Below are 101256 nucleotides of genomic sequence, written 5' to 3'. Positions count from 1 at the left end.
TGCCGTCGACCTCGGTGCCGTCGACCTCGGTGCCGTCGACCTCGGTGCCGTCGACCTCGGTGCCGTCGACCTCGGTGCCGTCGACCTCGGTGCCGTCGACCTCGGTGCCGTCCTCTTGGACAGTCAGGGGTGTGTCGGCTTCCTGGGTGGTGGTGTCGTCGATGCCGGCGGCGGTGTAGTCGCCCTCGGTGGTGTCGCCGGGGATGGTGACGTCGGTGCTGAAGCTGCCTTCGCTGTTGGTGGCGACGTCGTCGACGGTGGCGATGACGGTGCCGTCCTCGGCGCGGATCTCGACGGTTGCGGTCGAGTCCGGGGTGTAGCCGGTGCCGTCGACGGTGACCGTGTCGCCGGGGGCGGCGGTGTCCGGGGTGACGGTGACCGCCAGGTCGAGGACCTCGACGGCACGCACGGTGGCGGACGCGAGGTTCACCTGTGCTAGCGGTGTTCCTCCGGGCAGGAGGGTGAGGCTTGCCGCACGTTGGGTCCAGGAGTCCGTCCCGGTGGGGTCGTGGGCGGCCCGGTCACCAGGCTGCTCCTGGACGTTGACCACCAGGCTGACGACGGTGTTCAAGGCTTCGAGAGCCGGAGACAGCGCGGCCAGGGTCGTGGCCACGACCGCAGTGTTGATCGTGCTGCCCAGCGTGGCGATCAGACCGGTCGGCTCGTCGAACAGCACGGCGTCGAGGGGACCGGCGAGAGCGTTCACCAGGTCACTCAGCGGCAGTTCGATAACCCCCGTGCCAAGCAGAGAGACAGTGATGGAGGCATCGCCGGCGTCCACGGTGCCATCGACGACGTCGCCGACGGTGCTGTCGAGCGTGATGTCGAGCGCCGTCAGGCCGCCGGCGGCACTTCCGCTAGCCGTGAAGTTCAGCGCGGCGGACTGGAGCGCGGTGTCGACGGCATTGACGAGCGCCAGCGTGAGATCGTCCAACGCGGCGCTGAGGCCGTCGACGATAGCGCCGAGAGCCTCGTCCGAGAGGACCTCGGTGTTGGGATCGAAGCCGTTCAGCGAACCCTCCCCACCGAGGATGGTGTCGAGGTCGACGTCGATCGTCCCGGCACCGACGTTGACGACCACGCCATCGTCACCGAAGTCCTCGTCGAGGACCGGCGCGACCGCGGCCTCCGTATCGAGGTCGATCGATGCGTCGACGGTCAACTCGGATCCCAGGGCCGCGAGAACCAGGTCCAGCGCGTCGATCGTGTTCAGTGCGTCCGCGAGCAGCCCGTCCGGGCCTACTAGCTGGTCGACGGCCTCGTCGACCACGGGGACGACCTCGTCGTCGACAAGCGTGGCGACGTCCGACACCGCAGGGCTCTCCATCTGCATGGTCGCGCCCGCGATCTGGTAGTCACCGGTCGGGACTCCGTCGCCGGCCCACTGGGCCTGCGACGAGAGCGCTCCTAGCTCGAGGTCCACCTGGGAGAGGACGTCATCGATGCCGACGTCGTCGAGAAGTGGCGTCAGGGCGACGCTGGCGTCCGCGGGGAACGCGGTGCTCCCGCCCACCTCGATGGCGCCCTGGTCAGTGACCGCACCGGACGCTGCGGCGGCCCCGTCGACGTCCGCGGAGCCGTACTGATTGACGGCGCCGAGCTCGATCAGGCCGTTCTCGCCGAACAACGAGAGTCCGGAACCGAGGTCGACCGTGACCGCGTTGAGAACCTCGGCGCTCAGCGGATTCGTCTCGAGCTCACTGCCGGACGGGTGCTCGGCCAGCGCGCCTGCGACTTCGACGATGTCGTCGAGGTCGATGCCGGCGGCCTCGCCGCCGAGGAACTTGCCGAGCGCCTCGGACTCGTCGGTCGGCGCCGACGTGGCAGCGGGTGCTCCGGCGAGTGCAGCCGCCCCGGCAGTCCCCGCAGCGATGGCGAACGCGGCAAACCGCCTTCTCGTTCGCCATCGTGCCGGTCGCCGAGGTGGTGGCTGCTCCCCGTAGTCGGAGCGGTGCTTGCGCTCGTCGTTGAACTGCGAACGGGCCATCGTGGCTTCCCCCTAGTTGCCGTGACGTACTGTCGCTCGCCGCACACGCTAGGAGAGATCGGTCACATCCGCGACCGCAGTGCTTTTTCACCCCCGGATTTCACCCGGTGTGTTCCCGGGGGAGGGGACTAGCCGTTGGTGATCGCGAGCGCCACGTTGTGCCCGCCGAACCCGAACGAGTTGTTGATCGCCGCGATGTCCCCGTCGGGCAGCCGGGCCGGCTCGTCACGCACGAGCGGGACCTGCAGCTCGGGGTCGGGGTTGGCGACGTTGATGGTGGGCGGCGCGAGCCGCTCGTGGACCGCCTTGACGGCGAACAGGGTCTCGAGCGCGCCGGCGCCGCCGAGCAGGTGGCCGGTCATCGACTTGGTGGCCGAGAGCTGGACGTGGTCGGTCTCCTCGCCGAGGACCGTGCGGATCGACCGCGTCTCGGTGAGGTCGCCGACCTTCGTGGACGTGGCGTGGGCGTTGATGTGCACGACGTCGCGCCCGGCGATGCCGGCGTCGTCGAGGGCGCGGCGCATCGCCGAGACCTGCCCGGTGCCGTCCGGGTCGGGGGAGGTGATGTGGTAGGCGTCCGAGGACAGGCCGACGCCGGCCAGCCGTGCGTAGACGCGGGCGCCGCGGGCGGCGGCGTGCGCCGCGCTCTCCAGGACGAGCACGGCGGCACCCTCACCGATGACGAACCCGTCGCGGTCGACGTCGTAGGGGCGCGAGGCGCCCGCCGGGTCGTCGTTGCGCAGCGAGAGGGTGCGCGACGCCGCGAAGGCGGCGATCGGCATCGGGTGGATCGTCGCCTCCGTGCCGCCGCACACGACGACGTCGGCGCGGCCGGCGCGGATCATGTCGATGCCGTAGCCGATCGCCTCGGCGCCCGAGGCGCAGGCCGACACGAGCGCGTGCGCGCCCGCCTTGGCGCCCAGCTCGAGCGAGACGTAGGCGACGGCCGAGTTCGGCATGAGCATGGGGACCGTCATGGGCAGCACGCGGCGGGCCCCGCGCTCGCGCAGGGTGTCCCAGCCGTCGAGGGTCGTCCAGATGCCGCCGATGCCGGAGGACACCACGGCGCCGAGCCGATCGCCGTCGACCTCGGGGGCGCCGGCGTCCTGCCAGGCCTCCCGGGCCGCGATCATCGCGTACTGCGCCGACGGGTCCATCCGCTTGGTCTCGGGGCGCGACAGCTTCTCGGAGGGGTCCTCCTTGATCGTCGCGGCGAACGTGACGGGGATGCCGTACTTCTCCGACCAGTCGTTGTCCATCGTGCGGGCGCCGGACTCACCGGCGAGCGCGGCGGCCCAGGTGGTGGGGGCGTCCCCGCCGAGGGGGGTGGTGGCACCGAGACCGGTGACGACGACGTCGCGCGTGGACATGCTGGGAGCTCCTGGGACTGGACGGTGTGGGGGCAGGGCGGGCGCGGGGCGGTCCGGGTCGTGCCGGTCCGCCCCGCGCGGGCGCGAGGGCTCAGCCCTGGGCGCCCTCGATGTACTTCACCGCGTCGCCGACGGTCGTGAGGTTCTTGACCTCGTCGTCCGGGATGCGGACGCCGAACTTGTCCTCGGCGTGGGTGACGATCGTCATCATCGACAGCGAGTCGATGTCGAGGTCGTCGGTGAAGGACTTCTCGGCGACGACGGCGTCGGTGGGCAGACCGGTCTCCTCGGCGACGATCTCGGCGAGGCCTTCGAGGATCTCGGAAGCGGTGTGAGCCATGGGGTGGGTTCTCCTTGGTACGTGGTACCGGCCGTCCGGCACCGGGTCGGGTGGCAGTGCGATTGTCACGCACCACCGGTTCGGACTCTACGGGTCGATCTAGGGCAGCACGACCACCTGGGCGGCGTAGACCAGTCCTGCACCGAATCCGATCTGCAGTGCCAGGTCGCCCGACGACGCCGCACCCTCGGCCAGCAGACGCTCCGTGGCGAGGGGGATCGACGCGGCCGACGTGTTGCCGGTCTCGGCGATGTCGCGGGCCACGACCACGGACCCGGGCAGCCCGAGCTGCTTGACCATCTGGTCGATGATCCGCATGTTCGCCTGGTGCGGGACGAACACCTGGATGTCCTCGGCCCGCACCCCGGCACGCTCCATCGCCTCGGCGGCGACGGGCGCCATCTGGAAGCTCGCCCACTTGAAGACGGTCTGGCCGTCCTGGCGCAGCGTGGGCCAGCCGGCGTCGGCGTCCTCCTGCAGCGCGGACCACGGGTGCGTCTGGCGGATGGCCTGCGCCTTGGAGCCGTCGGACCCCCACACGGTGGGGCCGATGCCCGGGGTGTCGGAGGGGCCGACGATCGCGGCACCCGCGCCGTCGCCGAGGAGGAACGAGATGGACCGGTCCGTCGGGTCGATGAAGTCGCTGAGCTTCTCCGCCCCGATGACCAGCACGTGACGAGCAGCGCCGGAGCGGACGAGGGCGTCGGCCTGGCCGATGCCGTAGGCGTACCCGGCGCAGGCGGCGGACACGTCGTACGCCGCGGCGGGCGTGGCGCCCAGGCGTTCGGCCAGCACCGCGGCGGCCGACGGCGTCTGGTGGAAGTAGGTGATCGTGGACAGCACGACGGCGTCCAGGTCGGGGCCGTCGAGGCCCGCCGCCGCCATCGCCTTGCGGGCCGCGGCCTCGGCGAGGTCGAGCACGTCGACGTCGGCGGCGGCGCGGCGCCGGGTCACGATGCCGGTGCGCTGGCGGATCCACGCGTCGGAGGAGTCGATCGGTCCGGCGACGTCGTCGTTGGTGACCACCTGGTCACCGCGCTCGCCGGCGATCGCCAGGATGCGCGAGCACCGGACGGGCTCGGCCTGCCGCAGCACCGGGCGGGTCACTGCGCCGACCCTGCCACGGTCGAGTGCTGGGCGATCAGGTCCCGGGCGGCCTCGACGTCGTCGGGCGACTTCACCGCGACGGACTCGACGCCCTTCAGCGACCGCTTGGCCAGACCCGTCAGCACGCCGCCGGGCGCGAGCTCGAGCAGCCCGGTGACGCCGAGGTCGGCCAGCGTGGCCTGGCACCGGTCCCACCGCACCGGGGCGGTGACCTGGGCGGCGAGCCGGGAGAGCACGTCGGTCGAGGTGCCCTGGCCGTGGGCGCCCTCGCCGAGCGTGCTGTACGCGGCGCCGTCGGCGTTGCTCAGCAGCGGCAGGCGCGGGTCCGTGGCGAGCCAGGTCGTGGCGACCTGCGTGAACGCCTCGCGCGCGGTGTCCATGTAGGGCGTGTGGAACGCTCCGGCGACCGGCAGGGGGATGACGCGGGTGCGGGCGGGGGCGTCGTCGGCGAGGGCGGCGAGCCGGTCCACGTCCCCGGCGACGACGAGCTGCCCGCCGCCGTTGACGTTGGCGGGGAAGAGCCCGGCGGCCTCGACGGCGGCGAGGACCTCCTCGGGGTCGCCGCCGACGACGGCGCTCATGCCCGACGGCGCCGCCGCGGCGGCGTCCGCCATGGCCCGGGCTCGGTGCGAGACCAGGCCGACCGCGCCGGCGTCGTCCAGCACCCCGGCGACGGCCGCGGCGGACAGCTCGCCGACGGAGTGCCCGGCGGTGACGTCGACGACGTCGCTGGTCGGCCGGCCCTCGAGGATAGTGCGGAGCGCGACGAGGGAGGCCGAGACGATCAGCGGCTGGGCGACCGCGGTGTCACGGATCGTGTCCGCGTCCGACGTCGTCCCGTGCTGCGCCAGGTCGGTCCCGGCAGCCGCGGAGAACGAGTCGACGAGGTCGGTGGTTCCGGACAGCTCCAGCCAGGGGCCGAGCATTCCGGGGGTCTGGGAGCCCTGTCCAGGGCAGACGACGGCGAGCACGGGTCCACGGTGCCACCCGGTGACGTGTCGCGGGCGTCGCGACCCGCACCAACCTCGACCGGGCCGATTGTGGGAATCGTCAACCCGGCGCGCCTAGAGGTCGGCGTCGAGCTGACCCAGCGCGAGCGCCACCTGGAGCACGAACGACTCGCGGGCGTCCAGCGGGTCCCAGCCGGTGATGTCGGAGACCTTGCGCAGCCGGTACCGCACGGTGTTGGGGTGCACGTACAGCCGCCGCGCCGCGGCCTCCAGGGACCGGCCCGTGCCCAGGTAGGCGGACAGGGTCTCCAGGACGGAGCCCGTGGCCTCCTCCAGGGGGCGGTAGGCCTGGGCCACGAGGGTGCGGCGCGCCGTGCGGTCGCCGGTCAGGACGCGCTCGGGCAGCAGGTCGTCGGCCAGCACGGGTCGCGGCGCCTGCGGCCACGCGGGCGCCGCGGCCAGGCCGGCCAGCGCCGAACGGGCCGACGCCGTCGCCTCGGCCACGCTCGCGACCACCGCACCGAAGACGACCGGGCCCGGCCCGAACCGGTCCACCAGCGACGTGGCGGCGGCGACGAGGTCGCCCTCGCCGCCGAGCACCAGCACGAGCCGGTCGCCGTGGATGCCCACCAGCGTGTCGCCAGCGGCGCGCCGCGCGGCGCGCCGCAGCTCGGCGGTGGCCACGTCGCCGAGCCCGTCCGTCGCCTCGCCGACCACCACGAGGACCTGGCCGCGCCCGCTCCAGCCGAGGGCCGAGATGCGCGAGCGCAGGGCGTCGTCGGTGTCCCCGCGCACCAGCGCGTCGACCACCAGCGCCTCGAGCCGGGCGTCCCACGCGCCGCGCACCTCCGCGGCGCGTGCGTACACCTCGGCGGCGGAGAAGGCGACCTCGCGCGAGTACAGCAGGACCGCCTCGCGCAGGTCCCGCTCGTGCCCCGGCGCAGCGATGCGGTCCGAGTGGGACTCGACGACGTCGACCATGAGCCGGACCAGCTGCAGCGTGTGCTGCAGGGAGATGGACCGGGTCAGCTCGGGCGGCGCGGCGGAGAACATCTCGCCCACGCCGTGCGGCGTCTGGCGCGGGTCGGTGAACCACGACACGAACGCGTTGATACCGGCCTGGGCGACGAGCGCGACGTAGGAACGGTCCTCGGCGGGCAGCTGGCGGTACCACCCGACCTCCTCGTCGAGCCGGCGCATGGCGGCGGAGGTGAGCAGCCCGAGCCCGTCGCGCACGCGCTGGACGTTCTCGTCACGGGACACGGTCGAGGTGGACATGCCACGAGGATAGGCCCCCGGTTGTGGGGAGTGCACAAAGGTGTGCGGCTCGAGACGCGGCGCGCCGTTCGTCCGAGCCTTCCGGGGGCCCAGGCGATAAGGTCGGGAGCATGGCTCTGATGCCCCGACTACGCCAGCTCCTGCGTCGGCAACGCTCGTCCTCCCGTGTCGGGGCGCGTCGTCCGACCGACACCCGACGGCGAGGTGACACCGTGCACGAGGACTCGCTGCGCGCCATGCTCCACGACGACCCGAACGACGAGCGCGCTTTCACCGCCCTGGCCGATCTCGTACGGCGCCACGCCGTCGAGTCGACGAACCCGGACGACCCGCTGACCGCGGCGGCCGAGGAGTCGCAGCGCGAGACGTCCGCCGACCTGGCGGTCTGGTCCCTGGCCGAGGAGCTGGCCGGGCATCCCAAGGCCTGGCGCCCGCTGGTCGAGCTGGGCCGCCTGTCCATCGCGGACGACCCCGAGGGGGCGCTGCGCCGGTTCGCCACCGCCGCCGAGCGTGACGAGACCGGGGAGGCGCTCGCCCAGGGGATCGAGGCGTTGCGCGACGCCGGACGCCCGGTGGACGGGCTCGGTCTCGGCATCGGCCACTGGCGCGTGCGCGAGCAGCGGGCCGAGGTCGGGCGGCAGCTCGTCCTGGCCGCGCTGGAGTCCGACCGCGTGTTCGAGGCGAAGCAGCACCTGGAGGCCCTGGACTCGCACCCCGACACCGTCGCCGTGGCGCGACTGCGGCCCGAGCTCGTCGCGGCCGTCGAGGCCGCCGAGACGGCCGGCTCGCCCACCTGACCCCAGCCACCGCGAGGTAGGCACCTCTCCCGCGAGGCACCTCTCCCGCGGGGTAGGCACCTCTCCCGCGAGGTAGGCAACGTCGCCGCCAGGTAGGCGACGACGAAGGGCCCCGTCACCCGGCCGGGTGACGGGGCCCTTCGCGGCCTCAGCGACGGGTCAGCTGTCGCCGCCCGCGACGCCGGAGGTGCCGGCGGTCACGTCGGTGAGGCGGTACTTCTCGACGGCCTCGGCCACGACCTTCTGCTCCACCTCGCCACGGCGGGCGAGCTGCTGGAGCGTCTTGACGACCATCGAGGGGCCGTCGATGAGGAAGTGGCGGCGGGCCGCGGCGCGGGTGTCGGAGAACCCGAACCCGTCCGCGCCGAGCACCGCGTAGTCGCCGGGCACCCAGGCGCGGATCTGGTCGGGGACCAGGTGGTCGTAGTCGCTGGTGGCGACGAACGGCCCTTCGGCGCCCGAGAGCTTCTCGGTCACGTACGGGGTGCGCGGGTCGGCGGCCGGGTCGACCAGCGCGTCCTTCTCCGCGGCGAGAGCGTCGCGGCGCAGCTCGTTCCAGCTCGTGACCGACCAGACGTCGGCCTGCACACCCCAGTCCTCGCGCAGGAGCTCCTGGGCTTCCAGCGCCCACGGCACGCCCACCCCGGAGGCGAGCAGCTGGGCCTTGGGGCCCTCGCCCTCGGCGGTCGAGATGCGGTGGATGCCGCGCAGGATGCCGTCGACGTCCACGTCCTCCGGCTCGGCCGGCTGGACCATCGGCTCGTTGTACACGGTCAGGTAGTACATGACGTTCTGGTCGCGACCGTCGGAGCCGTCACCGAACATGCGCTCGATGCCGTCGCGCACGATGTGGCGGATCTCGTAGCCGTAGGCCGGGTCGTACTGCACCATCGCGGTGTTGGTGCCGGCGAGCAGCGGCGAGTGGCCGTCGGCGTGCTGCAGGCCCTCACCGGTCAGCGTGGTGCGGCCGGCCGTGGCGCCGATGATGAACCCGCGGGTCATCTGGTCGCCGGCGGCCCAGAACTGGTCGCCGGTGCGCTGGAACCCGAACATCGAGTAGAAGATGTACACGGGCACCATGTGCTCGCCGTGGGTGGCGTAGGAGGTGCCCACGGACTGGAACGCGGCGGCGGAACCCGCCTCGTTGATGCCGGTGTGCATGATCTGCCCGGCCTCGGACTCCTTGTAGCTCAGCATGAGCTCGCGGTCCACGGCGAGGTAGTTCTGCCCGTTGGTGTTGAAGATCTTCGCGCTCGGGAAGATCGAGTCCAGGCCGAAGGTGCGGGCCTCGTCCGGGATGATCGGCACGATGCGCTTGCCGAACTCCTTGTCCTTGATGAGGTCCTTCAGCAGACGCACGAACGCCATGGTCGAGGCGACCTGCTGCGTCCCGGAACCCTTCTTGAGGATCTCGTACTTCTTCGCCTCGGGCAGGGAGACCGCCTTGGGCGAGGACCGGCGCTCCGGCACGAACCCGCCGAGGTGACGACGACGCTCCAGCATGTACTGGATGGTCTCGTCCTCCATGCCCGGGTGGTAGTACGGCGGCAGCCCGGGCTCGGCGTCGATCTCCTCGTCGCTCAGCGGGATGCGCAGGTTGTCGCGCAGCGCCTTGAGGTCCTCGTTCTTGACCTTCTTCATCTGGTGGGTCGCGTTGCGACCGGCGAAGCTGGATCCCAGCGCGTAGCCCTTGACCGTCTGGGCCAGGATGACCGTCGGCTGGCCGGTGTGCGCCCGCGCCGCGGAGTAGGCGGCGAAGATCTTGCGGTAGTCGTGACCGCCGCGACGCAGGTTCCAGATGTCCTCGTCGGTCATGTTCTCCACGAGCGCCTTGGTGCGCGGGTCGCGACCGAAGAAGTGCTCGCGGATGAACGCGCCCGACTCGGCGCGGTAGGTCTGGTAGTCGCCGTCCGGGGTGGCGTTCATGAGGTTGACCAGGGCGCGGTCCTTGTCCGCGTTGAGCAGTGCGTCCCACTCGCGGCCCCAGACGACCTTGATGACGTTCCAGCCGGCGCCGCGGAACTGCGCCTCGAGCTCCTGCATGATCTTGCCGTTGCCGCGCACGGGGCCGTCGAGGCGCTGCAGGTTGCAGTTGACCACGAACGTGAGGTTGTCCAGGCCCTGGTGGGCGGCGTGCTGCAGCATGCCGCGCGACTCGGGCTCGTCCATCTCGCCGTCGCCCAGGTACGCCCACACGTCCTGCTGGCTCGTGTCCTTGATCCCGCGGTTGTGCAGGTACTTGTTGGTCCACGCCTGGTAGATGGCCGAGGCCGGGCCCAGACCCATGGAGACCGTCGGGTACTCCCAGAAGTCCGGCATGAGGCGCGGGTGCGGGTAGGACGGCAGGCCGCCACCGGGGTGCGACTTCTCCTGGCGGAACCCGTCGAGGCGGTCGGCGCTGAGGCGCCCCTCGAGGAACCCGCGGGCGTACTGGCCGGGGGAGGAGTGGCCCTGGAAGTAGACCTGGTCGCCGCCGCCCGGGTGGTCCTTGCCACGGAAGAAGTGGTTCAGGCCGACCTCGGTGAGGGTCGCGACCGACGCGTAGGAGGAGATGTGGCCGCCGACGGAGATGTCCGGGCGCTGGGCGCGGGTCACCATGACGGCGGCGTTCCAGCGGATCCAGGAGCGGTACCGGCGCTCCACCGCCTCGTCGCCGGGGAAGTAGGGCTCCTCGTGCACGCCGATCGTGTTGACGTACGGCGTCGCCACCGACGTCGGGATCTGCACGTTCCGCTCACGGGCACGGCGCAGCAGGTTCAGCACGACGTACCGGGCGCGGGGGCCGCCCTTGTCGTCGATGAGGCCGTCCAGGGACTCGACCCACTCCGACGTCTCCGACGGGTCGATGTCCGGCACGGCGCTGAGCAGACCGTCGATCAGCGGTCCGGTCTCGTTCGAAGCCACCAGCAACCTCTCTCTTCTGCAGGCTGCCGCCGGGGTCGACGGCCGCCCGTGTCAGGTGTCCCGTGTCCGTCGCCCGCGGCGTCGGGGTCGCGACGGCGCGGGCCACCCACGGGTGGTCACTACACATTGTGTCCCGACTTCCTCCGTGTGGACACCAGGAAGCGGTCAAGAATCCGTGATCTACGTCATGCCGCGGCTTGGGAGGCGCGTGACGGGCGTGGACGGCGGGCACAGGAGCCGCGCGTGCATTACCTTGACGCACAGCAGAATCAGACAGGGCGCCGACGGCGCCGCAGGCATGACGGAAGGAACGTAGGTCCTCGTGGGACAGCAGGCGGACACCCTGGCGGCACGCTTCGGGTTCACCACCGGTCAGGTCGTGCAGGAGTTCGGGTGGGACGACGACGTCGACGAACCCCTGCGCAGGGCGATCGAGGCGGTGGTCGGCAGCGAGCTCGTCGACGAGGACTTCGACGACGTGATCGACGGCGTCCTGGTCTGGTGGCGCGAGGACGACGGCGACCTGACCGACATGCTCGTCGACGTGCAGACGGCGCTCGACGACGGCGGCCAGGTGTGGCTGCTGACCCGCAAGCCGGGTCGGGACGGCCACGTCGGCCACGACGAGATCCAGGAGGCGTCCACGACGGCGGGCCTGCACGCGACGAGCACGTTCGCCGCGGGCGACGACTGGTCGGCCACCCGCCTCGCCCCGCGCGGACGCTAGCGTCGTGCCGGAGGTCCCCTCGCCCGTCGCGGGCGACCCGGCACCGGACTTCACCCTCCCTGACACGCACGGCACGCCGACCCAGCTGGCCGACCTGCGGGGAGAGGCCGTCCTGGTGTTCTTCTTCCCGTTCGCCTTCTCCGGCACGTGCACGAGCGAGCTCGGCGAGATCCAGGAGAGCCTCGACGAGTTCGAGGCGGCCGGCGTGCGGATCCTGGCGGTCTCCACCGATCCGGTCTTCGCGCTCAAGGCGTGGCAGGAGTCCGAGGGGTTCGACGTCGACCTGCTCAGCGACTTCTGGCCGCACGGCGCCGCGGCGCGCGCCTACGGGGTGTTCGACGACGCCTCCGGGCACGCGCTGCGCGGGTCGTTCCTGGTCGACGCCGACGGGATCGTGCGGTGGTCGGTGGTGAACCGGCGCGGGCAGCGACGCGACCTGGACTCCCACGTGCGGGCCCTCGCCGAGGTCTGACTCCCCGTCGTGTCCGCAGCGGTCCCGCGGCCAGGTATCCTGGCCTGCGCTGCCGGGGCCTGTAGCTCAGTTGGTCAGAGCGCCACGTTTACACCGTGGATGTCGGGGGTTCGAGTCCCTCCGGGCCCACCCAGGACATCACTCGCACGGGTTCGTCGCCGCCCGCGCGGCCAGGCCCTGTAGCCTCGACGCGATGAGCGCCGTCTGGCCCCTGCTGCCCAGCACCGCGGCACTGGTGGCGATGGCCGGGGTGATCGTCCTCGCCGGTGTGCGGCTGACCCGCGTCGCGGACGCCCTCTCCGCCCGCACGGGTCTGGGCGACGCCGTCGGCGGTGCGCTCCTGCTGGGCTCGGTGACGTCCCTGCCCGGGCTGGTCACGGTGGTGACGGGGTCCCTCGGCGGCGACGCCGGGTTCGCGCTCGCCAACCCCGTCGGCGGCGTCGCCCTGCAGACGGTGTGGCTCGCCGTGGCCGACCTCGTCTACCGCCGCGTGAACCTCGAGCACGCGGCGGCCTCCCTGCAGAACATCCTGCAGTCCCTGCTCTTCGTCGCGATGCTCGCGGTGCCGGTCGTCGCCTACGCCACGCCGGACCTGACGATCGGGTGGATCCATCCGCTGACGCTGCTGATCCCGCTGCTCTACGGCTACGGGCTGGTGCTGCTGCGCCAGATGCACAAGGCGCCCATGTGGCAGCCCATCCGTACCGCGCAGACGGCCGACGACGACGAGGCCGGGGACGACGACCCGCAGGACGACAGGTCGACCGCGCGGCTGTGGTGGTCCCTGGCGGCGCTCGGTGCCGTCGTCGGGGTCGCCGGCTGGATCGTCGGCCGAGCGGGCCTGTCGGTGGTGGCGGCGACGGGCCTGGACGGTGGGGTGGTCGGCTTCACGCTGACCACGGCCATCAGCTCCCTGCCCGAGCTCGTGGTGCTCGTCACCGCGGTGCGGATGGGTCAGCTCACGCTCGGTATCGGGAACGTCATCGGCGGCAACGTCTACGACATGCTCATGGTCTCCGTGGCCGACGTCGCCTACCTGCCCGGTTCGGTCTACACCGACGCGGGGCCGACCGGCCTGGTGCTCGTCGGCGGCACCCTGCTGATGACGGCCACGCTGGCAGCCGGCCTGGTCGTGCGCGACCGGCGCGGGATCGGGTTCGAGGGGGTCGCGATCCCCCTGGTCTACCTCGGCACGGTGGCGCTCGCCGTCGGGGCCTGAGCCGTCCGGGACCTCCGTCCGCTCGACTCGGGACCAAGGTCCCTGTCCGGAGCTCGGGTCGCTGGGCGATCGTGGAGGCAGCGGTCGTCGGCCGGGCGCGCCGGTGACCGTCGGGGAGGTCGAGCACGATGGACGAGGGACACGAGATCCGGCTCATCGAGTCCTTGGAGCAGCCCACGTTCGGTGTCCGTCAGCTCGTCCGGCGGGATGACCTTCCCGAGCTGTTCGCCCGGGTCGTGCCGCTGGTCGCCGGGGCGCTGGAGCGTGGTGGCATGCAGCCTGCCGGGCCACCGTTCGCCCGCTACCGCGGTGCGATGTCCGGGGGGTTCGACGTCGAGGTCGGTTTCCCGCTGGTGGAGCCGGCCGAGCTCACGATCCCCGATGCCGGTCCGGGCACGCCCGTGTCCGGCCTCCTGCCCGAGGCGCGGGTCGTGGAGACCGTCCACGTCGGTGCCTACGACGGGCTGTCCCAGACCTATGCGCGGCTCGAGGCCTGGATGGTGGACCACGACGTCCAGCCGCTGGACGAGTCGTGGGAGTACTACGAGTCCGGACCGGAGTCGGATCCTGATCCCGCCACCTGGCGCACCCGGATCGTGATGCCGGTCAGCGGTCCGGCGGTCGAGGCCGGTTGAGCCTCGGCGTGCGAGAGGAGCTGATCGAGATGTCCGCACTGGTGGTGTACGAGTCCAGCTTCGGCAACACGGCCCTGGTGGCCCGGTCCGTGGGGGACGGCATCGCCGCCCGCATGCCGGTCCGCGTCTGCTCGGTCGCCTGCGTGGACGACCACGAGGCGGACGGTGAGGACCTGGTGGTGATCGGGGGGGCCGACGCACGCGTTCGGCATGAGCCGGCCCCAGACGCGCCAGGAGGCCCAGGAACGTCTGGGCGAGCGGCCGTCCGGGCTGCCGGGCATCCGGGAGTTCATCGACCGGCTCTCCCCGGACCGGGAGGTGCGGTTGTACGCGACGTTCGACACGCGGGTGGAGAAGGTCCGTCACCTGCCCGGTTCGGCGGCGCACGCCGCGGCGCGCGCGTTGCGACACGACGGCCATCGCCTCGTTGACCGGGGCGCGTCGTTCTACGTCGCCGACATCGAGGGCCCGCTGCTGCCGCACGAGCGCGACCGGGCCCGCGAGTGGGGAGACCGCCTGGCCCTCCGCTCGCTGCAGATGCTCCAGCGCACCTGACGGTCACGAGGTCAGCACGAGCGATCCGGCCACCCGGCGGGCGCCAAGGTCGTCGAGGGCGGCGTCGGCTGCGGTGAACGGGTACCGCGTCACGGTCGGTGCCAACCGCATCGTGCGACCCGGATCGTCCCCGGTGGCCCAGGCCCGCGCGGTCGGAGTCAGTCCGTGGCGGCGTGCGGGCGGGCGGTGTGCGCCACGGCGACCACGCAGGGCGCGTCGCCGAGGAGCACGTCCGGCACCGACCCGAGCAGCCGTCCGACGAAGCGGGGGTGGCGGTGGCCGCCGAGCACCAGCAGGTCCGACGGCGTGACGTGCTCGAGCAGGATGTCCACGGGGTCGCCGGTGCGGACCTCCTCACGACACTCGACGTCGGGTGCCAGCTCCTTCCACCGGTAGGCGAGGCCCTTCAACGCGGCCTCGACGCCCGCCACGCGTCCCGCTCCCGCCTCGCACGCCACCCGGGTGGACCGCTGGACGGCGTGCAGCAGCACCACGGGGCAGCCGGCGGCGTGGGCTTCGGCGAACGCGAGCTCGAGCGGGGCCGTGGGGTCGTCGTCGAACCCGATGCCGACGACGACCCGCTCCGGGTCGCCGGGACGGGCCTTGATGGGCACGACGGCGGCCGGCCCGTGGGCGTGAGCGACCACGGTGGACGAGACGGAGCCGAGGAGGTGGCGGGTGACGTCGGCCCCGCGGCGTCCGACGACCACGAGGTCCACGTCCCGGGAAGCGTGGACGAGCGCGGGAGCCGGGGCGCCGACCGAGGGGACGGCGTCGACGTGCACCGCGCCGCGGTCGGCCGGTTCGATCCGGTCGTTCACGCGGCTCAGGATCCGTTGTGTCGCACTCTGCAGCGACTCGATCTCGTACGCGGGCACGGGGGTGATCGGGCCGATCGGGACGGCCTCGGCGTGCGAGACGGTCAGCGGGACGTGATGCCGCGCGGCGGCTGCTCGAGCCCAGTCGAACGCGTGGTAGCTCTCCGGTGAGCCGTCGACCCCGACGACGATCCCACGGGTCCAGGTCTCGTCCATGGTGCTCATCTCCCTCTGCCGCCAGCACACCACGGGAGGAGCGGGCCGCCCAGGTGCGTATGTCCCGTCGCAGTGGGCCGAAGGTCCCGGACCGGACCCGCCCTCAGGGCGCGACGTTCTGGTGCAGCCGGAAGAGGTTGTGGGGGTCGAGGCGCCGCTTCAGCGCCCTGAGGTGTTCGTAGGCCTCCTCGCCGTGCGCGGCGCGGAGCGTGCCCTGCCCGCCCTCCTGGAAGCCGGGGAAGTTGAGGTACTCCCGTCCGGTGGACAGGTCGTCGAGGTCGGCGGCGCAGGCGCGCGCCCACCGCACGTTGGCGTCGTCGTCGGCGGCGTCGGTCCAGTTCGCCTCGATCCCCACGAGGAACGGTGCGCTGCGGTCGCCGTAGACGGTCTCGGGTGCGGCGGTGCGCGACATCGCCCCGCCGAGGTGCCACAGGTCGATCGTGGACAGCGCGGACGGACGCCGGTGCATCTGGTCGACGGCGCGGCGCAACGCCTCCTCCGACAGCTGGGGCAGGTGCAGGGAGCGCCAGTAGTACCGCATGCCGGTCGGGTAGTCGGCGTCGAAGATCTGCTGCAGCTCGACGTACGGCATCACGCCGCTGAGGTCCGCTGCCGGGTCGGGCAGGTCGCGGACCGGGGCGAGCAGCTCGGGACCGCGGTCGAGGTCGGTGGAGCAGGCGAGCACGATCACGCACGGCTGCCCGGCGAGCTCGGCCGGGACGGCGTCGTCCTCCGGTGCGGCGCCGAGCACGGCCATGGCGGAGACCTCGTCGGGCAGGTCGGCGGTCCAGTCCCGGAACGTGCGCAGCACCTCCAGCGCGCGGTCGGCCCGGTGGATGACGAACCCGACGTAGACCTCCGGACCGACCGGGTGCAGCCGGAGCACGAGCTCGGTGACCACGCCGAGGTTCCCACCGCCGCCACGCAGCCCTCGCAGCAGCGCGGGGTCGCTGTGCTCGTCGACCTCGTGGACGGTGCCGTCGGCGGTCACCAGGGTCGCTCCGACGATGTTGTCGCAGGTGAGCCCGTACCGGCGGCGAAGCCATCCGATCCCGCCCGTCAGGCCGAGCCCGCCGATGCCCGTGTCCGAGAAGACGCCGGCGGGGGTGGCCAGGCCGTGCTGCTGGGTCGCCGCGTCCAGGTCGCCGAGGCGTGCCCCGCCGGCCACCCGGGCGGTCCGGGCGACCGGGTCGACCACGACGTCGCGCATCCGGCCCAGGTCGATGACGAGGCCGCCGTCGACCCCGGCGGTCCCGGCGACGTTGTGGCCACCGGCGCGCACGGCGACCAGCAGCCGGTGCTCAGCGGCCAGCAGGACGCAGCGGCGGACGTCCTCGGTCGTGGCGCAGCGCACGATGGCGGCCGGGCGCCGCTCGGTCACGGCGTTCCAGAGCGCCCGGGCGTCGTCGTACTCCGCGTCGCCGGCGCGGACCAGGGTGCCCGTCAGGTCGCGGGCCAGCGCGTCGAGCTCCGGGCCGAGCCCGACGGTGCCTCCGTCGAGGGTGGTGAGCGTCGTCATCTCCTGCGCTCCTTCGCGGGGCAGTGTCGTCGCCGACGGCGCGGCCCGCCGGGGTGGGCCGCCTCGGGGACGAGCCTAGTGACCGGTCGCCCGCTCGCGAGGCCGGGGACGGTGCTCCGGGGGTGAAACCTCGGACCGGCGAGCGGGCACGGTTGCGCGTAGCGTCGGTGCCACGGCGCGACGACGAGGTCGCGGGACGCACGGGACGGAGGTGCCCGGATGAGGGTGACCGACACGTTGCGGCACAAGGGTGGCGGGGTCGTCACCGTGCCGCAGGAGACCACGGTGCGCGAGCTGCTGGCGCTGCTCGCCGAGCACCGGATCGGCGCGGTCGTGGTGTCCGACGACGGCGCTCACCTGGACGGCATCGTCAGCGAGCGCGACGTGGTCCGGCGCCTGCACAGCGACGGCGACGGTGTGCTCGACGCCCCGGTGGCGCAGATCATGACGGCGGACGTGCACACGTGCGAGCCGGACACGCTGCTGGACGACCTGATGCCGGTGATGACGCAGCGCCGCATCCGGCACGTGCCCGTGCTGGACGAGGGCCGGCTGGTCGGCATCGTGAGCATCGGAGACGTGGTCAAGCGCCGGATGGCCGAGGTCCAGGCCGAGCGTGACCAGCTCACCGACTACATCAACGGCGGTCGCGCGCGGTGAGCGGCCGCTGACCGCCGCGGGCGGTCGGGGCGCCGACCGGCCCGCCACTCAGGGTGCCGGTGAGGCGCCGTCCGCGGGAGCACCCGTGGCGTCCTCGCCCGGTGCGGGATCCGGGCCGTCGGTCGGGTCCGTCCCGGTCGGGGCGGTCGCGTCGTCGGTCGGTTCCTCGGTCGGCGCGTCCGTGGCGTCGTCGGTCGGTGTCGGGTCGGGTTCCGCCGTGGTCGGGTCGTCCGTCGGTTCCTCGGTGGGCGTCGGGTCCGCGGTCGGAGTCGGATCCTCCGACGGCTCCTCGCTCGGTGTCGGCGACGGCGTGGGTTCGGCGGTCTCCTCGGTCGGGGTCGACGTGGGCTCGGAGGGCGGGACGACCGGTTCCTCGCTCGGCGTCTCCGTCGGCGACGGGGACGGCGACGGGGTGGGTGAGGCGCTGGACGGGGCGGGCGCCACCGGGGTGCCGCCGTCGTCGCCTCCCCAGGGCCAGGTCAGCAGGGCCACCGCACCCGCGGCCAGGAGCAGCACGAGGAGCGCGGCGAGGATCCATGCGCCGCGCCGGCTCGGCGTCTCGTCCGCCGTGCCGTCCGGATCGGCGGGTACGGCCGGAGCGTCGTCCGCGAGCCCGGCGGCGTCGACCGCGTCGAGCTGCCGGGTGCGGTGGATCTCCGCCCCGCTCGCGGCCGCTGCGACCGCCGCGAGCGCCGCCGTCGTCCCGGCGGCGCCGAGGGCGGCCGTCCGGTCGGGGTCGTGGTCGTCGAGGGTGTCGAGCGGAGCGGTGCGCTCGGGGTCCGCGCCGGCCGCGGCGCCGGCCGCGAGGCCGAGCACGGCGGCGGTGGCGGCGGTCATCGCGGCGGCGGAGTCGAAGCGGCGCTGCGGGTCCTTCGCCATCGCCCGGGCGACGAACCGGTCCACGGAGGCGGGGACGCTCGGCCGCCGAGCCGACGGCGCGGGGACCGGGGCGCCGACGTGGGCGCGCAGGACGTCGGCGGGCTCGGTGCGCTCGTACGGCGGGTGCCCGGTGAGCGCGAAGTAGGTCAGCGCTCCCGCGGAGTAGAGGTCGCTGCGGGCGTCGAGGGGCTTGCCCTGGGCCTGCTCGGGGGACATGTACGCGGCCGACCCGGCGACGGTGGCGCCGTCGCCGTCGCCGCCACCGGGGGCGGCGAGCCCCAGGTCGATCAGGCCGACGGTGGTCCGGCCGGCCTCGTCCTGGTCGACGACGACGTTGCGGGGGCTGACGTCGCGGTGCACCAGACCGGCGGCGTGGACGGCGGCGAGCGCCCCGAGGAGGCCGTCGGCGACGAGCATCGCCCGGGGCCACGGCAGACCGTCCGCGGGGGTGAGGTCGGCGAGGGGGACGCCGGGCACGCGCCGGGTCAGGAGCCAGGGCACGGTGGCGCCGGCGACCTCCTCCTCGCCGGTGTCGAGGACCTTGACGACGCGCGGGTCGTCGACGCGCTCGGAGGCGGCGATCTCGCGGGCCAGGGCGGCACGGGTCGCCTCGTCGTCGACCAGGTGCGGGTGGAGGACCTTGATGAGCAGCGGCTCGGCGGGGGCGGACCCGGTGGCGCCGTCGTCGGCCGGAGCGGCGTCGTCGAGCAGAGCGGCGGCGTCGAGGCGGGTGGCCTCGTAGACGGTGTACGTGCCGCCGGTGCCGAGGATGTCGCCGAGGACGTACTTGCCGCCGAGCACCACGTGCCCGTCGGGTGACGCGACGGGCGTTCCCTCGGGTGGCGTGCCGGTCATCGGGGTCGCTGCGCGGTGTCGAGCGGTGCGTCGGCGCACGTCGGCGCGGACGCGGCAGGGGTCCGGGTCGTGTCAGTCATGGGCCATCACAGGGTATGTGGTGGGTGCCTCCGCTGCACGACCGTGGTGTGCCCCGGCGGCCCGTTGTCACGCATGTCACGTGTTCGGACGGGCGCTCGCGGACGACGCCCGGCGAACGGCCGGCGAGGGGTCGTGTGCCGCCCGTGTGACGGTGCTCACCGCCCACGGGCTTGCCCCGTGGCGCTCCCGGCCGCCAAGATGAGGCTTGCCTCACTTAGGCCAGGCTTACCAACTATCGAGGGGCGTCGTCATCATGACCGGCACCGCACCGTGGCTCCGTGCCGAGGGTGTGTCCATCAGCTACGGACGTGACGACGTCGTCCGCTCCGCCGCGCTGGAGCTGCGACCCGGGCAGGTGACCGCCCTGGTGGGGCCCAACGGGTCCGGCAAGTCCACGCTGCTGCGTGGCGTCGCCCGCCTGCAGCCGGTGCGCGCCGGGGAGGTCGCCCTGCGCGACGGACGACCCGCGGCTGCGCTGAGCACGCGCGAGTTCGCCCGCGAGGTGGCCATGCTGGTCCAGAGCCGCCCCACTCCCGCCGGCATCACCGTGCGCGACGCCGTCGAGTTCGGACGCCACCCGCACCGGTCGCGCTGGCGCGGCAGCGACCCCGACGGTCCCGAGCGGGTGGACCACGCGCTGCGGCTGACCCGGCTCGCCGAGCGCGCCGACGACATGCTGGACGAGCTCTCGGGAGGCCAGCTGCAGCGCGTCTGGATCGCCGGGGCGCTCGCCCAGGACACCGACGTGCTGCTGCTCGACGAACCCACCAACCATCTCGACCTGCGCTACCAGGTCGAGGTCCTCGAGCTGGTCCGCGAGCTCGCCGACGGCCACGGCATCGCCGTCGGCGCCGTCCTGCACGACCTGAACCACGCCGCCGCCCTGGCCGACCGCGTCGTCGTCCTCGAGGCCGGCCGCGTCGTCGCGGACGGCCCACCCGTCGAGGCGTTGCGCGGCGAGCTCCTCAGCCGCGTCTTCGAGATCGAGATCGTCGTCGACGCCGACGACGGCACCGGCGTGCCCCGAGTGCACGTGCCGCGGCAGCTGCTGCGGGACCGGGTCGCTGCGGCGGCCGTCTGAACGACACGCACCCGTCAGGGCTGCACCCACCAGAAGGAGAGATCACATGAGAACTGCGCGTGCCCTCGTGACCGCGCTCGCGGCCGGGCTGACGCTCGCCGCGTGCGGGACCACCGACGACGCCGTCACCGCCGAGGCAGAGCCGGAGGCCACCGAGTCCGCGGAGGTCCAGCCGGTCACGGTCACCGACGCGCGCGGTGAGGAGATCGTCCTGCCGGACGGCCCGGCCGAACGGGTGGTCGCCCTCGAGTGGAACCAGGCCGAGATGGTCGTCACGCTCGGCGTCGACCCCGTCGGGCTGTCCGACCCCGAGGGGTACAGCAGCTGGGTCGGCGAAGCCGCCCCGCTGCGCGAGGACCCCACCGACGTCGGCGTGCGCCGCGAGCCCAGCATCGAGACGATCGCCGAGCTCGAGCCCGACCTGATCATCGGCGCCGACGGCTCGGTCCCCGAGGAGGCCATGGAGCAGATGGAGCGCATCGCGCCGGTCATGGTCACCACCGGGGCCGACGCCGAGGACCCGCTGGGCACCATCCGCAGCGACCTCGAGACCATCGCCACGGTGCTCGGTGCGCAGGAGCGGGCCGAGCAGGTGCTGACCGAGCTCGACGAGACGCTGGCCACCAACGCCGACGCGATCGAGGCGGCCGGCCTCGCCGGGACGCCCGTGGTGCTCACCTCCCCGTACGCCGACGGCGCCAACCTGACGATCCGCATGCACGGCCCGCGCACCGCCGTGCAGGCGGTCGCCGTCGAGATGGGCCTGGCCGCCGCCTGGGAGGACCCGGGCGACGACGGGTTCGGCCTGTCCTACCTCGATCTCGAGGGCCTCACCCAGCTGCCCGACGACACGCGGTTCCTCTACTGGGGCAACGACGGCGACCCCGAGGACGTCGTCGAGGCTGAGCTGGCCGGCAACCCGCTGTGGGAGGAGCTGCCCTTCGTCGAGGCGGGCCACGTCCACCGCGCGGCCGTCGGGATCTGGGCCTACGGCGGCCCGGCGTCGATGATGGCGTGGAGCGACGACCTCGTCGCCGTCCTGGGGGCCTGAGGCCATGCACGACGGCGGCGCCACCGGCACGCTCGAACGCACCCCGCCGCACCCGGGGCCGGCGTCCCTCCCGGCACGCCGCGCGTCCGGGGGAGCCGGCCTGGCCCTCGCGGTCGGGGTCGTCCTGGCGTGGCTGGTCGGCGCCGTCGTCGTCCACCTGACCCAGGGCACCGCCGACCTGACGGTGGCCGACCTGTGGGCCGTCGTCACTGGAGCCGGTACCGGCGAGGGCGCCGCCGTCGTCGCCGAGTCGCGCGTGCCGCGTCTCGTGGCCGCCCTCGTCGTGGGTTCGGCGCTCGGCGCCTCGGGCGCCACCATGCAGGGCGTCGCGCGCAACCCGCTCGCCTCGCCCGACACCACCGCGGTCAACGCCGGCGCCTACCTGGCGCTGACCGTCGTGGCCGTCAGCGGGGTCTCGCTGGGCGTCTTCTCCGGTGCGGCCGTCGCGTTCGTCGGCGGGCTCCTCGCCGCGCTCACCGTCGTGGCGATCTCCTCCGGCGCCGGTGTCTCGGCGATCCGCCTGGTGCTGGCCGGGTCCGCGCTCACCCTCGGGCTGTCCGCGATCACCTCGGTCCTCCTGCTGCTGTTCCCGTGGCAGACCCAGGGCCTCTTCGCCTGGGGCGCCGGGTCGCTCGCCCAGAACGGGTCCGAAGCCGTTCGTCAGCTCGCCCCGCTTGTCGTGGTCGGCCTCGCCCTGCTGATGCTCCTCGGTCGCCGGCTCGACCTGCTCCAGCTCGGCGACGACGCCGCCCGCTCCCTCGGCGTCGCCGTCGGCCGGACGCGCCTGGGGCTCGTGGCGATCGCGGTGCTCCTGGCCACGACGGCGGTCAGCATCGCCGGACCGATCGGGTTCGTCGGCCTGTGCGCCCCCGTCCTGGTGCGGATGCTCGCCCGCCGCGCCCCGGCGCTGCGCCGCCACCGGGTCCTCGTCCCGGTCAGCGCCGTCGCCGGCGTGGCGCTGGTGCTGTCCGCCGACGTCTTCGCGCGCGCCGCGTTCGGCGCCGTCTCCGGGGTCACGCTCCCCACCGGCGTCATCACCTCGCTGCTCGGGGCGGCGTTCCTCGTGGTCCTCGCCCAGCGCGCCCGGACCGGCATGACCGGCGACGCCCTGGCCGGGATGCGGGGTGCCACGCGCCGCCGGACCGTCTCCGTCGCCGTCCTCGTCGTGGCCCTGGTCGCGCTCGGAGGCGCGCTGGTGGCCGGGGTGCTGGTCGGGGACAGCCTGGTGCTGCTGGGCGACGTCGCCCACTGGCTGCAGGGCGTGGCCTCCGTGCGCATCGACGTCGTCCTGAGCACCCGGGTGCCCCGCGTGCTGGCCGCGCTGCTGGCGGGCATGGCGCTCGCGCTCGCCGGCGTCCTCGTGCAGGGCGTCACCCGGAACCCGCTCGCCGACCCGGGCGTGCTCGGCATCTCCGCCGCCGCCGGTCTCGGCGCCGTCACCACGATCGTCGTGCTGCCGTCCGTCTCGTTCCTGCAGACGCTGGCCGGCGCTCTCGCGGGCGCGGCGGTGGCCGCGCTGGTCATCTTCACCCTCGGCACCCGCGGCCGCGCCGACCAGGGCCGGATGGTCCTGGTCGGGGTGGGCACCGGCGCCGCCGCCGGAGCCCTGACGACGCTGCTGCTGGTGCGCACGGACCCGTGGAACCAGAACGCCGCGATCACCTGGCTGGGCGGCTCCACCTACGGTGCGTCCTTCGGTCAGCTCGTCCCGCTGGCGCTCGTGCTCCTCGCGGCCGCCGTCGTGCTCGTCCCGCTGCACCGCGACCTCGACCTGCTGCAGTGGGACGAGGACACCCCGCACGTGCTCGGCGTCGACGTGCCCCGCGTGCGACGCACCGTCCTGGCGCTGGCCGTCCTGCTCACCGCCGCCGCGACGGCGAGCGTCGGCGTCATCGCGTTCGTGGGGCTCGTGGCACCCCACGCCGCCCGCCTGCTCGTCGGCAAGCGCCACGCCCTGCTCCTGCCGCTGGCGGTCGTGCTCGGCGGTCTCCTCGTCGTCTGCGCCGACCTGGTCGGTCGGGTGGCGCTCGCCCCCGCGCAGATCCCGGCCGGGCTGATGTGCGCCGTCATCGGCACCCCCTACTTCGTCTGGCTGCTCTGGAGGATGCGGGCGCGCGCCTGACCGGGTGTCGGCGCCGCACGGCAGGATGGCGTCGTGCATGTCCTCCTCGCCCGCCTGCCCGGGAGCCGGGTCCGGCTCCGCCCGTCCGACGGCGGCCCGACGGCGGCCCCCGACCCGGCGGCGACGCAGGACGTCGAGGCCGTCGGGGCCACCGCCGTCGTGCGCCGCCTCGAGGACGCCCGGCACCCACGATGGACGTGGGACGACACCGACGCGTGGTACCCCGGGCTCCTCGCCGACGGCGTGCGCCTCGACCGCGCCCACGACCTGCGCCTCGCCCACCGCGTGCTGCGCACGTCCGCGTTCACCCGTGCCACGGAGCTCGCCACCGCACCGCCCGGATCGTGGGACGCCCTCGAACCGGTCGCCGCACGCGACCCCCGGGCCGAACCACGAGGCCGGCAGCACGAGTCCCTGTTCGACCTGGACGACGTCCCGGCCGGCTCGCCGAGCCCGCCCGGCTCGCCCGACCCGGCGCCCGACGACCTCGACCCGGCGGCCGAGCTCGCCGCTCAGCAGGCCGCCGTCGCCGGCTCCACCGCCCCCGGCCGCCTGCGCCTGCTGCTGGCCGCCGAGTCCGCCGGGGCGCTCGCGGCCGCCGAGATGCACCACGCCGGCCTGCCGTGGCGGGCCGACGTCCACGACGCGATCCTGACCGACGCCCTGGGCCCGCGGCCCGCGGAGGGACGCCGTCCCGACCGGCTCGAGGCGCTCGCCGACCGTATCCGCGTCGCGCTGGACGCCCCGGCGTCGCTCAACCCCGACTCCCACCCGGACCTCCTGCGCGCCATGGAGTACGCGGGCGTCGGCGCGCGGAGCCTGCGCAAGGGGGAGCTCGAGCGGCTCGACCACCCCGTCGTCGCACCGCTGCTGGAGTACAAGAGCCTGCACCGGCTCTGGACGGCGAACGGCTGGCACTGGCTCGACCAGTGGGTCCGCGACGGACGGTTCCGCACCGACTACGTGGTGTCCGGAGTCGTGACCGGGCGCTGGTCCTCCACGGGCGGGGGAGCGCTGCAGCTGCCGAAGGGGGTGCGCGACGCGGTCCGGGCCGACCCCGGCTGGACGCTCGTCGTCGCCGACGCCGCCCAGCTCGAACCGCGGGTGCTGGCCGCGATGGCCGGTGACGAGCCGATGGCGGCGGCAGGGCGCGACGGCGACCTGTACGCGGGCATCGTCGCCACCGGTGCGGTGGCCTCGCGCGAGCACGCCAAGGTCGGGATGCTCGGCGCGCTGTACGGCGGGACCACCGGTGTCAGCGGTCAGGTGCTGCCGCGGCTGCGGCGCACGTTCCCGCGGGCGATGGGGCTGGTCGAGGACGCCGCCGTCACCGGCGAGCGCGGGGGAGTGGTGACGACGTGGCTCGGCCGCTCCTCCCCGCCGCCCGGCCAGGCGTGGGACGCCGCCCAGTCCGGGGCGCTCGGCGACGGCGCGGCGCCGGACGCCGCGACGCTGGCGCGGTCCTCGGCGCGGGCCTGGGGGCGCTTCACCCGCAACTTCGTGGTCCAGGGCACCGCCGCCGAGTGGGCGCTGTGCTGGATCGCCGCCGTGCGCCGTCGGCTCTGGGCGCTCGACGACGGCGCCGCGGGACGTGCCCCCGAACCCTTCACGACACGGGCCCACCTGGTGTTCTTCGTGCACGACGAGCTGGTGATCCACGCCCCGGCCGAGCTCGCGGACGCCGTCGCGCGAGAGGTGCGCGAGGCCGCGGCGGAGGCCGGTCGCCTGCTGTTCGGCGACTTCCCCGTGGACTTCCCCCTGACGGTCGCGGCGGTCGACGCCTACGCCGACGCCAAGTGACCCGGCGACTAGGGTCGGGACCATGACCGCACCACCCACGCTGGCCGACGTCGTCTCCGTCCTGGAAGGTCTCTACCCGCCGTCCACGGCCGAGGGGTGGGACGCGGTCGGGCTCGTCGCGGGCGACCCGTACCGGCCGGTACGCCGGGTGCTGCTCGCCGTCGACCCCGTGGCCGCCGTCGTCGACGAGGCCGTCGACTGGGAGGCCGACCTCGTCGTCACCCACCACCCGCTGTTCCTGCGCGGCGTGCACTCCGTGGCGGCCACGACCTTCAAGGGTGCCGTGGTGCACCGGCTCCTGGCCGCCGGCGCCGGCCTCTACGTGGCGCACACCAACGCCGACTCCGCCCCCCGCGGCGTGGCCGACGCGCTCGCGGACCTCGTGGGGCTGACCGACCGCCGTCCGCTCGTCGCGCACGTCGACGACGCCGAGCGGGGCCTGGGCCGCGTGGGCCGGCTCGAGCACCCGACGACGCTGCGCGAGTTCGCCGAGCACGTCGCGGCCGTGCTGCCGGCCACGGCCCAGGGAGTGCGGGTCGCGGGTGACCCGGACGCCGAGGTGACCCGGGTCGCGGTGCTCGGCGGGTCGGGCGACTCCCTGTTCGACGCCGTGCGCGCGGCGGGCGCCGACGCCTACCTCACCGCCGACCTGCGGCACCACCCTGCCTCCGAGCTGCGCGAGCGGGCCGCCTTCGAGGCGGCCGACCCCGCCCCGGGCGAGGCGGGCACCCCGTTCCTGGTGGACGTGGCCCACTTCGCCTCCGAGTGGCCCTGGCTGGCGTACGCCGCCGCGGACCTGGCCGCCGCGTTCGAAGAGGGTACGGTGACCACCAGGGTGAGCACCCTGGTGACCGACCCGTGGAGCGACCGGATCGCGAGCCCCGGGCACTGACCCGTCATCTGAAGAGCCGCACGAGAGGACCCACCCATGGCCACCGCACCCCCTGAGGACCAGCGCCGCCTGCTCGAGGTCCAGGCTCTCGACACCCGCCTGCAGCAGCTCGCCCACCAGCGACGCAACCACCCCTCCCTGGCCACGGTCGTCGAGCTGGAGTCGCGGATGGCCGACCTGCACGGCTCGCTCGTCGACTCGCGCACCGCCGTCGCCGACCTGGAACGCGAGGTCACCAAGGCGGAGACCGACGTCGAGCAGGTGCGCACCCGCGCCGAGCGCGACCAGCAGCGCCTGGACTCCGGGTCGCTGGGCGCCAAGGACGCGCAGGCCGTCGTCAGCGAGCTGGAGTCGCTGGCCCGCCGCCAGGGCGTCCTCGAGGAGACGCAGCTGGAGATCATGGAGCGCCTCGAGGCCCACCAGACGTCGCTCGGCGAGGTCGAGGCGGCCTACGGCGAGCTGCGGGCCGCCAAGGAGAAAGCCGAGTCGGAGCGCGACGCCGCCTTCGCCGAGATCGACGCGGCGCGTCGCGAGGTGGACGAGCAGCGAGCAGCCGCCGCGGACGGGCTCGACGCGTCGCTGGTCACGCTGTACGACCGGCTGCGCAGCCAGCTCGGTGGCCTGGGTGCCGCCGCGCTGCGGGGCAACCGGTGCGAGGGCTGCCGCCTCGAGCTCAACCCCGGCGACCTCGCCACGGCCCGGGGTGCGGCACCGGACCAGGTCGTGCGGTGCGAGGAGTGCGGGCGCATCCTCGTGCGCGACGCCGACGCGGCCTGATGGCCCGGCCCGCCTCGGGCGCGCTCGCGCGGTACGACGGCGCGGTGCCCGCCACGCTCGTCCTCGTCCGACACGGCGTGACGCCCCTGACCGAGGTCGGTGCGCTGTCGGGCGGGGACGTGCTCGGCCCGTCCCTGACGACCGTCGGCCGACGGCAGGCCGCGCAGGCCGCGGACGCCGTCTTCCGGCTCGGCACGGAGCGCTGGGCCGACCTCGCCCGCCCGGAGACGCTGGTGGCCTCGCCGATGGTCCGGGCCCAGGAGACGGCGGCGGCGATCGGGCGCCGGCTGGGCGCACCCGTCGGCACCGACGACCGGCTCGCCGAGGTGCGGTTCGGCGCCTGGGAGTCGCTGACCCCGGTCGAGGTCGAGGCGTCCTGGCCCGGCGACCTGGCCAAGTGGGTCACCAGCGGCACCTTCGCCCCGCCGGAGGGGGAGTCGTACGCCGACCTGGGCGACCGGGTCGGCCCGGCGGTCGACGAGCTCGCGGCCGGGTCCGTGGGACGCACCACCGTGGTGGTGGCCCACGCCGCCGTGATCCGCAGCGTCGTCGGGCGAGCGCTCGACGCGCCGCCGTCCGCGTGGGGACGTGTGCGCGTGCCACCGTGCTCGCTGTCGATCGTGCGGATCTGGCCGGACGGCGACCGCGAGGTCACCGCCGTCGGGCACCCTGCCGCGGACTGACCGGGCCGGTGGCCCGGCGCGGCCGGGTCAGGAGATGACGAGCTCGAGCGTGCGCGGGCCGCGACGGGTCGCCGGGTCGTCCAGGACGGCCTCGACCATCCGGTAGCTCAGCCCGGTCCCGACCTCGGTGCCGATCACCTGGCCGTCGAGCTCGCGCGCGGCATCGAGCAGCTCGTCCGCCGAGGACGGCGGCGACCCGGCGCGGCGCAGCAGGTGGCCGGTGAGCACACCACGGGTGTGCTTGGCGTTGTGCGAGACCGCGGTGCGCACCCCGTCGGTCTCGCGCACGACGCGCACCGCCACCCAGTCCGCGGCCAGGTCACCGGTGGTCGCGGGCTTCCAGGCGGACACGTAGGCGGCTGAGCGGCAGTCGACGACGACGTCCCCGGCGGCGCGCTGGGCGAGCGCGGCGTCCAGGTGCGGCCGCCACGCGGTGGCCAGACCTCCGACGCCCGGCAGGGTCACGCCCATGGACAACCGGTAGGCGGGGATGCGGTCCGCCGGCGCGACGACGCCCCAGAGCCCGGAGAAGATGCGCACGTCCGCGGCCGCCCGCGCCGCGGCGTCGCCGTCAAGGTCGCCGAGCCCCGCGGCCGCGTAGAGCACGCCGGTGTAGACGTCGGTCGCCGGTGCGGTCGGCGCGGTGCGCAGCGTCGTGTTGCGGGCGACCTCGTCGGCCAGGCTCGCGCCCACCTTGAGGGCCGTGGTGGCGTCGTCACGGGCGCTGACCGCCGCCAGGGCGTCCAGGACGGTCTCGCGGTGCGCGGTGAGCTCCGCTGCCGTGAGGGCCGTCAGGTCGACGGGAGCGCCGTCGTCGGGCGCCGGGGTCTTGCCCTCGGAGGGCGGCAGGCAGATCAGCACCCCGACACCCTACGGGCGCCGAGGACCTCCGCGGACCGGTATCCTTTCCGGGCGGACGAGTCGGTCGGACGGTCGCGTCGGCGGTGCCTCGTGCACCGTCGCCGAGGAACGTCCGGGCTCCGAAGGGCGAGGTGGTGGCTAACGGCCACCCGGGGCGACCCGCGGGAAAGTGCCACAGAGAACAGACCGCCCGCGTGCCTCGGCACGCGGGTAAGGGTGAAACGGTGGTGTAAGAGACCACCAGCGTGCCCGGTGACGGGCACGGCTCGGTAAACCCCACCTGGAGCAAGGTCGGACAGACTGTGTCGGAGGGCGGCCCGCCCGATTCTCCGAGGAGAAGCGCAGTCGGGTAGACCGCTGGAGCCCTGCGGCGACGCAGGGCCTAGATGGATGACCGTCGCCCGCGCAGGGGTGACCCGGCGCGGGAACAGAACCCGGCGTACAGACCGGCTCGTCCGCACACCCACCCCCGGCACCCCGTGCCGCGCGTGGTCGGTGGCGCTACGTTGCTGCCATGGAAGCCCTGGTGTTCCGCGCGGCCAACGAGGTCCCGTTCGACGACCTCCAGGACGTCCTCGGCACGTCCCAGGCGGGGCGCTGCCAGTGCCAGCGACAGGTCCTCGGCGACCGCGAGTGGTGGGACATGCCGGTCGAGGAGCGCCGGCTGCGGCTGGCCGAGCAGACGGGCGCCGGCGACCCGGACGCACCGGTGACCAGCGGCGTCGTCGCGTACGACGGGGAGCTGCCGATCGGCTGGGTGGCGGTCGCGCCGCGTCCCACCTACCGGCGGTACCACGGCCGCAGCCCCGTCGCGTGGCGCGGTCGGCACGAGGACCGCGAGGACGACGGCGTGTGGCTCGTCGCCTGCTTCGTCGTGCGGGCGGGACACCGCGGCCAGGGTGTCGTGCACGAGCTGGCGGTCGCCGCCGTGGAGTTCGCGAGGTCGCGCGGGGCGCGGGCGGTGGAGGGGTACCCGATCGTCGCCCGCGACGGCGGCGAGGTGATCTGGGACGAGGCCAGCGTCGGCACGCCCCAGGTGTTCGCCTCGGCGGGGATGACCGAGGTCTCGGCACCGACGACGCGGCGGCGCGTCATGCGGGTCGAGTGCTGACCTGCGCCGCAGCGACTTTGTGAATTTCTGGTCAAGGAATCCCCTCGAAAGGGGCTTCCGTCGTGCGCGTCCTCGGTGTACGTTGTCCGCATCGTGACGACGAGGTCACGTGTCCTGGACCTGGCGCCGTGAGGGGTCAGGTCCGTCGGGACCCCAGGGACGAAGGTGTGACAGTGACACTCACCAGCCAGGTGCGCGCCGGAGGCATCGCCCTCAGCGAGGGACCTCGGGCGACCATGGTGACCCTGTGGGGCGAGATCGACATCGCCCTGCGCAACGAGGCCTCGGCTGCTCTGGCCGGGGCGTTCCAGCGGGACCTGCCCGTGGTGGTCGACGCGTCCCGGGTGACGTTCATCGACTCCGCCGGCGTGGCGTTCCTCGTCCAGCTCTGCCGCATCGGGCGGGACGAAGGCATGCAGGTCTCGTTGCACGACCCGCCGGAGGCCGTCCGCACGATGCTCCGGACCCTCGAGCTGGACCCGTTCGTGGCGGGCTGATCGCCGCGCACCACGGCGCCGGGCACCGAGGGTGCCCGGCGCCGTCGTGCGTCCGGGTTCGCGTGCGTCCGGCGGGAGCGTCGGAGTGTCGACTCAGTGCGGGCGCGCGGCGAGCGAGGCCGCGCCGACGATGCCGGCCCGGTTGCGCAGCGTCGCCGGGATGATCTCGGCGCGCAGGTCCAGCAGCGGCAGGAACTTCTGGTGGTGCTTGGACACGCCGCCGCCGACGACGATCAGGTCGGGGGACAGCAGCATCTCGACGGTCTCGAAGTACCGCTGGAGGCGCTTGGCCCACTTCTCCCAGGACAGGTCGTCGCGGTCGCGGGCTGACTCGGCGGCGCGGGACTCGGCGTCGTGCCCGTCGATCTCCAGGTGTCCGAGCTCCGTGTTGGGCACGAGCACGCCGTCGACGAGCAGCGCCGAACCGATGCCGGTTCCCAGCGTCACCACGAGGACGACGCCGTCACGCCCCTGGGCCGCGCCGTAGCGGTCCTCGCCGACACCCGCCGCGTCGGCGTCGTTCACGGCCGTGACGGAGCGCCCCGTGGCCTCCTGGAGGAGCGCCGGCAGGTCGGCGCCCTTCCACGACTTGTGCAGGTTCGCGATGAACCGCACGACGCCGTGGTCCAGCGGTGCGGGGAACGCGACGCCCACCGGGGCGTCGTCGGGCAGGTCGAACCCGTCGACCAGCTCGGCCACCACGTCGGTCACCGCCTCCGGTGTGGACTTGTGCGGGGTGGGGATGCGCTGCCGTTCCGCGGCGAACTCCCCGGTGGTCAGGTCCACGGGAGCGCCCTTGATGCCGGAACCGCCGATGTCGATGCCCAGGGCCAGCTCCGGCCCGCTCTGCTCAGCCATGGGTCCCATCTTGAGGCAAGATCGCCTCATGAGCGACAAAAGCAGCGGCGGGAGCTTCTGGTTCAACACCCGGACCGGCCAGGTCGAGGAGTCGGGCGAGAAGTCCTCGTGGACGCACCTGATGGGCCCCTACCCGACGCGCGAGGCCGCCGAGCACGCGTTGGACACCGCGGAGCGCCGCAACGACGACTGGGAGTCCGAGGACGAGGACTGGCGCAAGGGCTGAACCCGGCGCCTATGCCCGGCACCGGGCGTGGGGGCAGGGCGTCAGGCGTCGAAGGCGTGCTCGGCGGCCGGGAAGCCGCCGGTACGCACGTCGGCGGCGAAGTCGGCCGCCGCCTGGCGCAGCGCCGCCCCGAGCTCGGCGTAGCGCCGGGCGAACCGCGGCGACCAGTCCGTCATCCCGGCCATGTCCGTCCACACGAGCACCTGACCGTCCGCCGCGGTGCCCGCCCCGATGCCGATGGTGGGGATCGCGAGGAACTCCGTGATCCGCGCCGTCAGGTCGGCCGGGACCATCTCCAGCACGACGGCGCAGGCGCCGGCCTCCTGGACGGCCAGCGCGTCTTGGCTGAGGTCTTCGGCGGCGTCGTCGCCGCGACCCTGCACGCGCGGTCCGCCCAGCGCGTTCTCCGACTGCGGGGTGTAGCCGAGGTGGCCCACCACGGGGATGCCGGCCCGGGTGATGGCGCGGATCTGGTCGGCGCTGCGACGCCCGCCCTCGAGCTTGACCGCCGAGGCGCCGGTCTCCTTCATGACGCGCACGGCCGAGGCGAGCGCCTGCTCGGCACCGGCCTCGTAGCTGCCGAACGGCAGGTCGACGACGACGAACGCGCGCTGCACGCCCGAGGACACCGCCCGGCCGGCGCGGACCATGTCGTCCAGCGTGACCGGCAGGGTCGTGGCGTGTCCGAGCATCGTGTTGCCGATCGAGTCGCCCACCAGGAGGGTGTCGATGCCGGCGGCGTCGAAGAGTGCCGCGGTGGGCGCGTCGTACGCCGTGAGCATCGTGATCTTCTCGCCGCGCTCCTTCGCGCGCTGCAGGTGGTGGACGCGGACCCGGCGCGCTCCCCGCGCGATGTCCGGCGCGCTCTGCGAGGATGCGGTGACCGATGTCACAGCGGCGTGGGGTGCGTCCTGAGGTGAGGGGTTGTGGCCCGTTGCTGCCATGGTCGATAGCGTAGGCGACGGCCACCGGGACCGTTGTCTCAGGTCGGCCGCCCGCCCCCGGGCGCGGCATGTCACCCACGGTTCACACGTAACGGGCAGGATGAGGTCATGGACAGGCAGCAGGAGTTCGTGCTTCGCACGGTCGAGGAGCGCGACATCCGCTTCATCCGACTCTGGTTCACCGACGTGCTCGGGGTGCTCAAGTCCGTCGCGGTCGCCCCGGCCGAGCTCGAGCAGGCCTTCATCGAGGGCATCGGGTTCGACGGCAGCGCGATCGAGGGCCTGACCCGGGTCTACGAGGCGGACATGATCGCCAAGCCGGACCCCACCACGTTCCAGGTGCTGCCCTGGCGCGGCGAGCGGCACGGCACGGGCCGGATGTTCTGCGACCTGCTCACCCCAGAGGGGGAGCCGTCGCGCGCCGACTCGCGCAACGTGCTCAAGCGCACGCTGGCCAAGGCCGGCGACAAGGGCTTCACCTTCTACACCCACCCCGAGGTGGAGTTCTACCTGTTCAACCAGATGGCCTCCGCGGACGGCCCGCTGGTGCCCGTCGACGAGGGCGGCTACTTCGACCACCTGGCCCGCGGCAGCACGCACGACTTCCGTCGCGCGGCCATCTCGATGCTGGAGTCCATGGGCATCTCCGTGGAGTTCTCCCACCACGAGGCAGGCCCCGGGCAGAACGAGATCGACCTGCGCTACGCCGACGCGCTGACCACCGCGGACAACCTCATGACGTTCCGGACGGTCGTCAAGGAGGTGGCCCTGGAGCAGGGCGTCTTCGCTTCCTTCATGCCCAAGCCGTTCGCGGACCAGCCGGGCTCCGGGATGCACACGCACATGTCCCTCTTCGAGGAGGACCGCAACGCCTTCCACGAGCCGGGCGCGCAGTTCGAGCTGTCCAAGACCGGCCGCCAGTTCATCGCCGGTCTGCTGGTCCACGCGGGCGAGATCACCGCGGTGACCAACCAGCACGTCAACTCCTACAAGCGGCTGTGGGGCGGCGCCGAGGCGCCCAGCTACATCTGCTGGGGGCACAACAACCGGTCCGCGCTCGTGCGGGTGCCGATGTACAAGCCCGGCAAGGGCAACTCCTCGCGCATCGAGTACCGCGCGCTGGACTCCGCGACGAACCCGTACCTGGCGTTCGCCGTCCTACTGGCCGCCGGCCTCAAGGGCATCGAGGAGGGCTACGAGCTGCCCGACGCGACCGAGGACGACGTGTGGGAGCTCACCGGCGCCGAGCGCCGCGCGCTCGGCATCGCGCCGCTGCCCGAGTCCCTGGACGAGGCCATCGAGCTGATGGAGTCCTCCGAGCTCGTCGCCGAGACCCTCGGCGAGCACGTCTTCGACTACGTGCTGCGCAACAAGCGCAACGAGTGGGACGCCTACCGCGCGCAGGTCACCCCCTACGAGCTCAAGACGTCGCTGCAGTTCCTCTGACGGTGCGGACCGCGGTCTGCCGGGCAGGCCGGCCCGATAGGGTCGGCACGTGAGCTCGACCACCTCCGGGACCGGCAGACCGCAGACCACCACCCGTCGGCTGCTCCGTGCGGGCTTCGCGGACCTGACCAGGTCCGCGGGCCTGTGGGACGACGCCGAGCTGCAACGGAGGCTGCCCGGCGACACCGAGGCCGCCGACGTCGTCCTGCGGGCCCTCGGAGCCACCGCCGACCCGGACCACGCGCTGCTCCAGCTCGTCCGACTGGCTGCCGTCCCCGCGGCCGAGAGCGCTCTGGAGCGGCTGCTGGCCGCGTCGGACGGCACGCCCGACGCCGCCGTGCGCGACCGTCTCCTCGCCGTCCTCGGTGCGTCCTCGGCCCTCGGGGACGAGATCGTGCGCCGCCCCGAGCTGCTGGACCTCCTCGGGGAGCCCGACCGCGGCATCGGCGTCGACCCGGCCGACGTCCGCGCCGAGCTGCTGCGGTCCGTCGGCGCCGACCCCGAGGACCCGGAGCCCGTCGCCGCCGAGGACCCGCCCCCCGGGCAGGACGGGACACCCGCCTGGCCGGACACCGAGGCCCCCACGGCGACCGACGCCCTGCGCCGGGCCTACCGCGGGCGGCTGCTGCGCATCGCCGCGACGGACCTGACCACCGCCGACCCCACGACGGCCCTGCCCGAGGTGTCCGCGGCGCTCGCCGACCTGGCCGCCGCCGCCGTCGAGGCGGCGCTCGCCGTGGCCCGCTCCCAGCTCCCCGACCACGGCGCCGGAGCGCGCCTGGCCGTGATCGGGATGGGCAAGACCGGCGGCCGGGAGCTCAACTACGTCTCCGACGTCGACGTCGTGTACGTCTGCGAGCCGGCCACGGGCGAGGACGGCGAACCCCTGGTCGACGAGCCGACGGCCATGCGCATCGGCACCCAGCTCGCCACCCGCCTGCAGAAGGTGTGCGGCGGGACTTCGCTGGAACCGGCCCTGTGGGAGGTGGACGCCGCCCTGCGACCCGAGGGCAAGCAGGGACCGCTGGTGCGCTCCCTGGCCAGCCATGTGGCGTACTACGAGCGCTGGGCCCAGACCTGGGAGTTCCAGGCGCTGCTCAAGGCGCGCCCGATCGCCGGCGACGTCGAGCTCGGCGCCGCCTACCGCGAGGCGGTCGACCCGTTCGTGTGGGCCGCCGCCAACCGCGACCACTTCGTCGAGGACGCCCAGGCGATGCGGCGGCGGGTCGAGGCGCACGTCCCGGGCGCCGAGGCCGACCGGCAGATCAAGCTCGGCAAGGGCGGGCTGCGCGACGTCGAGTTCACCGTCCAGCTCCTGCAGCTCGTGCACGGGCGCACGGACGAGTCGATCCACTCCGCGAACACGCTGCGCGCCCTGGACGCCCTCGCCGCCGGCGGGTACGTGGGCCGTGAGCACGCCCGCCGCATGGCGGACTGCTACCGGCTGCTGCGGTCCCTCGAGCACCGCGTCCAGCTCTACCGGCTCAAGCGCACCCACCTGCTGCCCACGGACGACGACGACCTGCGCCGCCTCGCCCGGTCGCTCGGGATGCGCGGGCAGGGCGCCGACGAGCTGCGCAAGCGGTGGCGGGTCACACGCCGGGAGGTCCGGGCGCTGCACGAGGCGGTCTTCTACCGACCGCTGCTGCCCGCCTGGGCCCAGCTGTCCGAGGACGAGCTGTCCCTGGCCCCGGACGCCGCCCGGGCGCGCTTCGCCGCCATCGGCTACCGCGACCCCGACGGCGCCATGCGGCACGTCGTCGCGCTCACCGAGGGCACCTCGCGCCGCGCCAAGCTGCAGCGCCAGCTCCTGCCCGTCATGCTCGGCTGGTTCGCCGAGGGCGCCGATCCCGACGCCGGCCTGCTCGCCTTCCGCAAGCTGTCCGAGAACCTCGGCGCCACCCCCTGGTACCTGCGGCTCCTGCGCGACTCCGGCAACGCCGCGTACCACCTCGCCCAGCTGCTGTCCTCGTCGCGCTACCTCGCCGACGCCCTGTCCCGGTCGCCCGAGTCCGTGCAGTGGCTCGCCGACACCACCCGCCTGCAGCCGCGCGGGCCGCAGCGGCTCGCCGAGGAGGCCGACGCGGTCCTGACCCGGTCCGACGAGCCCGGCCCGGCCGCCACCAAGCTGCGGGCCCTGCGGCGCCGCGAGCTCGCCCGCACCGGTGCCGGCGAGGTCCTCGACGTCCTCGACCCTGTGCAGGCCCAGGCCGCCATCTCCGACGCCGCGGACATGGTGCTCGTCGGAGGGCTGCGGGTCGCCGAGTACGCCGCCCGCGCCGAGCTGGGCCTCGGCCCCGAGCCGGCCGCCAACCCCACGCGGATGCTCGTCGTGGCGATGGGCCGGCTCGGCGGCCGCGAAATGGGCTACGGGTCCGACGCCGACGTCATGTTCGCCCACGACCCGTTGCCCGGCGCCGACCCCCAGCGGGCCCAGGAGTTCGCCCTGCTCGTCGCACGGACCCTGCAGAAGATGCTCTCCGCCGTCGGACCGGAGCCACCGCTGCCCATCGACGCCGACCTTCGGCCCGAGGGCCGCCAAGGTCCTCTGGTGCGCACCGTGGACTCCTACGCCGAGTACTACGAGCGGTGGTCCAGCACGTGGGAGCAGCAGGCTCTGCTGCGGGCCCGCCCGGTCGCCGGGGCCGGCGCCGACGACCTCGCCGAACGGTTCGCCGCGATCATCGAGCCGCTGCGGTACCCGACCGGCGGCCTCGCCGAACCGAAGCTGCGCGAGGTGCGCCGCATCAAGGCCCGCGTGGAGGCCGAACGTCTCCCGCGGGGCACCGACCCCAGCCGGCACCTCAAGCTCGGCCGCGGCGGCGTGTCCGACGTCGAGTGGACCGTCCAGCTCCTGCAGCTCCAGCACGCCGACTCCACTCCCGGCCTGCGCACCACCGAGACGGTGGCAGCGCTCGCCGCTGCCGAGGAGGCCGAGCTCGTCGAACCCGAGGAGGCCGAGTGCCTGCGGGAGGCCTGGCTGCTCGCCTCCCGGCTGCGCTCGGCGCTGGTGCTGTGGTCCGGCAAGGTCGGCGGTCCGCGCGCGGACGTGCTGCCCGCCGACGCCTGGGCCCTGTCCGGCCTGGCACGCCTGCTCGGCGACGTCGGCACCGGGCAGGAGCTCGAGGAGCTCTACCTGCGCACCGCGCGCCGCGCGCGCACCGTGATGGAACGCTTCGTCTACGGCGAGGACTGAGGAGCCACCGATGAGCGCAGGACTGCTGGGACTGCTCGACGACGTCGCCGCGATCGCCAAGCTGGCGGCCGCCTCCCTGGACGACGTCGGAGCGGCAGCCGGGCGCGCGACGGCCAAGGCCGCGGGCGTGGTCGTGGACGACACGGCGGTGACCCCGCAGTACGTGCACGGCGTCGCGGCCGACCGCGAGCTGCCGATCGTCAAGAAGATCGCCGTCGGCTCGATCCGCAACAAGGTCCTGATCATCCTGCCGATCGCCCTCGTGCTCAGCGAGTGGCTGCCGTGGCTGCTCACTCCGATCCTCATGGTCGGCGGCACCTACCTGGCGTTCGAGGGCGCCGAGAAGATCTGGCGGCGCGTGCGCGGGCACACCGACCACGAGAAACCGGCCGCCGCCGTCGGCCCGGAGGCCGAGAGGACGCTGGTCTCCGGCGCGATCCGCACCGACCTCATCCTGTCCGCGGAGATCATGGTGATCGCCCTCGACGAGGTCGCCGACGAGGGCTTCTGGGCGCGCCTGGCGATCCTGCTCGTCGTCGCCGTGGTCATCACCGTCATCGTGTACGGCGTCGTGGCGCTGATCGTGAAGATGGACGACGTCGGTCTGGCCCTGGCGGGCCGGTCGTCCGCGGCCGCGCAACGGGTCGGACGTGCCCTGGTGACCGGCATGCCGAAGGTGCTGGCGATCATCTCCGTCGTGGGCACCGTGGCGATGCTGTGGGTCGGCGGGCACATCCTGCTCGTCGGCGTCGACGAGCTCGGCTGGCACGGGCTCTACGACCTGGTGCACCACGGCGAGGAGGCGATCGCCGCGGCGGTGCCCGGCGTCGGCGGATTCCTGGCCTGGTGCTTCAACACGCTCTGCTCGGCGCTGGTCGGTCTCGTGGTGGGCGCCGTCGTCGTCGCGGTCATGCACGTGCTGCCCTTCGGCCACGGCGACGACCCCCGGGACGCGAAGGATGCGGGTCCGGGCGTGCCGCAGCAGCCGGACCCGGCGTAGCTCTCTCCCGACAGGCAGTCCGGCCGGGCCCGCCATGGCCAGGCGGGGCCGGGCCCGGCTTGCCGGACCGGCCGCATCCCCTCAGGCTCGGGGGATGGAACCAGCTGCCGCCGCGCACGACGTCGTCCGCCCTCAGGTCGTCCTCCTCGACGTCAACGAGACGCTCTCGGACCTCGCGCCGATGGGCGAGGCCTTCGCCGACGTCGGTCTGGACGCCCGGGACGTCCCGGCGTGGTTCGCGGGCGTGCTGCGCGACGCCTTCGCCCTCACCGTCCTCGGGGATAACCCGTCGTTCGCCGACGTCGGCGCTGCGACGCTGCGGGTCCGGCTGGCCGCGGCGGGGGTGCCGGACCCCGCCGGCGGTGCCGAGCAGGTCATGGGCCGGTTCGCGAGCCTGGAACCGCATCCCGATGTCGTCCCCGGCCTGCGGGGCCTGACCGACGCCGGGTGCCGGATCGCGACGCTGAGCAACGGGTCCTCCGCCGTGGCGCGCGCCCTGCTCGACGGCACCGGCGCGGACGACGTCGTCGAGGCCTACCTGGACGTCGCCGACGCCGGCGCGTGGAAGCCCGACGCGCGGGCCTACCGGTCGGCCCTGGCCACGCTGTCCGTCGACGCAGGCCAGGCGATGCTCGTCGCCGTGCATCCTTGGGACATCGAGGGGGCACGGCGCGCCGGCCTGCGCACGGCCTGGATCAACCGCACCGGGGCGGACTACCCCGACCACCTCGGCCCGGCCGACGTCGAGGCGGCGTCGTTCGTCGAGCTCGCGGAGATGCTGGGGGCCTCACCGCGGTAACGGAGTGCCGTCGCGCGTCGGATCGGACGCGCCGAGGGGGAGGACGATCCATCCCTCGCGCGACGCCGTGTCGCGCAGGTCCTCGGGCACCGTCTCGCACCGGCCGTGGTGGGCGAGGCCGGCGACGACCGCGCACAGCACCGCGTCCAGGGCGTCGTCGGAGTCGCGGCAGGCCCGGTCGAACCCGACGAGATCGAGCCACGGGAAGGCGATTGCCAGCTGGTCGACGAGGTCCTCGCGCGTCGCGCGGTTCTCCGGGGCGTCGCCCTTGTACCCGCGGTGCGGCAGCTGCCAGATCTTCAGCGACGCGGCCGGGTACACCTCGAGGACCGGCCCACCACCGGCCCGGTCGACGACGGTCCCGGACCGGGTGAGCATCGCGAGAAGCGCCGCGCACCGCATCGCGGCGGCGCCGATCCGCTCGGCCGAGACGGCGAGCGGTCGGACGCCGGTGCGTTGCCAGACGTGCAGGTCGGTCGCCCGGTAGGTCAAGGGCCTGCGGGTCTCGGGGACCACCAGGTCGTGCCCGCCGGCGCGATGCGCGACGACGTATTCGACGAACGCGTCCGGCCAGCCGACGGGACAGTCGATCCCGGTCGTCGCGGCGCGGCGCACCACGTCGCACAGCGCGTCGTCGTCGTGCGCGCCCACGGCCAGCTCGACGACGGTGGCGTCCTCACCGCTCCAGGCGAGTGTCGCCACGCCGGTCTTGCGCGGGTCGGCCGAGAGGTCGATCCCGGCCGTCAGCACGGGAGTCGCCCCGATCGGTCGGTGGGCCCTCACATGCCGGGGACGGCCTGCGCCTCGTGCACCTCGATGGTGCAACCACCGGGCATCTGCAGGTGCGGGTGGTTGCGGGCGAGGTCCAGGGCGGCATCCATGTCGTCCGCCTCGAGGAGCGTGTAGCCGGCCACGTCCCGCACGCTCGGCAGCTCCCCGTCGGCGGTGACCTGGATCCCGCCGGCCAGCGGCGTGCCGAAGTCCACCATCGCCTCGCCGACTCCCTCGGCCCAGGCCATCCAGCGACCCATCACCTCCTGGGTCTGCTCGGGCGTCGGGGGAGCGGCGTTCTCCGGCGTCATCGGTGCGTGGTAGATGAAGAGGTAGCGAGTCATGACTCTTCTCCTTCGAAGAACGGCTGCCGCCGTACCGAGCTGTCGACGCCACCGTAGGCACGACCCGGCCCGCACGCACCGCCCCGCGCCCCTCACTCCGCGCGAGATACCGATCCGTCGCCCGGGAACCGGTCCCCGGCAGCGACGCACCGGTATCTCGGCGACCGACCGGTATCTCGCGGGAACGGGCAGGCCGTCGAGGCAGCACGAAGGCCCCGCCACTCGAAGGTGACGGGGCCAGCGTGCACATCCGGTACACATCAGAGCCGAGACCGGATCCTCGGTGCCCGTGGTCGGCAGGCGTCCGGCAGGCCTGGAATCTCGCCGACTCCAGCACCTACCACCGACAGCCGTGGACCAGCGGATCAGATGTCGTAGTAGAGCTCGAACTCGTGGGGGTGCGGGCGCAGACGGATCGGGTCGATCTCGTTCGCACGCTTGTAGTCGATCCACGTGGCGATGAGGTCCTCGGAGAAGACGTCACCCTGGGTGAGGAACTCGTGGTCGGCCTCGAGGTTGTTGATCGCACCCTCGAGCGAGCTCGGGACCTGGGCGATCTCCGCGTGCTCCTCCGGCGGGAGCTCGTAGAGGTCCTTGTCGACCGGGGCCGGCGGCTCGATGCGGTTCTTGATGCCGTCGATGCCGGCGAGCAGCATCGCGGAGAACGCGAGGTACGGGTTCGACGACGGGTCCGGCACGCGGAACTCGACGCGCTTGGCCTTCGGCGAGTTGCCGGTCACCGGGATGCGGATGCAGGCCGAGCGGTTACGGGCCGAGTAGACCAGGTTCACCGGGGCCTCGAAGCCGGGCACCAGGCGGTGGAACGAGTTCACCGACGGGTTGGTGAAGGCCAGCAGCGACGGGGCGTGCTTGAGCAGGCCGCCGATGTACCAGCGGGCCATGTCGGACAGGCCGCCGTAGCCCTTCTCGTCGTAGAACAGCGGCTCACCGTTCAGCCACAGCGACTGGTGCGAGTGCATGCCCGAGCCGTTGTCGCCGAAGATCGGCTTCGGCATGAAGGTGACCGACTTGCCGGCGTTGAAGCCGACGTTCTTGATGACGTACTTGAACTTCATCAGGTCGTCGGCGGCGTGCAGCAGGGTGTTGAACTTGTAGTTGACCTCCTGCTGGCCGGCGGTGCCCACCTCGTGGTGCGCGCGCTCGACGTCCAGGCCCACCTGGCCGAGCGTCGTGACCATCTCGTCGCGCAGGTCCGCGAAGCGGTCGCTCGGGGAGGTGGGGAAGTAGCCGCCCTTGTAGCGGGTCTTGTAGCCGAGATTCCCGCCCTCCTCCTCGCGGCCGGTGTTCCACGCGGCCTCGACGGAGTCGATCTCGTAGAAGCTGCGCTGCGAGTTCGTCTCGAACCGGGCGGAGTCGAAGATGTAGAACTCGGCCTCGGGAGCGAAGAACGCGGTGTCCGCCAGGCCGGTGGACGCGAGGTAGGCCTCGGCCTTGGCCGCGATGTTGCGCGGGTCGCGGGCGTAGGGCTCGTCCGTGAAGGGATCGACGATCGAGAAGTTCATCACGAGCGTCTTGCGCTTGCGGAACGGGTCGATGAAGGCCGTCTTCACGTCCGGGACGAGCTTCATGTCCGACTCGTGGATCGCCTGGAACCCGCGGATCGAGGAGCCGTCGAACATCAGACCCTCGGTGAAGGAGTCCTCGTCGAACTGCGCCACGGGGATGTTGAAGTGCTGCATGACGCCCGGCAGGTCGATGAACCGGACGTCGATGAACTCCACCCCCTCGTTGCGGGTGAAGGCGATTGCCTCCTCGGCATTGGTGAACATGCATGCTCCTCTTGATGGGGATGGTGCCAGGTGGGCTCAGCGACCTCGACGCTAGAGCCGCGGGGTTACCCTGCCATGGCGCCGATGTTTCAACCACGTTACACAACCGGCGTGGTGCACCCTTAGGCTGGTTTCATGCCATCACGCGAGGATTTCGGGTCCTGGATGTCCGGCGGCGACGTCCCGACAGGTGAGACGCCGGGCGGACGCGACTCGCTGGGGCTGCCGCACTCCGGACCCGGGTCGCGTGCGCGGCTAGGACGCCGCGTCGTCGCGCTCGCGGTCGACTACGCCATCGCCACGGCCATCGCCGTCCTGATCTTCCGTCCGCGCGCCGAGGGCTACTTCGAGATGATCTCGGAGCTGCCCGCCTGGTCCCAGCTCTTGGTCTTCGGCGCGATGAACCTGATCCTCGTCGGCTCGATCGGCTCCACCATCGGCCACCGTTTCCTCGGGATGCAGGTGCGCCCGCTCGGCGACCCCGGACGTGACTACGTCGGCTTCGGCCGGGCCGCGGTGCGCACGGTGCTGCTGTGCCTGGTGATCCCCGCCGTCGTGTGGGACTCCGACGGCCGCGGCCTGCACGACAAGGCGGCCGGGACCGTCGTCGTGCGTCGTTGACGGTCCCGGCCGCCCGCGGGTGGTCCGGTGCGGTGCGCCGCTCAGCGGCCGCGCAGCCCCTTGCGGTCGGGGCGGGCGTTCATCGGGTCCACACCCTTCGGCACCGGCAGGCGCACGCCGCCGAGAGCCTTGAGCCGCTTGCCGACCTCGGCCGCCTCGGCGCGGGTGAGCCGCTTCTTCATCTTCTGCACCTGGCGGGCGACCTTCGGCAGCGGGACCTGACCCTCGCCGTCGCCCACCTGGATGAGCGTGACGGGGACGTTCGGCAGGACGCGCACGGTGCGCTTGCGCTCGTCGGCGAGGAGCTTGGTCACGCGGTGCGCGGGGCCCTCGGACACCAGCACGACGCCGGGGCGGCCCACGCCGCGGAAGACGAGGTCCTGCTGCCGGGTCACCGCGACGGGCTCGTCGTCGAAGTTCCATCCGCCCCGCACGGTGCCCAGGGCGGCGCGGACGGCTCCCGGCTGCCCGGCGATCTGGGTGTAGGCGGCGCGCTCGGCCTTGCGCGTCAGCACGAACATCGCGCCGAGCACACCGAACGGGACACCGACGATGAGGGCGTAGACCCAGTGGCCGGTGAGCACACCGATCAGCAGCGCGACCGCCACGATGCCCAGGAAGACCGCGAGCATCAGCCAGGTGACCATCGGGTCCTGGCGCCGGGTCATCTGGTAGGCGGCCCACACCTGGTGGTACCAGCGCTGCTTCTTGGGCTTCTTCTGCTTCTTGGAGGACGCCTCGGCGGGCTCGCCGGCGTCGGACTTCGTGCGGGCCATGGTCCCTGAGTCTACTGGCCCTGCGGGGTCACGAGGCTCGCCGCCTCCTGCCGGGCCGTCATCGGCTCGGTGAGGTGCGCCAGGGCGTCGGGGACCTGTCGGCCGCGCTTGGTCATGGCCTGCCCCCAGAGCCGCCCGGCCCGGTAGGAGGACCGCACCAGCGGCCCGGCCATCACGCCGAGGAACCCGGTGGACTCGGCGAACTCGGAGAGCTCGACGAACTCCTCGGGTCGCACCCAGCGCTCGACCGGGTGGTGGCGCAGCGAGGGGCGCAGGTACTGGGTGATGGTGATCAGGTCGCAGCCTGCCTCGTGCAGGTCGACCAGGGCCTGCTTGACCTCGTCGACGGTCTCGCCCATGCCGAGGATGAGGTTGGACTTGGTGACCAGGCCGGCCTCGCGCGCCCGCGTGAGCACGGACAGCGAGCGCTCGTAGCGGAACGCGGGGCGGATCTGCTTGAAGATGCGCGGGACGGTCTCGACGTTGTGCGCCATGACCTCGGGTCGCGAGTCGTTGACCTGGTCGAGCAGCTCGGGGATCGCGTTGAAGTCCGGGATGAGCAGCTCGACGCCGGTGCCGGGGTTCATGGCGTGGATCTGGCGGACGGTCTCGGCGTACAGCCAGGCGCCGCCGTCCGCGAGGTCGTCGCGAGCCACGCCCGTGACGGTCGAGTACCTCAGCCCCATCTGCTGGACCGACTCGGCCACGCGGCGCGGTTCGTCGGCGTCGAACTCGGCGGGCTTGCCGGTGTCGATCTGGCAGAAGTCGCACCGCCGGGTGCACTGGTCGCCGCCGATGAGGAAGGTCGCCTCGCGGTCCTCCCAGCACTCGAAGATGTTGGGGCAGCCCGCCTCCTCGCAGACGGTGTGCAGCCCGCCGCCCTTGACCAGGCCCTTGAGCTCTCGGTACTCGGGACCCATGACCGCACGGGTCTTGATCCACTCGGGCTTCTTCTCGATCGGCGTGGTGGAGTTGCGGGCCTCGACCCGCAGCATGCGGCGGCCCTCGGGTGCGATCGTCACGGGGTCTCCCGGTCGTCGAACGGTCGGTCGCCGACGTCGGCCGGGTCTGGTGGGCCCGTCTCGTACGGCGTCGGACCCTGTCAGCTTACGCGAGCCGGTGCCGGCTCCCCGGACCGGTCCCGGCCCGTGGACGTGAGATGCACGACATCCGCGGTGGGGTGGGCGCGCAGCGGCGCGAGGTCGCGGTGCAGCGCGCTGACCAGGGGTGCCGCGACGTCGGAGGGCGTCACGGTCCGTCCCGTCTCGGCGCTGAGCGAGGTGACGTCGGCGTCGGTGATGCCGCAGGGCACGATGTGGTCGAACCGGCTCAGGTCCGGGTCGCAGTTGAGCGCGAGGCCGTGCATCGTGACGCCCTTGGCGACCCGGACGCCGACGGCGCACACCTTGCGGGCGCGGCGCGGCGGCGTGGGGGTGCCCGACGACGGCGGGTCGGCCGGGAGCCAGACGCCGCTGCGGTCCTCGACGCGTCCGGTCGTCAGCCCGAGGCCGTCGCAGACGCTCATGACGGCCTGCTCCAGGGCGCGGACGTAGGCCACGACGTCCACGGGCTCGGCGAGGCGGACGATCGGGTACACGACCTGCTGGCCCGGGCCGTGCCAGGTGATCTTGCCGCCGCGGTCGACGTCGACCACCGGGGTGCCGTCGTCGGGTCGCTCGTCGCGCCGCGTGCGCCGACCGGCGGTGTAGACGTCCGGGTGCTCCACGAGGAGCAGGGTGTCGGCACGCTCGCCGCGGTGCACGGCGTCGTGCACGGCGCGCTGCAGCTCCCACGCCTCGTGGTAGTCGGTGAGCCCGTCCAGGGTGACGACGTCCATCGCGTCAGCCTAGAGCGTCTCGCCGTCGGACCGCTGCGCGGGGGAGTCGTCGCTGCGCTGCGCGCGCACCATCGCCACGAGGAGCTCGCGCAGCGTCTCGACCTGGTGCTCGTCGAGGCCCCGGGAGGTCAGGTCCTCCGCGGGGCGCAGGCGTGCGGCCTCCAGCGCGACGCGCCGGCCGAGGTCGGTGATGGTGACGGCGCGACGACGGCGGTCGCGCGGGTCGTCCTCCCGCGTCACGTAGCCGGACCGCTCCAGGCGGGCGAGGACACGGCTCATGGTCTGCTCGGTGACCTCGTTGCGGGCGGCGATCTCGCGCTGGGTGAGCGGGCCGCCCAGCAGGTGCAGGAGCGCGGGGTGGCCGGCGTGGTTGAGGTCCCAGGCGGCGAGGTGCGCGTTCCAGTCGTGCTCGATCCGGCGCGTGACCGTGAAGAGGAGCCGGCCGGTGGGCCACTGGCGCGGGTCCTCGCTCGTGGGATCCGGTTCCGTGCCGGACCGGCTCTGCGGGTTCATCACTTGCGTTCCGTCCTCGGGTTCTCCATCATACTAAGCATGCTGAGTAAAAGGTGGTCGGGCATCGCCCGTGGTCTGGTCATTCTGGCAGCGATCGGCGTGTGGCTCGCCGTGGGCGCGTTCGGGGGACAGGCCCAGGGCAACCTGAGCAGCGTCCAGACGAACGACTCCGCCGCGTTCCTGCCCGAGAGCGCCGAGTCCACGCGGGCGTCCGAGCTCGCCGCCGAGTTCACCGACGACACCACCCTGCCGGCACTCGTCGTCGCCGAGAACGCCGACGGCTCCGAGCTCACCCCGGACCAGCTCGCCGCGATGCAGGAGTACGTCGACGCGGTGCCCGACACGCCGCTGGAGGGTGCATCCGGTGACGAGCCGAGCACCGTCGGCGCCGCCAGCATCGCCGAACCCACCCTGATCCCGTCCGAGGACGGCCAGGCCGCGCTCGTCATCGTCTCCCTCGACGCCTCCGTGGCCGACCAGAGCATCGGGGAGGACGAGGCGAGCGTCACCGAGGCCACCATCGCCGCGCTGCGCGCCCTGGCCGCCGAGGGCTCGGCCGACGGCGGTCTGGCCGACTCGGGCCTGGAGGCGTGGGTGACCGGGCCCGCGGGCTTCGTCGCCGACCTGACCAACGCCTTCGGTGCCATCGACACCGTGCTGCTCCTCGTGGCCCTCGGCGCCGTGCTGATCATCCTCGCCCTCGTCTACCGCTCGCCGTTCCTGCCCTTCGTCGTCATCTTCACCGCCGTGCTCGCGCTGGCGCTCGCCGGCCTGGTCGTCTACCAGCTGGCCGCCAACGACGTGCTCACCCTCAACGGGCAGTCGCAGGGCATCCTGTCGATCCTCGTGGTGGGTGCCTCGGTGGACTACTCGTTGCTCGTCGTGGCCCGATATCGCGAGGAGCTCGCCCTCGTGCAGTCGCCGTACACCGCGCTGCGCCGCGCCCTGCGCGCCTCGATCGAGCCGATCTCCGCCAGCGCCGGTACCGTCATCGCCGGCCTGCTCTGCCTGCTGCTGTCCGACCTGTCGTCGAACCGCAGCCTCGGACCGGTCGCCACGATCGGCATCGTCGCGGCGTTCCTGTCCGCGCTGACGCTCCTGCCCGCCTTGCTCCTGATCGGCGGGCGACGCGCCCGCTGGGTGTTCTGGCCGCGCGTCCCGCGCACGGCCCCCGGCACCTCGGGCGAGGACGCGTCCGACGACGCCCCGGCCGTGGCCGGGCACGGTCTGTGGTCCCGCGTGGCCGGGTTCGTCGGGCGTCACGACCGCCCGGTCTGGATCATCACGGCGGTCGTGCTCGCCGCCGGCGCCGCCTTCGTGCCCACCCTCGACGCGAGCGGGACGGGCGACTCCGAGGTCTTCCTGACCCAGGTCGACTCGGTCGACGGCGAGGAGGTCCTCACCGACCACTTCGACGGCGTGTCCACCCAGCCCGTGACCGTCATCGCCCCCGAGGGCGACCTCGAGGCGGTCGTCGAGGCCGCGGAGAGCACCGCGGGGGTGGCCGAGGCCACCCCCGTCACGGACCAGCCCGCCGCGGCCCCCGGCGCCCCGCCGCAGGGCGACCCCCTCGTCGTGGACGGCAACGTGCGGGTCGACGTCACCACCGACGCCCCCTCCGACAGCCAGGAGGCCACCGAGGCGGTCCAGGCCGTGCGCGACTCCGTGCAGGGCGTCTCGCCCGACGCCGTCGTCGGCGGCGCCGCGGCCGAACGGCTCGACACCCAGCTCGCCGGGCAGCGCGACCTGCGGGTCATCGTGCCGGTCGTCCTCGTGGTGATCCTGCTGATCCTCATGCTGCTGCTGCGCTCGGTGCTCGCCGCCGCGCTGCTGATGGCCGCCAACGTCCTGTCGTTCGGGTTCGCCCTCGGTGTCTCGGCGATCCTGTTCAACCACGTGTTCGGCTTCCCCGGGGCCGACCCCAGCGTGCCGCTCTACGCGTTCTGCTTCCTGGTCGCGCTCGGCGTCGACTACTCGATCTTCCTCATGACCCGCGTGCGGGAGGAGAGCCTGCGCCTCGGCACCCGCAAGGGCGTGCTGCGCGGCCTGGCGGTCACCGGATCGGTGATCACCTCGGCGGGTGTGGTGCTCGCGGCGACGTTCGCCGCCCTGGGCGTCATCCCGCTGCTGTTCCTGGCCCAGCTCGCCTTCATCGTCGCCTTCGGCGTGCTGGTCGACACCCTCGTGGTGCGCAGCCTCCTGGTGCCGGCCCTGGTCCACGACGTCGGCGACCGCACCTGGTGGCCGGCGCGGCTGGCGCGTCGTCCGGTGGCGGCCGAGCAGGGGTCGGGCACGATGGGCACATGATCACGCCACGCGTCGCCATCGTCGGGTACGGGGGAGCCGGTCGGGGGATCCACGCCGCCCTGGCGCGGGAGGCCGGTCTCCCCGTGACCGGGGTCGTCACCCGCGACCAGGGCCGGCGCACCCAGGCCGCGGGGGACTGGCCGGGAGCACGGCTGCACGACGACCTCGACGCCCTGGTCGAGGCCCGGTCGACCTACGACGTCGTCGTGGTCGCCAGCCCCACGCACCTGCACGCCGAGCAGGCGGCCGTGCTCGCCCGCGCCGGCATCCCGTTCGTGCTCGACAAGCCCGTCGGCGTCGACGCCCACGAGGCGCGCGCGGTCGTCGCCGAGGCGGACGCGACCGGGACCCCGTGCACCGTGTTCCACAACCGGCGCTGGGACCCCGAGCAGCTCACGCTCGCCGCACTGCTGGGACGCGGCGAGCTGGGCGACGTGCACACGTTCGAGCGCCGCTGGGAACGGTGGCGGCCCGTGCCGCGCAAGCGGTGGAAGGAGAACGACGCCGACGGCGGCGGCCTGCTGCTCGACCTCGGCCCGCACCTCGTGGACTCGGCCACCCGACTGTTCGGACGGGTCACCGACGTGTGGGCGCAGACCCGGGCGCTGACCACCCCTACCGAGGACGACGTCTTCCTCGTGCTCACCCACGAGGCCGGCGGCGGGCTCGCCGCGAGCCCCCACGCCGTCGTCTCCCGGCTGTGGGCGGGCTCCGTGGTCGGTGCACCCGGTCCCCGCACCCGCGTGCTCGGCAGCCGGGGTGCCTACCTGGTGACCTCGTTCGAGCAGGACGCGTCCCCGCTCGAGCGGTTCGACGACGACGCACCCGCCGGCACGCACGGGTGGCTGACCCGCGGCCGGGACCGCACCCCCGTGCCGACGGCGTCCGGCGGCCACGCCGACTTCTACCGGGCGCTCGGCCCCTGGCTCGCCGGCGAGGAACCCGCGCCCGTGGACCCCGCGGACGCCGTACGCACCGCGGAGGTGCTCGACGCCGCGCGGGTCGCCGCCCGGGAGGGACGCCGGGTCCGCCTCTGACCGCACCGGGACGGCCCGGGCCTGTGGAAAACTTCCGCGGGCCCGGGCCGACTCGTGTTCCATGGGACCCGTGCAGACCGACACCGTGCTCGCCGTCCCGACCGACCCCGCCGCCCGCGACGCGCTCCTGGAGCGAGTGCGGGCGGTCACCGACGTCGACCACCCGGCCCTCGAGCCCGTCGGTGCCGCCGTCGCGCGACCCGACGGCGGGCTCGTCGTCCCCCGCGGCGACAGCACCACGACCGAGCTCGCCACCGTGCTGGCGGTGCGCGGCCGGTGCAGCGCCCCGGAGGCCGCCGGGCTCGCGGTCGCGCTCGGCCAGGCCCTGGCCGCCCTGCACAGCTCCGAGATCGTGCACGGCGGCCTCGACGTCGCCGACGTCGTGCTCGACCTCGAGGGCCACGGCCGGCTGCGACCCCGCCTCGACGTGCCGCCGGCCCGGGCGGGCGAGGCGGACGACGTGCACGACGTCGCCGCGCTCGTCGACCGGCTCCTCGGCGATACCGACGACGACAGCGCGACGGCCCTGCGCGCCGCGCTGGCGCCGGCCCTGGCGGCGGACCCGCGGATCCGGCCCGCCGCGGGCACGCTCGCGGCCGACGTGCACGACGCCGTCGCACCACAGCCCGTCCGCCTGCCCGAGCCGGCGGTCCTGGCGGCGGCGGCGCTCGCGGGCGGACGGCGGCAGACCGACGCCGCACGCGGCCCCGGACACGTGCGCGCCCGCCGGGTACCGAAGCCGTCCCGCGGGACGGTCGCGGCCGAGCAGCACGGGCGCCGGACCCGGCGACAGGATCGACGGCGCCAGGATCGACGGCGCCGGTCCGGCGAGGCGCGACGTGGGCCGGTGCCGCGGGGCACGCTGGTCGCCGGTGCGGGCGTCCTCGCCGTCGTGGCGGTCGCGTTCCTGGTGCTCGACGGTCCCCTCGGACCGTCCGCGGGGGCAGAGCCGGCCGTGCCGGCGCCCGCGGCGCCGGCATCGGCAGCGCCGGCCGGGCCGGGCCCTCTCACCGACGTGGACGACCCCGCCGGCGCGGCGGCGGCGCTGACGAGGCTCCGGCCGGCCGTGCTCGCGGGAGAGCGCGACGTCGACGAGCTCGCCGTGCCCGGATCACCGGCCCACGAGGACGACCTGGCCCTCGTCGCGCGGGCGTCCGACGTCCGGCTGACGGTCCCCGACGTGGACGTCCTCGCGACCGAGCCCGTGGCCACGCCGGGCGACGGGACGGCCACCGTGCTCGTGCGGTACACGGTGGGGGCGCACGAGCAGAGCGTCGACGGGACGGTGACCGCCGTGCCCGCGGGGGAGCCGCGCACCGACCGGCTGCACCTGGCGTGGACCGACGACGGCTGGCGCGTCCGCTCCGTCGGTTGAGACGGCGTCGGCCGGGACGACGACGGGGGTGCGGACCGGACCGGTCCGCACCCCCGTCAGCAGGAGCGTCGTGCGATCAGAGACCGACCTCGGCCTCGAACGCCGCCTCCTCGATGCGCTTCTTGACCGCGGTCAGGAACCGTGCGGCGTCGGCGCCGTCGACCAGGCGGTGGTCGTAGGACAGGAAGAGCATCGCCATCTGGCGGATCGCGATGGTCTCCTCGCCGTCGGGGCCGGTGACGACCACGGGCTTCTTCGTGATCGTGCCGGTGCCGAGGATCGCGACCTGGCCCACGGGGACGATCGGGGTGTCCCACACGGCACCGCCGGAGCCGGTGTTCGTGATGGTGAACGTGGCCCCGCTCAGGTCGTCCGGGCCGATCTTGTTGTCACGCGTGCGGGTGGCGAGGTCGCCGATCTGCCGCGCGATGCCCGCCAGGTTGAGGTCACCGGCGTTCTTGATGACCGGGACCACGAGGCCACGCTCGGTGTCGACGGCGATGCCGACGTTCTCCGAGGAGTGGTAGGTGATCTCGCCCTTGTCGGTGTCGATCGAGGCGTTGACCTTGGGGAAGGCCTTCAGCGCCTCGACGGCGGCCTGCGTGTAGAACGGCAGGAACGTCAGGTTGGCGCCCTCGCGGGCCTTGAAGTCGGCCTTCGCACGCTGGCGCAGCTTCGAGACCTTGGTGACGTCGACCTCGACCGCGGTGGTGAGCTGGGCCTGCGTCTGCAGCGCCTCGTGCATCCGCTCGGCGACGACCTTGCGCAGCCGGGACATCTTCTCGGTGGTGCCGCGCAGCGGCGAGACCTCGGGGATGCTCGGCTTCTTCGGGGCCGACGGCGCGGAGGCGGCGGGAGCCTCGGCCGGGGCGGCGGCCTTCTCTGCCGCGGCCAGGACGTCCTCCTTGCGGATGCGGCCGCCCACGCCGGTGCCCTCGATCGCCGAGACGTCCACGCCCTTCTCCGCCGCGAGCTTGCGCACCAGCGGGGTCAGGTAGGAACGGCCGCCGGCCGGCTTCTCCTGCGCCGCGGGGGCCTCGGCCTTCGGCTCGGGCTTCTTCTCCGCGGCCGGCGCGGGTGCCGGGGACGCGGCGGGCTTCTCCTCGGCCTTCCCCTCCGACTTCGGCTCGGGAGCGGGCTCCGGCTTCTTCTCCGGCTCCGGCTTCTCCTCCGACTTCGGTTCCGGAGCGGACTCCTGGGCCGCGGGTGCGGCGCCCGAGCCGACGATCGCCAGCACGGCACCGACCTCGACGGTCTCGTCCTCGCTGACCCGGATCTCCTGGACCGTGCCGGCGACCGGCGAGGGGACCTCGGTGTCGACCTTGTCGGTGGAGACCTCCAGCAGCGGCTCGTCGACGGCGATCTCGTCACCGACCTCCTTGAGCCACCGCGTCACGGTGCCCTCGGTGACGGACTCGCCGAGCGCGGGCAGGGTCACCTCGGTGCCCTCGCCGCCGCCGGACGGGGCGGACGACCCGGCGGACTCGGCCGACGACGCGGCCTCGTCCTCGGCGGGCTTCTCCTCGGCCTGCGGGGCCTCGGGCTCGGGGCTCTCCTCGGCCGGAGCGGACTCCGCGGCCGGGGCCGACTCCGCGGCCGGGGCGTCGTCGTCGGACCCGCCGCCGGAGCCGTCGCCGATGACGGCCAGGGTGGCGCCGACCTCGACCGTCTCGTCCTCGTCGGCGAGGATCTTCTCCAGCACCCCGGCGACGGGGGAGGGGATCTCGGTGTCGACCTTGTCGGTGGAGACCTCGAGCAAGGGCTCGTCGACCTCCACGGAGTCCCCGACGGACTTCAGCCAGCGGGTGACGGTTCCCTCGGTGACGGACTCGCCGAGCGCCGGCAGCTGCACGTTCTCAGACATGACCTGTGGAGTCTCCTTCGATCAGTGGGTCGGGCGACGCGCCGAGGCCCGCCGACCGGTGTCCGGCCGATCGAGTTCCCGTTGCCGCGTTCCTGGGGTCACTGCCTGTCATCTTGTCACTATGTGTGGTCCGGCCCCAATCGAGGCCGGAGGGCCAATGGTGTGACGCTGGGTACATCGGGCCACTTTTTCTGTCATCCGCAGGCCGTCCCGTCGTCATCGCAAGCGGTGGACGTGCCGCTGCCCGGACCCGGGCACGCGCGGTACGCTCGCGGACATGTCGTTGAGGTCCGCCATGGATCGCCTCCTGGGCCGGTCCGCCCCGTCGTCGTCGCCGTCCGCCGCGCCCGCGGGCGGCCGCTCCGCCGTCGTCGCCCACCTGCAGGACTTCGTGGCCACGCGGGTCGGCGTGGAGGCCTACGTCGAGCCGCCGAACGCCCAGACCCCGCCCACCGTGCTGCTCGTGGCGACCACGGGGGAGTGGACGCGGCGCCGGGTCCCGGACGAGCGCACCGGGTTCGACGTCGCCCGCTCGCTGGGGGTGCCCGTGTACAACGTGCGGTTCACCGGCTACCCGCAGCGGATGCGCGACTGGAACTCCGCCCAGCACGCCCGGCAGAAGAATCGCCCGCGCCGCTGAGACCGGACGGCCGCGGGGCAGTGCCCCGCGGCCGTCGCGGCCGTCGCGGCCTTCGCGCGCTCGTCAGCCCTCGGCGCCGCTGCGGCCCTCGAGGAAGCCCAGCATGGTCCGCACGCCGACGCCGGTACCGCCGGCGGGCGTGTAGCCGAACGGCCCCTTCTCGTTGAAGGCCGGTCCGGCGATGTCGAGGTGCGCCCACGGCGTGTCCTCGACGAACGTGCGCAGGAACAGGCCCGCCGTGAGCATGCCGCCCCACCGGTCGCCCACGTTGGAGATGTCGGCGACCTTGGACTTCAGCCCCTCGGCCAGGTCGTCCGGCAGGGGCATCGGCCAGAACTCCTCGCCCACCGTGTCGGCGGCGACCTTGATCTCGTCACGGACCGCGTCGGTGCCCATCACGCCGCTGACGCGCTTGCCCAGTGCCACCATCTGCGCGCCGGTGAGGGTCGCGATGTCCAGGACGACGTCGTGGCCGTCCTCGACGGCGGACACCAGCCCGTCCGCCATGACCAGGCGGCCCTCGGCGTCGGTGTTCAGGACCTCCACGGTCTTGCCGCCCCGGATGCGCACCACGTCCGAGGGACGCTGGGCGTTGCTCCCGGGCATGTTCTCCGCCAGGCAGAGGTATCCCGTGACCGCCACCGGCAGGCCGAGCCGCGCCGCGGCGAGCACCGTGTGCAGCACCGCCGCCGCGCCGGCCATGTCCAGCTTCATGGTCTCCATGCCCGCCGCCGGCTTCAGCGAGATGCCGCCGGTGTCGAACGTGATGCCCTTGCCCACCAGGGCGACGCGCTCGGACGCCTTGGCCGGGGCGTACGCCACCTTCACCAGGCGCGGCCCGCGCGCCGAGCCCTGACCGACGCCGGTGAGACCGCCGTAGCCGCCGGCCGCGAGCTGCTTGTCGTCCAGGACCGTCACCTTGACGCCCTTGACGCCCAGCTCCTTGACCGCGGCCTTGGCCGCGTCGGCGAACGCCGCGGGGAACAGGTCGTTCGGCGGGGTGTTGACCAGGTCGCGGGTGCCGTGCACCGCGGCGGCCAGCACCTCGGCGCGGGACACCGCCGCACGGGCCGCGCCCGAGCGGGCGAACGACGTCGCGAGCTGCAGCCGCTGCACCGGGGCCTGCTTCGCGGCAGCCTCCTCGCCGCGGTAGGACGTGAACGCGTAGGCGCCGAGCAGCGCGCCCTCCGCCACGGCGCCCAGCTCGGCCTCGTCCACCGCCGGCAGCGCCACGACCGCCGACGCCGAACCGGCCAGGGACCGCACCGCCGAGCCCGCGGCGGAACGCAGCGACTCGCGGGCGAACGTGCCGTCCGCGTCACGCTCCCCGAGGCCCGTGAGCACCAGGACGTCCGCGGAGACGTCCTTGCCCGCCGGGAGGGTGCGGACCTCGCCGAGCGCGCCGGTCACCCCCAGCCGCGGTGCGAGCGTCTCGATCTGCTCCACGACCGCTGCGGGCAGCTGGTCGGCGACGACGGCCACGCCGTCGGAGGTGGAACAGGTGCCGACGACGAGGGCGTCGGCCGTGAGAGAGGTCGGATTCTTGCCGGTCAGAGTGAGGTCAGCCACGGGACCCAGCCTAACCGGGCGCCGCGGGACCGGTGTGCCGGGGCGACCGGTAGTCTGCCGACGTGGTCCTTCCCCTGGTCGTCCTCGCCGTCGCGCTGTGCCTGGCGCTCGCGGGGTGGGCGGCGTGGTTCGCGCTGCGCGACCGCGCGGTGGTGCTGCGCCAGCTGTTCGCGGCCGGCGCCGTCGAGGCAGTCCTCGTCGTGCAGGCCGTCGTCGCCGGTGTCCTGCAGGCCGGGGGCCACGCCGTCGACGGCCCGCTGTTCTGGGGCTACCTGCTCACCGCGGCCCTGCTGCTGCCGCTCGCCGCCGTGTGGGCGTTCGCCGAGCGCACGCGGTGGTCGTCCGTGGTGCTGCTCGTCGCGGCGCTGACGGTGGCGTTCCTGCAGTGGCGCCTGTGGATCATCTGGACGGAGGGCGCATGAGCACCTCGACACCCGCTGCGACGGGGAAGGGCTTCGGCCGCCTCCTCGTGACCGTGTACGGCGTGCTGGCGTTCGCCGCCGTCGGCCGCTCGGCATACCAGGTGCTGACCAAGCTCGAGCACGCACCGGTCGCCTACCTGCTGTCCCTGCTGGCCGCGCTCGTCTACGTCGTCGCGACCGTGGCGCTCGCGCTCGGGTCCCGCCCGCGCTGGCGCCGCACGGCGTGGTGCGCCGTCGCCGTCGAGGCGGCAGGCGTCCTGAGCGTCGGTGTGCTCTCGACGACGCACCCCGAGTACTTCGGTGAGGCCACCGTCTGGTCGTCGTTCGGGCAGGGGTACGGGTACGTGCCGCTGGTCCTGCCGTTCGTCGGGCTGTGGTGGCTCTGGCACACTCGCCCCCGGAGCGATGATCCTGCGAGCGCGCCGGCCCGACCGACGGAGGCACGATGACCCCCTACGCCCTGTTCTTCCGCACCGTCTTCCGGCGGATGGACCCTGAACGGGCGCACGAGCTCGCCTTCCGTGCCATCGAGGTGGTGGGCCGGTTGCCGGTGGTCCGCGACGTCGTGCAGGGCGCGCTGGCCCCGTACCTCGGCCGCGGTACCGGCGGACCGGGCAGCGTCGACGTCCTGGGCCGCACGGTGCCGGCGCCGTTCGGGCTGGCCGGCGGGTTCGACAAGAACGCGCGCGCGGTGCGCGGCCTGACGATGCTGGGGTTCGGGTTCGTCGAAGTGGGTACCGTCACGCCCCGGCCGCAGCCCGGCAACGAGGCGCCGCGCATGTGGCGCGAGCTCGACGTGGCCGGCGTGCGCAACCGGATGGGGTTCAACAACGACGGTGCGGTCGAGATGGCTGAGCGGCTGCGTGCGCTGCGGTCCACGCCGGCCGGCCGGGCCGCCGTCGTCGGGGTGAACATCGGCAAGAACAAGGACACGTCCGCCGCCGACGCCGCCCGGGACTACGCCACCGGCGCCCGGCTGCTGGCGCCGTACGCCGACTACCTGGTCGTCAACGTCTCCTCGCCGAACACCCCCGGCCTGCGTGACCTGCAGACCACCGCCGAGCTGCGGCCGATCCTGACCGCGGCGCGGGAGGCGGCGGACTCCGCCACGTCCGGGGACGACCGGACGCCGCTGCTGGTCAAGATCGCCCCCGACCTGGCCGACGACGACGTGGACGCGGTCGCGGACCTCGTCGCCGAGCTCGGGCTCGACGGCGTCGTCGCGGTGAACACGACGATCGACCACGAGCGAGGGCCGGGCGGCCTGTCGGGCCCGGTGCTCCTCCCGCGCGGGCTGGAGGTCGTCGCCCGGCTGCGTGGCCGGCTGGGACCCGTCCCCGTGATCATCGGCGTGGGCGGCGTGGCCGACGCCGACGACGTGCGGGCCTACCTGCGGGCGGGCGCGGACCTGGTGCAGGGGTACACGTCGTTCGTCTACCGCGGTCCGCTGTGGCCGTCGTCGATCAACCGGGCCCTGACGCGGTCGGCGGGCTCGGTCAGCGCGGGGACCGTCGCATGATCCGGCCGCGCTGGGAGTGGGCCTGGGAGACCGACGCCGGGGACCGGGTCGCCTCGCCGAGCCCGGTGTTCACCACGCAGTACGACGCGGAGGAGTGGCTCGGCGAGCACTGGCGCGAGCTCGCCGCCGCCGGCGCGGTCCACGCGCGGCTGCTGCACGAGGGCAGCCAGGCCACCCCGACCGTCGAGCTGCGGGTCCCCTGACCGTCAGGCCTCCCGCGTCACCCGTGCCCAGGTCCGGGCGAGCCGTCCCACCGCGTCCGTCAGGACCTCGGGCGACCGAGTCCACGTCAGGCGCAGGTGGTCGGCGGCGGTGCCGTCCGGAGTGAACTGCGGGCCTGCGGACAGCCGCAGCCCGTCGGAGACCGCGGCCGCGGCCAGGGCGGGGCCCACGGGCCGTCCGAGCCCGATCCAGAGGCACAGGCCGCCGGGCGGCCGGGGCACGTCCCAGGAGGGGAACCGGCGGCGCACGGACTCCACGAGCAGGTCGCGGCGGGAGCGCAGGTCGGCGAGACGGGCCGGCAGGACCTCCTCGCGCCGGTCGAGCAGGTCGGCCACCGCGAGCTGTTCCAGCACGGGGGTGGCGACGTCGAGCCGCTGGCGGACGCGCGCGAGGCGCTGCACGAGCTGTGGGGCGGCGCGGACCCAGCCCACGCGCATGCCGCCCCAGAAGGTCTTCGACGCGGAACCGACGCTGATCAGCCGCGGGTCCTCGCCGGTGCCCGCGAACGGTGCGGGGACGCCGACCCCGTCGAGGTCCAGGTCGGTCAGGGTCTCGTCGCCGACCACGGTGACGCCCTGCGCGGTCAGCGTGCCGAGCGCCGCGCGCTCGGCGGCGGTTAGGGTGCGGCCGGTCGGGTTGTGGAAGTCGGGCACCAGGTAGACGAGCCGCGCGCCCGTGCGGCGGACCGCCGACGCCATCGCCTCCACGTCGCCGACCGGTACTCCGACGACGCGCGCCCCGGCGGCCCGCAGCGCTCCGATCGCGTGCACGTAGGTGGGCGACTCGACCAGGGCGTGCTCGGTGCGGGCGAGCAGGGTGCCGGCCAGCAGCGCGATCGCCTGCTGCGCGCCGGTGGTGACCAGGATCTGGTCGACGTCCGTGGGCACGCCGCGCGCCGTGTACCGGGCGGCGATCGCCGCCCGGAGGGACTCGATGCCGAGGTGGGCGTAGCCACCGCCGGACAGGTGTGCGGGCAGCTCCTCGAGGGCGCGCGCGTAGGCGCCGTGCAGGGCGTCGCTCGCCGACGGCGTCGCCTGGGCGAGGTCGATGACGTGCTCGTCGCCGAGGTCGGTCAGGGGCGCGTCGCCGGCGGGCGGCCGCCGGGCCGGCGCGGCGGCAGGACCGCGGGGGAGGACCGCCACGGTGCCGGAACCGACCCGGCTCGTGGCGAACCCGAGCTCGCGCAGCCGCGCGTACGCGCCCGACGTCGTGGTGCGGGAGACCCCGAGCGCGTCGGCGAGGTCGCGCTCGGACGGCAGCCGGGTCAGGGGAGGCAGGGTGCCGGACAGCACGGCGGCGCGCAGCGCGTCGGCCAGCGCCTGGTAGGCGGGACCGGGGCGGCGCCACCCGTCGAGCAGCCGGGCCGCCGACGGCGCGGACAGGTGACGGAGCGCGTCGACGGTGGCGGTGGGTGCGGTCACGGGCCCACTCTAGGGCCACCGGTAGTCGATTGGCTATGGATTGTGAGTCCAATGGCGCCGAAGGTGGCTGTCATGAGCACCATCGCCGTCACCCGGCCCACGACCCGCCCACCGATGCGCCCGGCCCGCCGGGCCGCCCAGCTCGTGCTCGGGCTGGCCGCCTACGCCTGGTCGATGGCGATGCTGCTGCACGCCGGTCAGGGCGCCATGCCGTGGGACGTCATGCACCAGGGGATCGTCCGCACCACCGGCTGGTCGTTCGGCGTTGTCGTCGCGCTGACCTCCGTCGTCGTGCTGGCCGCCTGGGTCCCGCTGCGGCAGCGGCCCGGCGTCGGCACCGTCGCGAACGTCGTGATCATCTCCGTCTGCGTCGGCCCCAGCCTGGTGGCCGTCCGCGCGCTGGTCCCCGACCCCGGCACCGGTGCGGCGGTCCTGCTGGCCGCTGGCGGCATCGCGCTGAACGGCGCGGCCACCGCCGCCTATGTGGGGGTCCGGCTCGGACCCGGCCCCCGCGACGGGCTCCTGACCGGGATCGTCGAGCGCTCCGGCGCCTCGGTGCGGCTCGTCAAGACCGGCATCGAGGGGAGCGTCGTGCTCCTCGGGTGGCTGCTGGGCGGCACCGTGGGATGGGCCACCGTCGCCTACGCCCTCCTGGTCGGCGTCGTCGTCCAGACAGTGGCCCGGCAGCGGTGGCTCGTGCCGACCGGGCTCGTCGCGGCACCGGCACGACGCCCGCGACGCCCGCGACGCCCGCGACGCCCGGCCGTCGATCGCACCGGGACGCACGACGCCGTGCCTCCGTCCCGTGAGCAGGTCCAGGAGGCACGGCGTCGGCGGGCTCGGCAGATCGCCCGCGCCCTGGAGGCGTTCGGCGACCAGGACCGGACCCTGTAGCTGCCGCCGGGTCAGACGACGCGCGTCTGCGGGGCGCCCTCGGCGGTCTTCGCCGGGTCCCGCTCGACGACGTCGCCGAGGACGTCGTCGATGCGCGCCATGAGCTCGGCGGGGATCGTCACGCCGGAGGCCTTGACGTTCTCGGCCACCTGCTCGGGCCGCGAGGCGCCCACGAGGGCGGCCGCGACGTTGTCGTTCTGCAGCACCCACGCGACGGCGAGCTGGGCCATCGACAGGTCCAGCTCGTCGGCGACCGGCTTGAGCCCCTGCACCCGCTCGAGGACGTCGTCGCGCATGAACCGCTCGATCATGCGGGCGCCGCCCTTGGAGTCCGTGGCCCGCGACCCGGCCGGCAGGTCCTTGCCGGGCACGTACTTGCCGGACAGCACGCCCTGGGCCATGGGGGACCAGACGATCTGGGACAGCCCGGCCTCCTTCGAGGCGGGGACCACCTCGTCCTCGATGACGCGCCACAGCATCGAGTACTGCGGCTGGGAGGAGATGAGCTGGAAGCCGAGGTCCTTGGCCATCGCGGCACCGGCGCGGATCTGGTCCGCCGTCCACTCCGAGACGCCGATGTAGAGGGCCTTGCCCTGGCGCACGATATCGGCGAACGCCTGCATCGTCTCCTCGAGCGGCGTCTCCGTGTCGTAGCGGTGCGCCTGGTACAGGTCGACGTAGTCGGTGCCCAGCCGCTGCAGGGAGCCGTTGATCGACTCCATGACGTGCTTGCGCGACAGGCCCGTGTCGTTGGGGCCGCCGGGGCCCGTCGGCCAGTAGACCTTGGTGAAGATCTCGAGGGACTCGCGGCGCTCGCCCTTCAGGGCGTCGCCGAGGACCTGCTCCGCCTTGGTGTTGGCGTAGACGTCCGCCGTGTCGAAGGTGGTGATGCCGGCGTCGAGCGCGGCGCGCACGCACTGCGTGGCGACGTCGTTCTCGACCTGGGACCCGTGGGTGAGCCAGTTGCCGTAGGTGATCTCCGAGATCTTGAGACCACTGTTGCCGAGGTAACGGTAGTTGACCATGCCGTCACCCTACGCGGCGTCACTCGGGCCAGACGCCGTGCTTCTTGTGGATCGGCTTGGGCAGCCGCGAGCGACGGATCTGGAAGGCGCGCATGACGGCGTACATCATGGTGCCGCGGGGCACGTCGAACGTCTTCTTCCCGTCGTCGCCCAGGGTGCCGAACTTGTCCCGCAGGCGCCGCTTGAGGCGCTGCCACATGACCACGGCGTCCAGCAGCGTGATGAAGACGACCGCGTAGAGCATGAGCAGCACCAGCATCGCCAGCGCCTGCTGCTGCATCACGAGGATGTTCAGGAAGATGAAGACGAACGCGATCGGCAGGAAGAACTCGCCGAGGTTCCACCGGGCGTCCACGTACTCGCGCACGTAGCGGCGCACCGGGCCGCGGTCGCGCACGGGCATGTGCCGCTCGTCGTTGTTCTGCATCGCGCGGTACTCGACGTTGCGCGCCTCGCGCATCTTCTCCTTGGACGCCTTGCGGGCGGCCTTGCGGTCGTCCGGCACGAGCGGGCGCTTGTTGCGCGCCTCGGACTCGCTGCGCTTCGGCGTGGGCCGGCCCTTGCCCTCGAGGCGAGCCGCCTCGGTCGGCGAGTCGGCGGTCACGGGGTCGGTCGTGTCGGACGCACCGGCGGCGGGCGTCTCGGCGAGGTCACGCTTGCGGGAGAACACCACACCAGGGTAATGGAGTCCCGCGGTGCTCCGGTACGGGGCGGAGGCGGCCGGTACCGTGATGCCGTGACGACTCCCACCCCGGACACCCCGGACCTGACCGCCGCCCTGCGCGCCCACGTCGACGACCTCTTCCCCGCCGTGCAGACCGACCTCGAGGCGCTGGTGCGCATCCCCAGCGTCTCCGCCTCAGCCTTCGACCCCGCGCACGTGGCCGCGTCCGCCGAGGCGGTCGCCGACCTCCTGCGCGACGCCGGGCTGCCGGAGGTGCAGGTCCTGCGCTCCGCCCGGCCGGACGCCAGCCCCGGAGCACCCGCCGTCGTCGCCCGACGTCCGGCGCCCGACGGCGCCCCGACCGTGCTGCTCTACGCGCACCACGACGTGCAGCCCCCCGGCGACCCGGCCGACTGGACCTCCGACCCCTTCGTGCCGACGCAGCGCGGCGAGCGGCTGTTCGGCCGCGGTGCCGCCGACGACAAGGCCGGCGTCATGGCCCACGTGGGTGCTCTGCGCGCCCTGGCGGCGCTGGGGGAGGACCCCGGGGTCGGGGTGACGGTGTTCGTCGAGGGCGAGGAGGAGTCGGGGTCGCCGAGCTTCGCGCAGTTCCTCGCCGACCACCACGAGCTGCTGGCGGCGGACGTGATCGTCGTGGCGGACTCCACGAACTGGAAGGTGGGCGTGCCCGCGCTGACGACGTCGCTGCGCGGTCTCGTGGACGGCGTCGTCACCGTCGAGGTGCTGGACCACGCCGTGCACTCGGGCATGTTCGGCGGGCCGGTGCTCGACGCTAACCTCGCGATGGCACGGCTCCTGGCCTCGCTGCACGACGACGTCGGCAACGTCGCCGTGACGGGGCTGACCGGGGCGGGCGAGCCGGAGGTGGACTACGTCGAGGAGGACTTCCGCGCCGACGCCGGCGTGCTCGACGGCGTGCGGCTCGCGGGCGAGGGGACCATCGCCGGGCGGCTGTGGACCAAGCCGGCGGTGGCCGTGATCGGCCTGGACGCCACCGACGTCGCGCACGCCTCCAACACGCTGGCGCCCAGCGCCGCGGCGAAGCTGTCCGTGCGCATCCCGCCGGGGGTCGACCCGCGCTCCGCCGAGGACGCGCTGCGGGCCCACCTGGAGGCCCACGCCCCGTTCGGCGCCCGCGTGACGTGGACGCCGGGCGAGCAGGGCAAGGCCTTCGGGGCCCCGGCGGACTCCGCCGCGATGCAGGCGGCACGGGCCGCGTTCGCGACCGCGTGGGGGACCGACCCCGTGGACATCGGCGTCGGCGGGTCGATCCCGTTCATCGCGGACCTGCTGGAGGCCTACCCGCAGGCCGCGGTGCTGGTCACGGGCGTGGAGGACCCGGACTCGCGGGCGCACGGCGCCGACGAGTCCGTGCACCTGGGCGAGCTGCGCAAGGTCGTGCTGGCCGAGGCGCTGCTGCTGCGCGGGCTCGCGCGCGGCTGACCGCGTCCGCCGTCGTCCCGCGGGACGACGGCGGAGCCCGGGTCAGGCCCGGACGTCCCGGTGGGCGACGTCCACGGCCCGGGCCCACGCCGCCACGTCGTCGGGCAGCTCGGGGCTTGCCGCCGGGGCGTCGTCGCCGAGCAGGGCCACGACGTCGGACGGCGCGACGCGCGTGCCGTCCTTGCCGAGGAACCTCCCGGCGACGAGGCCGCGCGCGCAGAACCGGTCGCGCGCGGTGAACACCTGCTCGAGGTAGACGACCCGCTCGTCCCACCCGAGGGTGCGCGTGGTGAGGGTGACGCGGTCGAAGAGCTGCAGCGAGCGCTTGTACGTCATGGTCGACGCCGCGACCACGGGGTACCAGCCGCGCGTCCTGAGTCGGTCGAACCCGCCGATGTCCGCCAGGTAGTTGGACCGGCCCACGTCCATCATCTGCAGGTAGGACCCGTTGTTGACGTGGAGGTACATGTCCAGGTCGCCGGGGTGGACGCGCAGGACCGTGGTCGACGGGTCGAGCATCCCCCGGTCGGGCTTGCGGCGGCGGGGGAGCAGGGAGGCCCTGGCGAGCTGCAGCATCCGGGTCATGGTGGGCACGTTATACCAGCGACGTGCGGTATCAGGTATCTCGGGGCGACGGCGGTCAGACCGGCGGGTCGGGGTCGTACTGCAGCGCACCGCGGACTTGGCGCGCGACCTCCGGGGACTCCAGGCGGGCCACCAGGTGCAGCGCCATGTCGATCCCCGCCGAGACGCCCGCCGACGTGACCACGTCGCCGTCGTCGACGAACCGCGCCTCGGTGTCGACCAGCACGCTCGGGTCGATCCGCGCGAGCTCGTCGTAGTGGTCCCGGTGGGTCGTCGCCGGGCGGCCGGCCAGGAGACCGGCCGCCGCCAGGACCAGCGTCCCCGTGCACACCGCCGCGACCACCGGCGTCTGGGCGTGGACCATCCGCAGCCACTCGAGGTGACCCGGGTCGGCGATCAGCGCCCGGGTGCCCCACCCGCCCGGATGGACGAGCAGGTGCAGGGGACCGACGTCGTCCGCCGAACGGGCCGGCACCATCCGCAAGCCCTTGGCGAGACGTACCCCCTCGCCGTCGTGCGAGAACGTGCTCACGTGCGGCTTGATCGCCGAGTGCTGCTCCCAGGCGGCCAGGACCTCGAACGGTCCCACGACGTCGAGCTCCTCGGCCTCGTCGAAGACGAAGATCCCGATGTGCAGCCCGCCGTCGGTGCTCACGCCGTCCTCCCGGTCCTGCGGCTCCGTCAGATCCCGGGCAGCGCCAGCATCTGGTCGAGGGCCACGCGGGCCCAGTGCGCGTCGTCGGCGTCCACGACGATCCGGTTGACGACGCGCCCCTCGACGAGGGACTCCATCGCCCACACCAGGTGGGGCAGGTCGATGCGGTTCATCGTCGAGCAGAAGCAGACGGTCGAGTCCAGGTAGTGGACCTGCTTGTCCGGGTGTGCGCGGGCGACGCGACGCACCAGGTTCAGCTCCGTGCCGATCGCCCACGACGAACCCGGCTCCGCGGCGTCGAGCGCCTTGATGATGTACTCGGTGGACCCCACCATGTCCGCGGCCGTGACCACCTCGTGCTTGCACTCGGGGTGCACCAGGACGTTGACGTCCGGGACCGCCGCGCGGATGTCGGTGACGTTGCGCTCCGAGAACCGGCCGTGCACCGAGCAGTGGCCCCGCCACAGGATCATGCGGGCGTCGCGCAGCTCGGCCTCCGTCAGGCCGCCGCCCGGCTTGCGGGGGTCGAAGACGACGCAGTCGTCCAGGCTCATGCCGAGCTGCAGCACCGCCGTGTTCCGGCCGAGGTGCTGGTCCGGCATGAAGAGCACCTTGCCGGTGCCGTCCAGGCCGCCGACCCGGTCGAACGCCCAGCGCAGCGCCACCTGCGCGTTCGACGACGTGCACACGGTGCCGCCGTGACGACCCGTGAACGCCTTGATCGCCGCCGTGGAGTTCATGTACGTCACCGGCACGGTGTCGCCGGCGACCCCCGCGTCCTCCAGCACCGCCCAGGCCTCCTCGACCTGCGAGATCTCGGCCATGTCCGCCATCGAGCAGCCCGCCGCCATGTCCGGCAGCACCACCTGCTGGGCGTCGGAGGTCAGGATGTCGGCGGACTCGGCCATGAAGTGCACGCCGCAGAACAGCACGAACTCCGCCTCCGGGCGGGCCGCCGCCCTCTGGGCGAGCTTGAACGAGTCGCCGGTGACGTCCGCGAAGTCGATGACCTCGTCGCGCTGGTAGTGGTGCCCCAGCACGAAGGCGCGGTCGCCCAGCGCCTCCCGGGCGGCCCGGGCCCGCTCGACCAGATCCGGGTCGGACGGGGACGGCAGCGCACCCGTGCACTCCACGCCGCGCTCGGAGGCGAGGTCGCGGTCCTGGCCCAGCAGGAGCAGGGCCGACGGGGCAGGCTCGACGAAGTTCGAGGTCTCGTTCAGCACTGTGGTCACGGCCACCATCCTCCCACGACCTCGCGCCCGACCGACGTCCGGGGGCGTGCCACGGGCCACGCGGGTGTGCCACGATCTGCGGGTGCACGTACTGCTCGTCACCACCGTCGGGGCCGACGGCGCGGCCCCCGACGTCGCCGCGGCCTGGGTCCGGGGCTCCGCCCGCTGCGAGGTGCGGCGGCTCGTCCTGGCGGCCCCGGTGCCGGCGCCCGGTCCGGCGTCGCCCCGTCAGGATCCGGCACCGGTCTTCGTCCCGACCGAGGCGCTCGGCCTGACCACGGTCGACCGGCCGTCCGAGACCCCCGAGCGTGCCGCGCTGGGGGCGGCGGTGCAGGCGGCCGACCTCGTCGTCGTGCACGTGACCGTCCTGGACGGCGCCGGGCTGCACGACGGCCCGGTCGCCCAGGCCGCTGCCGCCGCCGCGCCCGCCGTCGTCCCCGTCGTCGTGCTCGCCGGCCGCAGCGAGGTCACCCGCCGCGAGCTCGCCGCGGCCGGGGTCGCGGGCGTGCACGAGGTCGGCGACCCGTGGGACCCGGTCGCCGTCGAACGCGTGGCGCGCACCTGGGCGCCCGCGTGGCACGCGGGAACGTGACCCACGTCATCGCCCGGTGAGGATTCCGGCGTAGGATCGGGAACAGCCGCACCGGCCAACCTGTTGGAGGAAGCATGACCGACACCACCGAGATCGCCACGCACGGCGTCGAGCTCTCCGAGGTCGCCGCGACCAAGGTCCGCAGCCTCCTCGAGCAGGAGGGGCGCGACGACCTGCGCCTGCGCGTCGCCGTCCAGCCCGGCGGCTGCTCCGGCCTCATCTACCAGCTCTACTTCGACGAGCGTCTGCTCGACGGCGACGCCCTGCGCGACTACGACGGCGTCGAGGTCGTCGTGGACCGCATGAGCGTGCCCTACCTCGACGGCGCCAAGATCGACTTCGCCGACACCATCGAGAAGCAGGGCTTCACGATCGACAACCCGAACGCCGGCGAGTCCTGCGCCTGCGGCGGCTCCTTCGGCTGAGCCGGAGACGCACCGTCCCCGACGGCCGCCGCGACCCCGTGTCGCGGCGGCCGTCGTGCTATGCCTGGCTGCCCAGGCGGACCGACAGCACCCGGTGCTCGTCGTCCTCGCCGGCGGCGACGACCTCGTCGCCCACCATCTCGTGCCCCCGCATGCGGGCCCACGCCGGGACGTCGTAGCGTGCCGCCGGGTCCGTGGCCAGGACGTCGACGCGGGTCCCCGCCGCCAGCGTCCGGGCGGCCGCCGCCAGGCGGACCACGGGGAGCGGGCACCGCAGACCGCGCGCGTCGACCACGACCGCCTCGTGCTCCGGCGTCCCGCTCACAGGTCCTCCACGCCGAGCATGCGGCGCACCCGCGCCACCGCGCCGGGCAGCACCGCCAGGAACCTCTCGACGTCCTGCTCCGTCGTCGCCCGGTCCAGGGCGAGCCGCACGTTGCCGTGCGTGAGCACACCCATCGCGGCCAGGACGTGGGAGGGCTCCAGCGTCCCGGCCGTGCACGCCGACCCCGACCCGACGGCGAAACCCTCCCTGTCCAGCTCGGTCGTCAGCGCCTCGCCGTCGACGTAGAGGAACGAGAACGTCACGACGTGCGGCAGCCGTCGGTCGGGGTCACCGACGACCTCCACGTCCGGGATCCGCGTGACCTCCGCCCGGATCCGGTCCACCAGCGTCCGGCGCCGGGCGTCCGCCACGGCGAGGTCCTGCCGGACCGCCTGCAGGCCCACCGCCGCGGCGAAGGCGGCGGGCACGTTGACGCCGCCGGGCGCCCAGGGTTCCGGGTCCTCCGGCCCCGTGGGGACCGTCCGGACCCGCTGGCGCACCGCCACGACACCCGTGCCGGACGGGGCGCCCCAGTCCGCCGGGTCGGCGGCGAGGGCGTCCCACGCCTCCGGCACCGGGACGTGCCCCACGCTCGCACCGGCGTCGACCAGGAGCGGCACCCCGTGCTCCCGTGCCGCGGCGTGCACCTCCGGCAGCGGCTGGAGGGTGCCCACCTCGCCGTTCGCGTGCTGCAGCGCCGCCAGGGCGACGCCGTCGCGCAGCTCGGCGGCGAACGTCGCGGCGTCGACCCGGCCGAGCCGGTCCACGGCCACGGTGCGGCGTGCCCCACCCAGCGCGGCGGTGGCGTGCGAGGCCCCGTGCAGCAGCGCCGCCCGTTCGGTCGCACCGACGACGACGTCACGCCCGCTGCGCCGTCGAGCCCGGGACAGCTGCGCGGTGGCCTGGTGCAGGGACGCGCTGTGGGAGGGCGTGAACCGGATCTCCTCGGTCCGTGCGCCGAGCCCCGCGGCGAGGGCCTCACGGGCGCCGTCGAGCAGGGCGGCCGCGCGCCGACCCTCCGTGTGCAGGCGTCGCGGGTCCGCCCACCCGTCGTCCACGGCCTGCAGGAACGCCTGCCTGGCCGCGGGGTGCCAGCGGGCACCGCCCGCGTTGTCCAGGTACGCCCGTACCGTGGAGGAGGTGGGATCTGTCACACGTCGCCTTCCGTCCGGGGTGCCGGCACTGCCGGGAACCATGATGCCGCGCCCGTCGGAGGGCGACGAACGTGGCGCCGATCTGACACGGCCCGGTGGGCCGTCGCGAAGTCCGCGGATGGCGACGCCGCAAGGGCATCGTGTCAGGTAGGAAGCGGGCGCTTCTGGCGTCGAAACCGTGAAGGTCACGCTAGGCTGCTCCCATCGAGGACGAATGTCCCTCCGGCGTGCCCCCACTGATGACGCGTCGGGCGGGCGAGACGTGAAAGGCCTCCCTTGCACTCGAAGAGCTCCACCCGCACCCGGCGGACACGGGCCCTGCGCGCGACGGCGATCGCCGTCGGCGTCGCGGCCCTGGCCACCGGCTGCGCCAGCGACGTCGCCCAGCGCGGATACCTGCCCGGTTACACCGACGGGGAGGTGACCAACCAGACCGGCCGGATCACGGACCTGTGGGTCGGGTCCTGGGTGGCCGCCCTCGCCGTCGGCGTCATCACCTGGGGCCTGATGCTCTGGTGCGTGGCCGCCTACCGCAAGCGTCGCGACGACCACCGGCTCCCGGTCCAGACGCGGTACCACATGCCGCTCGAGATCATGTACACGATCGTCCCGACGCTCATGATCCTCGTGCTGTTCTTCTACACGAACCGCGACATGACCGAGATCCTGGACACCACCTCCGAGGAACCGGACGTCAACATCCAGGTCATCGGCAAGCAGTGGAGCTGGGACTTCAACTACCTCGACGACGACGTGTACGAGACCGGCCAGCAGCTGCTCGAGCCGGGCTCCGTCACCGACGAGGACACCGTGGACGGCGCCGTCGGCACCTCGGAGGACCTGCCGACGCTCTACCTGCCCGTCGGCGAGCGGGTCGAGTTCACCGTCGACTCCCGCGACGTCATCCACTCGTTCTGGATCCCCGCGTTCCTGTTCAAGATGGACATGATCCCGGGCAAGACGAACACCTTCCAGGTCGTCCCCGAGCGCGAGGGCACCTACGCCGGCAAGTGCGCCGAGCTCTGCGGCGAGTTCCACTCCGGCATGCTGTTCAACGTGCAGGTGGTCGACCGCGCCGAGTACGACGCCCAGATGGACGCGCTGCGCGACCGGGGCCAGACCGGCGAGCTCGGTCTCGACCTGAACCGTCAGCAGCACTCCGAGTTCTCCATCGAAGACACCACCCCGGAGGTCGAGGGCTGATGGCCACCACCACCGAGACCGGCTACGGCGCCGAGGCGATCCCCGGGCTCCAGCCGGCCCGCCAGACGCTGGGCCGCACCGTTGTCAAGTGGATCACCTCCACCGACCACAAGACGATCGGGTACATGTACCTGATCACGTCGTTCTTCTGGTTCGCCGTGGGAGGCATCCTCGCCCTGCTGATCCGTGCCGAGCTCTTCGCTCCCGGCATCCAGATCGTGCAGAGCAAGGAGCAGTACAACCAGCTCTTCACCATGCACGGCACGATCATGCTGCTGCTGTTCGCGACGCCCCTGTTCGCGGGCTTCGCCAACGTGATCATGCCGCTGCAGATCGGCGCGCCCGACGTCGCGTTCCCGCGGCTGAACATGTTCGCCTACTGGCTGTTCCTGTTCGGCGGGCTCATCGCCGCCGGCGGGTTCTTCACCCCGCAGGGCGCCGCGTCGTTCGGCTGGTTCGCCTACGCACCCCTGTCCAACACGACCTTCAGTCCGGGGTTGGGTGGAGACTTGTGGGTGTTCGGGTTGGCCCTCGCCGGCTTCGGCACCATCCTCGGTGCCGTCAACTTCATCACCACGATCATCTGCATGCGCGCGCCCGGCATGACGATGTTCCGGATGCCGATCTTCACCTGGAACACCCTGGTCACCAGCCTCCTGGTGCTCATGGCCTTCCCGCCGTTGGCCTCCGCGCTCTTCGCGCTCGGCGCCGACCGCCGCTTCAACGCCCAGGTCTTCAACCCGGACAACGGCGGAGCGGTGCTGTGGCAGCACCTGTTCTGGTTCTTCGGGCACCCCGAGGTGTACATCATCGCGCTGCCGTTCTTCGGCATCGTCTCGGAGATCTTCCCCGTCTTCAGCCGCAAGCCGATCTTCGGCTACAAGGGCCTGGTCTACGCGACCATCGCGATCGCCGCCCTGTCCGTGACCGTGTGGGCCCACCACATGTACGTCACCGGCGCCGTGCTGCTGCCCTTCTTCGCCTTCATGACGATGCTCATCGCGGTCCCGACCGGCGTGAAGTTCTTCAACTGGATCGGCACGCTGTGGCGAGGCAAGCTGACGTTCGAGACACCGATGCTCTGGTCCATCGGCTTCCTCGTGACGTTCCTCTTCGGCGGTCTGACGGGCATCATCCTGTCCAGCCCGGCGCTCGACTTCCACCTGTCCGACTCCTACTTCGTGGTGGCGCACTTCCACTACGTCGTCTTCGGCACCGTGGTGTTCGCGATGTTCGCCGGCTTCTACTTCTGGTGGCCCAAGTTCACCGGGCGGATGCTCGACGAGCGGCTCGGCAAGATCCACTTCTGGGTCCTGTTCATCGGGTTCCACATGACGTTCCTCGTCCAGCACTGGCTGGGCGTCGAGGGCATGGCCCGTCGGTACGCGGACTACATGCCCGGTGAGGGCTTCACCTGGGAGAACCAGCTGTCCACGGTCGGTGCCTTCATCCTCGCCGCCTCGACGCTGCCGTTCCTCTGGAATGTGTACGTGACCTGGCGCAAGGCGCCCAAGGTCGAGGTCGACGACCCGTGGGGCTACGGCCGCTCGCTCGAGTGGGCCACGTCCTGCCCGCCCCCGCGGCACAACTTCGCCTCGCTGCCCCGGATCCGGTCCGAGTCGCCCGCGTTCGACCTGCACCACCCCGAGGTCGCCGCGATGGAGGACCCGCACCACAACCAGGGCATGATCGACGAGATCTACGGCGGCGCCGACCGTCGGGGCCAGGCGGAGCACGTCGAGGATCTCACCATGAAGGACTACCCGGAGAAGCAGCAGTCGAGCACCGCGGTGATCGACGCCGAGCGTCCGCAGGACGACGAGGAGGACACCAAGTGAAGGTCGAGATTCGGCTGTTCGTGTGGCTGGCCCCCTTCTTCGTGCTCGTCGGGATCCTGTACGGCATCTTCACGGGTTGGACCGAGCCGGTCGGGTTCCTGGGGATCCCGCTCGTCGGCGCCCTGATGGCGATGATCGGCGCCTACCTGGTGGTCCAGGCCAAGCACACCGACCCCCGTCCCGAGGACGACGAGAACGGTGAGATCGAGCAGGGCGCCGGCGACCAGGGCGTCTACGCCCCGTGGTCCTGGTGGCCGCTGGTCATCGGTGCCGCGGCAGCCGTCGCGTTCCTCGGCCTCGCGGTCGGCTGGTGGGTCTTCTACATCGCCACCATCCTCGGCATCATCGGGCTCGTCGGCTGGGTCTTCGAGTTCAGCCGCGGCCAGCACGCGCACTAGCCGAGCACCGCGGCGGAAGACCGCGCTCGTCGTCGACGAAGGCCCGCAGCACCGGTTCGCCCGGAGCTGCGGGCCTTCGTCCGTGCTGTGCAGCGCCCCACCCGCGAGGTAGGCAACAACCCCGCCAGGTAGGCAACCCTCCCACCAGGTAGGCAACAACCCCGCCAGGTAGGCAACCCTCCCACCAGGTAGGCAACAACCCCGCCAGGTAGGCAACCCTCCCACCAGGTAGGCAACAACCCCGCCAGGTAGGCAACCCTCCCGCCAGGTAGGCCTGCGCATCGGCGGGTTTCGGCCCGTCAGCGTCGTGCACGATCGGGCCGGCATCGTCCGGCAGTGCCGCCTCGGTCCCAACGCCGTTCCAGACGCTCACTCTGACGTGGAGTCGGCGCTGAACCGATCGACGGGCGAGAAGCAGTGCCTACCTCGACGCGGAGTTGCCTACCTCGGCCTGAGATTGCCTACCTCACGAGATTCTGGCCTACCTCGCGGGAGGGGGGAGGGGGAGTGGGAGAGGTGCGGGCATTGCTCGGGCGGAGACGGCAGGAGCCCCGGACAGCGGCGCTGTCCGGGGCTCCTGCCGTGCCAGGGAGATCGTCAGGCGATGAGGCCTGCGGTCTGGGTGCGGGCGCGCTCGAGGCGGGCGGCGACGTCGGCCCAGTTGGCGATGTTCCAGAACGCCTTGACGTACTCGGCCTTGACGTTGAGGTAGTCGAGGTAGAAGGCGTGCTCCCACATGTCGAGCATGAGCAGCGGGGTGATGCCGACGGGGACGTTGGCCTGCTGGTCGAAGAGCTGGAAGATCAGCAGCTTCTGGCCGATGGAGTCCCAGCCGAGCACGGCCCAGCCGGAGCCCTGGATGCCGGTGGCGGTGGCGGCGAAGTGGGCTTGGAACGCGGCGAAGGAGCCGAACTGGTCCTTGATGGCCTCGGCCAGCTCGCCGGTGGGCTCGCCGCCGCCCTCGGGGGACAGGTTGTGCCAGAAGATGGTGTGGTTGGTGTGCCCGCCGAGGTTGAACGCGAGGTTCTTCTCGTGCAGGTTCACCGCCGCGAGGTCGCCCGACTCGCGCGCCTCGGCCAGCTTGTCCAGCGCGGTGTTGGCGCCCGCGACGTAGGTGGCGTGGTGCTTGTCGTGGTGCAGCTCCATGATCTTGCCGCTGATGTGCGGCTCGAGCGCGCTGTAGTCGTAGGGCAGGTCGGGCAGCGTGTAGACAGCCATGCTGGTGTACCTTCCAGTTCGGGCCGCACGCGGTCCAGCGCGCGGCGTGGTGTCGTCGAACCGTGATGGGCGATGCCCACCATGGTCAGGATAGGCAAGGACCCGCGCATCGCGACCGCAGGAGCGGCTGTGGCGTTGCGCGGGTCCTTGTCCGGCCCGTCAGGAGTCTCAGCGCTCCCGATCGACGGTGTCGGTCCCCGAGGTGACCTCGGAGGTGTGTGCCGCCGGGGCGATCTCGTCGTGCTCACCGTGCGAGTGGGCCGCAGCGAGCTCCGCCGGGGTCACCGGCTCGACGCGGTCCTCGTAGAAGAACCGGGAGAGCTTCTGCCAACGCTTGTCGCTCTTGTAGCCGCGGCGCTTGACGCCACGGGCGTCGGTGGCCGGCTCGATCTCGAGCGGTCGGTGCGCGTCGTAGTTGACCCGCAGCCAGCGCTCCTGCTCGTCGAGCGGACGGTGCACCTCGATGTACTCGCCGTTGGCGAACCGGACGATCCGACCCGTCTCGTGGCCGTGCAGGACCAGCTCGCGGTCCTTGCGCTGCAGCGACAGGCAGATCCGCTTGGTGACCCAGAAGGCGAAGACCGGCCCGACGAAGAACAGGATCCGGAACGCCCAGGTGATCTGGTTCAGGGACATCGCGAAGTGCGTGGCGATGAGGTCGTTCGACCCGGCGAGGGCCAGGATGATGAACGCCGTCAGGAAGGCGACGCCGAGACCGGTGCGCACGGGCACGTTGCGCGGACGGTCGAGCACGTGGTGCTCGCGCTTGTCGCCCGTGACCTTGGCCTCGATGAACGGGTACGCGAAGAGGAACGTGAACAGCAGGCCCGGGATGACCACCGCCGGGATCAGCACGTTGAGCGACAACGTGTACCCGAAGATGACCCACTCCGTGCCCGCACCCGGCATCAGTCGGAGCGACCCTTCGAGGAAGAGCATGTACCAGTCGGGTTGCGCACCGGCGCCGACGGGGGAGGGGTCGTACGGCCCGTAGTTCCAGACGTTGTTGATGCTCATCGTGGCACCCATCAGGGCGAGGATGCCGAAGACGATGAAGAAGTTGCCGCCCATCTTGGCGACGTACACCGGGAAGAGCGGGTAGCCGACGACGTTCTTGTCCGTGCGGCCGCCACCGGGGTACTGGGTGTGCTTGTGCAGCACCATCAGGAACAGGTGGAGCCCGATGAGGGCGAGGATCAGCGCCGGCACGAGCAGGATGTGGATCGTGAACAGGCGCGGGATGATGTGCTCGCCGGGGAACTCGCCGCCGAACACCATGTACGACATGTACGAGCCGATCACCGGGATCGACTTGATGACGCCGTCGGTGATGCGCAGACCGTTGCCGGACAGGACGTCGTCCGGCAGGGAGTAGCCGGAGAAGCCCGCCAGGAGGCCGAGGATCAGCAGCACGGTGCCCACGAGCCAGTTGATCTCGCGCGGCTTGCGGAAGGCGCCGGTGAAGAACACGCGCATCATGTGCACGACGATCGAGGCCATGAAGACCAGGGCGGCCCAGTGGTGGATCTGCCGCATGAGCAGACCGCCGCGCACGTCGAAGGAGAGGTCCAGCGTCGAGGCGAAGGCCGTCGACATGAGCTGGCCCTGCATGGTCTCCGGCCCTGCGCCGTGGTACTCGACGAGCGCCATCGACGGGTCGAAGAACATCGTGAGGAACACGCCGGACAGCAGCAGGACGACGAAGGAGAACAGCGCCATCTCGCCCAGCATGAACGACCAGTGGTCCGGGAAGACCTTGCGCGCGAACTCCTTGACGGCGACACCGATGCTGGTGCGCTGGTCCAGGTAGTCGGCTGCCTTGCCGACGGGTGTGGTGGGTGCGCCGGTGTTCGACGCGGTCTCGGTGCTCACTTCAGACGCTCCCAGTAGCTCGGGCCGACGGGCTCGGCGAAGTCGTCCTGGGCCACGAGGTAGCCCTCGTCGTCGACGGCGATGGGCAGCTGCGGCAGCGGCCGGTTGGCCGGGCCGAAGACCACCTTGGCGCCGTCGGCCATGTCGAAGGTCGACTGGTGGCAGGGGCACAGCAGGTGGTGCGTCTGCTGCTCGTACAGCGCCACGGGGCAGCCGACGTGCGTGCAGATCTTCGAGTACGCCACGATGCCGTCGTAGGACCAGGTCTCGCCCTCGGGCGACTGGTCGGAACGGATGTCCTCGGGGTTGAGGCGGACGAGCAGCACCACGGCCTTGGCCTTCTCGGTGATCCACTCGTGGGACGCCATGTACTCCTCGGACTCCTCCGGGATCACGTGCGCCACGGAGCCGACCGTGAGGTCGGCGGCCTTGATCGGACGACCCGTGGGGTCGTACGCGAGGCGCTTGCCGGAGGTCCAGATGGTGTGCCGGAACTTCGAGATGTTCCAGTCCCCGCCGACGCTGGAGATCAGCGGCACGGCGAAGGTCAGGGGGAAGAGCGCGAGCGCCGAGACGGCGGCACCCTTGAGCACGCCGCGACGGCCGATGCCCGAGTCCTCGACACCGTCGGTGAGGTGCTTGACGGCGACCTCGCGGACCTCGGGAGTGCTCCGGAGCTCGTGCCGCTCGTCGACGTGCTCGTGATCGCTCATCAGGGCCTTGGCCCAGTGGATGGCGGCGATGCCGATGCCGAGCAGCGAGATCGCCATGGTCACGCCGAGCAGCAGCGTGGACAGCCGGGTCTGGTCGGTGGTGCCGTCGGGACGCACCGTGAAGTAGGCGACGAGGCTGGCGATCGCGCCGAGGCAGGACAGCGCGAACAGCAGGACGATGATCCGCTCGCTGCGCTTGTTCGCCTTCGGGTCCGTGTCGGTGAGTCGGGGCCGGTGCTCCGGGACGCCCGGGTCGCTGAACCGCTCGGGGTGACCGGCGGTTCCCGTCGACGTCGTCACGTCCTGGGAGGTGTTGGGGTTCTGGTTCTCGCTCACGAGGACTTCGCTCCGATCCACACAGCGGCACCGATCATCAGGCCGAGGCCGACGACCCATGCCCACAGGCCTTCGCTGACGGGGCCGAGGGAGCCGAGGCTCAGACCGCCGGCGGACCCGTCGCGCTGCTCGACGAGGTAGGCGATGACGTCACGCTTCTCGTCGGGCGTGATGGTCGCGTCGTTGAAGACCGGCATCGACTGCGGGCCGGTGGCCATCGCCTGGTAGATGTTGCGCTCGGAGACGTCGTACAGCGCCGGGGCGAACTTGCCCTCGGACAGGGCTCCGCCGGCCCCGACGGCGTTGTGGCACATCGCGCAGTTGGTGCGGAAGATCAGCGCGCCGTTGGAGGCGTCGCCCGCCTCGGCGTCGACCATCTCGTCGGTGGGGATCTCCGGCCCCGGGCCGAGCGACGCGACGTAGGCGGCGAGCTGGGCCGTCTGCTCCTCGTCCATCTGGCGGGGCTTCTGGAGCGCCTGCGGACCGTTGGCCTGCATCGGCATGCGGCCGGTTGAGACCTGGAAGTCCACCGCCGCGGCACCCACGCCCACGAGGGAGGGCGCCTCGGAGGTGCCCTCGGCGTCCGGGCCGTGGCAGGTGGCGCAGTTGGCCTGGAAGAGGCGTTCGCCCTCCTCCACGTCGTTCGCTGTGCTGGCGGTGTCGGCCGTGGCCGAGCTCGGTGCCAGGACGGCGTACACGCCGCCCGTGAGCAGCAGCGCCAGCAGCATCAGCACGACCGGGGCGGCCCGGTGGTGCCGGCGGGCGGCGAGTGCCTTCACGAAAATGTCCTCGTCTCGCGGTGGATGGTGCAGGGGCTCGGGGTCGGCGTCGGCGCCGACCCGGGGGGGTGTCACTTCAGGACGTAGATCACCAGGAAGAGGGCGATCCACACGACGTCGACGAAGTGCCAGTAGTAGGAGACCACCAGGCCGGTCGTCACCTCGTGGTGGGTGAACCGCTTGGCACGGAAGGACCGGCCGAGCAGGAACAGGAAGGCGATGAGTCCGCCGATCACGTGCAGGCCGTGGAAGCCGGTCGCCAGGTAGAAGACGGAGCCGTAGGCGCTCGAGGAGATCGTCAGGCCGTGCTCGACCAGCTCGGCGTACTCGAAGATCTGCCCGGCGATGAAGAACGAGCCCATGAGGTAGGTGAGCGTCATCCACTCGTTCATGCCCCACTTGGTGACCTGCAGCAGCGTGCCGGTGCGCACCGGCTGGAAGCGCTCGGCGGCGAACACCCCGGCCTGGCACGTCACCGACGACAGCACCAGGACCGTGGTGTTGATCAGGGGGAAGACGAGGGCGACGTTGTCGGCCTGGGCCGCCCACTCCTCCTCCGGCATCACGGAGCGGACCGTGAAGTACATGGCGAACAGGCCCGCGAAGAACATCAGCTCGCTCGCGAGCCACACGATCGTCCCGACCGAGACGGTGTTCGGTCGGTTGACGGTCACGTGCTGGTGGGCGTGGGGGGCTGCAGCCGTTGCGGTCGACACCCCGCCATTATGGCTGACGTGAGGTGGGTTCGAGGACCGATAGCGGTCGGTTGGTGGAGATCCGTTACACAGAAACTGCAGAATCGTGCCGCAGGCACGGCTGTTCGTGACGGAAATCCGGAGAGTGCCACGAAAAGACCACGCCATCGGGCTGACCGAGGTGACGCGCGTGTGCCACGATGCCATCAAACCTCTGCGAAAGGGATGCTCGATGACGACCGGCCCTCGTGTCCTGCTGTACAGCGACGACCGCACCGTGCGCGACCACGTCCGCCTCGCCGTCGGACCCCGTCTCGGCGCGGGTGCGCCGGAGATCGCCTGGACGGAGGCGGCGACCGGACCTGCGGTGACGTCCGCGGTGCGGGCCGGCGGGTTCGACCTGCTGGTCCTGGACGGCGAGGCGGACAAGGCCGGCGGCATGGGCCTGTGCCGGCAGCTGAAGAACGAGGTCTACGCCTGCCCGCCCGTCGTCATCCTCAGCGGCCGACGGGACGACGCCTGGCTCGCGTCCTGGTCGCTGGCCGACGCCGTGGTGCCCCGCCCCCTGGACCCGGTCGAGCTCCAGCGCGCCGTCGCCGAGACGGTGACGCAGAAGATCTAGGCTCCGTCCGCACCTCGACCCGACCACGAAGGAACCCTGTGCCTGCCGACGCCCCTGCCACGCCCACCTGGCCCACCCTGCTCACCACGCTCGTCGCCGGGCACGACCTGGGAGCGCGGGAGACCGCCTGGGCCATGGACCAGGTGATGTCCGGCGAGGTGCCGCCCGCCCGGCTGGCCGGGTTCCTGGTGGCCCTGCGGGCCAAGGGCGAGACCGCCGAGGAGCTGACCGGGCTCGCCGACACGATGCTGCGGCACGCCACCCGGATCGAGGTGCCCGGACCCACGGTCGACCTGGTCGGCACCGGCGGGGACCGGCACCACACCGTCAACATCTCCACGATGGCCGCCGTCGTCGTCGCCGGAGCGGGGCTGCGCGTCGTCAAGCACGGCAACCGGGCGGCGTCGTCGTCGTCCGGGTCGGCCGACGTCCTCGAGGCGCTGGGCGTCCGCCTGGACCAGCCGGCGCCGCGCGTCGCCGAGATCGCCCACGAGGTGGGCATCACCTTCTGCTTCGCGGGGATGTTCCACCCGTCGATGCGGCACGCCGCCACCGCACGCGGTGAGCTCGGCATCGCCACGGCCTTCAACTTCCTGGGGCCCCTGACGAACCCGGCGCAGCCCGGTGCCACCGCCGTCGGGTGCGCCGACGCCCGGATGGCGCCGCTGATGGCCGGGGTGCTGGCGACCCGCGGGACGCGCGCGCTCGTCTTCCGCGGGGACGACGGGCTGGACGAGCTGGCCGCCACCGGCGGCACCACGGTGTGGGAGGTCCGCGCCGGCGAGGTCACCGAGCAGCGGCTCGACGCCGCCCGGGACCTGGGGCTGCGCCCGGTCGAGCTGGAGGACCTGCGCGGCGGGGACGCGGCCCACAACGCCGAGGTGGCGCGGGCGGTCCTCACGGGCCGGGAGCGCGGCGCCGTCCGGGAGACGGTCCTGCTCAACGCCGCGGCCGCCATCGTCGCCGACGGCACCTCGGAGGGGACCGGGGACGGTCCGCTCGTCGACCGCCTGGCCGCCGGGTTGCGTCATGCCGCACGCAGCGTGGACGACGGCGGTGCCGGCCGGGTGCTCGACGCCTGGGTCGGCGCGACACAGGCGTAGGAGCGGCCCGGGCGCAGGCGGCCCGGGCGGCGCGGTCAGTCGTCGAGACCGAGCGCGAACGCCTGCTCGAGGTCGAGCTTGGAGTAGGCGCGGAACGCGATGAGCGTCTCGGTGCGCAGCACGCCGGGCACCTTGCTGATGCCGTTCGCGATGACGTCGGAGAGCTGGTCGTGCTCGCGCACGCGGACCATGGCGACGAGGTCCGCCTTGCCCGTGACGGAGTAGACCTCGCTGACGCCGTCCAGGTCGGTGATCCTGGCCGCGACCTCGGGGATCTGGTCGGCGGCGGTGTCGATGAGGACGATCGAGGTCAGCATGCCGCCATGCTAGCGGCGTCGTGCTGCTCCGCACCCTGCTCGGTGCCGGTGACCGCCTGCGCCACCGACGCCGCGACGTCGTCCAGGTCGGCGTGCGCGACGGCGGAGCGGACGGGGCACGTCCAGGGATCCGTGGCGTGCACGAGCCGCACCCCGGGCTGCTCCAGCCAGTCGAGCACGAGCGCGGCCTCCTCGGGGTGGCAGGCGGGCGCGGGCGGCACCGGTGCCTCGACGACCTCGGCGGTGGCCTGCAGCGCGTCGACCACGGGCAGCGGGTCCTCGCCAGGGCCGGTGACCGCGGTCGCGGCGAGGCGTCCGTACCGGACCACGACGAGCTCCCAGCCGCCCGACGACGTCGCCCGCGCCGCGACGAGCTCCGCGCACCGGCTGAGCGGGTCGAGGCGCTGGGCGCGGGCCGCGGCGCGGACGAACGCCCGCAGCCGGCCGGTGACCTGCCCGGCCTCCTCGTACCGTTCCTGCGCGGCGAGTCGGGCGACGCGGGCGGCGAGACTCCGTACCACCGGTGCCGGGTCGCCGGTGAGCGCGGACGTCGCGGCGGCCGCCACCCGGGCGTAGGTCTCGTCGGGACCGTCGGTAGCCGTGCAGGGTGCCGAGCACCGGTCCAGACCGGCCAGCGCGCAGGGGCTGCGTGGCGTCGTCGTCACCACGGGCAGGCGCTGGGTGCACTGGCGCAGGTCGAGCGCGTCGTGCAGGGCTGCGACGGCGTCCTGGGCGGTGCGTCGGGAGGTGAAGGGGCCGATGTGCGGTGCGTCGCCGCGCACGTCGGCCACGACGGACAGGCGTGGGTAGGCCTCGTCGGTCAGGCGCACCCAGCTCTGCCGCTCCGGGTGCTTGGACCGCCGGTTGTAGCGCGGGGCGTGCTCGGCGATGAGCCGGAGCTCGCGGATTTGCGCCTCGAGGGGCGTCGCGCACACCACGGGTGTCACGGCACCGGCGATCCGCACCATCTCGCTCATCCGCTTGCGCTTCTCGGCGGCGGTGAAGTAGCTGCGGACCCGTTTGCGGATGTTGGTCGACGTGCCGACGTACAGCACCTCGTCGTCCGGGCCGCGGAAGAGGTAGACGCCCGGGGCCTCGGGCAGCCCGTCGGCGAGCGTGGCCTTGCGCCGCACCTCGGGGGGCACCGGGTCGGAGGCCGTGGCGAGGTCCTCCAGGTGGGTGACGCCCAGCGGTGCGAGCCGTTCGAGGAGGCCGTGCAGGACGTCGACGGTGGCGCGGGCGTCGGCCAGCGCACGGTGCTCGGGCGACGTCGTCGCCCGGAACAGGCCCGCGAGCGTGGACAGCTTGTGGTTGCGCGCCTCGTCGCGGGTGACGACGCGCCGGGCCAGGGGGAGGGTGTCGACGACGGCGAAGCCCGGCCAGGGGTAGCCGAGCTCGGCGCAGGCGGCACGCAGGAAGCCGACGTCGAACGGCGCGTTGTGGGCGACGAGGACGGTGTCCCGGGCGAACTCGAGGAAGCTCGGCAGCACCAGGTCGATCTGCGGGGCGGTGGCGACCATGGCGCTGGTGATGCCGGTCAGCCGCGCGACGAACGCCGGGACGGGCCGCCCGGGGTCCACGAGGGTCTGGAACTCGCCGAGCACCTCGCCGCCGCGGACCTTGACCGCGCCGATCTCGGTGATGCCGGCGTCGTCGGCGCGGCTGCCCGTGGTCTCGAGGTCGACGACGACGAAGGTGACGTCCCGCAGCGGGGTGCCGAGGTCGGCGAAGGACGGCTGCACGGCCGTCGGCGGGTGCGCTGCGCCGGAGGGGGACGACATGGCCGGGACGGTATCGGCTGCTACCGACACCGTCCCGGCCGTGGACCGCGGGTCAGTGCGGGCTCTTCGTGGAGTCCCCGGCGTAGAGCGCGTCGACGTCGGCGGCGTAGTCGTCCAGCACGACGTTGCGCTTCACCTTGAGCGACGGCGTCAGGTAGCCGTTCTCGACGGTGAGGTCCTCGGACAGGATCGAGAACTTGCGGATGGACTCGGCCCGGGACACGGCCTCGTTGGCGCGGGTGACGGCGGCGTCGAGCGCGGCGAGCACGTCGGTGTCGGTCCGTGCCTGCTCCATGGTGAGCTCCGGCTTGTCGTGCATCTTGCACCAGCCGGGCAGGCCCTCGGGGTCGAGGCTGATCAGCGCGCCGATGAAGGGGCGGTTGTCGCCGACGACGACGCACTGGCTGACCAGGGCGTGCGCGCGGATGCGGTCCTCGAGCATCGCGGGCGCGACGTTCTTGCCGCCGGCGGTCACGATGATCTCCTTCTTGCGGCCGGTGATCGACAGGAAGCCGTCGTCGTCGAGCGCGCCGAGGTCGCCGGTGCGGAACCAGCCGTCGTCGAACGACTCGGCCGTGGCCTCCGGGTTGTCGTGGTAACCGCGGAAGACCTGGATGCCCTGCAGGAGGATCTCGCCGTCCTCGGCGATCTTGACGCCGCAGCCCGGCAGCTGCAGGCCGACGGTGCCGATGCGGTTGGCCTCGGGGCGGTTGACGCAGGTCGGTGCCGTGGACTCGGTGAGCCCGTAGCCCTCGAGGATCGTCAGCCCGAGACCGCGGAAGAAGTGGCCGAGCCGCTCGCCGAGGGGGCCGCCGCCGGAGACGGCGTATCGTGCCTGGCCGCCGAGGGCGTCGAGGAGCTTGCCGTACACGAGCTTGCCGGCGATCTTGTGCTGCAGGTTCAGCCAGAACGACGGGCCACCCGTGTCCTGGGCGCGGGACCACTCGATGGCGGTGGCGCTCGCCCAGTGGAAGATCTTCAGCTTGCCGCCGGCCGCGGCCTTCTGCTCGGCCGAGTTGTAGACCTTCTCGAAGACGCGCGGCACGGCCAGGACGTAGGTGGGCTTGAACGAGCCCAGGCCCTCGGTGACGGTCTTGACGTCCGGCCAGGTGCCGAGGACGGTGCCGCCGGCGACGGCGAGCACCTCGATGAACCGGGCGAAGACGTGGGCCAGCGGCAGGAACAGCAGGGTGCGTCCGCCGGCGGCGAAGACCTCGGGGATCGCCGCGACCGCGTTGGTGGACAGCGAGGCGAAGTTGCCGTGGGTGAGCTCGGCGCCCTTGGGGCGACCGGTGGTGCCGGAGGTGTAGATGATCGTGGCGACGTCGTCCAGGCCGGCCAGCGCGCGGCGGCGCTCGATCTCGGCGTCGTCGACGTCGGCGCCGGCGGCCGTGAGCTCGGCGATGGCGCCGTCGTCGATCGAGAGCACCTCGCGCACCGACGGGGCGGCGGCGCGGGCCCGCTCGACGACGGCGACCAGCTCGGCGTTCTCGGCCACGACGACCGTGACCCCGGCGTCCGAGGCGATCCACTCGACCTGGTCGGCCGACGAGGTCTCGTAGATCGGCACGGGCACGGCGCCGGCGGCCCAGGTGGCGAAGTCCAGCAGCGTCCACTCGTAGCGGGTGTGGGACATGATCCCGACGGGTTCGCCCGGCTGGACGCCCTTGGCGACCAGACCCTTGGCGACGGCCACCACCTGGGCGTCGAAGTCCGTCCCGCTGACGGCGTCCCACCGTCCGTCCACGTACCGCTCGACGACGGTCCCGGACGGGTCCTTGCGGATGCGGTCGGTGAGGACGTCGTTGAGGTTCGACGTCGGGGACAGCTCCACGAGCTGCGGGGTGGTGATCTCGTCCATGCTGACTCCAGTGGCAGGTCGGTCGTCGCGGTCACGATACCCGGTCGCAGACCTGTTCAGAACCACCCGAACGCGACGGGACGAGACGGTGCGTGCGGGCCGCCGTGGTGTCGGTAGGCTGTCTCCCGGCGCGCGCCGAGCGCGCTCCCACCTGCGTCGGCGCGGCAGCTCTCCGCTCCGATGTCGTCCGTGAGCATCCCGAGTTCGAACGTGAGGTCTGACGCATGCACGCCATCGGAGTCGACATCGGCGGGACCAAGATCGCCGTCGGCGTCGTGGACGAGGCCGGCAACATCCTGGCCCAGGTCCGGCGGGACACCGCCGCCGACGACGTCGCCGGCATCGACCGGGCGATCGCGGACGCCTGCACCGAGCTCGTCGCCGAGCACGAGGTCGGGGCGATCGGCCTGGCCGCGGCGGGGTTCGTGAGCCCGGACCGCACGTCGGTGCAGTTCGCGCCCAACATCGCCTGGCGCGACTACCCGCTGGCCCAGAAGGTGTCCGAGCTGATCGACGTCGACGTGCCGGTCGTGGTCGAGAACGACGCGAACGCCGCCGGGTGGGCCGAGTTCCGGTTCGGGGCGGCCCACGAGGCGACGGACATGGTCATGCTAACGATCGGCACCGGGCTGGGCGGGGCCGTCGTCGTCGGCGGGTCGCTGGTGCGCGGCAAGTGGGGCGTGGCCGCCGAGCTGGGGCACATGCGGGTGGTGCCGGGAGGGCACTACTGCGGCTGCGGGCACGAGGGGTGCTGGGAGCAGTACGCGTCGGGCTCGGCGCTGGAGCGCGACGCCCGGCACGCGGCGATCGCGCACCCGCGCCGGGCGGCGCGGCTCGTCGAGCTCGCGGGCGGCGACGCCGAGGCGATCTCGGGCCCCGACGTGACGCGCGCGGCCCAGGAGGGCGACGAGCTCGCCGTCGAGCTGCTCGCGACGCTGGGCCGGTGGATCGGCGAGGGCGCGGCGAGCGTCGCCGCGGTCCTGGACCCGGAGCTGTTCGTGATCGGCGGGGGAGTGGGCGCGGCCGGCGACCTGCTGCTCCTGCCGCTGCGCAAGGCCTACACGGCCGAGCTCTCGGCGCTGGGACACCGGCCCGAGGCGCAGATCGAGCTGGCCCAGCACGGCAACGAGGCGGGGATCGTGGGCGCCGCGGACCTCGCGCGGCGCTGACGGTGCGGCGCTCGGCGATGGTCCGCACGCGCCGCCCGTACCGTCCGGCGGCCGCCCCGGCGCACGCTCCGGCGCCCGGCGGTGCCCGGACCCGTCAGACGACGGCGCCGGGGTCGTGGTCGTCGGGGTCGCGCCGGTGGGGCATCCGCCAGAGCAGCACGGCGACCGCGGCCAGGAACGCGCCGCCCGCGGCGGGTCCGAGCCAGCCGGGCACCGACAGCGACGACAGCATCGCGCGCAGCACCACGCCGAGGACGGTCAGCACCGGGACGGCCACGACGACCGTCCAGGCGAGCGTCAGCAGCGGGTCGCGGTGGGCGACCGGCTCGGGTTCCGGCGGGACGAAGTGCTCCTCGGCCTCCTCGAGGGCCTCGACCTCGGGGGAGGCGGGCCAGTCCCGCGGTCCGACGGCGCGGGGCTCAGCGTCGGGCCCCTGGTCGGGTCCCGTGTCGGGTCCCGGGGTGGCGGGGTCGGGCGTGACCGGCGCCGCCGTGATGCTGCGTTCGGACTCCTCGACGTCGCCGAGGCGTGCGACGATGTCGGACCAGCGGGCGTCGACGTCGGCGTCCGGGAGGTCGTCGGGGTCCGCATCCCGGTTCGATGGAGCCATGGGAGCAGTCTATTGTCACCGGCGGCGTCGCGAGGAGGACCGTTGTTCTACTGGGTGATGAAGCACGTGCTGGCCGGGCCGTTCCTCCGGCTCGCCTTCCGCCCCTGGACCCGGGGCGTGGAGAACGTGCCCGACTCGGGTGGCGCCATCCTCGCCGGCAACCACCTGGCCGTCATCGACTCCTTCGTGCTGCCGATCGTCCTGGACCGGCAGGTCAAGTTCCTCGGCAAGTCCGACTACTTCACCGGCCGCGGCCTGCGGGGCCGTCTGGTGGCGGGCTTCATGCGGGGCGTGGGCACGATCCCGGTGGACCGGTCCGGTGGCCGGGCCAGCGAGGCCGCGCTGCGCACCGGGTTGCGGGTGCTGTCCGAGGGCGACCTGTTCGGCATCTACCCGGAGGGCACCCGGAGCCCCGACGGCCGCCTCTACCGCGGCAAGACGGGCGTCGCCCGGCTGGCGCTGGAGTCCGGGGCGCCGGTGGTGCCGGTGGCGATGATCGGGACCGCCGAGTCCCAGCCGCTGGGACGGACCGTCCCGAAGCCGATGCGGATCGGTGTGGTCCTGGGCGAGCCGCTGGACTTCAGCCGCTACCGCGGCATGGAGCACGACCGGTTCGTGCTGCGCGCCGTCACGGACGAGATCATGTACGCGATCCTGCGCCTCAGCGAGCAGGAGTACGTCGACGTGTACGCGGCGACCGCCAAGGCCCGCATCGCCCAGGGCCTGCCGGTGGACACCACGCCGTCGTCCGGCCCGTCCGGGTCGACGCCGCCGGCCGCGCCCGACCCGGAGACGCCTACCGGCTGAGACGGCGCCACGGCCACGCGCGGGGCCTCATAGGATGGGTGGGCAGTCATCCCCCAACGAGAGGTTTGCCCTCATGTCGGTCCGTCGCGTGGCCCTGCTGACCGCAGGTGGTTTCGCCCCGTGCCTGTCCTCCGCCGTCGGCGGTCTCATCGAGCGCTACACCGAGCTCGACCCGTCGATCGAGATCATCGCGTACCAGTACGGCTACCACGGTCTGCTGACCGGCACGAAGATCGAGATCGACGCCGAGGGGCGTCGCCAGGCCGGCATCCTGCACCGCTTCGGCGGTTCGCCGATCGGCAACTCGCGCGTCAAGCTCACCAACGCCGCCGACTGCGTCAAGCGTGGTCTGGTCGCCGAGGGGCAGGACCCGCTGCACGTGGCCGCGGAGCAGCTCAAGGCCGACGGCGTCGACGTGCTGCACACGATCGGCGGCGACGACACCAACACCACCGCGGCCGACCTCGCCGCCTACCTGCACGAGAACGACTACGAGCTCACCGTGGTCGGACTGCCCAAGACGATCGACAACGACGTGGTGCCGATCCGGCAGTCGCTCGGGGCGTGGACCGCCGCCGAGGAGGCCGCCGGGTTCGCCGCGAACGTCATCGGCGAGCACCGGTCGGGCCCGCGCATGCTCATCGTGCACGAGGTCATGGGCCGGCACTGCGGGTGGCTGACGGCCGCGGCGGCCGCGGAGTACCGCAAGTGGCTGGACGCGCAGGAGTTCGCGCCCGCCCTCGGGCTGACCCGGGAGCGATGGGACGTGCACGCGGTGTTCCTGCCGGAGCTGTCCATCGACATCGACGCCGAGGCCGAGCGCCTCAAGGGCGTCATGGACACCCACGGCAACGTCAACATCTTCCTGTCCGAGGGTGCCGGCATGCACGAGATCGTCGCGCAGCTCGAGGCCGCGGGCGAGGAGGTCCAGCGCGACCCGTTCGGGCACGTCAAGCTCGACACGATCAACCCCGGCCAGTGGTTCGCGCAGCAGTTCGCCGAGAAGCTGGGCGCCGAGAAGGTCATGGTCCAGAAGTCCGGCTACTACTCGCGTGCGGCGGCCGCGAACGCCGAGGACCTGCGCCTCATCAAGTCGATGACGGACCTGGCCGTCGAGTGCGCGCTGCGCGGCGAGCCCGGCGTCATCGGGCACGACGAGGAGGACGAGGACAAGCTCAAGGCGATCGCGTTCCCGCGGATCGCCGGCGGCAAGGCGTTCGACGTCCACCAGGAGTGGTTCGGCGAGCTGCTGGCCGACCTCGGCCAGCCGCTGGTGCCCGCCCAGCCCGCCGAGCACTGAGCCGGTAGGGCACCATGAGCACCGCCGTCGACTCCGTCGCGCCCGGGACCGACCCGGAGGGCCTGGACCGCTTTCGCTCCCTGGAGGCGCTCCAGCAACCCACCTGGCCGGACGCGGGGGCGCTCGCCGACGTCGCCGCCCGGCTGTCGGTGGCGGCGCCGCTCGTGGTGCCCGCCGAGGCGGACACGCTCACCGAACGCCTCGCCGCGGCCGGGCGCGGCGAGGCGTTCCTGCTGCAGGGCGGCGACTGCGCGGAGACGTTCGCCGACGCGAACGCGACGCGCATCCGCAACAAGGTCCGCACCATCCTGCAGATGGCCGTGGTGCTGACCCACGGGGCGAGCACCCCCGTGGTCAAGATGGGCCGCCTGGCCGGGCAGTACGCCAAGCCGCGCTCGTCGGACACCGAGACGCGCGACGGCGTGACCCTGCCGTGCTACCGCGGCGACATGGTCAACGGGCACGCGTTCACGCCCGAGTCCCGCATCCCGGATCCGCGCCGCCTGGAAGAGGCCTACCGGATCTCCACGGCGACCGCCAACGTGGTGCGCGGCTTCACCCAGGGCGGCTACGCCGACCTGCGCCGGGTGCACGAGTGGAACCGCGGGTTCATGCTGAACCCCGCGTACGCGCGCTACGAGCGCACCGCCACGGAGATCGACCGCGCGATCCGCTTCATGGACGCGTGCGGCGCCGACTTCGACGCGCTGCGCACGGTGGAGTTCTTCCTCAGCCACGAGGCGCTGATCCTCGACTACGAGCGGGCGCTCACGCGCGTCGACGCCAGGTCCGGGCGGCCCTACGGCACGAGCGCCCACTTCCTGTGGATCGGGGAGCGGACCCGGCAGCTCGACGGCGCCCACGTGGAGTTCCTGTCGCGGGTGGCGAACCCGATCGGCGTCAAGCTCGGTCCGACCACCGCGCCCGACGACGCGATCGCCCTGGCGCGGCGGCTCAACCCGGACAACACCCCCGGGCGGCTGACGTTCATCACCCGCATGGGTGCCGGCAGGCTGCGCGAGGTGCTGCCGGAGGTCGTCGCGAAGGTCACCGCCGCCGACGTGGCGGTGACGTGGGTGACCGACCCCATGCACGGCAACACGATCACCTCGGACAGCGGGTTCAAGACCCGACGGTTCACCGACGTCCTGGACGAGGTGACGGGATTCTTCGAGGTGCACCGCGAGCTCGGGACGGTGCCCGGGGGCCTGCACATGGAGCTCACCGGCGACGACGTGACCGAGGTGCTCGGCGGCAGCGAGGAGATCTCCGACGCCGGCCTGGCGGAGCGGTACGAGACGCTCGTGGACCCGCGTCTGAACCACCAGCAGTCGCTGGAGACGGCCTTCCAGGTGGCGGAGATGCTCACCAGACGGTGAGCGTCACCGTCGAGCCCTGCAGCGCGGTGCCCGTGGTGTCCTGGAACCGCACGGTGTCGAGCAGGCCGCCGAGGTAGCGGTTCACCTCGACCACGAACCCGGCCTCCTCGAGCGCGTCGGTGGCCTCCTGCGTCGACATGCCCTCGACGTCGGGCACCTCGACCTCCGGCGGGCCCGCGGACAGCGTCAGCGTGACCGTGTCGGTGCGGTGCGCCGCGGTGCCCTGCTCGGGGTCCTGCGTCAGGACGTGCCCCTCCGGGGTGCCGGTCGCGTGCTCGGGGTCGGTGTACTCGACCTCCAGGCCGACGCCCGCGAGGTCCTCCTCGGCCTGGTCGCCGTCCACCCCGACGACCTGCGGGACGCGGACGGGTGCGGGGCCGTCGGACACGGTGATCCGGACGACGGTGTCGTGCCGCTGCGTGGACCCCTCGGGCACGGACATCTCGACGACCTCGCCCTCGGGGGCCCGGTCGTCATAGGCGGTGCGCGGCGTCGCGACCGTGAACCCGGTGTCCTCCAGCGCGGCGGTCGCGTCCTGCGCCGTGGCCCCGAGCAGGTCCTCCGGCACGGTGAGCAGCTGCACGCCGAGGGAGACCACCAGCTCCACGGTGCCGTCGGTGCGCACGCGCTCGCCGGGGGCCGGCGCGCTGGTCACGACGTCGCCGGCCGGGACCTCGTCGTCGTACGTCTCGCTCGTGGTGGTCTCCAGGCCGTGGCCCGACAGCGTCTCCTGCGCCGCCCGGAGCTCGACGCCGGCGAGGTCGTCGGGGACGGTCGTCCACGCCCCCGGGCCCTCCGTGTACCACCACCAGGTGCCGACGCCGCCGCCGGCGAGGAGCAGGACGACGACCAGCAGCCCGGCGACCACGCGGCGTCGCCGGCGGCGGCGCGGCGGCCGGCTGCCGGAGCCCAGCTCTGTGGTGGGGTCGGTGACGACGTGCTCGGTGAGATGGCCGGCGGAGACCTCGGTGAAGAAGGCCGCCGGGATCTCGTCGACGGCGTCGGCCGACCCGCCGGCGGCGTCCGCGGAACCGGCGTCGTCGAGGTCGTCGGCGGGTGACGCCGGCTCGGACGACGCCGGAGGCTCGGCGGCGCGGACGAGGACCTCGTCGTCGAGCGCGGTGCGGACGGCACGGACGGCGACGAGGGCGGCGGCCGCGTGCGGGGGGCGGCCCTCGGGGTCGCGGGCGGTGAACAGGGCGATCAGGTCGTCGATCTGGGCGGGCAGCCAGCCGACGCGCTCGGACGGCGTCGGCAGGTCCTCGTGGACGTGGTGGAACGCGACCTGGATGGGGGTCTCGCCCGGGTAGGGCAGCGTGCCGGTCAGCATCTCGGAGAGCAGCACGCCCACGGCGTAGACGTCGGTGGCGGGGGTGCAGCCGCCGGTGGTGATCACCTCGGGGGCGAGGTAGGCGACCGTGCCCAGGATGGTCCCGGTGGTGGTCGTGGTGACCTCGGTGACCGCGCGGGCGAGCCCGAAGTCGGCGACCTTGACCGCGCCGTCCTCGTCGAGCAGGACGTTCTCCGGCTTGACGTCGCGGTGGACGAGGCCGACGCGGTGCGCGGCGGCGAGGGCGGCCAGCGTCTGGGCCGCCACGTCGAGCGCCCGCCCGACGGTGAGCGGCCCGTCGTGCAGGGCGCCGCGCAGGTTGGAGCCGGCGACGTACTCCATGGTGAGGTAGCTCAGGTCGCCGTCGACGCCCTGGTCGAAGACCGCGACGACGCCGGGGTGGGAGAGCCGCGCCGAGGACCGGGCCTCGCGCCGGAACCGGGAGACGAACCGGCCGCCGTCGACCCCCTCGGCGAGGTGCGGGTGCATGATCTTCAGGGCGACGTCGCGGTCGAGGCGGCGGTCCCGGGCCCGGTACACGGTCGCCATGCCGCCACGGGCGACGCGCGCGACGATCTCGTACCGACCGCCCACCAGGCGGCCGAGCATCGCGTCCGTCGTCGTGGTGGCCACGGGCCCGAGTTTAAGCGGCGCGTCGCGCGGGGGCCCGCAGGCATGGCCGGGCCCGGCCCGGGACGGCCGGCGCCGGGTCGCTGCGGCGCGGCTAGGCTGGTGCGGTGAGCACCGCGGAGAACAGCACCCTGGACGACCTGATCGACGACTGGCTGACCCTGCCCGACGTCGCCGAGCAGCTCGGCGTCGAGGTGGGTGCGGTCCGCGGGCTCGTGGACTCCCGCCACCTGATCGGCGTCAAGCGGGGCCCGCGCACCACGTTCCAGGTGCCGGCGGCGTTCCTCGTCGAGGGGCCCGACGGCGCACCCCACGTCGTCGAGACGCTGCGCGGCACCGTGATGCTCCTGGGCGACGCCGGGTTCAGCGACGGCGAGGCGCTGCAGTGGCTGTTCACGCCGGAGGAGTCGCTGGACGCGCGTCCCGTCGACGCGCTGCGCGCGGGGCGCCGTGCCCAGGTGCGCCGCGTGGCCCAGGCGCTGGCCTGACGGACCGCTGCTCGGGCCGCTCGGACCGCCGGGTCGTGCGCCTCAGGCGACCCGTTCGACCGCGACGCGCGCCAGGTCGGTCAGCACGTCGGCGCCGGGCCGGGCGAGACCGGCGCCGTCCAGCGTCGTCAGCGCCGTGGCGGCCAGCTCGTCGATGAGCTTCTCGACGCCGTCGACGGCGCCCGAGGCGACGATCACGGCGCGAAGCGCTGCGACGTCGGCCTCCGAGAGGTCCTCGTGGCCGAGCCGGTCGGCGACGAGCCGACGCCCGGCGTCGTCCGTCCCGGCCAGGGTGCGGGCCACCAGGACGGTGTGCTTGCCCTCGCGCAGGTCGTCGCCGGCGGGCTTCCCCGTTACCGTCGGGTCGCCGAAGACGCCGAGCAGGTCGTCGCGGAGCTGGAAGGCCTCGCCGAGGGGCAGCCCGGCGTCGCTCATCGTGGCCACCGCGGCGTCGTCGGCACCGGCGAGGACCGCGCCGAGGGTGAGGGGCCGCTCCACGGAGTAGCGCGCGGACTTGGCGCGCAGCACCGTGCGGGCGCGCTCCTCGTCGGTGGCGGGGTTCGTGCCCCAGGGCTCGGCCTGCACGAGCACGTCCAGGTACTGGCCGACGACGACCTCGCTCGTCATCGCGGTGAACACGTCGCGGGCGCGGCGGGCGACGGCGGTCTCCAGGACGTCCAGGGCGGCCACGACCTCGCGCTGGCTGGCCACCAGGCTGAGATCGCCCAGCAGGATGGCGGCCGCGGTGCCGAACCGTTCGGGGTCGCCCGCCCAGCCCTCGGCGCGGTGCCGCGCCTCGAAGACGCGGTGAGCCGTGGGCCGACCGCGCCGGGTGTCCGAGGCGTCCATGACGTCGTCGTGCAGCAGCGCGGCGGCCTGGAACAGCTCGAGGGCCGCGCCCACGCGCACGACGGCGTCCCGCTGCGGCCCGTCCGGCGACCCTCCGTGGGCGCGGAAGGACCAGTAGCAGAAGGCGGCCCGCAGTCGCTTGCCGCCGTCGAGGAGGGTCTCGAGGTGCTCGGTCAGGGCGTGGGATCCGGGTCCCGTGGCGGCCGCCTCGGCGCTCAGGTCGTCCAGGTGCCGGCGCAGCACCGCGTCGACGTCGTCGCGGAGGTTCTCGAGATCGACCAGGGCGGCGGCGGAGGGCATGGTGCCACCCTAGGGTGTCGGGGCCGGTTCCGGGTCGTTCCGGCCGGAGCGGCGTCCGGGCCTACGCGTCCTGGCGCACCATGCCGGACAACGAGACCAGCCGCCGCTCGCCGTCGTCGTGGACCCCGATGAGCACCGACTCGGTGCCGCCCTGGTCGCCCGAGCGCAGGAACGCGGTGCGGGCGCTCAGGCCCGCCGCGTCGACGTCGTCCGACTCCTCGAACCCTGCCTCCTGCAGCCGGTCCGCGTACCGGCGCATCACCTTGCGGGTGCCCAGCGTCGTCGACAGGCTCAGGGAGACCTCCCACCGACCGTCCTCGGTCCGTGTCGCCGAGCTGGCCAGCACCGTGGCCTTCTTCGGCGCGCCGAGCAGCTCCGCGGGGAAGCCGGGAGCGTACTGCGCGACCGCCGACGACGGGTCGAACGTGGGCATCGCCGAGGCCACCTCCTCGCTGGCCGACGGCGTCGGTCCCGCGCTGCTCGCGTCCTGCGGACCCGCGGCGGGCAGCACGCCGCAGCCCGAGACCAGCAGCGCCGCGACGACCGGTGCGGCCAGGCGGCACCGGCGGGCGGGGGAGCGCGGACGGGTCGGAGGCACGGGGACACCGTAGACCTCGGCCGCCCCCAGGCGAGGCACGTCCCCAGCCCGCGGCGTCCCACCGGCACGACGCCGTCCCCGCACGGTGTGCTCGGACCATGACCACAGCACTGGACCCCGCACCCCGGCCCCTCGTCCTGCGCAGCCCGCACGACCTCCTGGCCGCCATCCCCTACCGGTTGGGCTTCCGGCCCGCCGAGTGCGTCGTCGTCGCCTGCACGACGGCGGACGGTCACCTCGGGCTCGTCGCCCGTGTCGCGCTGGACGACCTCGCCCGGCCCGACGTCGCCGACGGCCTGGAGCCGCTGGTGCGCGCCGTCGTCGACCAGCGTCCCCGCGCGCTGACCGCCGTGCTCTACACGGCCCGCGACGAGGCGTCCGCCCGCGCCCTGCTGGGCACGGCGATCGCCGCCGTCGACGTCGGCGTGGACGTCGACCGCTGGATCGTCACCGACGGCGGCTACCGCGGCCTCGACTGCGACGACCCGGCGTGCTGTCCCGAGCAGGGGCACCCGCCGGCCGCGCTGGAGACCAGCGAGATCGCCGTCGCACATGTCCTGGCCGGCCGTCAGGTCGCCCCGTCGCGCGAGGTCGCCTACCGGATCGTCCCCGCACCCGCCGACCGGCGTGCTCTGGCCGGCCGCGCCGCGCGCCGCAGCCACGACTCCGCCGCGGACTGCCCCGACGAGGGCGCACGGCGCGCCTGGCGCACCGCCGCGCTCGACGCGTGGCGCGAGGCGACCCGGTGCGTGCCCGGGCCCGCCGAGCGTGACCGCGACGGCGACGCGGCCGAGGACCAGCTGCTCGGTGCCGCGCTCCTGGGCCGCGTCGCCGCAGGACTGGCCGACCGTCGCGTGCGCGACGCCGTCCTGCTGACCCTCGTCCCCGGCGGCGACGGCGGCGCCCAGGACACCGTGACCGCCGCTGACCCCGCCGCGGTCGACCGGGCCACCGCCGAGATCCTCGCGCGCGTCGTCGACCCCGCCGACGCCGTCAGGCCCGACCCCGGCGAGGCCGAACGCGCCCAGGCCGTCCTCGAGCTGGTCGTCTCCCACACCCCGCGGCGCTGGCACGCCCCCGCCGCCACCCTGCTGGCGTTCCTCGCCTGGTGGCGGGGCGACGGCGCGCGGGCCTCCTACCGGGTGGACGAGGCGCTCGCGGCCGACCCCGACCACCGGCTGGCCCACCTCGTGGCGTCGGTCGTGGCCGCGGGCCTGCCGCCCGGCTGGGTCCGGGCGGAGGGCTGACCCGCGCGCCGCTCCGACCGGTGGGCAATGCTGCCCCATGTGCGAGCGGTGCTCGGGCCGCGGCGTCCGGTAGCGTGCCACCATGGCGATCGTCGTGGGACACCTGGGGACCCCGGAGGGCACCGAAGCGCTCGTCGCGGCCATGACGGAGGCGCGACGGCGCGAGGCCGAGCTGGTGGTGGTCGCTGCGAAGGGCGACCCGGGCGGCGCGGAGCTGGACACGTTGCGCACCCGGCTCGCCGATGCCGGCGTCGAGCACCGCATCGTGACCGGGTCCGGCGACCTCGCCGACGACCTCGTGCGCCACGCCGCCGAGTCCACCCCGGGACTGATCGTCATCGGGCTGCGACGGCGCAGCCCCGTGGGCAAGCTCATCCTCGGGTCCGGGGCGCAGCGCATCCTGCTGGAGGCGCCCTGCCCGGTGCTGGCCGTCAAGCCCTGACGTTCTCGCCGGCGGTGTCGCCGGCGGTGCGGCACGCGCGGAATAGCGGCGTGCGAGGCGGCGTTGAACCCTCAGATTCACCCGTCCGAGACCGTCGACGGTGGCGCACGACACGGCGCCGAGGCCGTCGTGCGACCCCGGGTCCTGGTCTCGCCAGTACAATAGAGGTATCCGCTCGAGCCGCGAGGTCCCCGTCCCCGGCCATGACAGCGGTCCACCGTCCCCTCGAATGCCGAAAGGTCGGTTTGTGGCGTCCACTGCGCAGAACCCCCCGTTGCCCCGAGAGTTCGACCATGCAGCCCTCAAGGAGCTGCTCGCTCGCGGCGCCGCGGACGGTCGCGTCGACGCGGAAAGCTTCCGTGCCGCCTGCGAGTCCGCGTCCGTGGGCGACCCCAAGCGGCTGAAGGCGGTGCTGCGCGCCTTCGCCACCGCCGGCGTCGACGTCGGCGCGCCGGTCGCGACCAAGGTCGCCGCCGCGACGAGCACCTCGACCAAGACGCAGGCGCGCGCCAAGGCCCCGTCCGCGAAGACCGCCGCCACGCGCACGACGTCGACGACGTCCGCGCCGGGCGACGCCGAGGACGACTCCACCGAGTCCGCGTCCACCACGGCGAAGAAGGCACCGGCCAAGAAGCCGGCCGCCAAGGCCTCGCCGGCCAAGAAGACCGCCGCGAAGAAGACCACCGCGGCCAAGACGACGCGCAAGGCCGCGGCGAAGGCGCACAAGCCCGCCCCGGAGCCGGACGGCGTGCCGGTCGAGGACGACGAGGAGTCCGAGGAGTCCGGCGGCAAGCACGTCGCGACGGTCCGTGGCCCGCGCAGCAAGAAGGAGGAGGAGGGCGGCGGCTTCGTCGTCTCCGACACCGACGACGAGGACCAGCCCGCGCAGCAGGTCGTGACGGCCGGCGCCACCGCCGACCCCGTCAAGGACTACCTCAAGCAGATCGGCAAGGTCGCGCTGCTGAACGCCGAGCAGGAGGTCGAGCTCGCCAAGCGCATCGAGGCCGGCCTGTTCGCCGAGGAGCGCCTGGCCCAGGACTACGCCGACTTCGACCGCACCAAGGCCACGGCCGAGGAGCGCAAGATGTGGCGCGACCTGAAGTGGATCGCGCACGACGGCAAGCGGGCCAAGAACCACCTGCTCGAGGCCAACCTGCGTCTCGTGGTCTCGTTGGCCAAGCGCTACACGGGTCGCGGCATGCTGTTCCTGGACCTGATCCAGGAGGGCAACCTCGGTCTGATCCGCGCGGTCGAGAAGTTCGACTACACCAAGGGCTACAAGTTCTCCACGTACGCCACCTGGTGGATCCGGCAGGCGATCACCCGCGCCATGGCCGACCAGGCCCGCACCATCCGCATCCCGGTGCACATGGTCGAGGTCATCAACAAGCTCGCGCGCGTCCAGCGCCAGATGCTTCAGGACCTGGGCCGCGAGCCCACGCCGGAGGAGCTGGCCAAGGAGCTCGACATGACCCCGGAGAAGGTCGTCGAGGTCCAGAAGTACGGCCGCGAGCCCATCTCGCTGCACACGCCCCTCGGTGAGGACGGCGACAGCGAGTTCGGTGACCTCATCGAGGACTCCGAGGCCGTGGTGCCGTCGGACGCCGTGTCGTTCACGCTGCTGCAGGAGCAGCTGCACCAGGTGCTCGACACGCTCTCCGAGCGCGAGGCCGGCGTGGTGTCCATGCGGTTCGGCCTGCAGGACGGCCAGCCCAAGACGCTCGACGAGATCGGCAAGGTCTACGGGGTCACGCGTGAGCGGATCCGCCAGATCGAGTCCAAGACGATGTCGAAGCTGCGCCACCCGTCGCGCTCGCAGGTGCTGCGCGACTACCTGGACTGACCACGACCGGCACCCCGCCCGGCAGACCACGACGAAGGCCCCGCACCGAACGGTGCGGGGCCTTCGTCGTGGTCTCGGGCCGTCCCTGCAGGACGGCGGGGGTCAGCCGGCGCCGTGCTCGGCGTGCAGACGATCGGTCTCGTCCTGGATGTGCGTCGCCACGGACTGGTAGGCGTCCGCGTGGGCGCGTGCGTGGTGGCCGCAGAAGAGCAGCTCCCCGACGGGCAGCACGACACGCACGTAGGCCTGGGCCCCGCAGCGGTCACAGCGGTCGGCGGCGGTCATCTGGGTCGTGTCTTCGGTCGTAGTGCTCACACCACCATCAAACCATCCCCGTCCTCTTTTCTTCCCTCGAAGAGCCTCGGTTCGCTCCCGGCGATCACGGTTCAGGTCACAGCGTGGTGCCGTCGCGGGGCGCCTGAGCCCGGGTGTCGGCACCCTCGGCTACCCTCGTGCGCGTGACAGCCACGTCCGAGTCCGGGTACACCGCACGCCATCTCTCCGTCCTCGAGGGTCTCGAGGCGGTCCGCAAGCGCCCCGGCATGTACATCGGGTCGACGGACTCCCGCGGCCTGATGCACTGCCTGTGGGAGATCATCGACAACTCCGTCGACGAGGCGCTCGGCGGGTTCGCGACCGCCATCAAGGTGGTGCTGCACGCCGACTCCTCGGTGACGGTCGAGGACGACGGCCGCGGCATCCCCGTCGACGCCGAGCCCAAGACCGGGCTGTCCGGCGTCGAGGTCGTGTTCACCAAGCTGCACGCCGGCGGCAAGTTCGGCGGCGGCTCGTACACCGCCTCGGGCGGTCTGCACGGCGTGGGCGCCTCGGTGGTCAACGCCCTGTCCGCGCGGCTCGACGTCGAGGTCGACCGGGGCGGCAAGACGTACGCCATGCGGTTCCACCGCGGGGAGCCGGGGACGTTCTCCGACCCGGCCACGGGGCCGTCGCCCGAGTCCGTGTTCGAGCCGTTCGTGGACCACTCCGAGCTGGTCGTGGTCGGCAAGGCGCCGAAGCGCCGCACCGGGACGCGGGTGCGCTACTGGGCCGACCGGCAGATCTTCCCGAAGTCGGCGGTGTTCGCCTACGACGAGCTCGTCACCCGCGCCCGGCAGACCACGTTCCTGGTGCCGGGCCTGAAGATCACGGTCCGCGACGAGCGCGGCCTGCCCGGGACGCCGGGGGAGTCCGGCCCGCACGAGGAGGTCTTCCAGCACTCCGGCGGTGCCGTGGACTTCGTGGAGTTTCTCGCCCCGGACACCCCGGTCACCTCGACCTGGCACCTGCGGGGTTCGGGGAAGTTCACCGAGACCGTGCCCGTGCTGGACGCCAAGGGGCACATGACGTCCCAGGAGGTCGAGCGGGACTGCGAGGTGGACGTCGCGCTGCGCTGGGGTGTCGGGTACGAGACCGAGCTGCGCACGTTCGTCAACATCATCGCCACGCCGAAGGGCGGCTCGCACCGCACCGGGTTCGAGCAGGGCCTGCTCAAGACGATCCGCAAGCAGGTCGAGGCGAACGCGCGCCGATTGAAGGTCTCGACGAAGGACTCGGCCGAGCGCATCGAGAAGGACGACGCGACGGCGGGCATGACGGCCGTGGTGACGGTCCGTCTCTCCGAGCCGCAGTTCGAGGGCCAGACCAAGGAGGTCCTCGGGACCGCGCCGGTGCGCGGGATCGTCTCGCGGGTGGTCGAGAAGGAGCTCGGCGCGCTGCTGACTTCCACCAAGCGGGACGACAAGGCGCAGGCCTCGCTGCTGCTGGAGAAGGTCGTCGCCGAGATGCGCGCCCGTGTCACGGCCCGCAAGCAGAAGGAGATCTCCCGGCGCAAGAACGCCCTGGAGTCCTCCTCGCTGCCCGCCAAGCTGGCGGACTGCCGCAGCGACGACGTCGAGCGTTCCGAGCTGTTCATCGTGGAGGGCGACTCGGCGCTCGGCACCGCCAAGCTGGCGCGGTCGTCGGACTTCCAGGCGCTGCTGCCGATCCGCGGCAAGATCCTCAACGTCCAGAAGGCCTCCATCAGCGACATGCTGCGCAACGTCGAGTGCGCGGCGATCATCCAGGTGCTGGGTGCCGGGTCGGGGCGGTCCTTCGACCTCGAGGCCGCGCGGTACGGCAAGGTCGTGCTGATGACGGACGCCGACGTCGACGGCGCGCACATCCGCACGCTGCTGCTGACGCTGTTCTACCGGTACATGCGCCCGCTGCTGACCGAGGGCCGCGTGTTCGCCGCGGTGCCGCCGCTGCACCGCATCGAGGTGCTCGGCTCGGGCCGGCGCAAGGGCGAGTACCTGTACACCTACTCCGAGGCGGAGCTCAACGCGACGCTGAAGAAGCTCGACCGGGCCGGCCGGAAGTACAAGGACGACATCCAGCGGTACAAGGGTCTGGGGGAGATGGACGCCGACCAGCTCGCCGAGACCACGATGGACCCCCGCCACCGCACCCTGCGCCGGGTGACCGTGGAGCACGCCGAGGCCGCCGAGCGCGTCTTCGACCTGCTCATGGGCTCCGACGTCGCGCCGCGCAAGGAGTTCATCGTCGCCGGGGCGAACGCGCTGGACCGCGCCCAGATCGACGCGTAGGAGCCTCCTCCCGGGCCTGGCGTCAGCGCGTGGATCGAGCGGTGGCCAGCCGGTCCCTGGCGCGCGCCTCGGGCAGATAGCACAGCACGCGCGCGATCCCGACCAGCAGCAGGGCCCGTAGAGCATTTCCAGGGTCGTCGAGAGCTGGTCGAGGACGGCGTCGATGCCCTGCGGGTCGGCAGGCCGCTCAGTCGCGCTCGACCCAGCGGTCGATCGCCCACACCACGGCGAGCGCGAGGCCGACGTCGATGCCGTCGGCGACGTCGAGGGTGTACGAGTCGCGGATGGTCACCCACTTCTGAGTGATCTGGACGACGTGCCGACCGCCCGCGCTGACGGAGTAGTTCTTCTCGATGAAGGATCCTTCGAGGCTCCAGGGCTCGCTGCCGGGGACCTCCATGGTCATCTTGTCCTTGATCATCGAGAAGGCCTTGGCCCGCAGGGAGGCGACCTCGGTGCCGTCGGCGGCGGCGATCGTCATCTGCTTGGGGATGCCGAACATCTTGCCGGTGACGGTGTACACGACGTTCCCGGCGGAGTCCTGGACGTCGGCCTTGGGGCGCATGCCGACCTTGCCGTCCACGAACCACGTCTGTTCCTCGGTGTCCGGGTCGAGGACGGCGAAGTCGCGTCCCATGCCGAACTTGCTCTTGAGGATGTAGCGGGACCAGCCGGCGGGGGGCGGGGGGAGCGGCATCGGGACCTCCGGGTCGACGTGCCAGCAACGTAGCGCAGCGCATCTGTCGCGGCACGTGGAGGGCTTCGGGGCCCACGGTCGGAGGCGCCGGTCGAGGGCGTCCGGATGGCGGCACGCGCACCGGCCGACCGGCCGTGCCGGATAGGCTCAGCGATGTGAAGACCCTGATGCGTACGACGTCGACCCGCCTGCTGTCCATGGCCGCCACCGGTGTGCTGTCGGTGGCCCTGCTCGCCGGCTGCACCGGTGAGGACGAGCCGACGCCGGACACGAGCGCGTCCGTCGCCGCGGAGGACAGCGAGGAGTCGGCCGGCACGGACGAGCACGTCGCCGAGAACATCACCGAGTTCTCGTACACGGGCGAGGACGGCGAGACCGCGCTGGACCTGCTGCTCGTGCACGACGACCAGGCCGAGGTCTCCGGCGAGGGCGAGATGGCCTACGTCACCGGCATCAAGGGCCGGACGGCCGAGGACGGCGCCGAGTTCTGGGCGCTGTACGTGGACGGCGAGATGGCGCAGGTCGGCGCCGGTTCGCTCGAGACCGAGGACGGCCAGCAGATTCAGTGGAAGCTCGAGGAGATCGAACCGACCGAGGAGTCCGAGGAGTGAACCCCGCACCCGCCGCACCGACGCAGGACCTGAGCCTGCGCGAGCTGGGCGAGCGCTGGTGGCGGCCCGCCGTCGCCGTGCTGCTCGTCGTGGCGGCGATCGTGTGGCGGGTCGTCAAGGACGACCTCGGCGCCCCGCCGAACCTGGAGCTGTCGACGGCGGCGGCGTTCGCGGCCGCCGGTCTGCTGCGGCATCGCCTGGCGATGCTCGCCCCGCTGGCGGTCGTCGCGCTGAGCGACGTGCTGTTGACGAACTCCGCGATCCTGCTGTTCACGTGGACCGCCTGGGCGGCGATCGGCATCGGCGCCTGGTGGACCCGCCGGGCCACCGGCGGTCGCCGGTTCGTGGCGGCGCTGGGCTTCGGCGTCGGCAGCTCGGTCGTGTTCTACCTCTGGACCAACTTCGGCGTGTGGCTGCAGGGCCGCGGCACCTTCTACCCGGCCGGCCTGGACGGACTCGTGGCCAGCTACGTCGCCGGGCTGCCGTTCCTGCGGCCCATGCTGCTCGGCAACCTGGTGTTCCTGCCGATCGCGGCCGGCATCGTCGCGCTGGTGGAGCGGCTCGAACGGGCTCACGCCGTGGGTGTGGCGCCGAACCTCGCACGGTAGATCGCTCCTGACTCCGGCGGGTCAGGTCGACACCGTCATGTCGCCGGTCTGCGGCGTGCCCTCGGCGAGTCCGTAGCGCAGGTGCACCACGCCGCGGGGGCTGGCCGTCGGCGGATCGAGCAGCGTGAGGTTCGCCGGCACCTCGCCGCCGTCGAAGAGCTTCTTGCCGACGCCGAGCACGATCGGGTGCACCCAGAGGTTGAGGCTGTCGAACAGGCGCTCGTGCAGCAGTGTCTGGACCAGGTCGAGGCTCCCGATGACCTTGACGTCCGCGTGGCGGTCGCGCACCTCGGTGACGGCCTGCCGCAGGTCGCGGCCGAGGTGGACGGACCCGGCCCACGACAGATCGGGTGTGCCGCGGGAGGCGACGTACTTGGGGATGCGGTTGAACAGCGTGGCGATGTCGTCGTCCGGACCGCCTTCCTGGTGCGGCCAGTAGGCGGCGAAGATGTCGTAGGTCCGCCGTCCGAGGAGCAGCGCGTCCGTGCCGTCCAAGGCGTCCCAGATCTGGGCGCCGGTGACGTCGTCGAGCAGAGGAGCCTGCCAACCCCCGAACGGGAACCCGACGGGGTCCTCCTCGGGCCCGCCCGGTGCCTGGCCGACGAGGTCGAGGGTGGTGAACAGCTCGATCTGAATGGAGCCCATGGTCGTCCTCCTGGTGATCGTCCTGGTGGGCGGACCTGGGGCGGTGACCGAACTCATCGGAGCGGGACGGAATGTCTGGACCGCGCAGCAGTTGTACCGACCGTGACTGCTACCGACTCCCGCCTCGAGATCGAGGTCTGGTCCGACGTCCTGTGCCCGTGGTGCTACATCGGTGACGCGCGCCTCGAGCAGGCCATCGCGGCCTCGCCGCAGGCGGACCGCATCGACGTGACAATCCGCACCTTCCAGCTCGACCCGGACTTCCCCGCGGAGCCGACACCCGTCGTCGACTACCTGTCGGCCAAGAAGGGGCTCCCGGTCGACCAGGCCGAGCAGATGGAGGGTCAGGTCGCCGAGCTGGCTCGCGCGGAGGGCCTCGCCTACGCGCCGAACCACCCCGTGCAGAACACGCTCGACATGCTGCGCCTGGTGCACCTGGGCAACTCCCGCGGCGTCGGCTGGCAGTACATGACGGCCATGCAGGCCGCCCTGTTCAGCGGTGACCCCGAGGCGTTCGCCGCCGACACCCTCGTGCGGCTCGGCACCGAGCTCGGCATCCCCGAGACCGAGATCCGCGGCGTGCTCGCGAGCGACCGGTACGCCGACGCCGTCCGCGCCGAGCACGACGAGGCGATCGCCCTGGGCGCTCGCGGCGTGCCGTTCACCGTGCTCGGCCGACGCCTCGGCATCCCCGGCGCCGTGCCCACCGAGGCGTACGGCCAGGCGATCGCCCAGGCGTGGGAGCAGGTCGATGCCTGAGCCCGTCCAGCCGCTGACGTTCCTCGCGGCCGACGACGCCGCGGTGTGCGACCCGGTCACCGGCGTCTGCGCGGCGCCTGACGATGAATCCGAGGTGGGGAACGACGACGGCGCTCGCGGAGAAGGTGCGGCGAGCGCGCGCTGATTCCGCGGATGCGAACCGTCAGACCGGCCAGGCGCCGAGCAGGTCGGCCGCGCCGAAGGTGAGATCGGCGCCGTCGACAGGCTGTCCCTCGGGGCTGACGGCGGCGACGAGGGCGTCGCTGCTGCGCGGCACCGTGCCGATGGCGCTGCGCAGGTGCGTGATCTCGCGGCGGGAGATCACGCCGTCGGGGCGCCACTTGATGGTCCCGAGCACAACGGTGCGCTCGCGGGTCGCTCCGACGAGGTCGACCTCGGTCTGCCCGTCACGGGTCCACCAGGCGCTGACACTCTCGATCCTCTCGAGGCGAGCATCGTCCGGAGCGAGCCGTGCGAAGGACTCGCGCACGACGGGCTCGATGCTGCGTCCTCGCCAGGACGACCAGTCCCGCTCGAAGCGACCGAAGGCGTGGTCGGCCCGTCCGCGAGAGATCAGCTCCAGGCTCCGCTCCACGTAGCGGAACCAGAAGCGCAGATAGGGGTCGGTGACGCGGTACCGCCGTAGCCGTCCCTTCTCCGGCGACCAGGCGGGAACCTCCTTCGTGACGAGCCGCTTGTCGTCGGTCAGGACGCGCAGTGCCCGGGTGGTGCTGGTCTGGTAGCGCGTCACCTCGGAGTCCTCGAGGCCGGCGGGGATGAGGTCGTTGAACCGCGGTGTGGTGGTCTCGTCCGCGCCGATCGCCGCCAGCACCCGCGCAGCGGCGGGGGAGTCGGGGAACTCCGCGT

At 73.1% G+C, this 101256-nt stretch carries 98 protein-coding genes, 1 tRNA gene and 1 other RNA gene (1 of these 100 only partly in view); 54 read left to right on the top strand and 46 right to left on the bottom strand.

Annotation, left to right across the window (positions count from 1 at the left end; translation table 11 throughout):
• The 6 genes from HDG68_RS05895 to HDG68_RS05870 form a co-directional block, all read right to left on the bottom strand.
• Positions 1–1987, bottom strand: a 1987-nt coding sequence (locus HDG68_RS05895) for a choice-of-anchor G family protein (RefSeq protein ID WP_172150158.1), incomplete at its 3' end; no start/stop codon positions are given.
• A gap of 128 nt (positions 1988–2115) precedes the next feature.
• Positions 2116–3357 carry a beta-ketoacyl-[acyl-carrier-protein] synthase family protein gene (locus tag HDG68_RS05890; RefSeq protein WP_172150156.1) on the bottom strand — a complete coding sequence of 414 codons (1242 nt, stop codon included), beginning with the start codon at positions 3355–3357 and terminating at the stop codon, positions 2116–2118.
• 91 nt (positions 3358–3448) lie between these two features.
• A complete protein-coding gene (locus HDG68_RS05885) occupies positions 3449–3697 on the bottom strand; it encodes an acyl carrier protein (RefSeq protein WP_172150154.1) in 249 nt (82 codons plus the stop codon).
• A 99-nt stretch (positions 3698–3796) separates the two neighbouring features.
• Positions 3797–4804, bottom strand: coding sequence for a beta-ketoacyl-ACP synthase 3 (locus HDG68_RS05880; protein ID WP_172150152.1), 1008 nt, complete (start codon positions 4802–4804; stop codon positions 3797–3799).
• Positions 4801–5775, bottom strand: coding sequence for an acyltransferase domain-containing protein (locus HDG68_RS05875; protein WP_172150150.1), 975 nt, complete (start codon positions 5773–5775; stop codon positions 4801–4803). The genes HDG68_RS05880 and HDG68_RS05875 overlap by 4 nt, the downstream gene beginning before the upstream one ends.
• A 93-nt stretch (positions 5776–5868) precedes the next feature.
• Positions 5869–7032 carry a PucR family transcriptional regulator gene (locus tag HDG68_RS05870; RefSeq protein WP_172150148.1) on the bottom strand — a complete coding sequence of 388 codons (1164 nt, stop codon included), beginning with the start codon at positions 7030–7032 and terminating at the stop codon, positions 5869–5871.
• Between the two features lie 110 nt (positions 7033–7142).
• Between HDG68_RS05870 and HDG68_RS05865 the strand changes: the two genes are divergently transcribed.
• Positions 7143–7829 (top strand): hypothetical protein, encoded by a 687-nt coding sequence (locus HDG68_RS05865; protein WP_172150146.1) that lies wholly within the window; start codon positions 7143–7145, stop codon positions 7827–7829.
• Between the two features lie 159 nt (positions 7830–7988).
• On the opposite strand, the gene aceE is transcribed toward HDG68_RS05865, so the two are convergent.
• Positions 7989–10733: a pyruvate dehydrogenase (acetyl-transferring), homodimeric type gene (gene aceE, locus HDG68_RS05860; protein WP_425483740.1), complete on the bottom strand. Its 2745-nt coding sequence runs from the start codon at positions 10731–10733 to the stop codon at positions 7989–7991.
• A gap of 322 nt (positions 10734–11055) precedes the next feature.
• On the opposite strand from aceE, the gene HDG68_RS05855 reads away from it, so the two are divergent.
• The 6 genes from HDG68_RS05855 (at position 11056) to HDG68_RS05830 (ending at position 14341) form a co-directional block, all read left to right on the top strand.
• On the top strand, positions 11056–11460 hold the full coding sequence (locus tag HDG68_RS05855; protein ID WP_172150144.1) for a DUF3052 family protein: 405 nt from the start codon (positions 11056–11058) through the stop codon (positions 11458–11460).
• A gap of 4 nt (positions 11461–11464) precedes the next feature.
• Positions 11465–11932, top strand: a complete 468-nt coding sequence (locus HDG68_RS05850; protein WP_172150142.1) for a redoxin domain-containing protein — start codon at positions 11465–11467, stop codon at positions 11930–11932.
• A gap of 55 nt (positions 11933–11987) precedes the next feature.
• Positions 11988–12061, top strand: a tRNA-Val gene (locus HDG68_RS05845).
• Between the two features lie 64 nt (positions 12062–12125).
• Entirely contained in the window at positions 12126–13151 is a 1026-nt protein-coding gene (locus HDG68_RS05840) for a sodium:calcium antiporter (RefSeq protein WP_172150140.1), read from the top strand.
• Between the two features lie 128 nt (positions 13152–13279).
• Positions 13280–13786 (top strand): GyrI-like domain-containing protein, encoded by a 507-nt coding sequence (locus HDG68_RS05835; protein ID WP_172150138.1) that lies wholly within the window; start codon positions 13280–13282, stop codon positions 13784–13786.
• A gap of 210 nt (positions 13787–13996) precedes the next feature.
• Positions 13997–14341: a hypothetical protein gene (locus HDG68_RS05830; protein WP_216648005.1), complete on the top strand. Its 345-nt coding sequence runs from the start codon at positions 13997–13999 to the stop codon at positions 14339–14341.
• 158 nt (positions 14342–14499) lie between these two features.
• On the opposite strand, the gene HDG68_RS05825 is transcribed toward HDG68_RS05830, so the two are convergent.
• Together HDG68_RS05825 and HDG68_RS05820 are read right to left on the bottom strand one after the other, a co-directional pair.
• The gene (locus HDG68_RS05825; RefSeq protein WP_172150136.1) at positions 14500–15384 is read right to left on the bottom strand and encodes a universal stress protein; all 885 of its coding nucleotides are present in this window, start codon (positions 15382–15384) and stop codon (positions 14500–14502) included.
• 94 nt (positions 15385–15478) lie between these two features.
• On the bottom strand, positions 15479–16894 hold the full coding sequence (locus tag HDG68_RS05820; protein WP_172150134.1) for an FAD-binding oxidoreductase: 1416 nt from the start codon (positions 16892–16894) through the stop codon (positions 15479–15481).
• A gap of 219 nt (positions 16895–17113) precedes the next feature.
• On the opposite strand from HDG68_RS05820, the gene HDG68_RS05815 reads away from it, so the two are divergent.
• On the top strand, positions 17114–17554 hold the full coding sequence (locus HDG68_RS05815; protein ID WP_172150132.1) for a CBS domain-containing protein: 441 nt from the start codon (positions 17114–17116) through the stop codon (positions 17552–17554).
• Positions 17555–17602: 48 nt separating this feature from the next.
• Here HDG68_RS05815 and HDG68_RS05810 read toward each other — a convergent pair whose 3' ends face one another.
• Complete coding sequence (locus tag HDG68_RS05810) at positions 17603–19288, bottom strand: serine/threonine-protein kinase (protein WP_172150130.1); 1686 nt, start codon at positions 19286–19288, stop codon at positions 17603–17605.
• Positions 19289–19622: 334 nt separating this feature from the next.
• On the opposite strand from HDG68_RS05810, the gene HDG68_RS05805 reads away from it, so the two are divergent.
• From HDG68_RS05805 to HDG68_RS05775, 7 genes are read left to right on the top strand one after another with little or no spacing between them, the layout of a single operon-like run.
• A complete protein-coding gene (locus HDG68_RS05805; RefSeq protein WP_172150128.1) occupies positions 19623–20450 on the top strand; it encodes an ABC transporter ATP-binding protein in 828 nt (275 codons plus the stop codon).
• A gap of 46 nt (positions 20451–20496) precedes the next feature.
• Positions 20497–21501: an ABC transporter substrate-binding protein gene (locus tag HDG68_RS05800; RefSeq protein ID WP_172150126.1), complete on the top strand. Its 1005-nt coding sequence runs from the start codon at positions 20497–20499 to the stop codon at positions 21499–21501.
• Between the two features lie 4 nt (positions 21502–21505).
• Entirely contained in the window at positions 21506–23623 is a 2118-nt protein-coding gene (locus tag HDG68_RS05795; protein ID WP_172150124.1) for an iron ABC transporter permease, read from the top strand.
• Between the two features lie 33 nt (positions 23624–23656).
• Positions 23657–25423: a bifunctional 3'-5' exonuclease/DNA polymerase gene (locus HDG68_RS05790; RefSeq protein WP_172150122.1), complete on the top strand. Its 1767-nt coding sequence runs from the start codon at positions 23657–23659 to the stop codon at positions 25421–25423.
• Positions 25424–25445: 22 nt separating this feature from the next.
• The gene (locus HDG68_RS05785) at positions 25446–26315 is read left to right on the top strand and encodes a Nif3-like dinuclear metal center hexameric protein (protein WP_172150120.1); all 870 of its coding nucleotides are present in this window, start codon (positions 25446–25448) and stop codon (positions 26313–26315) included.
• A gap of 36 nt (positions 26316–26351) precedes the next feature.
• A complete protein-coding gene (locus HDG68_RS05780; protein ID WP_172150118.1) occupies positions 26352–27092 on the top strand; it encodes a zinc ribbon domain-containing protein in 741 nt (246 codons plus the stop codon).
• The gene (locus HDG68_RS05775; RefSeq protein WP_172150116.1) at positions 27092–27775 is read left to right on the top strand and encodes a histidine phosphatase family protein; all 684 of its coding nucleotides are present in this window, start codon (positions 27092–27094) and stop codon (positions 27773–27775) included. The genes HDG68_RS05780 and HDG68_RS05775 overlap by 1 nt, the downstream gene beginning before the upstream one ends.
• A 27-nt stretch (positions 27776–27802) precedes the next feature.
• Here HDG68_RS05775 and HDG68_RS05770 read toward each other — a convergent pair whose 3' ends face one another.
• The gene (locus HDG68_RS05770; protein WP_172150114.1) at positions 27803–28636 is read right to left on the bottom strand and encodes a peroxide stress protein YaaA; all 834 of its coding nucleotides are present in this window, start codon (positions 28634–28636) and stop codon (positions 27803–27805) included.
• A 56-nt stretch (positions 28637–28692) separates the two neighbouring features.
• Between HDG68_RS05770 and rnpB the strand changes: the two genes are divergently transcribed.
• The 3 genes from rnpB (at position 28693) to HDG68_RS05755 (ending at position 30244) form a co-directional block, all read left to right on the top strand.
• An RNA gene (gene rnpB, locus HDG68_RS05765) (RNase P RNA component class A) lies at positions 28693–29094 on the top strand.
• Positions 29095–29150: 56 nt separating this feature from the next.
• Entirely contained in the window at positions 29151–29747 is a 597-nt protein-coding gene (locus HDG68_RS05760; protein WP_172150112.1) for a GNAT family N-acetyltransferase, read from the top strand.
• 173 nt (positions 29748–29920) lie between these two features.
• Positions 29921–30244: an STAS domain-containing protein gene (locus tag HDG68_RS05755; protein ID WP_172150110.1), complete on the top strand. Its 324-nt coding sequence runs from the start codon at positions 29921–29923 to the stop codon at positions 30242–30244.
• A gap of 93 nt (positions 30245–30337) precedes the next feature.
• Here the strand turns inward: HDG68_RS05755 and ppgK are convergent, their stop codons facing one another.
• Complete coding sequence (ppgK, locus tag HDG68_RS05750) at positions 30338–31102, bottom strand: polyphosphate--glucose phosphotransferase (protein WP_172150108.1); 765 nt, start codon at positions 31100–31102, stop codon at positions 30338–30340.
• A gap of 28 nt (positions 31103–31130) precedes the next feature.
• On the opposite strand from ppgK, the gene HDG68_RS05745 reads away from it, so the two are divergent.
• Positions 31131–31328, top strand: a complete 198-nt coding sequence (locus tag HDG68_RS05745; protein ID WP_172150106.1) for an SPOR domain-containing protein — start codon at positions 31131–31133, stop codon at positions 31326–31328.
• 41 nt (positions 31329–31369) lie between these two features.
• On the opposite strand, the gene panB is transcribed toward HDG68_RS05745, so the two are convergent.
• A complete protein-coding gene (panB, locus tag HDG68_RS05740; protein ID WP_172150104.1) occupies positions 31370–32272 on the bottom strand; it encodes a 3-methyl-2-oxobutanoate hydroxymethyltransferase in 903 nt (300 codons plus the stop codon).
• 108 nt (positions 32273–32380) lie between these two features.
• On the opposite strand from panB, the gene HDG68_RS05735 reads away from it, so the two are divergent.
• From HDG68_RS05735 to HDG68_RS05720, 4 genes are all read left to right on the top strand, one after another.
• Entirely contained in the window at positions 32381–33718 is a 1338-nt protein-coding gene (locus HDG68_RS05735) for a glutamine synthetase family protein (protein WP_172150102.1), read from the top strand.
• A 49-nt stretch (positions 33719–33767) separates the two neighbouring features.
• Positions 33768–36914 (top strand): bifunctional [glutamine synthetase] adenylyltransferase/[glutamine synthetase]-adenylyl-L-tyrosine phosphorylase, encoded by a 3147-nt coding sequence (locus HDG68_RS05730; RefSeq protein WP_172150100.1) that lies wholly within the window; start codon positions 33768–33770, stop codon positions 36912–36914.
• Positions 36915–36924: 10 nt separating this feature from the next.
• The gene (locus tag HDG68_RS05725) at positions 36925–37914 is read left to right on the top strand and encodes a DUF808 domain-containing protein (RefSeq protein ID WP_172150098.1); all 990 of its coding nucleotides are present in this window, start codon (positions 36925–36927) and stop codon (positions 37912–37914) included.
• Between the two features lie 94 nt (positions 37915–38008).
• A complete protein-coding gene (locus tag HDG68_RS05720) occupies positions 38009–38713 on the top strand; it encodes a haloacid dehalogenase type II (RefSeq protein WP_172150096.1) in 705 nt (234 codons plus the stop codon).
• Here HDG68_RS05720 and HDG68_RS05715 read toward each other — a convergent pair.
• From HDG68_RS05715 to glnA, 3 genes are all read right to left on the bottom strand, one after another.
• Positions 38702–39496: a DUF429 domain-containing protein gene (locus HDG68_RS05715; protein ID WP_216648004.1), complete on the bottom strand. Its 795-nt coding sequence runs from the start codon at positions 39494–39496 to the stop codon at positions 38702–38704. The two genes, HDG68_RS05720 and HDG68_RS05715, sit on opposite strands and share 12 nt — an antisense overlap.
• A complete protein-coding gene (locus HDG68_RS05710; RefSeq protein ID WP_172150094.1) occupies positions 39493–39828 on the bottom strand; it encodes a YciI family protein in 336 nt (111 codons plus the stop codon). The genes HDG68_RS05715 and HDG68_RS05710 overlap by 4 nt, the downstream gene beginning before the upstream one ends.
• Before the next feature lie 365 nt (positions 39829–40193).
• Positions 40194–41618, bottom strand: a complete 1425-nt coding sequence (gene glnA, locus HDG68_RS05705; RefSeq protein WP_172150092.1) for a type I glutamate--ammonia ligase — start codon at positions 41616–41618, stop codon at positions 40194–40196.
• 135 nt (positions 41619–41753) lie between these two features.
• Here glnA and HDG68_RS05700 point away from each other — a divergent pair, with 135 nt between their 5' ends.
• A complete protein-coding gene (locus tag HDG68_RS05700) occupies positions 41754–42239 on the top strand; it encodes an RDD family protein (protein ID WP_172150090.1) in 486 nt (161 codons plus the stop codon).
• 41 nt (positions 42240–42280) lie between these two features.
• Here the strand turns inward: HDG68_RS05700 and HDG68_RS05695 are convergent, their stop codons facing one another.
• The 4 genes from HDG68_RS05695 to HDG68_RS05680 form a co-directional block, all read right to left on the bottom strand.
• On the bottom strand, positions 42281–43015 hold the full coding sequence (locus HDG68_RS05695) for a DUF4191 domain-containing protein (protein ID WP_172150088.1): 735 nt from the start codon (positions 43013–43015) through the stop codon (positions 42281–42283).
• Positions 43016–43026: 11 nt separating this feature from the next.
• Complete coding sequence (gene lipA, locus HDG68_RS05690; RefSeq protein WP_172150086.1) at positions 43027–44037, bottom strand: lipoyl synthase; 1011 nt, start codon at positions 44035–44037, stop codon at positions 43027–43029.
• Positions 44038–44117: 80 nt separating this feature from the next.
• The gene (gene lipB, locus HDG68_RS05685; RefSeq protein WP_172150084.1) at positions 44118–44852 is read right to left on the bottom strand and encodes a lipoyl(octanoyl) transferase LipB; all 735 of its coding nucleotides are present in this window, start codon (positions 44850–44852) and stop codon (positions 44118–44120) included.
• Between the two features lie 9 nt (positions 44853–44861).
• On the bottom strand, positions 44862–45365 hold the full coding sequence (locus tag HDG68_RS05680; RefSeq protein ID WP_172150083.1) for a MarR family winged helix-turn-helix transcriptional regulator: 504 nt from the start codon (positions 45363–45365) through the stop codon (positions 44862–44864).
• 39 nt (positions 45366–45404) lie between these two features.
• Here HDG68_RS05680 and HDG68_RS05675 point away from each other — a divergent pair, with 39 nt between their 5' ends.
• The 3 genes from HDG68_RS05675 to HDG68_RS05665 all read left to right on the top strand — a co-directional run bounded on the left by HDG68_RS05675 (position 45405) and on the right by HDG68_RS05665 (position 50084).
• Positions 45405–47672 (top strand): MMPL family transporter, encoded by a 2268-nt coding sequence (locus HDG68_RS05675; RefSeq protein WP_172150370.1) that lies wholly within the window; start codon positions 45405–45407, stop codon positions 47670–47672.
• Positions 47669–48709, top strand: a complete 1041-nt coding sequence (locus HDG68_RS05670; RefSeq protein ID WP_172150082.1) for a Gfo/Idh/MocA family protein — start codon at positions 47669–47671, stop codon at positions 48707–48709. The genes HDG68_RS05675 and HDG68_RS05670 overlap by 4 nt, the downstream gene beginning before the upstream one ends.
• Positions 48710–48779: 70 nt before the next feature.
• Entirely contained in the window at positions 48780–50084 is a 1305-nt protein-coding gene (locus tag HDG68_RS05665) for a hypothetical protein (protein ID WP_172150081.1), read from the top strand.
• 76 nt (positions 50085–50160) lie between these two features.
• On the opposite strand, the gene sucB is transcribed toward HDG68_RS05665, so the two are convergent.
• Positions 50161–51948 carry a 2-oxoglutarate dehydrogenase, E2 component, dihydrolipoamide succinyltransferase gene (gene sucB / locus HDG68_RS05660; protein WP_172150080.1) on the bottom strand — a complete coding sequence of 596 codons (1788 nt, stop codon included), beginning with the start codon at positions 51946–51948 and terminating at the stop codon, positions 50161–50163.
• Between the two features lie 277 nt (positions 51949–52225).
• On the opposite strand from sucB, the gene HDG68_RS05655 reads away from it, so the two are divergent.
• A complete protein-coding gene (locus HDG68_RS05655) occupies positions 52226–52588 on the top strand; it encodes an oxidoreductase (protein WP_172150078.1) in 363 nt (120 codons plus the stop codon).
• Positions 52589–52651: 63 nt separating this feature from the next.
• On the opposite strand, the gene HDG68_RS05650 is transcribed toward HDG68_RS05655, so the two are convergent.
• Positions 52652–54157 carry a leucyl aminopeptidase gene (locus HDG68_RS05650; protein ID WP_172150077.1) on the bottom strand — a complete coding sequence of 502 codons (1506 nt, stop codon included), beginning with the start codon at positions 54155–54157 and terminating at the stop codon, positions 52652–52654.
• A gap of 62 nt (positions 54158–54219) precedes the next feature.
• Here HDG68_RS05650 and HDG68_RS05645 point away from each other — a divergent pair, with 62 nt between their 5' ends.
• Genes HDG68_RS05645 through HDG68_RS05630 form a run of 4 tightly spaced genes read left to right on the top strand, consistent with a single transcriptional unit; the run spans position 54220 to position 56301 of the window.
• Entirely contained in the window at positions 54220–54579 is a 360-nt protein-coding gene (locus HDG68_RS05645) for a hypothetical protein (protein WP_172150075.1), read from the top strand.
• Positions 54576–55028: a hypothetical protein gene (locus HDG68_RS05640; protein ID WP_172150074.1), complete on the top strand. Its 453-nt coding sequence runs from the start codon at positions 54576–54578 to the stop codon at positions 55026–55028. Before HDG68_RS05645 ends, HDG68_RS05640 begins: the two co-directional genes overlap by 4 nt.
• Positions 55025–56098, top strand: coding sequence for a quinone-dependent dihydroorotate dehydrogenase (locus HDG68_RS05635; protein ID WP_172150073.1), 1074 nt, complete (start codon positions 55025–55027; stop codon positions 56096–56098). Before HDG68_RS05640 ends, HDG68_RS05635 begins: the two co-directional genes overlap by 4 nt.
• The gene (locus tag HDG68_RS05630; RefSeq protein ID WP_172150071.1) at positions 56095–56301 is read left to right on the top strand and encodes a hypothetical protein; all 207 of its coding nucleotides are present in this window, start codon (positions 56095–56097) and stop codon (positions 56299–56301) included. Before HDG68_RS05635 ends, HDG68_RS05630 begins: the two co-directional genes overlap by 4 nt.
• A gap of 3 nt (positions 56302–56304) precedes the next feature.
• On the opposite strand, the gene yczR is transcribed toward HDG68_RS05630, so the two are convergent.
• Complete coding sequence (yczR, locus tag HDG68_RS05625) at positions 56305–57741, bottom strand: MocR-like transcription factor YczR (protein WP_172150069.1); 1437 nt, start codon at positions 57739–57741, stop codon at positions 56305–56307.
• A 72-nt stretch (positions 57742–57813) separates the two neighbouring features.
• On the opposite strand from yczR, the gene yczE reads away from it, so the two are divergent.
• A complete protein-coding gene (yczE, locus tag HDG68_RS05620) occupies positions 57814–58635 on the top strand; it encodes a membrane protein YczE (RefSeq protein ID WP_216648003.1) in 822 nt (273 codons plus the stop codon).
• 11 nt (positions 58636–58646) lie between these two features.
• Here yczE and HDG68_RS05615 read toward each other — a convergent pair whose 3' ends face one another.
• The gene (locus HDG68_RS05615; protein ID WP_172150068.1) at positions 58647–59660 is read right to left on the bottom strand and encodes an aldo/keto reductase family protein; all 1014 of its coding nucleotides are present in this window, start codon (positions 59658–59660) and stop codon (positions 58647–58649) included.
• Positions 59661–59679: 19 nt separating this feature from the next.
• Positions 59680–60330, bottom strand: a complete 651-nt coding sequence (locus HDG68_RS05610) for a DUF3043 domain-containing protein (protein WP_172150066.1) — start codon at positions 60328–60330, stop codon at positions 59680–59682.
• Between the two features lie 12 nt (positions 60331–60342).
• Between HDG68_RS05610 and HDG68_RS05605 the strand changes: the two genes are divergently transcribed.
• Entirely contained in the window at positions 60343–61788 is a 1446-nt protein-coding gene (locus tag HDG68_RS05605) for a dipeptidase (protein WP_172150064.1), read from the top strand.
• Positions 61789–61830: 42 nt separating this feature from the next.
• Here the strand turns inward: HDG68_RS05605 and HDG68_RS05600 are convergent, their stop codons facing one another.
• The 3 genes from HDG68_RS05600 to nadA are packed head-to-tail and all read right to left on the bottom strand — an operon-like array spanning position 61831 to position 64269.
• Positions 61831–62373 carry an acyl-CoA thioesterase gene (locus HDG68_RS05600; RefSeq protein WP_172150062.1) on the bottom strand — a complete coding sequence of 181 codons (543 nt, stop codon included), beginning with the start codon at positions 62371–62373 and terminating at the stop codon, positions 61831–61833.
• Positions 62374–62428: 55 nt separating this feature from the next.
• Positions 62429–63028, bottom strand: a complete 600-nt coding sequence (locus HDG68_RS05595) for a DJ-1/PfpI family protein (protein WP_172150060.1) — start codon at positions 63026–63028, stop codon at positions 62429–62431.
• Positions 63029–63054: 26 nt separating this feature from the next.
• Positions 63055–64269, bottom strand: coding sequence for a quinolinate synthase NadA (gene nadA, locus HDG68_RS05590; RefSeq protein ID WP_172150058.1), 1215 nt, complete (start codon positions 64267–64269; stop codon positions 63055–63057).
• 73 nt (positions 64270–64342) lie between these two features.
• Between nadA and HDG68_RS05585 the strand changes: the two genes are divergently transcribed.
• Positions 64343–64852, top strand: coding sequence for a hypothetical protein (locus HDG68_RS05585; protein WP_172150056.1), 510 nt, complete (start codon positions 64343–64345; stop codon positions 64850–64852).
• 74 nt (positions 64853–64926) lie between these two features.
• The gene (locus HDG68_RS05580) at positions 64927–65277 is read left to right on the top strand and encodes a HesB/IscA family protein (RefSeq protein ID WP_172150054.1); all 351 of its coding nucleotides are present in this window, start codon (positions 64927–64929) and stop codon (positions 65275–65277) included.
• Between the two features lie 58 nt (positions 65278–65335).
• Here the strand turns inward: HDG68_RS05580 and HDG68_RS05575 are convergent, their stop codons facing one another.
• Both HDG68_RS05575 and HDG68_RS05570 read right to left on the bottom strand, forming a co-directional pair.
• On the bottom strand, positions 65336–65602 hold the full coding sequence (locus HDG68_RS05575) for a sulfurtransferase TusA family protein (RefSeq protein WP_172150052.1): 267 nt from the start codon (positions 65600–65602) through the stop codon (positions 65336–65338).
• A complete protein-coding gene (locus HDG68_RS05570) occupies positions 65599–66756 on the bottom strand; it encodes a cysteine desulfurase family protein (RefSeq protein WP_343037445.1) in 1158 nt (385 codons plus the stop codon). The genes HDG68_RS05575 and HDG68_RS05570 overlap by 4 nt, the downstream gene beginning before the upstream one ends.
• 276 nt (positions 66757–67032) lie before the next feature.
• On the opposite strand from HDG68_RS05570, the gene ctaC reads away from it, so the two are divergent.
• The 3 genes from ctaC to HDG68_RS05555 are packed head-to-tail and all read left to right on the top strand — an operon-like array spanning position 67033 to position 70195.
• Positions 67033–67959 (top strand): aa3-type cytochrome oxidase subunit II, encoded by a 927-nt coding sequence (ctaC, locus tag HDG68_RS05565; RefSeq protein WP_172150048.1) that lies wholly within the window; start codon positions 67033–67035, stop codon positions 67957–67959.
• Positions 67959–69797, top strand: a complete 1839-nt coding sequence (gene ctaD, locus HDG68_RS05560; protein WP_172150046.1) for an aa3-type cytochrome oxidase subunit I — start codon at positions 67959–67961, stop codon at positions 69795–69797. The genes ctaC and ctaD overlap by 1 nt, the downstream gene beginning before the upstream one ends.
• Complete coding sequence (locus HDG68_RS05555; RefSeq protein WP_172150044.1) at positions 69794–70195, top strand: aa3-type cytochrome oxidase subunit IV; 402 nt, start codon at positions 69794–69796, stop codon at positions 70193–70195. Before ctaD ends, HDG68_RS05555 begins: the two co-directional genes overlap by 4 nt.
• Before the next feature lie 597 nt (positions 70196–70792).
• Here HDG68_RS05555 and HDG68_RS05550 read toward each other — a convergent pair.
• The 5 genes from HDG68_RS05550 to ctaE form a co-directional block, all read right to left on the bottom strand.
• Entirely contained in the window at positions 70793–71413 is a 621-nt protein-coding gene (locus tag HDG68_RS05550; RefSeq protein WP_172150042.1) for a superoxide dismutase, read from the bottom strand.
• A 168-nt stretch (positions 71414–71581) separates the two neighbouring features.
• Positions 71582–73285, bottom strand: a complete 1704-nt coding sequence (qcrB, locus tag HDG68_RS05545) for a cytochrome bc1 complex cytochrome b subunit (RefSeq protein ID WP_172150040.1) — start codon at positions 73283–73285, stop codon at positions 71582–71584.
• Complete coding sequence (gene qcrA, locus HDG68_RS05540; RefSeq protein WP_343037444.1) at positions 73282–74334, bottom strand: cytochrome bc1 complex Rieske iron-sulfur subunit; 1053 nt, start codon at positions 74332–74334, stop codon at positions 73282–73284. The genes qcrB and qcrA overlap by 4 nt, the downstream gene beginning before the upstream one ends.
• Positions 74331–75113, bottom strand: coding sequence for a cytochrome bc1 complex diheme cytochrome c subunit (qcrC, locus tag HDG68_RS05535; RefSeq protein WP_172150036.1), 783 nt, complete (start codon positions 75111–75113; stop codon positions 74331–74333). Before qcrC ends, qcrA begins: the two co-directional genes overlap by 4 nt.
• Before the next feature lie 71 nt (positions 75114–75184).
• Positions 75185–75829: an aa3-type cytochrome oxidase subunit III gene (gene ctaE, locus HDG68_RS05530; RefSeq protein ID WP_172150034.1), complete on the bottom strand. Its 645-nt coding sequence runs from the start codon at positions 75827–75829 to the stop codon at positions 75185–75187.
• A gap of 211 nt (positions 75830–76040) precedes the next feature.
• Between ctaE and HDG68_RS16685 the strand changes: the two genes are divergently transcribed.
• Positions 76041–76430 (top strand): PleD family two-component system response regulator, encoded by a 390-nt coding sequence (locus tag HDG68_RS16685; protein ID WP_216648002.1) that lies wholly within the window; start codon positions 76041–76043, stop codon positions 76428–76430.
• A gap of 38 nt (positions 76431–76468) precedes the next feature.
• Complete coding sequence (gene trpD, locus HDG68_RS05525) at positions 76469–77533, top strand: anthranilate phosphoribosyltransferase (RefSeq protein ID WP_343037443.1); 1065 nt, start codon at positions 76469–76471, stop codon at positions 77531–77533.
• 35 nt (positions 77534–77568) lie between these two features.
• On the opposite strand, the gene HDG68_RS05520 is transcribed toward trpD, so the two are convergent.
• The 3 genes from HDG68_RS05520 to HDG68_RS05510 are packed head-to-tail and all read right to left on the bottom strand — an operon-like array spanning position 77569 to position 81492.
• Complete coding sequence (locus HDG68_RS05520) at positions 77569–77850, bottom strand: Lrp/AsnC family transcriptional regulator (protein ID WP_172150030.1); 282 nt, start codon at positions 77848–77850, stop codon at positions 77569–77571.
• A complete protein-coding gene (locus HDG68_RS05515; protein ID WP_172150028.1) occupies positions 77844–79631 on the bottom strand; it encodes a DEDD exonuclease domain-containing protein in 1788 nt (595 codons plus the stop codon). The genes HDG68_RS05520 and HDG68_RS05515 overlap by 7 nt, the downstream gene beginning before the upstream one ends.
• Before the next feature lie 52 nt (positions 79632–79683).
• A complete protein-coding gene (locus HDG68_RS05510; protein WP_172150026.1) occupies positions 79684–81492 on the bottom strand; it encodes an AMP-dependent synthetase/ligase in 1809 nt (602 codons plus the stop codon).
• Positions 81493–81716: 224 nt separating this feature from the next.
• Here HDG68_RS05510 and HDG68_RS05505 point away from each other — a divergent pair, with 224 nt between their 5' ends.
• A complete protein-coding gene (locus HDG68_RS05505; RefSeq protein ID WP_172150024.1) occupies positions 81717–82661 on the top strand; it encodes an ROK family glucokinase in 945 nt (314 codons plus the stop codon).
• 94 nt (positions 82662–82755) lie between these two features.
• On the opposite strand, the gene HDG68_RS05500 is transcribed toward HDG68_RS05505, so the two are convergent.
• Positions 82756–83271, bottom strand: coding sequence for a hypothetical protein (locus HDG68_RS05500; protein ID WP_172150022.1), 516 nt, complete (start codon positions 83269–83271; stop codon positions 82756–82758).
• 42 nt (positions 83272–83313) lie between these two features.
• On the opposite strand from HDG68_RS05500, the gene HDG68_RS05495 reads away from it, so the two are divergent.
• The 3 genes from HDG68_RS05495 (at position 83314) to HDG68_RS05485 (ending at position 86757) form a co-directional block, all read left to right on the top strand.
• Entirely contained in the window at positions 83314–84078 is a 765-nt protein-coding gene (locus HDG68_RS05495) for a lysophospholipid acyltransferase family protein (RefSeq protein WP_246253572.1), read from the top strand.
• A 73-nt stretch (positions 84079–84151) separates the two neighbouring features.
• Positions 84152–85378 carry a pyrophosphate--fructose-6-phosphate 1-phosphotransferase gene (locus tag HDG68_RS05490; protein WP_172150020.1) on the top strand — a complete coding sequence of 409 codons (1227 nt, stop codon included), beginning with the start codon at positions 84152–84154 and terminating at the stop codon, positions 85376–85378.
• Between the two features lie 14 nt (positions 85379–85392).
• Positions 85393–86757 (top strand): class II 3-deoxy-7-phosphoheptulonate synthase, encoded by a 1365-nt coding sequence (locus HDG68_RS05485; protein ID WP_172150018.1) that lies wholly within the window; start codon positions 85393–85395, stop codon positions 86755–86757.
• Here HDG68_RS05485 and pknB read toward each other — a convergent pair.
• Entirely contained in the window at positions 86744–88720 is a 1977-nt protein-coding gene (gene pknB, locus HDG68_RS05480) for a Stk1 family PASTA domain-containing Ser/Thr kinase (RefSeq protein WP_172150016.1), read from the bottom strand. The two genes, HDG68_RS05485 and pknB, sit on opposite strands and share 14 nt — an antisense overlap.
• 104 nt (positions 88721–88824) lie before the next feature.
• Here pknB and HDG68_RS05475 point away from each other — a divergent pair, with 104 nt between their 5' ends.
• Positions 88825–89205 (top strand): Rv2175c family DNA-binding protein, encoded by a 381-nt coding sequence (locus HDG68_RS05475; RefSeq protein WP_343037442.1) that lies wholly within the window; start codon positions 88825–88827, stop codon positions 89203–89205.
• 42 nt (positions 89206–89247) lie between these two features.
• Here HDG68_RS05475 and HDG68_RS05470 read toward each other — a convergent pair whose 3' ends face one another.
• Positions 89248–90354 (bottom strand): polyprenyl synthetase family protein, encoded by a 1107-nt coding sequence (locus tag HDG68_RS05470; protein ID WP_172150014.1) that lies wholly within the window; start codon positions 90352–90354, stop codon positions 89248–89250.
• A gap of 61 nt (positions 90355–90415) precedes the next feature.
• A complete protein-coding gene (locus HDG68_RS05465) occupies positions 90416–90952 on the bottom strand; it encodes a hypothetical protein (protein ID WP_172150012.1) in 537 nt (178 codons plus the stop codon).
• Between the two features lie 98 nt (positions 90953–91050).
• Here HDG68_RS05465 and HDG68_RS05460 point away from each other — a divergent pair, with 98 nt between their 5' ends.
• The 3 genes from HDG68_RS05460 (at position 91051) to HDG68_RS05450 (ending at position 94484) form a co-directional block, all read left to right on the top strand.
• Entirely contained in the window at positions 91051–92199 is a 1149-nt protein-coding gene (locus tag HDG68_RS05460) for a DUF4192 domain-containing protein (RefSeq protein WP_172150010.1), read from the top strand.
• An 82-nt stretch (positions 92200–92281) separates the two neighbouring features.
• Complete coding sequence (locus HDG68_RS05455) at positions 92282–92641, top strand: universal stress protein (RefSeq protein WP_172150008.1); 360 nt, start codon at positions 92282–92284, stop codon at positions 92639–92641.
• Positions 92642–92888: 247 nt separating this feature from the next.
• Positions 92889–94484 (top strand): RNA polymerase sigma factor, encoded by a 1596-nt coding sequence (locus HDG68_RS05450; RefSeq protein ID WP_343037441.1) that lies wholly within the window; start codon positions 92889–92891, stop codon positions 94482–94484.
• A 102-nt stretch (positions 94485–94586) separates the two neighbouring features.
• Here the strand turns inward: HDG68_RS05450 and HDG68_RS05445 are convergent, their stop codons facing one another.
• Positions 94587–94769 (bottom strand): DUF7455 domain-containing protein, encoded by a 183-nt coding sequence (locus tag HDG68_RS05445; protein WP_172150364.1) that lies wholly within the window; start codon positions 94767–94769, stop codon positions 94587–94589.
• Between the two features lie 173 nt (positions 94770–94942).
• Between HDG68_RS05445 and HDG68_RS05440 the strand changes: the two genes are divergently transcribed.
• On the top strand, positions 94943–97069 hold the full coding sequence (locus HDG68_RS05440; RefSeq protein ID WP_172150004.1) for a DNA gyrase subunit B: 2127 nt from the start codon (positions 94943–94945) through the stop codon (positions 97067–97069).
• A gap of 187 nt (positions 97070–97256) precedes the next feature.
• Here HDG68_RS05440 and HDG68_RS05435 read toward each other — a convergent pair whose 3' ends face one another.
• Positions 97257–97766: an LURP-one-related/scramblase family protein gene (locus HDG68_RS05435; protein WP_172150002.1), complete on the bottom strand. Its 510-nt coding sequence runs from the start codon at positions 97764–97766 to the stop codon at positions 97257–97259.
• A 155-nt stretch (positions 97767–97921) separates the two neighbouring features.
• Between HDG68_RS05435 and HDG68_RS05430 the strand changes: the two genes are divergently transcribed.
• Together HDG68_RS05430 and HDG68_RS05425 are read left to right on the top strand one after the other, a co-directional pair.
• Positions 97922–98377 carry a DUF4430 domain-containing protein gene (locus HDG68_RS05430; protein ID WP_172150000.1) on the top strand — a complete coding sequence of 152 codons (456 nt, stop codon included), beginning with the start codon at positions 97922–97924 and terminating at the stop codon, positions 98375–98377.
• Positions 98374–98985 carry a DUF6580 family putative transport protein gene (locus tag HDG68_RS05425; RefSeq protein ID WP_172149998.1) on the top strand — a complete coding sequence of 204 codons (612 nt, stop codon included), beginning with the start codon at positions 98374–98376 and terminating at the stop codon, positions 98983–98985. The genes HDG68_RS05430 and HDG68_RS05425 overlap by 4 nt, the downstream gene beginning before the upstream one ends.
• Positions 98986–99006: 21 nt before the next feature.
• Here the strand turns inward: HDG68_RS05425 and HDG68_RS05420 are convergent, their stop codons facing one another.
• Positions 99007–99630 carry a dihydrofolate reductase family protein gene (locus HDG68_RS05420; RefSeq protein ID WP_172149996.1) on the bottom strand — a complete coding sequence of 208 codons (624 nt, stop codon included), beginning with the start codon at positions 99628–99630 and terminating at the stop codon, positions 99007–99009.
• Between the two features lie 102 nt (positions 99631–99732).
• Between HDG68_RS05420 and HDG68_RS05415 the strand changes: the two genes are divergently transcribed.
• Positions 99733–100389, top strand: coding sequence for a DsbA family oxidoreductase (locus HDG68_RS05415; protein WP_216648001.1), 657 nt, complete (start codon positions 99733–99735; stop codon positions 100387–100389).
• A complete protein-coding gene (locus HDG68_RS05410) occupies positions 100382–100534 on the top strand; it encodes a hypothetical protein (RefSeq protein WP_172149994.1) in 153 nt (50 codons plus the stop codon). Before HDG68_RS05415 ends, HDG68_RS05410 begins: the two co-directional genes overlap by 8 nt.
• Before the next feature lie 18 nt (positions 100535–100552).
• On the opposite strand, the gene HDG68_RS05405 is transcribed toward HDG68_RS05410, so the two are convergent.
• A protein-coding gene (locus HDG68_RS05405) for an ATP-binding protein (protein ID WP_172149992.1) crosses the window boundary here: on the bottom strand, positions 100553–101256 show its end. The gene runs 754 nt beyond the window's last position; the window shows 704 of its 1458 coding nt (coding positions 755–1458); its start codon lies beyond the right edge, outside the window — the gene reads right to left on this strand; the stop codon is at positions 100553–100555.

This window comes from Isoptericola chiayiensis (genome assembly GCF_013149805.1).
In the GTDB taxonomy this organism is placed as follows: domain Bacteria; phylum Actinomycetota; class Actinomycetes; order Actinomycetales; family Cellulomonadaceae; genus Isoptericola; species Isoptericola chiayiensis.
Note: the sequence above shows the minus strand (reverse complement) of the source record. Positions and strands in the feature narration are given on the sequence as shown.

Coding starts and splice junctions, on each gene's coding strand:
- HDG68_RS05890 (WP_172150156.1), bottom strand. CDS start 3,357: ATGTCCACGCGCGACGTCGTCGTCACCGGTCTCGGTGCCACCACCCCC.
- HDG68_RS05885 (WP_172150154.1), bottom strand. CDS start 3,697: ATGGCTCACACCGCTTCCGAGATCCTCGAAGGCCTCGCCGAGATCGTC.
- HDG68_RS05870 (WP_172150148.1), bottom strand. CDS start 7,032: ATGTCCACCTCGACCGTGTCCCGTGACGAGAACGTCCAGCGCGTGCGC.
- HDG68_RS05865 (WP_172150146.1), top strand. CDS start 7,143: ATGGCTCTGATGCCCCGACTACGCCAGCTCCTGCGTCGGCAACGCTCG.
- HDG68_RS05840 (WP_172150140.1), top strand. CDS start 12,126: ATGAGCGCCGTCTGGCCCCTGCTGCCCAGCACCGCGGCACTGGTGGCG.
- HDG68_RS05835 (WP_172150138.1), top strand. CDS start 13,280: ATGGACGAGGGACACGAGATCCGGCTCATCGAGTCCTTGGAGCAGCCC.
- HDG68_RS05830 (WP_216648005.1), top strand. CDS start 13,997: ATGAGCCGGCCCCAGACGCGCCAGGAGGCCCAGGAACGTCTGGGCGAG.
- HDG68_RS05825 (WP_172150136.1), bottom strand. CDS start 15,384: ATGAGCACCATGGACGAGACCTGGACCCGTGGGATCGTCGTCGGGGTC.
- HDG68_RS05820 (WP_172150134.1), bottom strand. CDS start 16,894: ATGACGACGCTCACCACCCTCGACGGAGGCACCGTCGGGCTCGGCCCG.
- HDG68_RS05815 (WP_172150132.1), top strand. CDS start 17,114: ATGAGGGTGACCGACACGTTGCGGCACAAGGGTGGCGGGGTCGTCACC.
- HDG68_RS05810 (WP_172150130.1), bottom strand. CDS start 19,288: ATGACCGGCACGCCACCCGAGGGAACGCCCGTCGCGTCACCCGACGGG.
- HDG68_RS05805 (WP_172150128.1), top strand. CDS start 19,623: ATGACCGGCACCGCACCGTGGCTCCGTGCCGAGGGTGTGTCCATCAGC.
- HDG68_RS05800 (WP_172150126.1), top strand. CDS start 20,497: ATGAGAACTGCGCGTGCCCTCGTGACCGCGCTCGCGGCCGGGCTGACG.
- HDG68_RS05795 (WP_172150124.1), top strand. CDS start 21,506: ATGCACGACGGCGGCGCCACCGGCACGCTCGAACGCACCCCGCCGCAC.
- HDG68_RS05785 (WP_172150120.1), top strand. CDS start 25,446: ATGACCGCACCACCCACGCTGGCCGACGTCGTCTCCGTCCTGGAAGGT.
- HDG68_RS05780 (WP_172150118.1), top strand. CDS start 26,352: ATGGCCACCGCACCCCCTGAGGACCAGCGCCGCCTGCTCGAGGTCCAG.
- HDG68_RS05775 (WP_172150116.1), top strand. CDS start 27,092: ATGGCCCGGCCCGCCTCGGGCGCGCTCGCGCGGTACGACGGCGCGGTG.
- HDG68_RS05760 (WP_172150112.1), top strand. CDS start 29,151: ATGGAAGCCCTGGTGTTCCGCGCGGCCAACGAGGTCCCGTTCGACGAC.
- ppgK (WP_172150108.1), bottom strand. CDS start 31,102: ATGGCTGAGCAGAGCGGGCCGGAGCTGGCCCTGGGCATCGACATCGGC.
- HDG68_RS05745 (WP_172150106.1), top strand. CDS start 31,131: ATGAGCGACAAAAGCAGCGGCGGGAGCTTCTGGTTCAACACCCGGACC.
- panB (WP_172150104.1), bottom strand. CDS start 32,272: ATGGCAGCAACGGGCCACAACCCCTCACCTCAGGACGCACCCCACGCC.
- HDG68_RS05735 (WP_172150102.1), top strand. CDS start 32,381: ATGGACAGGCAGCAGGAGTTCGTGCTTCGCACGGTCGAGGAGCGCGAC.
- HDG68_RS05725 (WP_172150098.1), top strand. CDS start 36,925: ATGAGCGCAGGACTGCTGGGACTGCTCGACGACGTCGCCGCGATCGCC.
- HDG68_RS05720 (WP_172150096.1), top strand. CDS start 38,009: ATGGAACCAGCTGCCGCCGCGCACGACGTCGTCCGCCCTCAGGTCGTC.
- HDG68_RS05710 (WP_172150094.1), bottom strand. CDS start 39,828: ATGACTCGCTACCTCTTCATCTACCACGCACCGATGACGCCGGAGAAC.
- glnA (WP_172150092.1), bottom strand. CDS start 41,618: ATGTTCACCAATGCCGAGGAGGCAATCGCCTTCACCCGCAACGAGGGG.
- HDG68_RS05700 (WP_172150090.1), top strand. CDS start 41,754: ATGCCATCACGCGAGGATTTCGGGTCCTGGATGTCCGGCGGCGACGTC.
- HDG68_RS05695 (WP_172150088.1), bottom strand. CDS start 43,015: ATGGCCCGCACGAAGTCCGACGCCGGCGAGCCCGCCGAGGCGTCCTCC.
- lipB (WP_172150084.1), bottom strand. CDS start 44,852: ATGGACGTCGTCACCCTGGACGGGCTCACCGACTACCACGAGGCGTGG.
- HDG68_RS05680 (WP_172150083.1), bottom strand. CDS start 45,365: ATGAACCCGCAGAGCCGGTCCGGCACGGAACCGGATCCCACGAGCGAG.
- HDG68_RS05675 (WP_172150370.1), top strand. CDS start 45,405: ATGCTGAGTAAAAGGTGGTCGGGCATCGCCCGTGGTCTGGTCATTCTG.
- HDG68_RS05670 (WP_172150082.1), top strand. CDS start 47,669: ATGATCACGCCACGCGTCGCCATCGTCGGGTACGGGGGAGCCGGTCGG.
- sucB (WP_172150080.1), bottom strand. CDS start 51,948: ATGTCTGAGAACGTGCAGCTGCCGGCGCTCGGCGAGTCCGTCACCGAG.
- HDG68_RS05655 (WP_172150078.1), top strand. CDS start 52,226: ATGTCGTTGAGGTCCGCCATGGATCGCCTCCTGGGCCGGTCCGCCCCG.
- HDG68_RS05640 (WP_172150074.1), top strand. CDS start 54,576: ATGAGCACCTCGACACCCGCTGCGACGGGGAAGGGCTTCGGCCGCCTC.
- HDG68_RS05635 (WP_172150073.1), top strand. CDS start 55,025: ATGACCCCCTACGCCCTGTTCTTCCGCACCGTCTTCCGGCGGATGGAC.
- HDG68_RS05630 (WP_172150071.1), top strand. CDS start 56,095: ATGATCCGGCCGCGCTGGGAGTGGGCCTGGGAGACCGACGCCGGGGAC.
- yczE (WP_216648003.1), top strand. CDS start 57,814: ATGAGCACCATCGCCGTCACCCGGCCCACGACCCGCCCACCGATGCGC.
- HDG68_RS05615 (WP_172150068.1), bottom strand. CDS start 59,660: ATGGTCAACTACCGTTACCTCGGCAACAGTGGTCTCAAGATCTCGGAG.
- HDG68_RS05605 (WP_172150064.1), top strand. CDS start 60,343: ATGGAGTCCCGCGGTGCTCCGGTACGGGGCGGAGGCGGCCGGTACCGT.
- HDG68_RS05600 (WP_172150062.1), bottom strand. CDS start 62,373: ATGACCCGGATGCTGCAGCTCGCCAGGGCCTCCCTGCTCCCCCGCCGC.
- nadA (WP_172150058.1), bottom strand. CDS start 64,269: ATGGTGGCCGTGACCACAGTGCTGAACGAGACCTCGAACTTCGTCGAG.
- HDG68_RS05580 (WP_172150054.1), top strand. CDS start 64,927: ATGACCGACACCACCGAGATCGCCACGCACGGCGTCGAGCTCTCCGAG.
- ctaD (WP_172150046.1), top strand. CDS start 67,959: ATGGCCACCACCACCGAGACCGGCTACGGCGCCGAGGCGATCCCCGGG.
- HDG68_RS05550 (WP_172150042.1), bottom strand. CDS start 71,413: ATGGCTGTCTACACGCTGCCCGACCTGCCCTACGACTACAGCGCGCTC.
- HDG68_RS16685 (WP_216648002.1), top strand. CDS start 76,041: ATGACGACCGGCCCTCGTGTCCTGCTGTACAGCGACGACCGCACCGTG.
- HDG68_RS05520 (WP_172150030.1), bottom strand. CDS start 77,850: ATGCTGACCTCGATCGTCCTCATCGACACCGCCGCCGACCAGATCCCC.
- HDG68_RS05515 (WP_172150028.1), bottom strand. CDS start 79,631: ATGTCGTCCCCCTCCGGCGCAGCGCACCCGCCGACGGCCGTGCAGCCG.
- HDG68_RS05510 (WP_172150026.1), bottom strand. CDS start 81,492: ATGGACGAGATCACCACCCCGCAGCTCGTGGAGCTGTCCCCGACGTCG.
- HDG68_RS05505 (WP_172150024.1), top strand. CDS start 81,717: ATGCACGCCATCGGAGTCGACATCGGCGGGACCAAGATCGCCGTCGGC.
- HDG68_RS05500 (WP_172150022.1), bottom strand. CDS start 83,271: ATGGCTCCATCGAACCGGGATGCGGACCCCGACGACCTCCCGGACGCC.
- HDG68_RS05490 (WP_172150020.1), top strand. CDS start 84,152: ATGTCGGTCCGTCGCGTGGCCCTGCTGACCGCAGGTGGTTTCGCCCCG.
- HDG68_RS05485 (WP_172150018.1), top strand. CDS start 85,393: ATGAGCACCGCCGTCGACTCCGTCGCGCCCGGGACCGACCCGGAGGGC.
- HDG68_RS05470 (WP_172150014.1), bottom strand. CDS start 90,354: ATGCCCTCCGCCGCCGCCCTGGTCGATCTCGAGAACCTCCGCGACGAC.
- HDG68_RS05460 (WP_172150010.1), top strand. CDS start 91,051: ATGACCACAGCACTGGACCCCGCACCCCGGCCCCTCGTCCTGCGCAGC.
- HDG68_RS05455 (WP_172150008.1), top strand. CDS start 92,282: ATGGCGATCGTCGTGGGACACCTGGGGACCCCGGAGGGCACCGAAGCG.
- HDG68_RS05445 (WP_172150364.1), bottom strand. CDS start 94,769: ATGACCGCCGCCGACCGCTGTGACCGCTGCGGGGCCCAGGCCTACGTG.
- HDG68_RS05435 (WP_172150002.1), bottom strand. CDS start 97,766: ATGCCGCTCCCCCCGCCCCCCGCCGGCTGGTCCCGCTACATCCTCAAG.
- HDG68_RS05420 (WP_172149996.1), bottom strand. CDS start 99,630: ATGGGCTCCATTCAGATCGAGCTGTTCACCACCCTCGACCTCGTCGGC.
- HDG68_RS05410 (WP_172149994.1), top strand. CDS start 100,382: ATGCCTGAGCCCGTCCAGCCGCTGACGTTCCTCGCGGCCGACGACGCC.